A 112,773-nucleotide genomic window follows, 5' to 3' on the forward strand; every position below is an offset into this window, starting at 1 on the left:
GTCAAGCCTGTGACGTAGCTTGCCTCTTTTGACGCCAGCCAGACAGCACATGCTGCCACTTCTTCAGGCTTTCCAATATAACCAATGGGGATCAGCTCGATCACACCTTTTTTCAATGCGGGATCATCGAATTTTTCCGCATTGATCGGGGTATCGATGGCGCCTGGTGCAATACTGTTTACACGAATTTTTTTAGGGGCATATTCTAGTGCCAGTGTTTCTGTCAGCAGCTTGGCGCCCCCTTTACTTGCTGCATAATGCACGAAATGAGGCCAAGGGATTTGCTGGTGAACAGACGACATATTGATGATTGATCCTTCTATTCCGTGATCTGTCATATACTTCAGTGCATCGCGGCAGCCGAGAAACATACCTGTTAAATTGGTCGACATGACTTTGTTCCAATTATCTAGCGTCATTTCGGTAGAAGGCACTTCATTTTCAATGCCTGCGTTATTGATCATGACATCAAGACTGCCAAATGTATCAACGGCTTTATCAATCATCGCCTGCATATCCTCTTCCTTTGAGACATCTCCCTTGATTTTCACAGCCTGTCCGCCATTTTTTTGAATATCCGCAATGGTCTCATCTGGACTTTCTTGATCTGAGAAATAATTGATCACCACATTGGCTTTTTCTTGTCCAAACCGGCGCGCCATCGCTTGACCTATTCCTGTACCAGCTCCTGTAATCAGGACTGTTTTCCCTTCTAAATCTGGATACATTCGTTTACCCTCCTATTTTGTAAAACCTAGCAGCACGCCGCCTGCAATGATCATCAAGCAGCCTGCAATGACAAAGCTTGTTCTGGATGCTTTCTCTTTTAATAAGTAAATGCCGCCTAATGTCGAGATAACGATCCCTGTCTGCGACATCGAAAAACTTACGGCGACACCAATGAGCGGAATAGCCAAAAGAAGTCCGAGATTTCCTGTCGACCAAACAAGGCCGGCAATGATATTTCTAAACGTATATTTACTAAACGGGTGCTGCTTGAGACTAATCGCCAAGGATGAAAGCAGCATGCCGACCGATTGCGGAACGAGGGCAGACCAGCCATCAATATGAAACCATCTCAAAATAACAACATATCCGACATAGCCAACGGTTGAGATGAGCAGAATCATGATCCCTTTTTTGAAATTGCCTCCACCGTTCCCGCCGCCATTCTTTTTTTGACCGAGCGATGTCAGCACAACACCTGCAATAATCAGTAAAATGGCACAAGAACCAATGAGTATGACCGTCATCGTTTGCCATTCTTTGAAGACTATGACGCCAAATAAAGTAGTGCTCACAAGCTGCATGCCCGTTGATAAAGGAACCGCCTTCGAGACTCCGAGAAACGCAACACTTGAAAGCTGATTCATTTGTCCAATGCTCCAAAAGATGCCTGAAATGACAGAAACCGCAAAAATAAGCGGTGTCAGCTCTGGCATTTTGATAAAGAAGGCTGCAATTGAAAAGAGAAATGCGCCAAGCGTTATACCGAGGGTTTGCTGGTATGCATTCCCGCCAAGTTTGACACTGATGAGAACAATACTTCCCCAAAATATCGCTGGGAGAAGTGCATATAAAATGCCCACTTCGACCCCTACTTTCTTTTCTTTTTTACATAGCATCCCTCTTTTTCGCATTTTTAGCCGAAAAGATGTAAACACAAAAAAACCTTACCAAAGGGTAAGGTTTTCAGTCGTTCTATATTTATTTCATCCATTCTGTATGGAAGATGCCTTCTTTATCTGTGCGCTCATACGTATGTGCACCGAAATAGTCACGCTGCGCTTGAATTAAGTTCGCTGGCAGGACGGCTGTGCGATAGCTATCGAAGTAAGCAAGTGCACTTGACAATGAAGGAACAGGAACTCCTTGCTCCACTGCAAGTGAAATGACTTTACGAAGAGACGATTGATAGCTTTGAGCAATATCCTTAAAGTAAGGATCAAGCAATAGGTTTTTCAGTTCTGGGTTACGGTCATATGCTTCTTTAATTTGTTGTAAGAAGGCTGCACGAATGATACATCCACCACGGAAGATCATTGCAATTTCACCATATTTTAAATCCCAGTTATACTCATCAGATGCTGCTTTCATTTGCGCAAAACCTTGTGCATATGAGCAAATTTTACTCATGAATAGGGCTTTTCTAACCGCTTCGATCAGCTCTTTTTTATTCTCTGCTGATTGCGCTGGCTTAGGACCTTCGATTAATTGGCTTGCTTCAACACGCTCATCTTTCATTGCTGAAATGTAGCGCGCGAAAACAGACTCAGTAATGATTGGAAGCGGAACACCTAGATCAAGAGAACTTTGGCTCGTCCATTTTCCAGTTCCTTTTTGCCCAGCTTTATCTAAGATGACATCCACAAGCGGCTGGTTTGTTTCTTCATCCACTTTTGTGAAAATATCAGCTGTAATTTCGATTAAATAGCTGTCAAGCTCGCCTTTATTCCATTCTGAGAATACTTCATGAAGCTCCTCTGCTGACAAGCCAGCCACATGCTTCAAGATAAAGTATGATTCAGAAATCAATTGCATGTCTCCGTACTCGATGCCGTTATGGACCATTTTGACATAATGTCCTGCTCCATCTGGGCCGATATACGTTGTACATGGCTCGCCATCTACTTTCGCAGAGATCGCTTCTAAAATTGGTTTCACTAGCTCATGCGCTTCTTTTTGACCGCCAGGCATGATCGATGGACCTTTTAGCGCACCTTCTTCACCGCCAGAAACACCTGTACCAATGAAGTGGATACCACTTTCCGCAAGCTCTTGATTACGTCTTTGCGTATCCTTGTAATATGTATTTCCACCATCAATTAAGATGTCACCTTTTTCTAGGTGAGGAAGTAATGATTGAATGGTTGCATCCGTTGCTGCACCAGCTTTTACCATTAAAAGAATTTTACGCGGTGTTTCAAGCGACTGAACAAATTCTTCGATGCTGTATGTGCCTACAACGTTTTTCCCTTTTGATTCTTGAAGAAATTCTTCCGTTTTGCTGCTAGATCTGTTATAAACGGACACGGAGAACCCGCGGCTTTCAATATTAAGGGCAAGGTTTTTCCCCATAACGGCTAGTCCAACCACACCGATTTGTTGTTTTGACATAATTCTGACGTCCCTTCTAACACACTATATTGATTACTGCTGAAATGATGTACCCTTTGAAATTACCACAACACCACCTCTTTTATCAAGTTTTCAGGCTAGTCATTTCCTTTTTCGTCCTGAAAAAAGTCTTTATTAAAACTTGTTCCACTTGTTTTGCTCTCTTTTTCCTTGATGGTCATCCCTCTTTGAACGAGTGATTTTCCATACTTTTCTTTCAGTCCTTCTAAAACGGTTTGAAGAGGCTCTTCTTTTGCATCTTCTGTATAGGAAAATAAATCAAGCTGTTTAACGGCTGCTTTTCGTTCTACAAGGTCTGTCCCCGTCACACCTAAGAGTCTCACAGGCTGATCATTCCAATGTTTAAGGAATAACTGCCTTGCTGCCTCAAATAAGTCTTCCTTCCGATCGGTCGGATTCGTGAGGGTGACACTTCGCGTGATATTTTTCCAGCTTGCGTACCGAATCATGATGAGCAGCCGATTGGCCATAACTTCTTTTCTCCTTAACCTTGCACTCACAGATTGTGACAGCTTATCAATTAACGCGACAAGTTCATCTGGATCGTCAGAATCATGAGGAAGGGTTGACGAATTACCGACAGATTTAAATTCGTATATCCTTTCTGGGTCCACGATGCCGTCATGTTCACCATTCGCCTTTTGCTTTAATCTCGGTCCATTGATACCCAGTAATTCCTTTAGTGTATACTCATTTGCTTTCGCTAAGTCTTCAATGGTATGAATGCCAATCGTTTTCAATTTATCAGCCGTTTTTTGTCCAACTCCGTGCATGTCACCCGCTGGCAGCGGCCATAGCATTTGGGGTACATCTCGTTTACGCAAAATGGTGATGCCCATTGGTTTTTTCCAATTAGACGCCATTTTCGCTAAAAATTTATTCGGTGCAATGCCAATACTTGAAGGAAGCATGAGCTCCTCTACAAGCCTCGTTTGAATATCATGAGCCGTTTTCACCGCATGCTCGGCATATGGCGTATGCGTTAAATCAATATAGCCCTCGTCAATGGATACGGGTTCGACTAAATCGCTGTATTCTCTTAGTATCGTAAACATCTCTTGTGAGGAGCTTCGGTACCGGTCAAAGTTTGGTGTACGGACAATCAGCCCCGGACAAAGCCGCTTCGCTTCCCATAACGGCATCGGGGGCTTTACACCTAGCGCTCTTGCCTCGTAGCTGCACGTGACCACAATCCCTTTACGCTCTTTCGCATTTCCGCTAATGGCTAATGGTTTCCCTCTCAAAGAAGGATCATACGCCATCTCGACTGATGCATAAAAACTATTCATATCAATATGAAAAATGATTCGACCCTTCCTTTGAGAATCAGCCATTTGCCTGCCTCCTAAATCTATCGACTTGATGTTTGTTCCAATAGACATTTCATATGGTGTATAGTACACTGTGAGTAATGAAATGGATGTGATAATCATGATTATTGATACATTCAATGAAGTCTTTTTCCTTGTTGAATTCTTTACGATTATTCTTCCAGCGCTGACGGCCATCGGCATTGCTTTTTTATTAAAAGACTGCCGTATGAACGAACACCTCGGTGGACATCGTTTGGAAGAGTTGGACGCATCTTTATTGAATCGAACAGACTTTCTGTTTATCATATATGATCGCATTACAACTTGGATTAGTAAAGTCATTCGAATGAAACGATCATCAAACGATGATGAAGACCATTCGCTTCCTCTCTCTAATTAATTTTTTTAAAAATGAGGAGGAAACGAATTGAAACGTTTATTAACGATTTGTACGACTTTATGTTTAATGATGATTGCCTCACCTGCTTTTGCAGCGAGTGGGCAAACGAATACGAGCTCTGATGGGTTTTTCCATCATTATTTTGTCCAGCCTTTTTCTGAGCTGATCATTTGGCTTGCGAACTTCTTCCATGATGATTATGGTTTATCGATTATGTTCGTGACCTTGATCGTCCGTCTGCTAATTTTCCCTCTTTTTGCGAACCAATTTAAGAAGCAAAGAGTCATGCAGGAGAAAATGGCACTAGTGAAGCCTCAAATTGACGAAATTCAAAACAAATTGAAGAAAACGAAAGAACCTGAAAAACAAAAAGAACTACAAATGGAAATGATGAAAGTATACAAAGAGAACAATGTGAACCCGCTGGCAATGGGCTGTCTGCCTATGCTGATTCAAATTCCAATTGTTCTTGGCTTTTACTCAGCGATCCGCTCAACACCTGAGATCGCAACACATTCGTTCCTATGGTTTAACTTAGGACAAACCGATCTATTGGTCGCGATCTTTGCAGGCGCTATGTATTTCTTGCAATTTTATGTTACGCAAAGGTTTGCGAAGCAATCAGGCACCCAGACAGAGGCTGCGCTGAAGCAAGCCAAAGTGATGGGCATGATTTTCCCAATCATGATGCTGTTTATTTCAATCAATGCACCCGCTGCCCTTCCTTTATACTGGATGACAAGCGGATTATTACTCACAATCCAAACGATTATTTTAAATGTCATGTACCAAAAATCAAAATCAAAAAAAGCTGAGGCAAACGACCAAGCTAGCCCAGCTGCTGAATAAAGATAATCCCCTTATCATTTGATAAGGGGATTATCTTTATGCCAATTCTTCTTTTAACCGTTCTGGAAGTTGATCGAGATCCTCAATTCTCCCAAGGAACTTATTCGGGTCCACTTGTAAAATCATCTTGTTCTCTCTCTCCACAACGCCGAAAAAATATTCAGAGGCTTTCGTGTTCATATGAAATGGCTTGATCTCGCTTAGCTCGATATCAATAATATCTTTTGCATCCGAGACAAGACAGCCTACCATTTGTCCGTTTAATTCAAATAGCAACACCTTGGATTGTTCGTTCACATCAAGAGGCTTTCCGTGAAGCATCACGCCTGTGTCACTGACAGGAATGACCTCTCCCCTTAAAGACATGAGTCCTTTTATTTCTTTAGGAAGGTTCGATACTTCTTGTAAATAAGGGACCTTCTCAATCGAACGAATATGCTCTACACTGATGCCAAAATCCTCTTGCCCCACTTGGAAAATAATGATTTTTTGCGTGCTCACAGAGTCTCCTGCCTTTACGATGGATTTGTCGTTTCTTCGATAATGGCGAGAACCATTTCAGCTGTTTTGACTAATTCTTCAATCGGCATTTTCTCATTTTTCGTATGAATATCTTCATATCCAACAGCTAGGTTGACAGTTGGGACGCCGTTTCCTGCAATGACGTTTGCATCACTGCCTCCGCCGCTCGTCTGTAGTTCTGATGGACGGCCAATTTTTGCAGCCGCTTTTTTCGCCACTTCTACGACTTGATCGCCGTGAGAGAATTTGAAGCCTGGATACATGATGTCAATGTGTACATCGGCACTTCCGCCCATTTCTTTAGCGGTTTTTTCAAAGGCTTCTTTCATCTTCGCTACTTGGGCTTCCATTTTTGCAGGTTCTAAAGAGCGTGCTTCCGCAAGGATATCGACTTGATCGCACACAATATTCGTTTGCGTTCCGCCTTCAAAACGACCGATATTCGCCGTTGTTTCTTCATCAATTCGGCCAAGCGGCATACTAGCAATGGCTTTTGATGCAATGGTAATCGCAGACACACCTTTTTCAGGCGCGACACCTGCGTGAGCTGTTTTCCCGTAAATGGTTGCGCGTACTTTTGCCTGTGTTGGCGCTGCAACGATAATGGTTCCGACCTTGCCATCTGAATCAAGGGCATAGCCGTATGCCGCTGTCATCAACTTCGGATCTAACGCTTTTGCTCCGACAAGTCCTGATTCCTCACCTGCTGTGATGACAAATTCAATCGTTCCATGCGGTAAATTCTTCTCTTTCAGCACACGGATCGCTTCAAACATTGCCGCAAGTCCTGTCTTATCATCAGCACCAAGAATGGTTGTTCCATCTGTTTTCACATAGCCGTCTTCAATGACTGGTTTTACGCCATTGCCCGGAACAACTGTGTCCATATGAGACGTGAAATAGATGGTATCAGCCTCTTGAGTGCCTTCCAGTGTACAGATGAGGTTGCCTGCACCGTGGCCTGTTTTCGCTTTTGAGTCGTCTTCCACCACTTTTAGTCCAAGCTGCGAGAATTTTTCTTTTAAGACTTCCACAATTTTCTCTTCGTGTTTTGTTTCCGAATCAATCTGAACTAGTTCTAAAAATTCGTCTAGTAAACGTTTTTCATTGATCATGATGATGCTCCTCCTCTTATAGCGGCATGTTGCCATGCTTTTTTAACGGTCTATCTTCTTCCTTCCTGCGAAGCAAATCAAATGAGCGAATCAATCGTTTTCTCGTTTCAGACGGCATGAAAATATCGTCTATCAGCCCTGCCTGAGCCGCTTTGAATACACTTGGCTCCGTTTCAACCTTGCGCGAAGCAGGATGAACGATTTCGTCAGCGAACGTTTTCCCCATGACATCAATTTCTGCCGCTGGCCATGCATAAACAAAGTCAGCGCCTAATCCCTTGCTATTCATTGCGACATACGCACCGCCATACGCCTTTCTTAAAATCACCGTGATTTTTGGAACGGTCGCTTCAGCGTACGCATATAAAAGCTTTGCGCCGTGACGGATAATTCCCGCATGCTCGGCTTTCTCACCTGGTAAAAAGCCGGGGACGTCTACAAGTGTTAAGAGCGGAATATGAAACGCATCGCAAAATCGAATAAACCTGGCCGCTTTATCGGCAGCATCAAGGTCAAGGCTTCCTGCCAGCACCTTTGGCTGATTGGCAACTATACCAATTGAAGCCCCTTGTAATCTGGCAAACCCTGTGACGATATTTTTTGAGAAACAAGGTTGTGTCTCAAAGAATGAGCCTGAATCGATGATCGCTGTCACCACTTGTTTGACATCATAGGTGCGTGATGGATCCTTCGGCAAGATGTTGCCTGGATCAGCTGCGTCTTGCTTACTCGTTTCAGCGTCCATGACAGTCTGTTGTTTCGTTGGTATGTACGTTAAAAGTGTTCGAACCGCTTTTAACACGTCTTTCTCATCTTTGCCAGTATAGTGCACATTCCCGCTTGTCTGATGCTGAACACTTGCACCGCCAAGACGGTCAGGACAGACCGTTTCTCCTGTTGCCTTTTCTATGACTTTCGGACCTGTTAAAAACATATGAGCTGTCTGTTCTGTCATGAATACAAAATCAGTCAAGGCAGGAGAATAGACTGCTCCTCCAGCACAAGAGCCTAAAATAACGGATATTTGCGGGATTTGACCAGAGTACAGCACATTCCGTTTAAAAATCTGTCCGTATCCTTCTAATGATACCACACCCTCTTGAATTCTCGCACCACCTGAGTCTTTTAGACCGATGACCGGCATCTGATTTTTAGCTGCGAGATCCATTAGAGAAGCAATTTTTTTGGCATGTATTTCGCCTAAAGACCCTCCATGCACTGTTGCATCTTGTGCATAAACACATACCGGCTTTCCATGAATGAGTCCAGTTCCAGTGACGACGCCATCACCGACATGCTCTGACATGCGGCCTGTTGCAAATCCTTGAATTTCCATGAAACTGCCCTCGTCAAGAAGTTCATGCAGCCGCTGACGAACCGTTAGTTTTCCTTTGTTCCGGTGCGCAGCTGCACGTTTCACGCCGCCGCCCATGAATGCTTTTTCGCGCCATGTAGCCAAGTCATTGAACGATTCATTCATTGCCATGTTCCTCTCCTTTCAAGGGCTCGCACAATTCGAATAACACACCGGACGTTTCTTTCGGTGAAATAAAAGCAATCCGCTTCCCGCTCGCGCCTATCTGTGCTGATTGTTGGAGAAGCTCCACGCCAAGATGATCAAGACGGTTAAGGTCCGCCTGTATGTCACCTGACTTTAGCGCAATATGATGGAGTCCCTCTCCTCTTTTTGTTAAAAAGGTATGTAGTTTGCTGCTACCGGACATCGGTTCAATTAATTCAATGTGCACATGATCAAGTGAAGCGAAGGACGCTTTAATCTCCTGCTCAGGAATTTCTTGTATGTCTGAAAAATGCCAGTTAAACAGCTGTTGAAGAATTCGAGATGTGTTTTTTATAGAAAAGACCGCAATGGCAATATGGTCGATTTGATTCATCCGTTCACTTCCTTTGTTGATCACTTGTCGCATTTGAAAAAACGAGCTAGAATAAAGAAAGGTGCGTTCGTCGCAAAAAATCTTCGGTTATAGGGGTGCGATATGTCTCAGAAAATGATGAAATTCATGGTATTGCTCATGATTAGCCTGCTACTAATATCTTCACTTTTAGCAGGAGCCGCAACCTTTTTATAAGGTTTCAATAAAAGCAGACAAGCAGGTGATTCGTTCAATCAACGAATGGCCTGTTTGTCTTTGGCAAGCTTTTCAAATGAATCGGTTGATGTTGTAATCCACACTTTTGTCCCAACCGGAAGCTGGTCAAATAGAAGCGCTACATCTTGATTATGAAGTCTCACACAGCCTGCCGTGATAAATTTCCCTATCGATGTTTCGTCACTCGTCCCATGAATTCCGTATGTTCTACCATCTGTTCCTCGTGCATCAAATCCAATCCATCTTCTGCCAAGAGGGTTATTCTTCGCACCGCCTTCGATATTCTTTTTTCTGTAATAGGGATCTTTCGCTTTGATCATAATGGTAAATTCCCCTTCTGGCGTTAAATCGGACGTTTTCCCTGTAGAAGCAGGATATATTTTTTGGATTTGTCCTTGATCAATATAGGCAAGTTCATTTGTTTGTTTATTAATAATGACATAAGGGTCTCCTGGAAGCGGGTTTTGTCCGAGCGGCCAGATAGGTGAAAGGGACATGGTCAATACGGTATAAAATAAAAGACGCATAGGCTCCTCCTTTTTCATTAGATTGACCAATGAAGGAGGAACTCATGCGTCTCTATTCTTTCATCCCTTTAAAATAGCTTTTCAGTACTAAATATTGTTCCATTTCTCCAAGGAAATGAAACAGTGCAGCTCTTGCCTCAAACTCTTCTCTTGTTTGCGGCAGCGGTAGCTTATCGAACTCTTCTTTCATATCAATGAGGCGCCTTAAAAACTTATGCGCCGTGTTCCCTGGGTGAATATGTTCGCGTAAGTCTCTAATGTATTCTGCAATGATTTGTCCATGCTCTGTTGTAATGGAAATGGACGTGATCTTCGGAAGCACACGCTCGATGATTTCGAACTGCTTTTGCCTCATATTGAAATAATGATAATACAGGTTTTCATGTCTTAAGACATGGTTTTCAACATCACGATATGCGAGAGCTTTCGCTTCTTTAATCAATTGATGTGTCTCTGGTATTTCTTTGCCTGTCCAGTCTTGTTTCCCTGTCATTAAGTATTGCTCGATTTCTTCAAAAATTTTTGCAAAGTTGTCTTCAATCTGTTCGCTGTAGCGTTTGAGCTTTTTATCGACACTTGGCATATACAGGTTCATGATAAGTGCCACGCCAACACCAATCGTAATCAGCAGCAGCTCATTCCAGATGAGGTGAAGGGTAATCCCGCCCGACATGTATAAATGGAGGATGATGACTGAACTTGTGACAATCCCTTCTTTAATGCGGAGCAATACGGTTGTCGGAATAAAGACAAGCAGCATCAGACCAATCACAAAAGGATGATACCCAATCAGATCGAAAAATAGATAAGAAAATAAAATGGCAAGACTGCATGCGGCAAAGCGGGCGCCTGATGCAAGAAGCGACCGTTTCTTTGTCACCTGAATACACAGAATCGTAATAATCCCGGCAGCGGAATAATTTTGAAGGCCAAGCAGTTGCGCAATATAAATGGCGATCGCTGTTCCTAATGCTGTTTTCAGCGTTCGGTAGCCGATTTTAAACATGATATGAGTCACTCTTTTCTGTCTTGTTTCTATTCACTTATTGTGAAATGATGAACTTTTTTACTTTCCCCATTATAATCAAAAAAAGAAGGAGATGTTAAGTCTCCCTCTCTTTTTTCTTTATAATATTTTTTGTAAGAAGTCTTTCGCGCGCTGTGATGACGGTGATTCAAAGAATTGCACAGGGTTTGCATCCTCTACAATTTTCCCATCGTCCATAAAGATCACGCGGTCAGCCACTTCTTTTGCAAAGCCCATTTCATGTGTGACGATCACAAGTGTCATACCAGATTGAGCCAGCTCTTTCATGACCTCTAGCACTTCCTTGACCATTTCTGGATCTAGTGCAGATGTTGGCTCGTCAAACAGCATGATGTCTGGTGTCATTGCAAGCGCACGTGCAATTGCGACACGCTGCTTTTGACCACCTGACAAGCGGTTCGGAAAATCATCTTTTTTCTCTAAAAGTCCTACCTTTTTCAGCAGATCTTCAGCTTGTTTGATGCTGTCTTCCTTCGATTGATTCTTCACATTCATTGGCGCATATGTGATATTTTCCAGCACCGTTTTATGCGGGAAAAGGTGAAAATGCTGAAACACCATTCCGATGTTCTCACGCACTTTGAGTGCATTGGTTTTTGGGTTTGTGATTTCGGTATCCTGAATCGTAATGACACCAGAAGTCGGCTTTTCGAGCAAGTTGATGCAGCGAAGAAACGTCGATTTTCCTGAACCAGATGGTCCAATGACTGCGACAACTTCCCCTTCTTTAATGGTGGTGTCGATCCCTTTTAATACTTCATTTTTGCCAAAAGATTTTGTGAGTTTCTCTATGTTAATCATTTGATTTTAACTTCCTTTCCACCGACTTACCGACAAAGGTGAGAACAAGCACGATGATATAATAGATGAGACCCGCAAAAATAAGCGGTTCAAGATAATTATACGTGACGGCACCTGCTTGATAGGCTCGTCTCATGACATCTCCCAGTCCAATGACTGTCACAATAGCAGATTCTTTTGTCAGAGTAATCGTTTCGTTCACAAGTGCAGGTGAAATATTTTTAAATGCCTGCGGAAGCAATAAGTCCTTCATCATTTTAGCATAAGGGATGCCTAAAGCAACGGCTGCTTCTTTTTGACCTTTATCAATGGCATTAATACCAGCGCGAATAATTTCAGATACGTAAGCCGCAGAGTTTAGTGAAAATGCCGCTACAGCAGCCCAGTATTGATCGATTTGAAACCCAAGAAGCTGGGGCAGACCGAAATAAATAATGAGCAATTGAAGCACAAGCGGTGTGCCTCGGAAGATGGATGTATAAAAATCTGCAAGCCAAATGAGCGGCTTAAATACACTAATTTTGCAAAGCGTTAATAAAATCCCTAAAATAAATCCAAGAAAAAGTGATACCACTACAATAGAAAGTGTGACCTTAAGCCCTTCTAAAATAAAGGGCATCTGAGGTATTACATCTTTAAAATCTAACATGACAGTCTCCTTTTTTATGCCTTCATACGAAATCAAAAAATAAAACAGGAAAAAAGTTCAACATGAGTTGAACTTTTCAGCGCTTTTTACTGAATTTTCGTGAATGACGCTGATCCTTTTCCTGACTTATTTTTCATCAGCAAACCATTTTTTAATTAATTTATCAAGTTCGCCATTGTCTTGCATTTCTTTTAATGATTTATTAAATTTAGCTGTTAAGTCGCTATTTTTCTTGAATGCAATGGCTGAACCTTCATTTGAACTATTCAATCCAAATGCTTGGAAGTCTTTTTCTTTTTTCAAATAACCAGCAGCTACTTTATCTTCAATAATGGCTGCATCAAAACGACCTGCTTTGATTTCTTGAATGATATCAGAGATTTTATTACGGTCTTCCACTTTTAAGTTATATTTCTTTTGCAAACCGTTTGCTTCATCCTGCTGGATTGAACCTAATTGAACGCCGACTGTTTTATCTTTTAAGTCTTTCTCTGTTTTCATCCCGCTAGATTTCTTTGAGACAACTAAGTTTTTTGCATTGTAATAAACATCAGAGAAATCTAATTGTTTTTTGCGTTTTTCTGTAGGGGTCATGCCTGCTAGGACAATATCAGCTTTGTTTGTTTTAAGGGCGGATACAAGGCTTGCGAAATCCATATCTTGAATTTCTAGCTTGTAGCCGTTCTTTTTCGCTAGTGCTGTTGCAAGATCAACATCAAAACCGACAATTTTATCTCCGTCTTTTGATTCAAATGGCGGATAATCTGCTGATGTCGCCATAACGAGTGTTTTGTCATCTCCTGATGCGTTTGAATTATTAGAAGAAGTTCCGCAAGCTGCGAGTGCAGCTGCAAGACCAGCTGTCATAAGTAATAATAACCACTTTTTCATAAGATAGTGCCTCCTAGTATTTAAAATCATGTATTGTTTTGAATATTTATTCACTATAATGTATTTTAAACACTTTCTTTTTAAGATGCAATAGTATTTCGCTAAAATTATTTTGATTCAATGGTCTTATATAACAAAAAGCAGACCGATCTAAAGACCGGGCTGCTTTATATGTCATCATTCAAACGTCACATGTTAAATTTCTTTGCAATGCTCATCGAATGCAGCTTGAAGCTTTGACACGACTTCCATTGGTTCGTGCCCTTCAATTTCATGACGTTCGACCATTTTAATGATTTTTCCATCTTTTAATAATGCAAAGGATGGTGAAGATGGCGGGAAGCCTTCAAAGTATTCACGGGCTCTTGCGGTTGCCTCTTTGTCTTGTCCAGCAAACACTGTCAGCAATTGATCTGGACGCTTATCGTAATGAACAGAATAGCCTGCAGCTGGTCTTGCAATACCACCAGCACATCCGCATACTGAATTCACCATCACAAGTGCCGTGCCTTCTTTAGACAGGGCTTCATCCACTTCTTCAGCTGATGTAAGCTCATTATAGCCAGCCTGTTTGATCTCTTCTCTCGCTTGTTTCACAATATCATTCATAAATAAATTAAAATCAATATTCATTGTCCGTCCACTCCTTTAGCATGCCAAAACCATTTTAACAACATCATATCAAGGAAAACGCCTGCGGGCAAATGTGTTGTCTTTTCATTCCCCACTTTTTCTGAACATCGTTTATACGCCGCGAAATTGGGGAAAAGTGATGATAAAGAGATGAAAGGGAGAACTGCGTGATGGCACAATTCAAAAAAGCGATGCTCATTTATAATGGAAATGCTGGACAAAAAAACATGGAAAAAGTTCTCGGTCAAACAGTACCTCTTCTTTCTCTACATATTGATGAACTCATTCTTAAACCAACAAAGCAGCCAAATCATGCTTATGAATTCTGTCGCACAATTGATGAGACGATAGAATTGCTTATCATATTAGGCGGAGATGGAACCGTGCATGAATGCATGAATGGCATCGGTGGTTTAGAAAAAAGGCCAGCTGTAGCGATTTTACCAGGCGGGACATGCAATGACTTTTCTAGAACGCTTGGTATTCCGCAACAAATGCAGAAAGCCGCTCAAATGATTGTAGACGGCGTAGAAAAAAAAGTCGACTTAATCAAAGCAGGAGATCGATACTTGTTAAACTTTTGGGGCATCGGGCTGATTGCAGACACATCCAACAATATTAATGACAAGGAAAAAGCTGTACTCGGCAAAATTAGCTACTTCACAAGTGCCTTGCGCACCTTACAGCAAACAGATCCTTTTCACGTACGAATTGAAACAGAGGAGGAAAGCTGGGAAGAGGACGCTGTCATCGTTCTTGTCATGAATGGACATTTCATCGGGACAAATAAAATTGATTTGCCGAGTGCAGCGATTGATGATGGGAAAGCAGAAATCTTAATTTGCAGAAATACGAGCTTCTCTGCTCTAAAAGAAATCTTTTCTATGAACCGGGAAGAGCTGGAGGATTTCACCGGCGATCTGTCTCTCATTCAAGCATCCAATATTCAGATTCACACAAAAGAGGAAATGGATGCTGATACAGATGGCGAAGTGTACATGACAGCCCCTGCTTTTTTAGAAGTGTTAAAACAACATTTGACCTTTATTGTTCCAGCAGAATAAAGAAAACGCCCGAGATCATTCTTTTTCGGGCGTTTTTTTGATATAGCGTCTGTATAAATATTCAAGTGCATAGCCAAGCAGCGTCCCGGCAAGAAGAGAAATTCCTAAGAGGCTATTCGCTGCTCCTTTAAATCCACCGACAATCAGCAAGCAATACAAAACTTGAATCATTGAAACGATTGATATGATCAGTAGTAATCTTTCAGGATGATTGCGTGATTTAGAAATATATCGAAGAAAAGCGAACGCAATTGCTGTGATAAACATGAGTCCAATCGTTAAAAACGCAAAAAAGTCTAGTCCAGACATACCATCGCTCCTTTCTCATCATGTGGAAATCCCCCTCTCCTTAGCGGGAGGGGGACATTCTTGTTTTAGTAAACAGATGTTTGCTCATCAATGCCTTCAAGGATTTGTTTAATCCGTTGAAGGAATCTGCCGCATACAAGACCATCAAGAACTCTGTGATCTAATGAGAGACAAAGGTTGACCATGTCTCTTGCTGCAATCATACCATTTACAATCACCGGACGCTTCACGATCGATTCTACTTGTAAAATCGCCGCTTGCGGATAATTGATGATTCCCATAGATTGTACAGAACCAAATGATCCCGTGTTGTTTACAGTGAAGGTGCCGCCTTCCATGTCACTTTGCTTCAGCGTACCTTGTCTCACCTTGGAAGCAAGCTCATGAATTTCCTTGGCGATGCCTTTAATCGTTTTTTCATCTGCATCCTTAATAACTGGAACAAAAAGAGCGTCATCAGTCGCAACAGCAATCGAGACATTGATCGCTTTCTTTTGCACAATTTTATCTCCAGCCCACATGCTGTTCATTTCTGGGAATTCCTTTAAGCTCTGAGCCACTGCTTTGACAAAGAACGCAAAGAACGTCAAATTAAAGCCTTCTTTTGCTTTAAATTGGTCCTTGAGCTGATTTCTTCTAGTCACAAGGTTTGTCACATCAACTTCCATCATCGTCCATGCATGCGGAATTTCATGTTTGCTTCTCAGCATATTTGCCGCAATCGCCTGTCTGATTGGCGTGACTGGCACTTCAACATCACCAGGCATTGTAGAGATGGAAGGCGCCGCTTTTGGTTTTGATGGCTGCACAGGCTCTGGCTTGACCGCCTGTTCATTGCCAGGTGCTGTCTTCTCTTGCATGCCGCCGTTTTCAATGAGCTGAAGTAAATCTTTTCTTGTGATTCGTCCGCCTGCTCCCGTTCCTTGCACTGCCGCTAAATCAATGCTGTGCTCATCTGCTAACCGAAGGACTGCTGGAGAGTAGCGTTTCTTTTGACTTTGATTCTCTTTTGTTTGATCTGCTTCAGGTGCTTCACTTTGCTCAGGTGCCGCTTCTTCTTTCGCACTCTGCTGTGAGCTACCTTCTACTTCAATTTCACAGAACACTTCTCCTACTTGCAGTGTATCGCCTTCTTCAGCCGATAGCTTTGTAATCGTTCCTGTAAAAGATGACGGGACTTCTGCGTTCACTTTATCCGTCATAACTTCCGCAATAGGATCGTATTTATTCACATGATCGCCAGGTGAAACGAGCCATTTGCTGATGGTTCCTTCTGTTACACTTTCACCTAACTGAGGCATTTTCATTTGTTCAATTGCCACTTGAAACCCTCCTCTTTCTTAAAACGCCGCTAGCTCTCTCATTTCAGCTTCAACCTTATCTGGGTTGACCATGAAGAATTTTTCCATCGTCGGTGCATAAGGCATTGCCGGGATTTCTGGTCCGGCTAGACGTTTGATTGGTGCGTCTAAATCAAATAAGCAATGCTCTGATATGATCGCCGCTACCTCACTCATGATGCTGCCCTCTTTTGTATCTTCCGTTAAAAGAAGCACTTTGCCTGTTTTTGATGCCGCTTCAATAATGGCTTCCTGATCAAGCGGGTACACTGTTCTCAAATCGAGAATATGCGCAGAAATGCCATCTTTTGCAAGGCGGTCTGCTGCTTGCAACGCAAAATGGACGCAGAGGCCATATGTAATGACCGTGATATCATCGCCTTCACGTTTCACATCTGCTTTTCCAATAGGGAGTGTGTAATCATCTTCAGGTACTTCTCCTTTAATGAGACGGTAGGCACGTTTGTGTTCAAAGAACAATACAGGATCTGGATCACGCACCGCAGCTTTTAAAAGACCTTTTACATCATAAGGCGTAGAAGGCATGACAATCTTCAAACCAGGCTGGTTGGCAAAAATCGCTTCAACTGATTGTGAATGATAAAGCGCCCCGTGAACTCCGCCCCCATAAGGTGCGCGGATGACCATTGGACAGCTCCAATCGTTATTTGAGCGGTATCTAATTTTCGCAGCCTCTGAAATGATTTGGTTAATAGCAGGCATGATAAAATCCGCAAATTGCATCTCAGCAATTGGGCGCATTCCATACATCGCTGCTCCAATCCCTACACCAGCAATAGCTGATTCTGCAAGAGGTGTATCCATGACGCGCGCTTCTCCGAATTGCTCATAGAGACCCGCTGTCGCTTTAAATACGCCGCCCTTTTTCCCGACATCCTCTCCGAGCACAAACACTTTCGGATCTCGCTCCATTTCTTCTTTCATCGCCAGTGTAATGGCGTCTATATATGACATAACAGGCATTTTTCTTCCCCCTTACTCCGCATACACGTAACGAAGTGCGCTTTCAGCATCAGCATAAGCAGCGTTTTCCGCTTCATCAGTAGCTTCGTTTACGATTTGCATGATTTCTTTTGTCATCTCTTCTTTCATTTCTGAAGTCATGACGTTTCCTTCGGTTAAATACGTTTCATATTGGATGAGCGGATCTTTCTTTCTCGCTTCGAGCACTTCTTCTTTTTCTCGATAGCTTGAATCATCGTCATCACTTGAATGCGCAGTTAAACGGTAAGAGATCGTTTCAATCAACGTTGGTCCTTCGCCTCTTGCTGCACGGTCTCTCGCTTCTTTGACAGCGGCATATACTTCAAGCGGATCATTGCCATCAACGGTTACACCAGGCATTCCGTACCCAATCGCACGATCTGAAATGCGTTCACATGCTACTTGTTTGTCATACGGCACGGAAATCGCGTACTTATTGTTTTCACACATGAAAATAACAGGCAGCTTATGCACAGCAGCAAAGTTAGCGCCTTCGTGGAAATCACCTTGGTTTGAAGAGCCCTCACCGAACGTGACAAAGCTGACAAAGTTTTTCTGATCTAGTCGTCCAGCAAGTGCAATCCCCACTGCATGAGGAACCTGCGTTGTAACAGGTGAAGATCCTGTCACAATTCGATTTGATTTCTGTCCAAAATGCCCTGGCATCTGTCTTCCGCCTGAGTTTGGATCGTCTTGTTTTGCGAAACCTGACATCATTAAATCTTTTGCTGTCATTCCAAATGCGAGGACAACCCCCATATCACGGTAGTAAGGTAAGACGTAATCCTCTTCTCTATTGAGAGCGAAAGCAGCACCGACTTGCTGCGCTTCCTGCCCTTGACAAGAAATGACGAATGGAATTTTACCTGAACGGTTTAAAAGCCACATCCGTTCATCAATTTTTCTTGCTAGAAGCATTGTTCTATATATATCAATTGCTTGTTCATCAGATAATCCTAATTCATGATGACGCATGTTACTCATCTTATTTCCCTCCTTGATTAAAAATGGATCGCTTTCCCGTCAACAGCAAGGGCAGCCTCGCCAATCGCCTCTGATAAGGTTGGGTGCGGGTGAATTGTTTGCCCGACTTCCCACGGCGTTGCATCAAGTACTTTGGCTAATCCAGCTTCAGATATCATATCTGTGACATGAGGACCAATCATATGAATCCCTAAAATATCATCTGTCTTTTGATCAGCAATGATTTTGACGAATCCATCTGACTCCCCGTACACAAGTGCTTTCCCGATCGCCATAAATGGGAATTTCCCCATTTTGACCTCGAAGCCTTGCTCTTTTGCCGCCTGTTCAGTGAGTCCAACACTCGCGGTTTCCGGGTGAGAGTATACACATTTAGAAACGAGCGTTTCATCGAGCGGCTTTGGATCTTGACCAGCCATATGCTCCACAGCAATCATGCCTTCGTGTGAAGCCACATGTGCCAGCTGAAGCCCACCAATGACATCTCCTATTGCATAAATATGCGATTCTTTCGTTTGATAATGTTCATTCACGACAATGCCTTGTTTTTCTGTTTGGATCTCCGTGTTTTCAAGACCAATGCCTTCAATATTTGGTACTCTGCCGACTGATAGAAGAAGTTTTTCCGCTTCAAACGTCTGAATGTCTCCATCCTTTTCTGCTTGAATCGTCACGAGATTCTCCAGCTTTTTAACGGTATCTGGCAGTACTTTCGCATTTGTCACAAAGGTGATGCCTTTTTTAGATAAAAGCTTTTCCATTTCTTTAGAAATGTCATGATCCTCTGTTGGCAATATGCGGTCTGCAAATTCAATCACAGTCACTTTCACACCGAAATCATTGAGCATGGAAGCCCACTCGATTCCGATCACCCCGCCGCCGACAATGAGCATCGACTGCGGAAGCTCTGGCAGTTCAAGTGCATCATCTGATGTAAGAATATGCGTCCCATCTGCTTCAAGTCCAGGCAGCACACGCGGTCTTGAACCTGTCGCAATGATGACCTGCTTTGGAATAAGCATTTCATTTTCATCTCCATTTGCCATTTCTACGGAGATGGTTCCTGGCATTGGCGAAAAGATAGATGGGCCAAGAATACGGCCGATCCCTTCATAAACATCAATTTTTCCTTGTTTCATTAAATGTTTGACGCCGCCTGCTAGTTTCTCTACAATCTCTGCTTTTCTTTTCTGTACATTGGCAAACTGCAAGGCGATGCCATTTGCCTCAACGCCAAAATCAGCAGCACGTTGGACGGTTTGATAGACTTCAGCACTTCTAAGCAGCGCTTTAGACGGAATGCATCCTTTATGCAGACATGTTCCGCCAAGCTTTTCTTTTTCTACAACTGCTGTTTTCAATCCAAGCTGTGAGGCACGAATGGCCGCTACATAGCCGCCTGTGCCCCCACCAAGAATGACGAGGTCATATTCAGTTGCCATGACTAGTCACTCCTTTCTTCATCCGTTGATCATTTGGGTATTCTTTCGGAGATTCTTCTTCTTTTAAAATACGAAGTGCACCTTCTGCTAAGGATTGCAGCTCATTTTCGCCTGGATACACGACAACATCTGAAATCCAGTCAATGTGACCTCTAATACTTGATGTAATTTGTTTGCTGTACGCAAGTCCGCCTGTTAACACAATAACGTCAACTGCGCCTTTTAAGACAGCACTAGCCGCACCGATTTCCTTGGCAATTTGATAGCACATCGCTTCATAAATCAGCGCCGCCCGTTCATCGCCTGCTTCAATCATGCGCTCAACTTTCACAGCATCTGTCGTACCAAGGTAGCCCGCAAGACCACCTTCACCAATAATGCGTTTCAGCATTTCCTCTTGGCTGTACTGACCAGAAAAGCAAAGATTGACGAGGTCACCTGTTGGCAGGGTCCCCGCTCGCTCTGGGCTAAAAGGTCCTTCGCCATGCAGTCCGTTATTGACATCAATGACTTTACCTTTTTCATGGACACCAATGGTGATGCCGCCGCCCATATGTGTAATAATCATATTCAAATCTTCATAGCGCTTCCCAAAGGATGCAGCTGTTTTTCTTGCGACTGCTTTTTGATTTAATGCATGGAAGATGCTTTTTCTTTCAATCGTTGGCAACCCTGAAATACGAGCAATTGGTTTTAGCTCATCCACTACAACTGGATCGACAATAAAAGCTGGGATGTTCAAACCAAGTGCAATTTCTCGTGCAATGATACCGCCCAGATTTGATGCATGCTGGCCAGCATATCCTTCTTTCAAGTCTTGCACCATTTGCTCATTGACTTCATATGTGCCACCTTCAATCGGACGAAGAAGACCGCCGCGCGCACAAACTGCATCAAACTTTGAGATGTTCATTCCTTGTTCATGCAGCGTCTTCAGGATTGTTTCTTGACGAAATGAAAACTGATCAATGATATGAGGAAACTGCTTTAATTCCTCATCTGTATGTCTGAGTGTCGTTTCAAAAATAGATCGTTCATTGTGAAACACACCAATTTTTGTTGAAGTAGAGCCAGGATTAATTGTGAGAATACGCCATTCTTTTGTCAGCAAAAACAAAACCTCCGTTTCAACTCATTCTTCAAATTAGCGACGACTTAAAATATGTTGGCCATTTTGCAGGAATTGACTTCTTGATTTGCGCATTCTTTCAATTCGCTCCTCCGCCAATCGGTCTGCCGCTTTATAAGTTGGAATGGCATCACGGTTTGAAATTTCAATCACGCGTTCAATATTTTGGTAAATACCTTCTACCTTTTTCATCGCACGATCTGCATTATAGCCATAAAGCTCATCAGCAACGTTAATCACACCGCCTGCATTGATCACATAATCAGGTGCATACACAATACCCATTTCATGAATCAGATCGCCGTGATGCGTTTCTCTCAGCTGGTTATTCGCTGCACCTGCGATGACCTTTGCTTTCAGCTTAGGAATCGTTACATCATTAATCGTTGCACCAAGTGCACAAGGGGCATAAATATCACATGCTTGATCATAAATATCGTCAGGATCTACAGCTTTTGCGCCAAAGTCTTCTACAGCTCGTTTTACAGAGTCTTTGTTGATATCTGTGACAATTAGCTGTGCGCCTTCTTCGTGCAGATGTTTACACAAATTGTAGGCGACATTCCCAACACCTTGGACTGCAATCGTTTTTCCTTCTAGTGAGTCGGTTCCAAATGCAGCTTTGGCAGCAGCTTTCATCCCTTTATATACACCGTAAGCCGTAACAGGAGACGGGTTTCCGGATGAACCAAATGCAGGAGAAATACCTGTCACAAAGTCTGTTTCTTCATGAATCAGATCCATGTCTTCTACCGTTGTACCGACATCCTCCGCTGTGATATAGCGGCCATTTAATCCTTGTATGTAGCGTCCAAACGCACGGAACATTTCTTCATTTTTATCTTTTCTCGGGTCACCGATGATGACTGTTTTCCCGCCGCCAAGATTCAGGCCTGCTGCTGCGTTTTTATAAGTCATGCCTCTTGCTAGACGAAGTGCATCTTCGATTGCTGCTTCTTCGTTTTCATACGTCCACATTCTTGTCCCGCCTAGTGCTGGGCCAAGCGTTGTATCATGAATGGCAATAATCGCTTTTAAGCCAGATTGTTCATCCTGACAAAATACAAGCTGCTCATAATCGTATCGTTCCATATATTTAAAAAGTTCCATTGTTTATTCCTCCTATGACTTTCGCTTAATTTGATGTACAGATGGCAAGTGCAATTGAATAAAGCTTACTTTCGGCTGTATCCGACCGGCTTGTTAAAGCAATCGGTGCCTTCGCTCCTGCCACCACAGCTCCCACCTTTGCATGTGCAAAGTAGATGAGAGATTTATAAAGAATGTTCCCTGCTTCAATCGTTGGCACAAGCAAAATATCTGCATGACCGGCGACATCACTCGTAATATTTTTATGAGAAGCTGCTGTTTGAGAAATGGCATTGTCTAATGCCAGAGGCCCGTCAATGAGGCAGCCAGAAATTTGACCTCGCCTATTCATTTGCGCCAGGCTTGCCGCTGTCAAAGTGGAATCCATTGACGGGTTCACGACCTCTACCGCAGATAACACTGCCACCTTTGGCATGTCATTTCCGACAGCTTGCGCTACTTGAACAGCATTGATCGTAATCTCTTTGAACATGTTTAAATCGGGCGCGATGTTCATCCCAGAATCTGTGACATAAATAAACCGATCAAAGCCCGGCACTTCGAATGCCGCGACATGTGATAGTACACTCGCCGTCCGCAGCCCGTACTCTTTATTCAGCACCGCTTTTAATAGAACGGCTGTCGTAACATGCCCCTTCATCAATATATCTGCATGCTTCTCACTCACTGCCTGCACGGCAATTTTGGCTGATTCTTCAGGAGAATCCGAATGAATAATATCTATCCAGTCTTCATTGATCTCATGCTGTTTCACCAGCTCCTTCAGGTTGCGCTTGTTCCCAACCAGCAGGAAGCGAGCGACCTTTCGTTCAATTGCCATCTTGATGGCATGAAGCACTTCTTCGTCTTCTGCATGAGCCACAGCAGCAGTTTTATTCTGCAACTGGGCGGCTTTCATAATCAGATCGTCAAGCTTCATATATGCCCACCTTTCCTTATGCTCGGGTTCATGGTTTTTATATGCAAGTTCTATGCCAGCTTGAAACGCAGCGAAATAAGGCATTTCGCATGAAATACATGCAGCTTTTTGCAGGTAACGTGCATTTTATTGCATGCTATCTTTTGCAAGTTGATATTTATCCATTTTATAGTAAAGATTCCGAATGCTAATCCCTAACGTTTTCGCTGTTTTCGTGCGGTTGAATTGATGCTTTTCAAGGGTTTGTTTAATGAGCTGCGCTTCAAACGCTTCAACAGCATCCGAAAGGGTCTCTCCCTCAAATTGACTGACAGCCAGTTCCTGCTGCTCTTTTTCTTCCTGCTCTTCTGATTCCATGAAGGAAATATGATCTTCATCGATCCATTCTTCTTGCGGATTCAAAAAGATCATGGCTCGTCCAAGGACATTTTCCAGTTCTCTTACGTTCCCAGGCCAGCTGTAGGATCGAAGTCTATCGAGCGCCCCTTCCGTTAAGCCGCTCACATTTCGACCATAGTCTAAATTGATTTTCTGAATAAGGCGTTTACTTAAGGAGTCAATATCTTCAAGTCGCTGCCTTAGTGGCGGAATCGAAATCGGATATCTGTTCATCCGATAATATAAGTCCTCTCTGAACTTCCCTTCTGCCATCGCTTTTTCAATATTGACATTTGTTGCGGTAATCACACGCACATCAACTGGTATCGCTTTTGTTCCGCCTACTCTAACAATTTCTTTCTCCTGCATCACGCGTAATAATTTCGCTTGTGTACTTGGCGTCATTTCACCAATTTCATCTAAAAAGATGCTGCCGTGATTCGCTTCTTCAAACAGCCCTTTCTTCCCGCCGCGCCTCGCACCAGAAAATGCGCCTTCCTCATAGCCAAAAAGCTCTGACTCTAAAAGAGTTTCTGATAAGGCAGCACAGTTGACTCTTACAAAGCGATTATATTTCCGGTCACTTTCATTGTGTATAGCGTGTGCAAATAGCTCTTTCCCAGTACCTGATTCTCCCCTAAGTAAAATGGTGGCTGGGGTTTTAGCCCCTAGCTTTGCCTGCTCAAGCGCCACAAGCATTTGCTCACTTTCTCCAATAATGTCTTCAAAAGTGTACTTTGCTTCAAGTGTCCGGATGAGCTGTCTTGCTTTATTTAATTCATTCGTGAGTGATTGAATTTCTGATACGTCATGAATGACGCCGACGCTGCCTTTTAAAATACCATCAACGATCACTGGCGCTACGTTGACGATCACATCCTTCTTATTAGGTCCGACTTTCATTCTGACGCCTCGAACCGGCCTTCTTGTTTCAAGCACCTTCAAATGCATGCTTTCCCCTTCAGAAATATCCGCACCTGCTGGTTTGCCCACAACCTCTTTGTCTGTTAACCCCGTCATTTTCGTGTAAGCTCGGTTGATTAAAATTCCTTTCCCTTGCTCATCTACGACGGATATCGCTTCATCTGATGATTGAATGATGGCCTCAAGCATTGTGCGCACTTCTTTCAGGTTTGTGACTTCTTCCGCAAGCTCCACTGCATCTGTAATATCTTTAAAAATGGATAGAGCGCCTAGCATTCTTCCTGCGTCATCAATAATCGGCAAACGCGTTGTGACAATTTGTATTTGCTGATTCAGAAATTGTTTTTGATGAAATTCTGGCTCCCTCGATCTTAAAATATCGGGGAGTTTTGTATTTGGGATCACTTCACGTATGTGCCGGCCAATCGCATCTTTTTGCGAACGTCCAACCATTTTGGCAGCCGATCGATTAAACAGAACAACTTCTTCATCCATATTAATAAAAATCATGCCATCGTTCGTTGCATTAAAAATGCGGTCATGTTTATAGGTTTGTTCCTTTAATATTTGTATAAGCTGATGCTTTTCTGACATTAATTCTGATATGACGTATGCCATCGAACTTGGAACAATGACAGACTGCTCTGCTTTTTCTTCCATCAGTTCTTTCAGCACAGATGAACTGCCCGTTGTTTCAATGATGATATCAATGTCATCTTTTATGTATTCTTTCCAATCCGTTGTCGTATCAATTCCATTCTTTTTCGCTTCTACCATCCCCGGTGCCTCAAGATCAAGGTCGGCGATTGCAACGATTTGAATCATATTTGTTTTCAGCAATGTTTCAAGCAAAGCTGATCCACCCTGTCCAGCACCGACAATCAAGACTCTCTGCATCCCGTTACCCCTTTATATGAAAAAATTTGCACACCATATTTTTCCGTTGCAAAAAATTGCACAACTCTTATATTACCACGTTTTCCTTTCTTGACAAAATATTTTTTGAATTAGACAATGGAAGTAAATGACGTTTAAGGGGACATTTGATGGGGAGAATACTTGCATTAGTGATTATTTTAATACCTGGGGCGCTTGCTGCACTTGGAATTAAGCTTTTGCGTGACACTGTTTTCGGTATCATCATTGCACCATTTCCATTTTTATGGCTGCAAGGAATTGCAGGGTTGTTTTTTTTAGGGGGAGGTCTTTACGTAGTCGCTGGCTTTATTTTATATAGAGACCGCAAACGAAATAAAGTGACCACCCGCTTTAAACAGAGATAAACATGAAAAAAGACCCGCTGTTGATCGCAGGTCTTTATTTCATTTCTTCTCTTATTTTGACGGCTCTATCAGGAAAATCAGTGAAAATTCCGTCGACACCTAAGGAAAACATGCTTTTCATTTGCTTTTCACTGTTTACTGTAAATGGTCTGATCACTTGCTGGGCGGCATGGAGAGCCGATACGACTTCTTTTGTTACCCCTGCGCCCTTTATATTCGGGTGATAACCTCTTGCAGGTACTGTTTTTATATACATCTCTGGCTGATGAATGACATCCATTGTGAGAACAGCAAGCTCAACATGCGGCATCAGCTTGTGAAAAAGAGCTAAACTGCCGTGATGAAACGATGAGACAAGTACACGATCTTCTATTTGAAAGTGTTCAATTTGCTCCTTTACCTTCTCTTCAATACCAGGATATCGATAAATGGAGTTTTTCAGTTCAATATTGATGATGAGTGATGATTGCTGCGTGACGAGCTCCAATACTTCCTCCAAAAGAGGAATGGATACAGCACCGGTTTCTTCATAAAAAGAATGACTCGCATCTCCTGCTTTTAACTCTTCATATGTATAGTCTTTCACTAAGCCTTTCATATTCGTTGTTCTATTCAGCTTCTCATCGTGAATGACAGCAAGCCTGCCATCTTTCGTCAGCTGAACATCCAGCTCAATTCCGTCAGCTCCAGAATGGAGTGCATGCTCAAAGGCTATCATGGTATTTTCAGGGTAGATTCCTTTAAAACCTCTGTGTGCAAAAATTTTCGTCATAGGTCACCTCTAAGTATGATGCTTCCTTTCATTATGACGTGTCTCTTTTCGTTTTTCCAGTTTAAGCACATAAAAAAACCTCTTCTGATTCGTACGAAGAGGTTCTGTATAAATTCGATCACGTAATCGCTCTGATGGCTTGCTCTGTCGTCTCTGCGTCAAGAGCAAAAAGGGAAGAAACAACTGCGACTGCTGTAACGACGGTTAAACCTAACAACAACTTTTTCATAAGATAACCTCCACTTTCTTTTGAAGTATTTGTGCATCGAATTTCTTTTCAAGAAAACGAATGGCGTTTTGATAATCATTTCGTTCCTTGAAGTATTTCGATATTTGTTCAGACAAATCCTCAAGCTCCACATATAATCTATTTTTTTCTATGTAGTCTAATTTTTCAGAGAATACGTCTGCTGCTCCACTATTTTCGCACATTAAATCTAAAATTTCAAATTTTACTATATATTCATTATTTTGGATATCGCAGCTATACTGAATGCCCTCTTTAATATATTCTTTCGCCACTTGATCTCCTAGATGAACCAAGGCATTTGCCAGAACATATAAAGATTGGATGTAATAATGGCTATTGTCACGGTGCATTTGAATGCCCATCCCTTTTTTGGCATATTGTGCGCTTTTTTCGTAATCATGCTTCGCATAATAAAGAACGGCTAAATTGTGATAGCATTTCCCAATCAGCACTTCATTGTTAATGCGTTTACTTTTCTCAAGTGCTTCTTGGTATTTTTCCTCCGCTTCGTCAAATTGGATCAAATCGATACAATTACTTGCATGTAAAATCAAGCTGTCAATCGCCTGCGCTGTATATTCTTCATGCGCTTTGAACGTATCGATGGCTTTTTTAATATGATTAATGGATATGAAATTTTGTTTCAGTTCGTAATAGATTGAAGCAACCTTATGATGAAAAGTCCCTACTTCAAGGTCCTCATTCACACGTTTTAGACGCTGTTCTGCAATTTTGTAAAAGCTGATGGCTTCATCATACTTTTTCACATATGCAGCATATTGGCCTTTGTAAAAGTAAAAATAAAAATTAATAATGTCATCTGCTTTCTCATCGAGCGTTCCGACACTCTTCATAATGTGATTGGCTTTTTCAATATTTCCAAGTAACATTTCATGTCGGCCATTCACAAGCTGATAATACAGGAGAACTTCGCGGTCTTCATCTGTATTTTTTAGCAAATTCTGAATTTTCTCTTTATAGATAGCAGATTTTTCTAGGTCATTTTGAGAAATGACCCTCGTCCACTTGCTAATTTCGTTCGCTACCTCAGCAGAGTGGATTTTCAGCTTTCCCATAACCTCACCCTCTTCTTTTCATTATTATAGCATAGTAAAAGAATGTGAAAATTATTAAATTCGACAATGGGAATATTCAGTTCAAATGGCACAATCTCTAAGAAGCCAGTGACTTTAAAACGCCAACCAATCAGGTCAATAGAAATAGAACTTTCGATCTCATTTGCTTTATTTACCAAATCCATCAGACCTTTTCCTCTCATCCTTTTTCTTAAGAATGAGCGTTTCCTTCTTCTATTTTGAAGACCAAACAATTGATTGGCGTAGCTGATTACCACTAATTTATGTCATACCCATTTCTTTCATGCTTTATTGTTCATTTTATTCTGAAAATAAATCAAGCTGAGTTGTTTAAATGAGACAATAAGATGATTGTATCAATACAACCAATTTTTGACAATATTTTTCAAAATAAAAAAACGTCTCTTTGAAGAAACGTTTTTTTATGAAAATGAACTAGCTTGCTCTATGCTCTAAGCGCAGACGATCAGCCACCATTGCGATAAATTCAGAATTGGTTGGTTTTGCTTTAGACATGCTGACTGTATAACCAAAGAGTGAGGAAATGGAATCAATGTTTCCTCTGCTCCAAGCCACTTCAATCGCATGACGAATCGCTCGTTCTACTCTGCTCGCGGTCGTGTTAAATTTCTTCGCGATGTCTGGATACAACACTTTTGTGATGCTTCCGAGAAGCTCGATGTCATTGTACACCATCGAAATGGCTTCTCTTAAGTATAAGTAACCTTTAATATGAGCCGGGACGCCAATCTCATGAATAATCGTTGTAATGCTCGCATCTAAGTTTCTGCGTTTCGGTTCAGGTTTGTTTCGAAGGACACTGTTTTGGATAGATGAAGATCGATGGGTGACTTGTGTGCCGTTTCCACTGACTTGACGAATATGACCGACTAGGTTTTCCATATCAAATGGCTTTAAGATGAAATAAGATGCGCCTAGATCAACTGCTTTTTTCGTGACATCTTCTTGTCCAAACGCCGTTAGCATAATCACACTTGGCTGTTTGGTCATGTCATTGTTTTCACGGAGGCGTTCCAGTACAGCAAGACCGTCTAAATGAGGCATGATAATATCTAAGAGGAGAACGTCGGGCTCTTTATCTTTAAATAATGTTAGACATTCCTGACCATTATACGCCACGCCAAGTACTTCCATATCTTCCTGTCCCTCAATATACTCTGTCAAAAGGCCAACAAGCTCTCGATTGTCATCAGCTACACACACTTTAATTTTCTCCACGTTCTTTCCTCCCCAATGTCGATTCCTTTAGTCTTTTGCATTTCTCTTCTGAGTGTTCAATTCGACAAAAGCATGCTATCCCCTTTAAAAAACTTTAATTTTCCGAATAATAGAGCATTATCTAGCTTTTTCTACGTTTTTCTTAACGAATCGACGATTATTGCAATTTGACAACATACCATTTTCCATTTTGTCGAAAAATCTCTTTTTCCTTATTTTATAACATGATGGCAGAGAAAGAAAGGGAAGAAAAAAACTGCCGGAAGATTCGCGGCAGTTTGATGATCAGCTTGCTTTTTTGTTTTTTTGATAAAGATCGATGCCTGCTTCTGACAGCATCCATTCAATGTGTACGCCGTAGCCGCTTGTCGGGTCATTGACGAAAACGTGCGTGACCGCCCCGATGACTTTTCCGTTTTGGATGATAGGGCTTCCGCTCATACCTTGGACGATACCGCCCGTTTTACTTAAAAGACGCTCATCTGTTACCTTCAATACCATCCCTTTTGTTGCCGGGAATTTCTGCGGAGTCGTGCTGACGATTTTAATATCAAACTTTTCCACTTTATCATGATCCACAACGGTTAAAATTTCTGCTGGACCTTCTTTTACTTCATTTGATAAAGCGACTGGAAGCGGTTTGTCTGATACATGATTTTCAAGCTTTTCGGTTAACGTACCAAAGATACCAAATGGGCTGTTGCGGGATATATCCCCTATCGTTTTTCGTTCGGAAGAGAATCTTGCCAATTTTTCTCCAGGATTGCCTCCTGTGCCTTTTTCAATCGATGTTACGGTTGATCTGACAATTTCACCATTGTCGACAACAATTGGTTTTTTTGTATCCATGTCAGAAATGACATGCCCTAGGGCACCATATTTTTTAGAAGATGGTTCAAAGAAGGTCATCGTGCCGATCCCTGCTGCGGAATCTCGAATGTAAAGACCAATTCGATAGGTGCCTTCACTTGCATCTTTTGCGGGTGTTAATGTTGTTTGAAAGGTTTTATGGTCTCTTTTTATGAGTAAACGAAGCGTTTCACCTGTTTTCCCTGCTTTTTGGATAAATGGGGTGAGGTCATTCATTTTCTCCATCTTTTGACCATTGATTTCAATGATCATATCCCCTGATTGAATGCCTGCGGCTTCGCCTGGTGATTTTTTGCCGTCTGCTGTTGTGATTTGATGAAAACCTACAACGAGAACTCCTACAGAGTGGAGCTTGACGCCAATGGATTGTCCTCCAGGAACGACTTTTAATTCAGGGAGAACGTCGACTTTTGTTTTCTTAATAGGGAATCCTTTAAAATCATAAACAATTTCGGCTTTTCCCGCCTTTTGTCCTGTTACTTCAAGCTGATTCTTTTTCTCTGAAAGACTAAAGGCTTGTGAAGAAGCATTGGCTGACGCTTCTATTGATGTGTCAATTGAGTGCTTCTGTTTTTCAAATACAGCAACATTTGTTGGAATGCTGATGTATTCCTTCACTATGCTCATAAACCCTGTACTTATTAAAGAAACAAGGAGAATCACACCAATGGCTTTTCTCATCTTTTCGGGCATTCATTTTTCACTCTCCTCGCTCCTTACCCACACCAGAACACTCATGTTTTGGCTACATCTTTACTTTTGCCTTCTTCGCTTTGATTTATAACCGGCAGCTATAGAAAATGATTGGATAAATTGATAAAAGAAAAAGACGATTTCGTGGGTATATACAGCGATTTTGACACAATATAAAAAAGGCAGCTGGTTTTTCAGCTACCCTGTTGTTTTGACATCATTTGCTTGATGTAGCAACTCTTTTGCGTGCTGTTTTGTCAGTTCAGTGACTTCCACACCCGCAATCATCCTGCCAATTTCACTCACTTTTTCTTCATGACTTAATGGTTTGACGCTTGTCAGTGTTCTGCCTGCTTTAGAGCGTTTAGAAATGAAGAGGTGCGTGTCAGCCATTGCTGCTACTTGCGGGAGGTGCGTAATGCAGAGTACTTGTGAGCCAGCCGCCACTTTGTAAATTTTTTCGGCAATCGCCTGTGCAACTCTGCCGCTTACGCCCGTATCGACCTCATCGAAAATAATGGAAGTGACTTCTTGTTTGGCTGAGAAGATACTTTTCACGGCGAGCATAACACGTGAAATTTCTCCACCCGAGGCAACTTTTGATAAAGATTTCATCGGTTCGCCAGGATTAGTAGAAATCACAAATTGAGCTTGGTCGATTCCGTTTTTTCCAAGCTGGACGGGCTTTCCATCTAGCAGCGGATGATCCGTGCTGCTAAAAGGCGCATACCGAATGGAAAAGGATGTATCAAACGTTGACTTCTCCATATACAAATCCTTTAGTTCTGTTTGAATTTGCTTCGCTAGCTTTTTGGCCCATTTTTTACGAAGCTCCGAAACGTTAAGTGCTTCAAGCAGGGCGTCACGGCTCATTGCATCCAGTTTGTTTTTAAGCGTCTGCAAGTGACTGTCTCGATTTTGAATTTGATCGATTTCTTCTTCAATCTTCGCCGCATACTCCAAAATTTCCTCAACCGTTGTCCCGTACTTTCGTTTTAACTGCTTCATTTCATTCAGCCTAGACTCAATAAAATCAAGTCGTGCTGGGTCGAACTCTAATTGATCCAGCATGCTTCGCATTTGGAACGTCGAATCCTCTAATAAATAGTAAGAGTTCGACACTTGTTCGGATAGCTTTTTCAGATCGTCGTTGATCTCAGAAACCTGCTCGAGCTCGCTTGATGACATGCCAACCCAATCAAGTCCCCCCTGCTCATTGCGCAAGGCATTATAGGCGTTTTGGAGTGAGGAAAAGATTTTTTCGTAGTTGCTGATCTGATGGCGCTCTTCTTGAAGCTTCTCATCTTCTCCCGGCTCTAATTGTGCCGCTTCAATCTCTTCTAGCTGAAATTGCAGTAAATCTAACCGGTGCACCATTTCCTGCTCATTCTCAGAGAGCTGTTTTAGCTTTTGGGCTGTCTTTGTATATTGCTCATATGCTTCTTGATACTGTGACAGAGCAGGTGCAATTTCTTCTGCTCCAAATTGATCGAGTAAATGCAGATGATTTTCATCCTCCATCAATAACTGGTTATCGTGCTGTCCATGTATATCGAGCAAAAGGCGTCCTACTTCGCGTAAAAGTGAGATTGTAACGAGCTTGCCATTGATGCGGCATATGCTTTTCCCGTTATTGTTCATATCACGGCGAAGAATCATCATTTCATCCGTTGCGTCAATTCCCTGCTCTTCGCATAAAGCAAATACAGGGTGGTCAGCTGCTGGTACAAGAAAAAGCCCCTCCAGCTCAGCCTTTTTCTCACCATAACGAACAAATTCAGACGACCCTCTACCTCCCACAAGAAGTGAGACAGCATCAATCATGATGGATTTCCCTGCACCTGTTTCCCCTGTTAGGACTGTGAGTCCTTTTTCAAATGAAACTGTTAACTCTTCAATGATTGCAAAGTTTTTAATGGTTAGTTCTGCTAACACTCATTTGACACCTCTTTTTGTAAACCTGATTCTTTATAGAAGCTCTAAAATTTTGCTTGAAACTGTTTCCGTATCATCTGGAGTGCGGCAAATGATCAAAATGGTGTCATCTCCGCAAATGGTTCCCATGATTTCTTCCCAATCTAAATTATCCATTAAAGCCCCAATCGCCTGTGCATTACCCGGCATGGTTTTGAGGACGATTAAATGACTGGCAGCATCCATTTTAATAAATGCATCCATTAAGGATCGCTTTAGTTTAGACAGCGGATTAAACCGCTGATCCGCTGGAAGGCTGTATTTATATGTTCCATTGTTCGTTGGCACTTTCACTAAATGCAATTCTTTAATATCTCTTGAAACGGTCGCTTGTGTAATGTTATATCCATCGGATTTTAAAATATCGACTAGTTCATCTTGTGTTTCAATCTCTTGGCTCGCGATGATTTCTCTAATCTTAATATGCCTTTGACCTTTATTCATTTTTGATCCCCCTAGGCGTTTGATCTCAGTTTGTCTTTACGTTCTATGTTATATGAACCACAGTTCAAAAAACAAGCATTACGTGAGAAACGGCCAATTCTCATCTTTTGACCATGTAAAAAGGAATAATAGCGAGCTATTATTCCTTTTGTTTCAATCTCATGTGTCAGCCGGCTCAGGACTGTTTTTCTTTTCTTTCAATACAGAATGGGCTTCCTTGACGATCTTTTCAAGCTCTGAAACCTGAAGTGCCGCATTCTCTTCTTGATCGGGATGAAGCACTAAATGGAGAAGGAACTCAATATTCCCGTCTCCGCCAGTAATAGGCGAAAATGATACATCCTTCACATCATAGCCTTCTTTTGCAGCAAATTCATTCATCTCTTCGAGTACACCAAGGTGGACCGATGGATCTCGCACGATGCCTTTTTTCCCAACAAGCTCTCTGCCTGCTTCAAATTGAGGCTTGACGAGTGCAATACAGTCTCCGCCCGGGACAAGAATGTGCTTTAAAGCCGGAAGGATGAGTTTAAGTGAAATAAAAGAGACATCAATTGACGCTACTTCTGGCAATCCTTCAGTAAAATCTGCTGGGACGGAATGACGGAAATTGGTGCGCTCCATGACGATTACCCTGTCATCCTGCCTTAATTTCCACGCAAGCTGATTGTAGCCAACATCTACAGCATATGATTTGACTGCTCCATTTTGAAGCGCACAATCTGTAAATCCACCTGTTGATGAACCAATATCAATTAGCAATTTCCCTTCAACGGTTAAGTCGAATTCTTTTAGCGCTTTTTCCAGCTTTAATCCGCCGCGGCTCACATATTTCAGAGGGTTCCCTTTCACAGTGAGCGGTGTATCACGAGCGATTTTCTCTCCTGGTTTATCCAAACGGTTTTCATTTGAGTAAACGATCCCTGCCATAATGGCACGCTTTGCTTTCTCTCTCGTTTCCATTAGTCCTTGTTCGACTAATAAAACGTCAAGTCGTTCTTTCTTTGATGTCATGATCCAATTCCTTTTCTTGGTGCTGCGGGAAGCAGGTCACGTAAAGTGTCAGCAACCTGTGCTTTCGTCAAACCAATTTCTTCAAGCAGGGCATCAACACTTCCATGCTCAATAAATTCATCTGGAATGCCCATACGTTCTACTTTTATATGAGATGCTTTCTTATCGTGTATATATTCTAAGACGCTGCTGCCAAATCCGCCTTGGAGCACAGCTTCTTCAATCGTTAAAATTGGAATATCTTCAGAAAGAATGTCATTTAACATCGCTTCATCAAGAGGCTTAATAAAACGAGCATTGACAACACGAACCGATTTCCCTTCTTTTTGAAGTTCTTCTGCAGCTTGGAGCGCCATTTTAATTGTCGTACCAAATGTTAAAATCACAGCATCCTTCCCCGGACGAAGAACCTCCCAGGACCCAATCGGAATGGTTTTCAGCTGTTCATCCATTTTGACACCTAGCCCATTACCGCGCGGGAAGCGCATAGCAATAGGACCGTCATCATACTGAATGGCTGTATTGACCATGTGCTGTCCTTCATTTTCATCTTTTGGCATCATGAGCACCATATTCGGCATATGACGCATAAAGGCAATATCAAACACACCTTGATGGGTTTCTCCATCTGCACCGACAAGTCCCGCACGGTCAATGCCAATAAATACGTTAAGGTTCTGACGGCAAATATCGTGTAGCACTTGGTCATAGGCTCTTTGCAGGAACGTTGAATAAATCGCTAAAAATGGCTTCATGTCCTGCGTCGCAAGCCCAGCTGCCATTGTGGCTGCATGCTGCTCTGCTATTCCTACATCAAACATCCGCTCTGGAAATTCCTTCGCAAAGCCTTCAAGCTTTGAACCAACAGGCATCGCAGGCGTGATCGCAACAATCCGCTCATCTTCCCGCGCCAGCTTTCTGACCGTTTCACTAACGAGACCACTCCAAGACGGAGCTGCTGCTGCCGGTTTTACAAAATCACCTGTATCAATTTTGTATGGACCTGTACCGTGCCAAGTCCCGATTTTATCGGATTCTGCCGGCTGATAGCCTTTTCCTTTTTTCGTGATGACATGCAGAAGAACCGGACCTTTTGTTTTCTTTGCATATTCAAGATTTTCAAAAAGATCTTCATACGAATGTCCATCGACAGGACCTAAGTAGGTAAATCCCATTTCCTCAAAGAACATGCCAGATACAAGTAGATATTTGAGGCTGTCTTTGATACGCTCTGCTGTGGCAGCAAGCTTTCCACCTACAGCTGGAATGCGCTTGAATAAATATTCAAGCTCGTCCTTTACCCATTGGTATTTGCCAGCTGTACGTAATCTGCCAAGCATTGTGTGAATCGCACCGACGTTTGGTGCAATACTCATTTCATTGTCGTTTAATATGACAATCATATCTTTCTTTTCATCACCGATATGATTCAAAGCTTCTAGCGCCATACCTCCGGTTAGTGCACCGTCTCCGATAATCGGCAGGATATATTCATCTGTCCCTTTGATATCACGCGCTGCCGCCATACCCATCGCGCCAGATAACGAGGTTGAACTGTGACCTGTCTCCCACACATCATGCTCGCTTTCATTTCGTTTAGGAAAACCGCAAAGCCCTTTATATTGACGAAGTGTATCAAACTCCGCCCCTCTTCCCGTTAACAGCTTATGAACGTACGACTGATGTCCAACATCCCAGAGGAATTTGTCTTTTGGGCTGTCAAATACTTTATGAAGCGCAACAGTCAGTTCAACGACTCCTAGGTTCGGACCGATATGCCCACCAGAGTTAGCTAAGGACTCAATTAAAAACATGCGAATGTCAGCGCTAAGCTCCTCTAATTCTGCATTTGACATTCCTTTTAGAAACGTTGGATTTTTTATTGATAAAAGATCCAATTAGGATCAACTCGCTTTCAACAAAATTTCTATATACATCTATAATGCCTCATTCCTTTGAAAACCAATAGGGAATAAGAGTTGTCTCATCATAATAAACTGTTTACAGTTTACCACAATTGCTCGAGGACCCTCAAATCTAGGCTGTTTTTAATGATCTCTTGAGGCAATTAGATCACATAAATCATGCAACAATTGCTGCTCTAATTGAAGATTTGAGACAATTTCTTTTGCACGTGTGATGTGCTCATGCAGCTTTTCTTTTGCTCCTGAAAGCGTTAATAAAGAAGGATATGTCGACTTTTCATTTGCTGTATCAGAGCCGACCCGTTTTCCGATTTTTTCTTCGCTTCCTTCGAGATCTAAAATATCATCACGGATTTGAAACGCAATGCCAATATGATAGCTAAATTCCCTTAGCTTTTCGATATCGTCATCTGATGCTCCTGCTAGCATTGCACCTGCTGCGACGCTGAACGTAAGGAGTTTTCCTGTTTTACGGGCGTGAATGGATTCTAGTTCAGCAAGCGATACTTGCTTTTGCTCTGCTTCCATGTCGTCAAATTGACCGCCAACCATTCCTAGAGCACCTGCTGACTTTACAAGCTCATCCACAATTCTGAGCTTTTTGTCAGCAGAGACGCTGCTAGACAGCTGAGATGTAATCAGGCGGAAGCTTTCTGTTAAAAGGGCATCACCTGCGAGAACCGCTGTTGCTTCTCCGTACACTTTATGATTTGTCGGTTTTCCTCTGCGAAGGTCATCGTCGTCCATGCAAGGAAGGTCATCATGTATCAATGAATACGTATGAATCATCTCAACCGCACAGCCGACAGGTATACCGTCTTCTTCGTTTTTACCGTAGGCATTTAGAAGAGCAAGAACGAGAACAGGTCGAAGCCTTTTCCCGCCCGCTTTAAGAGAATAGAGCATAGAAGATTTCAGGTCTTCAGGAATCGTCAATTCCTGAACATATGTAAATAAATTATCTTCAATGGTCTGTTTTCGTGTTGTTAAAAATTCATTTAAATTACTTGTCACCAGCATCGGCCTCCTTCACTGAGAAGGGAGCTAGCTCACCGTCCTCTTTTAAAATGAAATCCATTTGCTTTTCAACATGCTGTAATTTTTCATGACAAAGCTTCGAAAGGGTCATCCCTTCTTGGAAATAATGAATGGCCTGCTCAAGTGGTACATCTCCTTCTTCGAGCTTTCCCACAATCTCCTCAAGACCTTTCATCGCCTCTTCAAATGTCATTTGTTCTTCTTTTTGTTTATTGGATTCTGTCATGTTGATTGCCCCTCCTTTTCAATAACCTCACAAATCAGACGTCCATCCTTCATCGTGATGGTCAGCTGATCCTGCGTCTCTACTTGGTTCACACTTTTTATTAGTTCATCTTCTTTATAGGCTAAGCTATAGCCTCTTTCCATCACTTGAAGTGGATTTAATGCATTTAGTTTACCAAGAACCGATTGGAACTGCGAATGAATTGTTTTCATTTGCACATTCATACTGCGAATGAGCTGTTCTGTTTCATTGGCGTGGCGTTTTTTCGCTTGAAGCAGCTGCTCTTTAGGATGAAGCGGCTTCAGCCTGTATGTCTGGCGGTCTAGCTGACTGCGTTTTAGCTCAATTTGCCTCGATAGCTGTTTTTGAAAACGGTCAAATACCAAATCGAATTGCTGCTCTTTTTGCTCCTGTAATCGTTTTGGAAAACGGAAGGCATAAGAGGATTGCAGCGCCACAAGACGATCCTTCGCTTGTGAGGTTCGATTCTTTACCGCTCTTGTTAGCCGTATATCGATTGATTTGATTCGTTCAATTAAATCGGTCGTGCTTGGAACAGCAAGTTCGGCTGCTCCTGTTGGTGTGGGTGCTCTCATATCTGCAGTGAAATCACTGATCGTAAAGTCTGTTTCGTGTCCAACTGCAGATATGATTGGAATGTCTGATGCGAAGATGGCTCTTGCGACAGCTTCTTCATTAAAAGCCCAAAGCTCTTCAATCGAACCGCCTCCTCTTCCGACAATCAAGACATCACAGAGCTGTTTTTCATTCGCTTCCTTAATTCGCTCTACGATGGAACGGGTCGCATGCTCACCTTGAACGAGCGCCGGAAGCACAATGATTTTCGCCTGCTGATAGCGCCGATTAATGGTCGTAATGACATCTCGAACAGCCGCTCCTGTTGGAGACGTAATGACACCAACAACCTCTGGATATTCAGGGATTGGCTTTTTATAGCGCGCATCAAATAAGCCTTCACTTGCTAGCTTTTTCTTCAGCTCTTCATAAGCGAGATGAAGAGCACCAACACCATCAGGCTGCATTTCTTTTGCATATAATTGATAGTTGCCGCTTGGTTCATAGACTTGAATTCCGCCGCGTACAAACACCTTCATTCCACTCTTAGGTGAAAAAGGCAGCTTCGCCGCAGAGCGCTGAAACATGACAGCTTGCATGCGTGCGTTTTCGTCTTTTAAGGTGAAGTACACATGTCCTCTTGAATGAATCTTGACATTGGATAGCTCACCTTTGATCCAAATATCTTCTAAATGCGGATCAACATCAAATTTTCTTTTTATGTATTTTGTAAGGGCTGTGACCGTCACAAAGGCTTTTTCACTCATGACGTATTCCTCCTCTTCAAAAACGCACATTCATCCACCAGCAGCATGCAGGTGGATGAATGGATAAAGCTTATGCTAATGTACGTTTTGCTGATTTAACCGTATTATGTGCAAGCATCGTAATCGTCATTGGACCGACTCCGCCAGGGACTGGTGTGATATAAGAAGCTTTTTCTTTTGCCTCTTCAAAATCAACATCTCCAACAAGCTTTCCATTATCCAACCGATTGACGCCTACATCGATCACAATAGCGCCTTCTTTAATTTGGTCAGCTTTAATAAAGTTTGCTCGACCGACGGCAACAACTAAAATATCCGCTTTCAACGTATGTTCTGAAATATTCGCTGTTCTTGAATGGCAATAAGTAACCGTTGCGTTTTCGTTTAACAGTAATTGTCCTACTGGTTTACCGACAATATTGCTACGTCCGACAACAACGACTTCTTTTCCAGAAAGACTGACGCCCGTTTTATTTAGTAATTCAACAATGCCTGCTGGTGTGCATGGAAGGAATGTGTCTTCCCCAAGGAGCATTTTCCCGATATTCAATGGATGGAAACCATCAACATCTTTTTCAGGCGAAATACGTTCAATCACGGCTTTTTCAGAAATATGTTTTGGCAGTGGAAGCTGAACAAGAATCCCGTGGAATTGATCGTTCGCATTGTACTGATCAATCAGCTGAAGCAATGCTTCTTCTGTTAAAGAAGCATCTAAATGATCTAGCTGGAAATGCATCCCCATTGCTTCTGCTGCTTTTTTCTTCCCGCGTACGTAAGAAAGTGAAGCCGGATCATCACCGATTAGAATAACGGCAAGACCAGGTGTGACACCTTTTTGTTTTAGCTCTTCTACTTCTTTTGCTAATTGCTCACGCTTTTCTTTTGCTGTTTCTTTCCCATCGATGATTGTTGCTGTCATGTCGAATCCTCCTATTGCTGCTTTAGGTCGTTTTTAATGTTTGAAAGTACTCCATTTACAAATTTCGATGCTTTATCGTCACCGAATAATTTGGCCAGTTCAATCGCTTCATTCATTGAGACACTAACCGGGATATCTTCTTGATACACCATCTCGTACACAGACAGCCTTAAAATGGCTCTGTCTACGTTTGCAATACGATCGAGTTTCCAATTCACTAGATGCTGTGAAATCATGTCATCGAGCTTGTCCTTTTGTTCAAGCACACCGAAAACCAGCTCCTCGAAAAAAGGATCTGATTCTTGTTCATCCAGCGCATGTGTAATGGCCTCTTTCGGATCAATATTGCTCACATCAATTTGAAATAATGTTTGTAGCGCCTTTTCTCTTGCAGTTCTTCTTTTCATTATTTACTCCTTTAACCACTTTATCCGCTTGTCGTTAAGCCATACAGAGATCATAACATATTTTGACCGTGGTCGCACCAAGATCCATGCGAGCTGTGACGAAAAACGAATCAATCAACGTGTGAGATCTTTATTATTCGGAAATGACCCAAAAATGGGCTTTAAAAAACCAAAGAGGCAATGCCTCCTTGGTTTCACTTGAACTCTTTTTTTACATTTCTTGATCTACTTCAGCCTCAGATGCTTTAGTATCAAATTGAATACCAACGACATGAATATTGATTTCATTAATCGTTAAAGCAGTCATGTTCAAAAGAGTTTGACGGATATTTTCTTGTACAGCAGTGGATACCTTTGGAATGGATAGGCCAAATTCAACCACACAATATACATCGATTGTGATGCCTTCATCAGAGACATCTACTTTCACACCTTTACGGTGATTTTTCTTACCAAAGCGTTCTGCTACATCAGCAGCGAAATTGCCGCGCATTTCGGCAATGCCTTCGACTTCTGAAGCGGCGATCCCAGCAATGACCTCAATCACTTCTGGTGCAATTTGCACTTTTCCCAATTGATCTTCATCAAGGTTCATTTCAAGCAAATTGTTTTCTGACACGATCATTCACCTCCGAAAGCTGTGATTATTTCATGATTTGGTATGTTTCTAAAAACTTCGTATTAAAATTACCACTCACAAATGTTTCATGCTCAAGCAATCTTAGATGGAATGGGATCGTTGTGTAGACTCCTTCAATGACGAATTCTTGAAGCGAGCGTTTCATTCTCGCAATCGCTTCTTCTCTCGTCTTACCATATGTGATCACCTTTGCAATCATACTATCGTAATATGGCGGAATCACATAGCCCGGATAAGCGGCAGAATCAACACGTACTCCTAGACCGCCTGGCGGAAGATACATTTTAATTTCACCAGCTGAAGGCATGAAATTTTTCTCTGGGTTCTCTGCATTAATACGGCATTCGATTGCCCATCCTTCATATACGACATCCTCTTGTGTAAGAGAAAGCTTCTCACCTGATGCGACTTTAATTTGTTCTTTGATCAAGTCAACACCTGTGACCATTTCTGTTACAGGATGCTCTACTTGAATACGGGTATTCATTTCCATGAAGTAGAACTTCTCTTCATTATAATCATAAATGAATTCGACTGTTCCAGCACCAGTGTATTCAACAGCTTCTGCAGCTTTTACGGCTGCTTCACCCATTTGCTCACGGATGTCTGCATTCAGCGCTGGTGATGGCGTTTCTTCAAGAAGCTTTTGCATTCTTCTTTGAATCGAGCAATCACGCTCTCCTAAATGAATGGTATTGCCATGCTGATCTGCAAGCACTTGGATTTCCACGTGTCTAAAGTCTTCAATGAACTTTTCTAAATAGACGCCAGGGTTACCAAAGTTTTGCGCTGCTTCCTGCTGCGTGATGGTGACACCGTTAATAAGCTCTTCTTCGGTACGAGCCACACGGATTCCTTTACCACCGCCGCCGGCAGTTGCTTTTATAATCACAGGATACCCAATACTTGCTGCTGTTGAAACAGCATCATCAAGATCTTTTACAATTCCTTGGGAACCAGGAACAATCGGAACGCCAGCATCTTTCATTGTTTCCCTTGCGACATCTTTCGTTCCCATTTTGGAAATCGCTGACGCAGTTGGCCCAACAAAGATGACATTGCATTCCTCGCAAAGCTCTGCGAAGTCTGCATTTTCAGCAAGGAAGCCGTATCCTGGATGGATGGCATCTGTCCCTGTTAATTTGGCTACACTAACAATATTCGTGACATTTAAATAACTATCTTTTGAAGCAGTCGGTCCGATGCAATATGCTTCATCAGCCATTTGAACATGAAGCGCATCGCGATCCGCTTCAGAAAATACCGCAACTGTTTCAATTCCAAGCTCTTTACAAGCGCGGATAATTCTAACTGCGATTTCTCCTCTGTTTGCAATTAATAGCTTTTTAATCATGATCGTACTCCTTACTCTGCTTTCACTAGAAAGAGGGGTTGTCCGAATTCTACAAGCTGACCGTTCTCAGCTAATACTTCGACGATTTCACCTTTTACTTCTGCTTCGATTTCATTAAACAGTTTCATCGCTTCTACGATGCACACAACTGTGTTTTCCTTCACCTTAGAACCTGATGTCACATATGGATCTGCTTCTGGTGAAGATGAAGCATAAAATGTGCCAACCATTGGGGATGTGATTTTATGCAGATTTTCAGACGCAGCTGCCTCTTGTGCAGGGGCTTCGGTCTGAGCTGGAGCTTGTGCTTTAGGAGCTTGTTGAGCTGGAGCTGCTTGGACAGGAGCCACTGGTGCCGCTACTTGCTGAACGACTTCTTTATTTTTCTTCAGTTTGATTTTTGCACCTTCGTTTTCGTACGTAAATTCATCAATTGTTGATTCGTCAATTAATTTAATCAGTTCATGAATTTCTTCAATTTTTAACATGGATTTGCACCCCTATGTATGGATTTATCTTTTTCTTTATAGGCTAGTACTAAAAGTACATACTATAACCATCTTACAGGAGGATTTCATTGAATTCAACTACTATTGTGGCGAAGTGCTTTGCGAGAGCACCTTGGAGAGGGCGCCAAACCGCATCAAAAAACGCCCTTTACGGCAAAGGGCGCCTGTTCATTTTTTATTCATTGGAGGGCTCAAAAGTGACCGCTACGTTATCAAGACCTCTCATTTCTTTTGTGACCATATCAATAATATCGGCCGCTTGGGACTTTGACTTTTTGTCAGAACGAACTGTGATGCTCACTTTATCTCCCTCTGCACTCACTAGCGCATCTTTATAACCTTTTGTTTTAATTAAGGTTTCGAGCTGACGCTCCGTTCCTTCTGCTTCACTAAGCGCTGTCATTTGGTCATACGCTTCGCTTTTTTCTTGTGCTGTTGCATCATCACTGGATACGATTTCGTTGAACTCTTCACGCTGTTTGCTTCGTTTATCTTCAAGCTCTAATCTGTATGTTGTAAAAAGCTCATCGTCTGTTTGCTCTGACACAGCCTTTCCTTCTTCACCGCTTGTTTCGATATCCTCTTGTTTACCATTTGTTTCTTTGTCAGTGGACTTCTCATCAGCGCCTTTTTCCGTTCCTTTGTCCATCCCTTTTTCTGGTTCAGTCTTCTTCTCTTCCGTTCCTTTTGATTTCATCTCTTCTACTGTCACTGCATTTTCACCTTGTGGAGACATGATATAGTACACACTTAAGACGACAACTAAACTTAGCATCGTTAATAGCCAAACCGTTTGTTTTTTTAACATCATTCCGAATCCTCCTTGATTTTTTTAGGGGCAACAGCCACTCTATGGCTCGGTACGTCAAGCACTCGTGTAACCGCTTCAATGATGGTTTTCTTTATTTGAACGTTGTCTACTCCTTGAGCAACAACGAGAACACCTCGAATATCTGGTTTTTTCGTTTGCACTATGACTGGCGTTTCTTCATTGCCATTTTTGATGATGACGATTTCTTCTTCCTTTGTTTGATCGGTGACACTTCGCACGCCGCCTTCTTTATCTGTTTCTTCGGTCGTTGTGCTTTTATTGGATTTGTTTTTTTCAAACACTTTTAAAGAAGTTGCGTCTACATTGACCACAATCGATACATCCTCAACGCCAATAATGGTCTCTAAAATTTCTTTCAGCTGATTTTCGTATTCTTGCTCCACATCTTCAATCGAATTCTTTGATTTACTTGACGATGCCGGCTTGAATACCTCCTGCTCTTGTGAGGTTGTTTTTTTAGAAGCAGGAACAGCAGCTTGTTCTTTGCTTGATGACGGTGACAAGATCTGACTGACTAACATGAAAGATACGCCGATGATGAATACAAGCAGCAAGTAATGGTGCTTCGTTAATTTTGGTTTCCCTTCACCTTTTTCAGGCGGCTGCAAGAATGATTTCAGCTTTTGTTTCCAGTCCTTGTTATTCATGATCTGCTGCGTCACCTCCCTCAATGTTCAGCGCAATGTGCTCAGGACTCGTATTCCAAACATCAGCAAGCGTCTCTTTCACCCTCTTGATCTCTTTGCTAGAAGATCCAGCGCTTTCCTCCTTTTGCCTGGAGAGATCAATATCCACCTTTGCCACCGTTTCTACAGCATCACCTGTGAGCGGGGAAAGAACTGCTTTGATGCGAAATTGATCCGCCTCCATATTCTGATCCAGGTGCTTTTCATCTGCCAGCACTTCTACGTGTTTCATTTCATAGCTCTCCTTCTCCAGTGGCTCCTTTGCGCTTTTTTCTAGTTGGACAGCCATTTGCTTTAAAATATATGCACGCTGAGAGGCTTGTATTTCTTTTTTTTCTAAATTCATCTGATTTTTTATTTCTTCTGACTGTGCTTCTTCCTTCCCCTTCATCAATTCTGAGAAAATTTGGTCAGGGTCTGCCCGAAATAAAGCAAAAATCGGATTGAGCATCACCACAATCAACAGGAGGCTGACGACCATTTTGGCATATTTTTGCATGCTTGAATTGGGAAGCAGAAGATCAATGACAATCGCAAATAAGATAAAGAGAATAATACTTGTGATCCATTCCGTGAGAAAACTCAAAAGGTGTCCCCTCCTTACTTCATCATCATGGTCAGGTTGCCAGCAGTGATAATGACGGTAATGCTTAAAAAGAACATGAGCGACACGACAGCAAGTGCAGCAAAGATATAAAGCACACTTTTTGAAATGACATCAAGGCAGCTGATAATCGGTCCGCCTCCTAATGGCTGAAGAATGGCTGCGGCAAGCTTATATATAAGGGCTAGCGAGAGCACTTTGATCGCAGGGAAAGCGGCAATTGAAATGAGAATAGCAACGCCAACAAGTCCGACCGTATTTTTAAGTAATACAGAGGCACTGATGACGGTATCCGTCGCATCTGTAAACATTCTGCCAAGGACGGGGATGAAATTTCCGGTAATAAATTTGGCTGTACGAAGTGCGATACCATCCGTAACCGCAGCAGATGCACCTTGCACAGAAATGACGCCAAGAAAGACAGTTAAAAAAACGGCTAACCCGCCTATCGCCACATTTCTTAACAGCTGGGCAAGCTGGGTAACCTTGTATTGTTCAGTCAGCGTACTGACAATGCTCAATATCGCTGATAAAAAAATAAGCGGAAGAACGACATATTGAATAAAAACGCCGCTCGTATTCATTAAAAATAAGATAACAGGATGAAAGAATCCGGCTGAGACAAGCCCGCCTGATGAAGCAATCAGTGCTAATAACAGAGGAATAAGAGCAAGAATAAAACTGGTCATCGTTTGAATCGCTTCTGTTGCATAAGAAATCGCCACATGAAAGCTGTTGAGTGCAATAATGATCAGCACCATATAAACAAGTGCGTATGCGACTTTACTGACAGTGCTTTGTTCAAATGCATTCTGCAAAAGCTGTAAAAGCGAACAAAAGATGGTGAGTAAAATCAGTGTACCAAGGAGCTTTCCGTTTGCGATGACCTCGTGAAAAAGATAATGAACAAAGGCTTTCAGCCATGTCTGGGGAGACAGCTCTTTATCGCCATCAATCATTTCCTTCACTGTTCCTTTTTGGCTTTCTGGCAGAAAGCCGCCATACTCGTCCAATATGGTTTCCCAAAAATCACTAATGGAATGAAGCTCAAGTGCATCAGCCTGTCCAGTTGCCACTTCTTCTGCTGCTGGTGCTTCATTTGATAACGGCTCTTTTTCTTCTGCACCTGCGTGCGGAGCGAACAGCCAGAAGAAAAGCATCAGTCCCATAACAGCTGTCACCCGTTTCATTGTCATCACCTCTTTTCAATTAAGTCATGGACGGGATCATACCTAAGATGGTCTCAATGATGACTGTTAAAATGGGGACTGCCATGACCAAGATGAGAATTTTGCCGCCAAGCTCTATTTTTGATGCAATGGCGCCTTGTCCAGCATCTTTTGTCAGCTGGGCGCCGAATTCCGCAATATAGGCAATGCCGATAATTTTTAAAATGGTTTCAACATACTTCATATTGACGCCGGCACTTGCCGCAATTTTTTCTATCATCGAAATAATGGCATAGATTTGATCTATTAAATAAAGAAAGATCACACACCCTGTAAATACAACAAGCATAAAGGCGAAGGTTGGCTTTTGTTCTTTGACGATTAATGCTAAAAAAGTAGCGATTAAACCAAGTCCAACAATTTGTATGATGTCGATTTGTAAGCCCTCCCCTATCCTTGAAATAGAAATACGGCTTTAATCTTTTTAAACAAATCATCTACAATGGTTGCCACCATAAACAAAATGTAGATAAACCCAAGCAGCGTGACCCACTGAGCGTACTCCTTTTTCCCCATTTGATCTAAAATCGTATGGAGGAATGCCACAACGATGCCTACTCCCGCAATTTGAAAAATGACGTTTACATCAACGCCCATGCTCTCGACTCCCTTCCTCTCACATCAATAAAAGAATCAGTAGTAATCCGCTTAAAAATCCGAGGCTTCTGACCATTTTTTCATTTTTGGCTTGGGCGATTTCAGCTTCCTTCTCCTCCGATTCCAAATGACCTAAAGCAAGCTTGATATATTTTTGCTGAGACGTGACATCATGCTGGCCAAGTGTTTCTCCAAAGTGCTTCAGTGCCTCATATTCGCCTTTTTTTAAGACGGTTTTTTTCCAAACATCCTCAAGACTCTCGTTCCATGCATGCCGTGCGGAAAAGGTTCCGACTTTCAGCTTTTCTGCAAATTGTTCAAATAACCGATTCACAGGAGGACCTACTTGCGACGCAATTTGCTCTGCTGCACGCGCTAGCGGTGTTTGACCATACATAATTTCAGCTTCAAGAGACTGGAGCGCAAACCGGAGCTGCCGAATTTGTTTCGGCCGGTCGCTATATCTTTTGGCAAACTCGAACCCTCCCCAAGTCGTAGCCGCGACAATCAAGATAGCGCCAATGAGCTTTAACATACGTCCACTCCCCGCCTCCATTTCATCTCTTGTCCGCCTTGGTCATATATCCGCCCGATCGTGCCGGGACCGTCCTTGCGATTTAATTCAACATAACGTTCAAACACTCGAAGCTCCCATAACGGCTTCAATGATGGACGTTTATACACATTTTCAAGTGAATAGCCATGAACGGAAACGATAATGGTGACTCCGGCATGAATCGCTTCTAAAAGTGCCTGCACATCCTCGCTTTTTCCGATTTCATCGACGATCATGACCTCTGGACTCATAGACCGAATCATCATCATCAAGCCCTCAGCCTTTGGACATGCATCGAGCACGTCAACCCGGTGTCCAAACTGGTGCTGCGGCACCCCTCTTATACACCCAGCGATTTCTGAACGCTCATCTATAATGCCTGTTTTTTTAGGAGGAATTGCTTTTGTGCCTGTGCTAGCCAGTCTTGCTATATCCCGCAACAATGTCGTTTTCCCTGTTTGCGGTGGACCGATGATCAGTGTATTGCACCAGTGCTCGTCATATAAATAGGGAAGAAAGGGAAGCGCAATCCCGACTTTTTCTTTTGCGATGCGGATATTAAATGAAGAGATATCTCTTAATCCTTTGACAATGCCGTTTTCAACGATTACCTTTCCTGCAAGTCCCACCCGGTGTCCGCCTGAAATGGTGATGTAGCCTTGCTTTAGCTCTTCTTCAAGTGTGTACATACTATAATTGCTCAGCCTGCCTAATAGCTGAGACGCATCTTCTCCTGTTGTGTGATAAGAAAGAAAGCGCGGTTTTCCTCTTTGCATTAATTCAATAGGACGATCCGTGCGAATGCGGATTTCTTCTATTTGATCCCATTCTGCTTCTTTTAGCAGTCTAAGTTCTTGTCCAATCGAGTGCGGGAGAATATCCAACAAACTCCGCAACGAATTCCCCTCCTTTTTTTCTTCTCTAAAATGTATGATGGGAGACGTTAATTATGCCAAGCCGTTTTACTTATAGATCCCAACAAGAATAAATACGACACCAATGAAAATAAAGACGAGCTTGGCATAGGATAACTGCCCTGCGATTTGATAGATTCCAATCGTCATTGTGATAATAAAAATGAGCGGCCCAATGATCGCCAATATACTATTGATGACAACCGCTTTTCGAACGTCATTTGTGACTAAAATGAGGATGGCGGCCGTCAGTTCAATCGCTGCCGATAAAAACCTCATGCCTGCCATCGCAGCGACTGATGGATGTAGACCTGGGAGAAATTGTTTCATATAGAACCTCCAGCTTTTTTTACACTATATGCTTGTCTAGCTGGAAGTAGTCTTGTTTTTCAGGAAGGAAAAGAGATGAATGAGAGAATTGAGAGAAGGCCTGCCTTTTGGGGAGTCTTACATGTTTTACAATAAAAAAAGACTGTAAACACGAGGTTTACAGTCTTTCTTCATTTATTACGCTCTTGACACGTATGAACCGTCTGATGTATTAATGACTAGTTTATCTCCTTGGTTCACAAAGAAAGGAACGTTGACGATTAAACCAGTTTCTGTTTTTGCAGGTTTTGATCCGCCTGATGTTGTGTCGCCTTTAATACCAGGCTCTGTTTCTACTACTTCTAGTTCTACCGTGTTTGGAAGTTCTACTCCAAGTGTTTCAGCACCGTACATCACAATATGAACCGACATATTTTCTAGCAAATATTTCAGCTCATCTTTAATTTGTGTTTCACTTAGTTCAAGCTGCTCATAAGAACTTGTATCCATGAAGACATGCTGGTCGCCATTTGCATACAAGTATTGCATTGTTTTTGTTTCGATTTGAGCTTTCGCTACTTTTTCGCCTGCACGGAATGTTTTTTCTTGAATAGCACCAGTACGCAGGTTACGCAGTTTCGAACGAACAAACGCTGCGCCTTTCCCTGGCTTTACGTGTTGGAAATCTACTACACGCCAAATACCGCCGTCCACTTCAATTGTCAGGCCTGTACGAAAATCGTTTACTGAAATCATTTTGTCATCCTCCTACATTTCACCATCATAATATGATAAGTTCTTTCGGTGAGTGGGTCAATCGTTTATTGCCGTCAGCTGTCAGGACAATATCATCCTCAATTCTCACGCCGCCGACATCCGGTAAGTAAATTCCCGGCTCAACTGTCACGACCATTCCTTTTTCTAAGACGACCTCTGATCGTGAGGAAAGGCCTGGCGCTTCATGCACTTCCATCCCTAGCCCGTGGCCAGTTGAATGCCCGAAGTATTGACCATAGCCATACTTTTCAATGATGTCACGTGTGATGCGATCAGCTTCTTTTCCTGTTAAGCCAGGCTTGATTCTATCCACACCAGCGTTTTCTGCTTCTAATACGATATGATAAATTTCCTTTAGCTTATCGCTCGGTGTGCCAACAGCGATCGTTCTTGTCATATCAGAGCAATATCCTTTATAGTAAGCACCGAAATCGAGTGTGACTAAATCACCAGATTCAATCACCTTTTCACTCGCTCTTCCGTGCGGCAGGCTTGAACGAACACCTGAGGCGACAATCATATCGAATGAAGATCCTTCAGCGCCTTCTTTTCTCATGAAAAATTCAAGCTCGTTCATGACAGCAATTTCCGTCAAGCCCGGCTTGATGTAAGTGAGAATATGATCAAAGGCGTGATCTGCAATCTTCGCAGCTTCCTCTAATATCTTAATCTCTTCACTAGACTTAATCAAGCGCAACTTTTCAACTGATTCTGAGACCGGAACAAGCTCAATATCACCTGCTTTACCTGCATACTGCTGGTAAGTGGCAAATGTCATATGGTTTTGTTCAAACCCAAGGCGTTTGATCCCAAATTCCTTTGCCGTTTGAGCTGCGGTTTCTACGATGTTTCCTTTATGATCAATAATGTCGAAGCCTTTTACTTGGTCCTTCGCTTGCTCTGTATAACGGAAATCCGTGATAAAAGCTGCCCGGTCCTTTGAAACAACGGCGAGACCGGCTGAGCCAGTAAAGCTGGTCATGTACTGTAAATTAAAGCTGCTCGTAATGACTAGACCATCGATCTCTAATTCAGATAAAAGTGTTCTTAACTTTTCAAGTTTCATGATACTGCTCCCCCTTCACTCACTAAATAACGAATCGCCAATTTATACCCTTCTAAACCAAGACCAACGATTTGCCCTTGGCATACTGGAGCAAGTACAGAATGATGGCGGAATTCCTCTCTCTTATGAACGTTTGAGATATGTACTTCAACGACGGATAAAGAAATACTTGCAATGGCATCTCTCAGGGCATAGCTGTAGTGTGTAAAAGCCCCCGGGTTAAACACGACTCCATCGTACTGGTCTTCTGCTTCGTGGAGCGCATCAATCAAATCTCCTTCGTGATTTGATTGAAAGAACGTTAACTGGATATTGGCTCTTTCTGCAAACTGGAACAAATCTGTCTCTAAATCTGTCAGCGTCTTACTTCCGTAAACAGCCGGCTCTCTTTTGCCAAGCCTATTTAAATTGGGCCCATTCAGTACAAGAAAATGAGGCATACAACCACTCCTTCACCCTAATTCAATCTATATCGAGATCTGTTTCTTTTTCCTTAGAAACCTTTCGTTTCCAAAAATATTTTATCATATGAATAGGTGATTTACACTTTATTCTGTCTTTTTCCCGAGTGCCCTCGCAAGCTTTTGACTCGTTAATTCATTATATTCAAACGAAATACTGTATCCGACAAACATACCGTATAAAATATATAGGCAAAATGTCGTGACGATGGTGCTTTGCTGCAAATCCTGGACTTGCTTTACATCTGGGAAAATGGGATTAAATACGTAAAAAACGAGCAGCCATAAAAGCGCGCCATATATCAGCCCCATCCAATAGCCTTTGATCCGTTTCAAAAGCCCATAATAAATAAAGGCTGCTCCGATCGATAAAACCCCTAAAAGCACAATGCTGATAAAAGTACCAAGTCCGCCCTTTTTCCACTCTCCGAGCACAAAAGGCTGAAGGAGCATATTGGGACTCACCTCTGAGAAATGAAACATATGGGTCAGAAACCCGATAAAGCCCCAAAAAACACCGCCAACAAAGCCTGTCGCAGCTGCTCTTGCCAATAGCGATGACGTTTGTACAGACTGATTGTTCTCTTCTTGGTTTTTCTTTTCATCACGTTTCATTTGTGAACACCTCCAGCAAGTAGTATGTCCAAAATGTCATAAAAAAAAGGATTTCCATCCGTGAGTGTAAAATTTTTATAACAGGGTATACTGGCTAAAAAGAGGTAGATAGAATTCTAGTAGATAATCGACCTGTGCGCTAGTGATTTCCCCTCATTTCCTGTACAATAAAGGTATAAGGAAATGCATGTAAATTACAGGAAACAGGCAGGTTGATGAAATATGTCCAATCAAACAAAACCTCCAGCATATGGAGGGCAGGCAGTTGTCGAAGGTGTCATGTTCGGAGGTAAAAAGAACTATGTGACAGCGATTCGGCGTAAGGATCAGTCCATTGAGTTTTTAAAGCTTCCCCGGACCTCCAATAAACGAACCGCCTTTCTCAAGAAAATCCCCTTTGTCAGGGGTGTTGCTGCACTTGTTGAAGCAAGCGCAAATGGCAGTAAGCACTTGAACTTCTCCAGCGAGCGCTATGACTTAGATCCTTCAGAAGATCATACTCTTGAAAAAGAACAAAAAAGCTCGAAATTATCTATGATTTTCGGCATTGCTGTGATCGGAGTTCTCTCTCTTCTCTTTAGTAAATTTGTCTTTACCCTAGTACCTGTCTTTTTAGCTGAACTTGTGCGGCCCGTCTTTTCAGGGAATTTCGCACAAATCGCAGTGGAAACATTCTTTAAACTGGTCCTGTTATTAGGCTATATTTACTTTATTTCCATGACCCCTTTAATTAAAAGGGTATTTCAATATCATGGCGCAGAACATAAAGTCATAAACTGCTATGAACAGAATCTTGACATCACAGTGGAAAATGTCCAAAAACAATCACGGCTTCATTATCGATGCGGTAGCAGCTTTATTTTATTCACTGTCATTGTCGGAATGTTCGTCTATTTACTCGTACCGACAGATCCTTTATGGGTGAGAGTTCTGAATCGCTTGGCGCTCATTCCGGTTGTTCTCGGCATTTCATTTGAAGTGCTTCAGCTTACGAACAAACTCCGAGGAGTGCCTGTGCTGAAAGCGCTTGGCTATCCTGGCCTTTGGCTGCAATTGCTCACAACAAAAGAACCCTCTGACGATCAAGTCGAGGTAGCCATTGCAAGTTTTAATGAACTTCTTCGTTTAGAGGAAGCGTCTCTGAAACAAGCGTCAGATTCTGCTCATCAAGTGATCTAACTTATAAATCCGGTAAATTCCTTCGGAGGTGGACAGTTATGAATCGCCGAGTACATCCTGCTTTTACCATTATTTTCGCTTTAGGTGTTTTGGGATTTGTGTATTTACTCACAACGAATCCAGGCAGACTTTTTACAATGCTGCTATCAGTTGTGATCATTGGAGCGGTTATGTTTTTCCTATTTAGATGGCTGATGAATCGAAGAACTGGAACAGAAGGCAATCTTTATCGTAAAGCAGTCAAACAATCAAAACGTCGCTACCAGCAGCCTAAACCAAAAACGAAAAGCCAGATGAAAAATCGGGTCACTCATTTGCGAAGCGTGCCGACTGACCACAAGTCTAAGCCCGTCCTTCTCAAAAAGAAAAGCCAAACACAGTTAACTGTGATTGAAGGCAAGAAAAACAAAAAGAAGAATCGCGCTTTGTTTTAAAATGTCCAGCTTTTTAAAAATTGCTCGGCCTTCTGTCTACCTAGATCGACGAGCGCCTTTTTCTTTTCTGTCATCAGCTGAAAATCAGTGGCAATGACGTGTTCCACTGGAATAAAAATAACATGACGTTCGTGTTTTGTGGCAATGTGTCTTTCGTCATGAGCACCACGCATCGTTTCAAAAAGAGCGCCAAACAGTTCAAACGCATTGCGGATGGAGTGTTGAGGGCGTTCTTTTTCGTTTGGGGTTAATGTGACACCGACGAATGGTCTTTTTTTCTCTTCGGCAAACAACCAAATTGGAAAATTGCTAAGCACGCCTCCATCCACAATGGTACAAATGCCTTTTGATGACTTTAGTTTGACAGGCTCGAAAAAATACGGCAGACTGCAACTCATCCGGATTGCCCTTGCAACAGAAAAGCGCTCTGGATTTAAGCCGTATGAAGGAAGGTCGTCTGGCAGAACGAGGATTTTCCCATTTGTTAAATCAGAGGCAACAATTTTCAGCGAATCTTTTTTGAGATCCCCAAATACGGTGACCCCCTTTCGTTTCAACACATCTGTCAGCCATTTTTCCAGCCGGTCGCCTTTGTACAGACCGAGGCGCCAGTAAATGGAGACCCACCTAAGCATTTTAAACGGAATGAATTGACATCTCCTATCAAGCAAGTGATGTTCATCCATTTCATCTAAAAGCTCCCGAATCTCCTGACTTGTAAAGCCTGCTGCGATGAGTGAAGCAATGATCGCTCCAGCACTTGTACCAGCAAGGCGGACAAATTGATATCCTCTTGCTTCAAGCGCTTCATAGGCACCCGCAAGTGCTGCCCCTTTAATGCCTCCACCTGAGAACACACCATCTATCTTCATCAAGGAGCCCCCTTTGATATCACGCTATTAATAGTGTAAGAGCATATGCTTTCAATTAGAACTTTAATCAAAAAGGACACCCTCAGCATGGGTGTCCTTTTTCTTAAGATTCTTGATTTGTTTGTTCGTTTTTCTTTTGAATCGCTTTCAGCTGAACAGATCGCTCGTCGTTTTCTTCAAAGAATTGAACGAGATCGCCGATGCGGTCAATGCTGTTCCAGCTGAGATGATGTTCAATGCCTTCTACATCATCATAAATTTTCTCTTCGTCTACACCAATGATTCTTAAAAATTGCTCTAGCAGTTCATGTCTGTATACGAGACGTTTTCCAATTTTTTTGCCTTTCGGGGTTAAAATTAGACCACGATACTTCTCATAAATGAGGTATTCATCTTTATCTAGCTTCTGAACCATTTTTGTTACAGAGGAGGGATGGACAGCGAGTGCTTCTGCAATATCAGAGACTCTGGCATATCCTTTTTCTTCTATCAGCATATATATTTGTTCAATGTAATCTTCCATACTAGGTGTAGTCATAAAACCCCTCCATAATGCACCTTTACTTAATAATCATAACAATTCTACACCATCGCCCTTTAAAAAACAAGGAGTGTCCTTTGTCCTAACGCTTGTAATTCCACTCGTCTGAGGCATATTTCGTTTTGGCAAGATGGTGGACAAATGCTAACTCTTCATCTGTCAGCTCATAAGGCACAAGCTCAATATTTAATCCTTTTTCAAATCCTCGTTTAAACGCCACACGCGCATCGTCTATTGTACAAGTTCGGTCTGAGATTTCATTGATGGCGACCGCTTTGTTTTTAAAGCTTCTCTGCATCCGCTCTCTCACACGGTCGTTTGGATAAAGAAATAAATCGAACAGTTTGTCCTCATCAAGGTCAATTAAGATGGAGCCGTGCTGGAGGATCACTCCTTTTTGTCTCGTTTGAGCACTGCCTGCTACCTTTCTGCCTTCTACGACAAGCTCGTACCAGGAAGGGGCATCAAAGCATACAGACGATCTTGGATTTTTTAAGCTTTCTTTTTCTTTATCTGTTCGAGGAATGGCAAAATACGCATCGAGTCCCAGTTCTTTAAAGCCCTCTAAAATGCCTTCTGAAATGACGCGGTACGCCTCTGTCACCGTCGCCGGCATTTCTGGATGTTCCTCTGACACAATCACGCTGTAGGTCAGCTCCTGATCATGAAGAACCCCCCGCCCTCCAGTTGGTCTGCGGACAAACCCAAGGCCATAGCGCTCGACTGCTTCCATGTTAATTTCTTTTTCAACATGCTGAAAATACCCAACAGACAATGTCGCAGGATTCCATCCATAAAAGCGGATGACAGGCGGGATCAGCTTCTCACTATGCCAATAAAGCAAGGCTTCATCCATTGCCATGTTAAAGGCAGGGTCTTGATTTCCTGTATCAATGAAACACCATTTCTCTTTTTGCATATAAAAATCCCTTCTCTTTTACGTAGTCAATGTTAGATGATGGTCATGACCACCGATATTCTCTCTCCATCAGTCTATCAAATAGGGAACGAATTGAAAATAATTCTTACCATTTATGATGACAAGTTTCTTTTGCTTTACTATAATAGTATTTGTCTAAAACATACCATCAGACAGGCCACTGTGCTGATGCTCAAGAAGGAGTCGAGTTGTATTGTCAATGTTCAACTATATCGTCCTCTCACTTTGTGGACTTTTCGTTCTTTATTCTGTCGGCAGCTACATTTATCAGCAGCGTATTATGAAAACGCTGACGGAAGAAGAATTTATTAAAGGTTACCGCAAAGCTCAACTCATTGATGTGAGAGAGCCAAATGAGTTTGATGGCGGACATATTTTAGGGGCAAGAAACATCCCCCTTTCCCAGCTAAAGCAGCGCAAAAATGAAATTCGTCCTGACAAGCCTGTTTATCTTTATTGCCAAAACAATTTGAGAAGCGGAAAAGCAGCGCAAACTTTACGTAAAAACGGCTGTCGTGAGATTTATAATTTAAAAGGCGGCTTTAAAAAATGGGGCGGCCGCATCAAAACGAAGAACTAACAAAAAAGACTCTGGGAGCATGATCCCCCCTGAGTCTTTTTTCTTTATCTTTCAAAAACGAGAACTGGATTCCGGGCAGCCTTTGTTTCGTCCATTCGTTTGACGACCGTTGTATGCGGCGCTTCCTGCACGACTTCTGGATTCTCTTCCGCTTCTTTTGCAATCTGAATCATCGCTTCGATAAAGGCATCAAGTGTTTCTTTTGATTCTGTTTCAGTTGGTTCAATCATGATGCATTCCTCTACATTGAGCGGGAAGTAGATCGTTGGCGGATGATAGCCAAAATCAAGTAATCGCTTGGCAATATCCAGTGTGCGCACACCTAATTTTTTCTGACGTTTACCTGAAAGGACAAATTCATGCTTACAGTGACGGTCAAATGGCAAATCGAAATGAGTACTTAAGCGGCGCATCATATAGTTCGCATTTAACACGGCATTATCAGTGACAGCCTTTAAGCCGTCTGGGCCCATAGAGCGAATATACGCATATGCTCTGACGTTAATGCCGAAGTTACCATAGAACGGCTTCACTCTGCCAATTGATTCTGGTCGATCATCATCGAAGTAAAAGCGGCCTTCTTTTTTCACAAGCACCGGCTTTGGCAAGTACGGGATCAAATCCTTTTTTACGCCTACAGGACCTGAACCAGGGCCTCCGCCTCCATGTGGACCTGTAAAGGTTTTATGAAGATTTAAGTGAACGACATCAAATCCCATATCCCCCGGTCTTGCTCTGCTCAAAACGGCATTCAAGTTCGCTCCATCATAATAAAGCTTGCCACCAGCTCCGTGAACGACTTCAGCCATTTCTAAAATATTTTCTTCGAATAGGCCGAGTGTATTCGGATTCGTCAGCATTAAAGCCGCAGTTTCTTCATTGACAACACGGCGCAGGTCCTCTAAATCAACAAGCCCATTCTCATCAGATGCGACGGTAATGGTTTCAAACCCAGCCACTGTCGCAGATGCTGGGTTCGTTCCATGAGCAGAATCCGGCACAATGACTTTTGTTCGTTTATGATCTCCTCTTGCTTCATGGTACGCACGGATCATCATGAGCCCTGTCCATTCCCCGTGTGCTCCTGCCGCAGGCTGTAATGTCACAGCGTCCATCCCCGTAATTTCTTCAAGATGATCACCTAGATCATACAGCAATTCTAATGCTCCCTGCACAGTGTCTGCCTCTTGTAGTGGATGGACTTGCGCGAAGCCTGCAAGGCGTGCAACCTTTTCATTAATCTTTGGATTATATTTCATTGTACAAGAGCCAAGAGGATAAAATCCGGAATCGACCCCGTGATTACGTCTTGATAATGCTGTATAATGACGCATAATATCAAGCTCAGATACTTCAGGAAGCTCAGCATCATCATGACGGATATACGTGTCATCAAATAAAGCTGGGATCTCCTGTTCAGGTACATCTAAATCAGGCAGGCTATAACCAATTCTTCCTTCTTTGGATAATTCAAAAATAAGCGGCTGATCTTGTTTATTCATGGCGATCCCCCAATTCCTTCATGAACGTATCAATTTCTTCTTTTGTTCTTAGCTCTGTCACGGCGACAAGCATGTGATGTTGAAGCTCTGAGTAGTCTCTCCCTAAGTCATAGCCGCCGATGATTCCTTTTTCAAGCAATCGTTTATTGGCTTCTTTTACAGGTTCTTGTAATTTGATTACAAATTCATTGAAATGGGCCCCTTCTACATCAGCAAGCAGTCCATATGCTTTTGCCTTCGTCTTCGCATAGTGGGCTTTTTGTACGTTTTGATAGGCAATGTCTTTGATGCCTGTTTTTCCGAGTGCTGTCATGGCAACGGAAGCGGCTAATGCATTTAATGCCTGATTCGAACAAATATTAGACGTCGCTTTATCTCTCCGAATATGCTGCTCACGCGCTTGAAGGGTTAGTACAAACCCACGAACACCATTTTCGTCTTCTGTCTGCCCAACTAAACGACCTGGCACTTTTCGCATCAACTTTTTCGTCACAGCAAAATATCCGCAATGCGGCCCGCCAAACGCTGCTGGAATACCAAACGGCTGCGCATCACCAACGACAATGTCTGCTCCAAGTTTTCCTGGCGGCGTCAGTAACCCGAGTGCAAGTGGATTACTAGAGACAACGAACAAACTTTTCCCTTGATGGGCAATAGGTTCAATGTCTTTTAACGGTTCGACGACACCAAAAAAGTTTGGATATTGCACAAGAACTGCTGCTGTATCTTCGCAGACAGCCTTTTCTAATGCTGCTAGGTCCGTCTGCCCTTTTTTCGCAGGCACTTCAACAACTTCGATGTGCTGTCCTTTGGCATATGTTTTTAGCACGACTCTTGCTTCAGGGTGAACCGTTTCAGAAACAACCACTTTTTTCTTTTTTGTATGCCCAGCAGCTAGCATTGCCGCTTCAGCTAATGCTGTCCCGCCATCATACATCGAGGAGTTAGCAAGATCCATACCCGTCAGCTCAGCAATCATTGTTTGAAATTCAAAAATGGCTTGTAGTTCACCTTGCGAAATCTCCGGCTGATAAGGTGTGTATGCTGTATAAAATTCAGAACGTGAGATGACATGATCCACAATGACAGGCTGGTAATGATCATATACACCGGCACCAAGAAACGATGCATAGGAGACCGTATCTTTATTCTTTGCAGCTAATCGGGATAATTCCCTTACAAGCTCTGTTTCAGATGCGGCTGCTTTAATGTTGTATGCTCCTTTAAATCTCACTTTTTCTGGGATATCTGAAAAAAGCTCATCAATCGACTGAACGCCGATGACATCCAGCATTTCTTTTTGATCTTGCTCGGTTTGCGGCAAATACCTATGCTTCATCCTCTATTCCCCCTCGTTATTTGGCTCTTTTATAAAATGGTGTTGCGACGATTTTCGCTTTTAGACGTTTTTTGCGAACTTGTACTTCTATCTCTGTTCCAAGCTGCGCCTGAGCAGATTCAATTAAAGCAAGCCCGACATTTTTCTTTAATGTTGGGGACTGTGTGCCCGTTGTGACTACCCCAATCTGCTTTTCTCCTGAAAAGACCGGATAGTCTGTGCGCGGAATCCCTTTATCTATCATTTCAATGCCGACAAGCTTTCGCTTCGGCCTTTCTTCTTTTTGCTTCTTGAGCGCTTCCTTGCCAATAAAATTGGCTTCTTTATCCGTTTTGACAGCAAAGCCAATCCCGCCTTCTAATGGAGAGATATCCTTTGATAGCTCCTGCCCATAAAGCGGAAGTCTTGCTTCAAATCTCAAGGTGTCACGTGCACCGAGCCCGCACGGTATTAATCCTTTTGATGCGCCTGCTTTTAATAAAGCCGACCAAATGTGGACCGCATCTTCTGACTGGCAGTAGATTTCAAAGCCATCTTCTCCTGTGTAGCCAGTTCTTGAAACAAGCACCTCTTTTTGAGCAACCACAGCTTTTGATAAAAATGTAAACGGCTTAAGCGATGTCACTTCTTCATCCGCCACATCTTTCATGATGTCAGCGGCAAGAGGTCCTTGAAGGGCTAGCAAAGCGATTTGATCAGAGACATTTTGGATCAATACGTCGTTCTCACCTTGATGCTGAAGCAGCCACTCCACATCTTTTTCAATATTTGATGCATTAATGACAAGCAAATAATCGTTCTTTTCTTTTTGGTAGACGAGCAGATCATCCACTGTCCCGCCATCTTCATAGCACATGGCTGTATATAGTGCCTTGCCGTCTGTCAGCTTAGACACATCATTGGTTAATAACCTTTGTAAAAAAGGAAGGGCATCTTGACCTTTGATTTCCACCTCACCCATGTGAGACACATCAAAAAGCCCTGCCTTTGTTCGAACAGCTTCGTGCTCTTCTTTAATGGAAGAAAATTGGACAGGTAATTCCCAGCCCCCGAAGTCAATGGTTTTTGCGCCAAACGTTTCATACGCATGAAAAAGCGGTGTTCGTTTCAACATCAATCGTTTCCCCCTTTTTTCTTTCAGTGCAGATCACAAGCTGAATTTTCAGAAAAAAATCACAGCAAAAAAGGACAGAGCGCTCCCTTTTATCAAAAAGAAGTCTCTGTCCTTGCACCTGAAAGTTTACAGCACAACATCATTGTGCGTTTTCCCCTTTGGTGGTTTGCTAAAAAAACGATGAGCAAACACTCTCCAGAGTTGCGTCCGGTAAGAGTACTTTTGCCTGAGAGATTCACTGAAACGATTCAGCTTGCTCCTTCGGCGCCTGCCAGTGCTAAATAACCGCCAAGTCTCTCCCCATACCATCATCCGCTCATATTCTTCACATTTATTGGACATACTATCAAAATGGGTGACTTATTTGCTAGATCACTTACCAACATCCTACCATTAGAAACGGATGAAGAGCAACAGAAAAATCATTAACATTTTTTAAATAACCATTCATTATCGTTCGCTTTTATTCAAATATCTAGTCTTTTCAAGACCTCTTAAAAAATGAAGCGTTTAAATACAGAACAATTTTATCCTCAACCTACTAGAAAGGCAGGCGACCACATTGAATATTCAAACGATTTTTGATCAAGAATGGGCAAGTGAATTTCAGCAGCGGCTTGCAGCAGACGGCCCCTGGGCGAACTGGGAAATGTACCGTTTAGCGACGCAGGTCCAAAAAGTCACAGCCATTGATTCATTTGAAGGACTGCAAGCTCCTGCCCATCTGCCTGCATTCACGCCTTTAAAACATCAGCTTGAAGTAGCCAGAAGAGTCGTAGAAGAGATGAACGGAAAAGCCATTTTAGCAGATGAAGTGGGACTTGGAAAAACCGTAGAAGCAGGACTTATTATCAAAGAATACATGATTCGTGGACTTGCCAAAAAAATTCTCATACTCGTCCCCGCCTCTCTCGTATCTCAATGGGTACAGGAGCTGCGGACGAAATTTTATATTGATGCTGTCGAACAAAAAAAGAGCTATGTGTGGGAGCAGTGTGACGTCGTGGTTTCCTCCATTGATACAGCCAAAAGACAGCCGCATCGAGACACTATTTTATCCATTGCCTACGATATGGTCATTATTGATGAAGCACACAAACTGAAAAACAATAAAACGAAAAACTATGAATTTGTGAGAAATCTAAATAAGAAATTCTGCTTGCTGCTGACAGCGACGCCTATCCAAAACCGTATTGGAGAAATATTTAATCTTGTCTCCCTTCTGAAGCCAGGTCACCTAGGGAATGAACATCAGTTTAAAGATGTCTTTGCCAAAAAGGATTTACAGTTAGAAGACCATGACCGTTTAAAACAGCTTGTGAATAAAGTGATGATTCGTAACCGAAGGCAAGACACGGGCATCGAGTGGACAAAACGGCATGTCAAAACGATTTCCATTGATTTCTCTCCGACGGAACAAGCATTATATGATGAAATCTGCAAGCTGAAAGAGAACCCGTCCTATACTAAACATATGTTTTCCATCATGACCTTGGAACGAGAATGCTGTTCAAGCCGCGAGGCGGTCTATATGACAATTAAAAAAATGCAGGAAGATGAAAAACATATCCTTGGATCTTCTGCTATAGCGGAAATTATGGAGAAAATCAATCAAGTGCAGCAAAACACAAAGGCGCTTGAAGTCGTTAGGCTTATTCAACAGTTAAATGAAAAAGTCATTATTTTCACCGAATACCGCGCGACACAAATTTATTTACAATGGTTTCTTCAGCAAAATGGCATCAGCTCCGTTCCTTTTCGGGGCGGCTTTAAGCGGGGCAAAAAGGATTGGATGAAAGATTTATTTAGAGAACGGGCGCAAGTGTTAATTGCTACAGAAGCCGGGGGCGAGGGAATCAACCTTCAGTTTTGTAACCAAATCATCAACTACGATCTTCCGTGGAACCCGATGCGTTTAGAACAGCGGATTGGACGAATCCACCGCCTTGGACAAGAGCGAGATGTCCACATTTACAATATGGCAACTAACGGTACCGTTGAGGAACACATCTTAAAGCTTTTATATGAAAAAATTCAGCTGTTTGAAAACGTCATTGGCGATCTAGATGATATTTTAACGCGAATCGATATCAAAGATGCCGAATCAGAACTGCATCAGATTCTCTTTCAGCACGAATCAGACGGTGACATGAAAAAGAAATTAACTCAGTTTGCTTCCTATTTAACAGAAGCAAAAACACCGCTTTTAGAAAAAAGACAGCAAGGCTCATAAAGGAGAGTTGATCAATGAAGCAGCGTGACATACATACCTTTCTTCTCCGTTTCTTTCAGGCAAATCAATGCGACATACTAGAAGAAAGTGCTGGACATATGACCGTACAACTAACCATCGATATGGATAAATTGATTATGAACCGCCCTTTTTATTGGCACTGGCTTGAAAAAACTGGTGGTGTTCCGGAGCCGCGGCAATTGACCCTCATCACCGATCAAAAAAAAGTGGATGATACCATTGAGGGTGAATTTATCCACTTCGGCTCCCCTCGTTTATTTCAAATTTTCGAAGCTGTCAAACAGCAGGGCCGATTTATCCGTCTCTATGAACGAGTCACCCCTCTCATGGCCAACCAGATCGCACTCGAGCCCTGGCTTGGTCTCAATGTGAAAATTTCTTATCTCGCAGATCGAAAGAAGGATAAGCTTTTATCACTAGGACTTCATCTAATACGCGGAGAAGTCGTTGAACAATTTCAAGAAAAGCTGGAAACCCGTGAGCTGTCATCTCAAATTCCCGATTACTGCTTTACGATGAGTACAATGATCAAGCCAGAAAGCGGCGTCAAACGGCTCTACAGTTTAATGGAGCATTACGCCCATGAGGAACCAGATGATTGGGCGGTAAGAGCTGTTCAAAAATGGAAAGAAGACACTGAACTTTTAAACCAATTTTATGAAGGGACTTCAGACACGTCTGTAGAATATGAAATAGAAAGACAAGCACTCAAAACTTTATACGAACCAAAAATCAGTCTAACGATTGAAAATGGCGGACTTTTTTACTTACAGCAAAAAAGAGGAGGTTGACCTATAGGTCCCCTCCCTTTCATGTGACGTACAATTTTCGATCAGCCAAAAGCAACGTTTGTCTGTTTGTATTGGGCGGAAAAATGACGCAAGCAAACTATGAGGTCTTACCACCTGTGTCTTTCCATTTCATGCGTTAAGTGCCTGAAATACATGATTCAGTATTTTAGGAGGGTATTTGTATGGAAAAGAAAACGAACATATTAGACAGTGAATGGGTTCAATTATTACTTGAAGCTCGTAAAGCAGGGCTAACAGTAGAAGAAGTCCGTCAATTCCTCAAATCAAGTGAAAAGTCCTCTGAGTCTCACCCTCTGGTAAGAAGTCATTCTATCAAACCTTTCTGAATGTGCTATAATATCGAAAGGAAGGTGATGACATTGATTGGCCAGCGTATTAAACAATACCGCAATGAAAAAGGCTACTCACTATCAGAACTGGCCGAAAAGGCTGGGGTAGCGAAGTCTTATTTAAGCTCAATAGAAAGAAACTTGCAAACAAACCCCTCCATTCAATTTCTTGAAAAAGTCTCCGCTGTTCTGGACGTCTCGGTTCATACACTGTTACACGAAAAAGATGAAACCGAATACGATGGTCAATTAGATAGTGAATGGGAAAAACTAGTTCGAGATGCAATGACATCAGGGGTTTCGAAAAAGCAATTTCGTGAATTTTTAGATTATCAAATCTGGAGAAAAAAGCAAGAAGAGGAGTAAAGCGCACATTTTAGCGCATACTCCTCCAATTGCTATGCAGAACTTGATATCAGTCTAAAGACTGACTTTATTTTTTATCTTCGCTGTGTGCTTTTTCGTTTTCTTTCACGTAGCCTTTTTCATCCGTATGCTTTTTGGGATTGATCGTTAAACCATTCCACTGAGTCGCTTCGAAGGAAAGATCAATTTGAATCGCATCGCCTTGGTATTTATTTTGGATATAGTGACCAGCTTTATCCTTCGTCTGGTCATTGACAAATTCAATGATCATTTCCATTTTATCGTAATCAAACGGGTTCTTTGGTATGCCGTCATACTCTGGAGCCACTGTTCCATCAACAGTTGCTACATTAATCTTCCCACTTTCATGTAAAAACTTCTCATCGACGGCATGACGAAGCTTTTCAAATGCAGTCTGATCCTGTTTTGCCGTTAGTTCATGCAAGTCAAGCAGGTTTGCAGCGTCTAAGATAATATTTTTCGGATAACCATTTCCACCTTCGGCTCCAACCGTCAGAACACTCACCTGAAACTGACTGAGAAATTCTTCAGCTGTATTCTTACCGCCATTTTTCGAGGAAGCTCCATCTTGAAACTGGCTGTAATCAAGACTCATCAGCACTTGATTGATCGCAAGTGATCCTTTATTTTCAAAATTAAATTCTTTCTTGATGCGATCACCAGGTTTTAAGTTTGAAAGGTTGATGGCGCCGGAGTTCTCTTTTGCAGATAAATCCAGCTCTCCTGTCGAGTAGACCGCATTTGCCGTTTCTACATCGTTAAACGCCGCCCATGTCCCCCCACCAATTAATGCCAGGCCTAAAGCCCCTGATAATACACCTAAACGAATTGATCTTTTCTTTGCCATGAATGAACCCCCTAATAAATTGTTTTATTGAAACCTAATTAGGTTACAAACGAAAATTTAAGCTTGTTCCTCTGACATCTGTAAATCGGCCGTGTGTCTTCGGTGTTTTGCAGCGCCTACAAAATGAAGAGTCGAATAAACGAGCAGCATCACACCTGGTATAATGAGCAGCAACGCGGTTCCAGCCGAAGTCCCTGCATACGAAAGAAGCTTTCCTGCATATGGAATGGTCACACCCGTATACTGCGCAGCCACCTGATCCGCTTTTACTAGCGTGCCGTCCTGATACATATTGTGGTCACCTTTCGTCTCAAAGGCTTTATTTGCTCCCTTTCCTTTCACCCCAACAATTCGGTGGGTCACATAAGACTGGTCCTGCTTCGTTTGAAATGTGATAATATCCCCTTTTTTAAGTGCCTCCGGTGAAGTCACTTCTTTTACGACAATGAGTGAGCCAGTCGAAAATTCTGGTTCCATTGAGCCAGATAATACTTGCTTGAATTGATAACCGAAAATTTGAGGATCTCCCCCTGTAGTTCTTGATGACAATACGACAATAATACATGCAATCATCACCGTGAACACCACCACATAAAGAATACTTCCAGACATCTTCATCCATTTTTTCATGACCTCTTCTCCCCTTCGCCTATCATTGTTTCATTTAGAAGACAGCTCCATTTAGGATGCCTTTTCTTGACACTTTGTAAGCTGCATATGTTTAGACCATATAAATGCTTCTCCAGATCCTTCAAAACCTTTAGGGTAATAGATTTTAAACACATAGATTCCATTCGTTTTTGCTTTATCTGTCGTGACAGTCGTTGTTTGTTGAGAAAGAAGGGACTGTATAGAGCCTTTTTCAAGAATATGACCATCTTGTAACGGCTTCTGCTCACTTTTCACTTTATGTAATTCCCATTTCCATTCAGAGTGTGCAATAGGTTGTCCACTATTTTTTAGTGTCATGCTCAAGCTTTGAGGCGCGCAGACTGTTCCTTTGATCATCGTTTGATCAATGAGTTCCAAATGACTTCTATCCCATTTGGAAGGCTGACAATGCTGGTCCGTCTGTTCAAAATTTTCGCATGTTTTCATGACAAAATTTGAGTGCTCAATATCGTTAAAAGAAGCGTTCGTTGTTGAGATCAAGAGTGACGTGAAAATCAAACAAATGGCACAAAAAAGTACAAAGAACGACTGTTTCATTCATTCTCCAACTCCTTGAACGATTGTTCTTTAATAAGAACGATTACATACAGTATAAGGAAATACCTATAAAACCCAAAACGCCAAATTAGTCCATTTTGTTCTTAAACAAGAATGATTACGAGAAAATTCTTCCATTTTCTCATTCTTTCGCCGTATTCAATATTTTTTTGTGTGACATTTGTACTTCTTAAAAATTTACATAAAAGTGCAGCATTTGGTCAGAATAATAGCAGGTGAGGTGATGTGAAGTGAAATATGGAAAGATGATAATCATGCTCAGTTTACTGTTGGGTCCTATGATACAAGACGCCAATCCTGTGGATGCGAGAGGTTTCACTGCCGCCGCAGATCAATGGGAAACGCGGGCAGTCAAAGAAGCAAAGAAACGATATCCGCTAACGCAAGTCTTATTCAAACAAAAAGTATGGGACCGTCATCGTGAGAAGGAATCTGTGAAACAGTATCATATTACGTTAAAAGACCACACCAAAGAATTTGGGGTATTTGTCACTATTTCTTATAACCCTTACTCAAACAAGGTCAATAAAGTGATTGTTGTGGAAGAATACAGCTAAAGGGGCATAAAAAAACCGCCTACTGGCGGCTTTTTACTTTTGTCGATGTCGCTTACGTTTTTTTAGCATCATTGAAAACCCAAACGGCAGAACCCCAAATAAACGCTGTGAAAATGGCGGTTTCGTTTCCATTCTCTCTTGTTTATGTTCTTTCCGTTCGTCACGTGGTGTATTCATATATTTAATGATTTCCTGTGTCATATATTTTACATAGTCATTGGTTTTCAAGCACATTCACCTCTTCTTTCTTCAAGTGTTACCAGGAAGAGGATCATTTTATACACTGGCTATTCACGGTTTGCCCATTTCATGATTTCACGGGTCTTCCAATTCAGCACGAGTTCCCGTTCATCTGATAAACCATCTTTTGTTTTCACCCTGACTAACATGTGGATACGCTTTTTCTTTTGATCGCATGTTATCTTCTTTAATGTCACGCGGCCTTCTTCAGTGTGAATATGAGTTTGCTGCTGTTCACACAAACGATGGAATGTACGGGCAGCTTCACTCGCACCCACCCTGAAAAGCTGCTGTTTTTTATAAAACGAAATCGTCAGCTCTGCACTTCTCAGCTCTTTTTGAAGCCCTATCGTCATCGCCCCTAGGATCAAGAGAAAAAATAGAATTGCAGCCAGTACATGCGGATAGATAAATCCTCCTTCCCTTTTCACGATGTAGGAACCACCCCTTTATATATGAAAAAAACAGCTTCATACACCTTACCAGATTCATCTGTGACTTTAAGGATAGCTCTATGCTGATTTGTTCTCACGCGAAATTCTTTCACCTTTTGCAATAAAGGGAGATGGCCTGCTTGATCCATTCGCTTCCGAAGCATCTCTTGATATGGCTCAATCGTTACGACTCGCCCTTGATCAGATACATACTCTAACGCTTTACCTCCTTGCACCGATCGAACAGCCGTTGCTCGGCTTAATTCCTCATCTAATTGCAGAACAGTCTGTTTCCACTCCATTTGCGAAAATAGGTTAATCTCTTCAAAAGGACGGGCTTTCTCAGCTGTAGAAAAGATCAGTACACAGCCAAAAGAAAGGAACAAAAATAGCTGCAATTGCCATAAAGCCTGGACAAAGGTAAAACCTTGTTCACCGTTCAGCAACCTGGTGAAAGCATATGGTCTGCTTTTTTTGTATGTTGTATGATACACATCCCTTCTCTTTACTCCAATTGAATACATATGTGATGTCGCCTCGCTTCTTTTTGACAGAAGATTTTGTACCCTCTATAAACGATTCATTCATCTGTTCATGCAAAATTTGGTAAGCCTCAAGTTTGGCTCTTACTTCATTTTTCCCTATTATGATTTTTTCATAGGCCGGCATAAGCACAAGGGCTGCAAATAGGAAGATATGACAAGCAAACAGCGCTTCTATCGTACTAAACCCTCTATTGCTTTTGAACATGGATTCGCCCGCTTCCTAAATAGATCGTGAGCTTATACGTTTGACTGCCAAATTGAATGATGAGAGACCCGCCGCTGCTTGGATGTCCGTTTACATTAAAATAGATACCTTGTGTAAATGTAGAAGCCTGAATGCTTCCCTTTTGTTGCTGAAAAGAAGCAATGACTTCGCCATCCTTTTGATCGATTACTTGATACGATACATGTGGCGGATGGAATTCAACATATACACGTGTTTTTTTGACAAATGCAGTATTAGCAGCCAATTGAAAATCTTGTTTCATGATGTTCACTTGTTTTTTGGCTTCAGCGTCTTCTATTAAATTTGGGATTTTTACTCCTATGATCGACAATAGAATCGATAGAACCAGTAAGATCATTAGCTGTTCTATGAGGGTAAAACCCTTTTCATGAAAAATTAATTTATTCATGCTTCACATGGCCGTTTTGAATGACAATCGCTTTTCCATTAGGACACGTTAATCCCTTTTTAACATAGCCTTCTTTTACTAATTCAGCTAAAGATGGTGTCTTGCCATCGTGCTCTAATTCATATGCCATCACCTGAGTGCTCACCATTGATTTAAGCCCTTCACAGCCCTTTGCTTGAATCGTTTGGTGGTGACGAGTAATATTCGGAATGGTAATCAGTAAAAGAATCGAAATCACAAGCATGACAATTAACATTTCTAACAGAGTAAATCCTTTATCATTCATGTCTTTGCCCTCCTCCTTACACTTGCTCCATCAGTTGATACATTGGTAAAAGAATAGATAAATACACAATGAGTATAAGAATTGCCGTCAGTCCATAGATAACCGGCTGCAGCCACGACATCCATTTTTCAATTTTCAGCTCTGCATTCTCTAATAGAAATTGACTGTACGTGTACATTTCTCTTGCAAGCATCCCGCTCGCTTCACCATGCTCGATGACGGCTGCAAAACGTTTTTCAAAAAAAGGAGACAGGCTCACTTGATGTGCCATTCTCTCTCCTTTTCTTAACTCTTTAATCATCTGTTCTGATATTTCTTGAAGAAAGGGTAAGTAGCTTTGCTGCTTAAAAGCTAGCAAGCTCTCGTACATCGATAATCCAGCCTGAAGCAGTCCGCTTAACTGTAGAGAGAAAAGATACGTATGCATCAGCCGCATTCCTTTATATAAAAAAGGAAACCTGCTGATCACCCTCAGCTTCTCAAGGGTAGATTTTTTCCTAAAAAAGAAAGCATAGTATCCAGTCAGACAGATACACACACAGCCGATGAGGAGGAGAGATACATGCAGCAATTGAAAGAGTCCAAACATACCTTGAATCAGCCATGACATTCGGGTATCCATCGAGGAGTACAAGAGAGAAAATTGAGGAATGATCATTTGCTGAACGAGTATGAGCACGATCAAAACTGTAAAGATGAGGAAAATCGGGTAACGTAACATGCGTTTAAACGTATCTACCTGTTTAATTTTTTTCTCTAAAAACCGTGCGCTTTGTTCAAGTGCTTTTGCTAGACTTCCATGCTTTTCGGAGAAACTTAAAATGGCGATGACTTCCCGCTGAAAATGGAGTCTTTCTAGCACCACATAAAAAGGCTCCCCTTCGAGCAGCCACTGAATGCCCGGTGCTAATTGTTGCTGCTGCTTGTTCGACAACTGGATATTCAACATCGTTAATGCCTCAATCAATGTATATCCAGCCTGAATCAATTGAGCAAGTTTTGATAGACATTCCGCTTGATCCTTTTTAGACCATGCTTTAGAGGCTTGCTTCTTCATAAACCCAGCGATGATAGGTGTTTTTCGATAAATAGCCTAGTGCCACTCCTTTACGAATTAATCTATGCAGTGTTTCATATGACGAGTGAGCATATTCTCCTTTAGCTTCCTTGATACACTCACCAAGCTCCTTTCCGAACAGCAGTTCAAATACATTTGTTCGTCTGACCGGTCGATTTAATTTACAGTAAAGCTGGCATGTTTCTCCGCAAAAAGGACAGGTGAGCTCGATTAATCGCTGCGCAGCAATCGCCACCATCGTTTGTTCGAGTTCATTCATCGTGACACCAAATTCAAGCATACGATAAAGGGCTCCTTTTGCATTTTTCGCATGGAGTGTACTCATCACTAAATGGCCTGTCAGTGCTGCTCTAATTGCCGTTCGAGCCGTTTCAGCATCTCTTATTTCTCCTAGCACAATCATATCTGGATCATGTCTTAAAATAGCGCGTAATCCTGCCGCATATGTGATACCGGCTTTTTCATTTACTTGAACCTGCAGCACTTCTTCATTTCTCGTTTCCACAGGATCTTCAAGTGTAATAATATTTCTGTTGAAATTCTTTTTTGCAAACTGGATCAATGAATAAAGGGTTGTTGTTTTCCCTGAATTGGTTGGACCGGTAAATAAAATGAGCCCATGCGAATGATTCAAAAAGGATAATAACCTGGTGGATGCTTTCGGAAATAGTGACAGGTGTTTTATTTTTGGAACATGATCCTGCGGCAATATTCTAATCACTAAGCTCTCATCATTTACAGTTGGTAGAGTAGACATCCGAATAAACACCTGACCCCTTCTTAGCATCACAGCTAATGACCCATTTTGCGGTCTCCGTTTTTCTCCGATATCCATGGATGATAAAAATTTAAAATGAGCAATGAGCCGCTCGCCGCTTTTTTTATCAATGGTTCGCTGCTGAATTAAATCTGAGTCTACGCGGAAAGATACCGACGCTTCCTTTTCCTTTGGAACAATGTGCACATCAGATGCTCTCATGCGGCATGCTTCTTCTAGCAGCTCTTGTCCCAAATATTCAATCCCATACAAATGGTCCACTCCCTTCTCTGACCATATTGTAAGTCAGAGGAACCTGTCTGACAAAAGAGCAATTTATCATTTTAATGCCTAATCAATCGAAAAAATCATCAGCTTGCGATGGAAAACGTGGTTTTTTAAAAAAGTGCATATAAAAAAACCTGACTTTTACAAGTACAGGTTTTTTAGTCATGTGGCTTCTTGCGGCTGTTCTTCAAAAATACGAAATCCTCTTTTTTCCAAGGCTTTTGCAAGGCTGTGTTCTGTATTTACTTTTGAGAAATCAATGCCGAGCTTCACAACGGTTTGAGCGATCTCTGGGCGGATGCCTGAAATAATCGTCTCAATGCCTAGAAGCTTCGCACTATCCACCACTTTAAACAGCTGATAAGCAACCATCGTATCAACGATCGGTACGCCTGATATATCAATAAACAAATGCGTTAGACGCAGTCTTGAAGCCTGTTCTAGCACGGATTCCAAAATAATTTTGGCCCGGTACGTATCAATCTCCCCGATGAGCGGCAAAATTCCGATTTCCTTTGAAACTGGAATAACAGGAGCACTCAGTTCCTGAATCATCTCTCTTTGTGCATTGAGCTGACTCAGTGTCACGCGGTCGTATTCCTCTGATAAACGCTCGATCATATCATCAAACGTTGAATGAAAATGCTGATTCCACCCGCATACATCTTGGAGCGTCACTTCAAGCTCAGTTTCTAGTATGAATTTCTCGATTCTCGAACAGAAAATCTGACGAAATATCTTAAATTGTCCAATGATTTCATATAAAGGCACTTCGTGAACGGCTCGATCACGTGCGATATCAACAGACCACTTTTTCAAATGATTTTCTACTTTGTCTGACAGCGTCACAAGCGTTGCTGCAATGGTTTGAATAAACGCTGTGTTCTGTTCCTTCAACTTCATTTCCGTTTCCTCTGAAGCATGTTTGGAATATAATGAGCCTTCTTCTGTTCTTGTTTTCAGCCATTCTTCGGTCATGACAGGGGCTTCTTTTAGGATAAATTCATATAATTGCTTAGATTTTTCATTTTTCATTTACTTCTTCCGCTCCTTTTTCACTTAAAACTCGTGACATACAACTTTTATGTATAAATGACCGCAGATGGTGAACAATATCATTACACGTTTGATATTGGGCTATAGCCAAGTGGTAAGGCAATGGACTTTGACTCCGTGATCGTTGGTTCGAACCCAGCTAGCCCAGTTCAGCACAAAAACGAAGACGGCTGAAGCATGTTTCAGCTGATCTTCGTTTTTATTAGGAAACTGATTGATGTATCGCTTTCTTTTTTGATAATTTCATGAGTTCGCCTGGATTATAGCCTACTACTAATTTATTTCCATCAATGATAATTGGTCTTCGGAGCAGTTTTGGTTTTTCAATGAGAAGCTGAAGAACCTCGTTTACTTTTAAATCATTAATATTTAAATTTAAGCTTTTAAAAGCCTGACTTCGTGTGGCTAAAATTTCATCCATTCCTTCTGTTGTTAAGGAAAGGATCTTTTTTAATTCTTCTAGTGTTGGCGTTTCTCTGAAAAGGTGACGCTCTTTAAAATCAATTTGATTCGCCTTTAACCAATGTTTTGTTTTGCGGCAAGACGTGCAGCTCGGGTATGAATAAAAAGTAATGTCACTCATTAGTCTTCCTCCTTAGGTCGTTAACCTTTTCTCTTATGGAGTAAGTACCCTCATGTATTTCAGCATAAACACATTTTGATCACTTTTTCAAAAAAATTTTTCTACTCGTAAAATAAATGTTCACACGTTGTCAAAAATGTAAATGTTTACATAACAAGTGGTGATCAGCTATAATATGAATCAAAGGGGTTTTTTTAAGGGGAGGGAAAGAAATGAATCGCATGTTCCGCGTGCTTGGCTTTTGGACGGGTATTTTTGCTGTCATGTTCTATTTAGGGCATATGAAAGATGCATCGTTGCTGTTCTTCGGTCAAACCGTTCTTTTTGTATTTTTATCCTACTTGAATTTATCCGAAAGAATGTATATTTACATTTTCGGAGCGTACTTGACGATTTTCTTTGCCGGATTTACATATTATTCGATTTTCATCATGGTTCCCGGTACCGGACATTAATTGAAAAAAAGCATCGCTATAAAAAGAGATGCTCAGATTGTTGACAAAGGGCTAAAATGATTTTATTTTAGCCCTTTGTCTTCTTTTCAGCGTGATAGAAAACCTTTGAAGTCTAGGAAGGACGAGCATCGGAGCGGAGCGAATTTGACATTCGTGAGCACCGGAGCGCAGACCTGACAAAGAATGCGAGGGTTTGTCTACACGCTGAGCATCTCTATAAAAAGAGATGCTTTTTTTCATACGTTTAAAGAGAAAAGCCATTGATAAATGGATTTTGTTCCTGCTCCGTAAGTACAGTGGTTTCTCCGCCATGTCCACTTAAAACAAGAGTTGATTCTGGTAAAGACAATAATTTGTTATGAATTGATTGAAGCAGCACTTCTTGACTGCCCCCTACTAAATCTGTTCTCCCGATGCCGCCTTCAAATAGCGTGTCACCAGAAATCACAAATCCTTCTTCCGCCGAATAGTAAGACACACTGCCTGGTGAATGCCCAGGAGTGTGGAACATCTCTAATGTAAACGATCCAATTTGAAGAGTTCCTTCTGACGTAATTAATTTTTCAGCTTCTTTGACCGTAATTCCATTTCCAATCAATCGAGCTGAACCGTTTAATTCAGCGTTCGTGAGCCATTCTTTTTCATTCTCGTGTACATAGAGTGGCACTCCCCACTCTGCGCGCACTTCATCTGCGGCACCGATATGATCAAAATGAGCATGTGTCAGTAAGACCGCAAGCGGTGTGAGCTGTTTTTCTTTTACATAGGAAATTAGCTTTTGTGCTTCACCGCCTGGATCAAAGATTAAACATTCTCCGTGCTCATTTTTCCAAATATACGCATTCGCTTGTACATAGCCTAGTGGCATTCTTCTCCAATTCATTTTCATCACCTACTTTATTCATTCTTTTTTATTATGAAGGCTACACAATAAAAATTCAAACAATCGTCAACTGGAATCTACTCGACAAGCTTTATGAAAACGGTTAAAATGAAAAGAAAGGAAATCAAGGGGATTGATGACAAAGGGGGACTTTCACATGATGCTCGTCATTATTTTTGGTCTAGTCACGATTTTAGCTGCACTCGGGATCTATCGCTCACTTAAAAAAGTGAACGTACTTGCCATCGCTTTTGCTGGCGCGACATTTTTGGTTTTTGGCTGGTTTACTGTCATGACCATCATCTATAGCGGTTATCCAACTGCACATTAAAAAGCCTGCATTTAGCAGGCTTTTTTTATTGATTCAAGTGCTTATTCACGCTTTCTATTTTACTTGTAAGCGTTGTGGTTTGATCCCGCCTGTCATCAATGCGGATATTGGTCGCTACGCGGTGCAGTCCCTTTTCAAAAGGTGCTTCATGAATGTGCTGAATGACTTCAAATAAAACGGATAATTCACCTTCAATTAATGTATTCATTGGTGTTAGTTGATAATTAATTTTCCCTTCTTTTTGAAAGCCTTCTAAAATTCTTTGTACATCTGCTACATAAGCACTGACACTTGGTGTTTCCGTACCTATTGGAATGATAGTGACATCTGCTATGGCCATGTTTATTGCCCCTTTCCACTCAAATCCTCATGTTTTCTCGTCCTCATTGTAACCTATTCGCAATCCATCATGCCATGCTCACGTTGCATTTAAAGAAGGTTTGTCCCGTTCTATCGTCAAATCCGCCCTCTCTACCTTCCCAATTTTTGTGAATAGCAGCAGGCATATCCCTGATACAGCTTCAATGATGCCTCCAGCCGCAATGACATATCCGGAACCAAATAATGTCGCCATATAGCCGCCAATGAGAGCGCCTAACGGGATCATGAAGAAGGAGATCATATTGATAATTGCATACACTTGCGGCTGATCCTCTGCTTTTACTGACAATTGAATCATTGTATGTTCAGGCACGTTGACTGCACTGATGGCGGCACCTAATGCAAAAGCTGATATAAACACAAGTGGTAAAAATGCGTTCATACCTGTGATGAAAAACGAGATTCCATCAACAATCCCGGCACCTATAAACAGCAGCCCATACCGGTTCACTTTTACCTTTGTCAAAACAAACCCCATCAAGAATGCACCTAGTGCCGTTGTGACTTTAATAAATGAATAGATCACGGGTCCACTATGTAAATCCTCTGTTAAATAAATAACAGACAATGCTTCCCATGGGGCGGCAGCAAAGTTTGAGCAGACACAAAAAATCGCCAATGGGAACAAAATATGATGCCTTCTCACAAGTGAAAATCCCCGAATCAATCTTTTGCCGTATGATACCCCTTTTTTGGCTTTATCAATGATGATTTCTGTTTCATATGTAATGATTAATACAAGTAAAGCGGACAAGAGATAAAGAGGAATAATCACAAGCATTGTATATCCTACCCCTACAAACGCAATCATGACACCACAAACCGTGACCGTCACAAGCCTGACTACATGACTTGCTGATTGAATAGTTGCATTCGCTTTTTGTATGAGGTCCTCATGGACAAGCTTTGGAATAATTGATACAGACGCCGGTTCGTAGGAGCCACCAGTTGCCGAATGAAGCAGCATACAGCCAATAACAAGTGCTAATGGCGTGAAACCATAAAAGTAACTGACCACAATCACAAGAATTATCGCTCCTCTTGTTAAATCAGCAAAACACATCCAAAATTTCAATTGATGCGGCTTCATCATTGGGGTAATTAGCGGCCCAACAATGGCTTGCGGAACAAAGCTGACCGCAATAAAAAAGGCTGTTCCAATTGCCCCTTTTCCGCCTAGTACTAAAAGCCACAAGATGGTGTTGAAAGATAAACTATCAGCTGTTATTTTGCACATTTTAGACATAAATAAGTAAGTGAAATTCCTTTTCCACAGGCTTTGAGCACTCAATGATCGACATCTCCCTAAAACATATCCTTTTTTTTACACCCATACCTTTCACAATAGCTCACAAGGCGGCCTTCGTCAATTGCCCTAACATTATTTTTATTGACAATAAGAAATTGCTTCATGTTCAAATGTAAAAAGCACCTGACAGGTGCTTTTTAACACTTACATGCTTCCCATAACAACCGCTTTGTTTTCTCATAGATCGTGTCAAATTGATTCATGGAAAGAGGATTTTTTCCTAGGCCAAGCTCGACTGTATACCCCTCATTGTGACATTGATAAATAAACCAATCGCGATAGCCTGCATAGCTGTCAAGATATTGAACCGGTTTATAGCCGCTTACTTGTTCGAATCGTTTGACCGTTTCTTTTGAGATGGCTGGTTCATGACCAAGAAACCCCCAGTATATCTCTTCCCCTTGTGTATGGAGAGCAACAAGCCTGTCAAAGCGTTTTCGTAACGCTAGATTTGCCATCGCTTTCGCTTCTGGCTCTGTTAGCGGCTGATACCCAGGAAAACCTCGATTGGACGGAGCCTTAGTCTCATGACGGTAGTATTCGATCTCCCAATAAGCAGGAAATTGATTGTTCAAATCCACCCCTCGTATATTTGCTTTCCACTCCTGATAGTCAGCATATCCATCATGTAGCGGTGTGAATTCTTCACTGCTCAGACCAAGTGACTCTGGTCCATTTCGTACGAGATCCACACCATCTGGATTCACCAATGGTACGATAGAGAGAGCTGTGGTTCGCAAAATATGAACGGCTTCATGATGCCTTGCTTGCACCGGGTCAGATGCAGCCAAACACAGCGATTTCAGCCATTTTATTAAAACAGACGTCGTGATCCATTCATTTGCATGAAAAGAGGCATTCAAATGAATAGAATGTAAATGCTGAACAGGCTCTGTTCGGATTTCATAAATAGGTGTATCAAGCACTGAATGACCTATGATGCTCATTTGAAGAAAAGGAAATGCGGCTTTCAAGTAGCTCAGCTCTTCTTCTAATTGAGCACTATCATATTCAAAGGTTCCATTGATCCAATCATCGGATTGCTGCAGCCTGTAAGGCGCAATAAATTTCTGCAGCTCACCTATGGAAGAAAATGAATGGATGCCTTCCGGAAGTCGGTATCCCGGTAAAAGGAGGTACTCATTGCTGATTTGATTGGATAAATGGAAAGCTGCATTCCCTATCCCTAACTGCTTTGCTACATGATCCTTTTCCTCTCCATCTAGGTGCCATTCAATTTTCCCAAACGACGTTGTCTTCATTTACATCCCTCCTCTCATACTATATGAGCCGGCAGACCAAAAAAGAAAACCTCTGCATGTAAAAATAACAGAGGTTTTCTCGTATGTTAGGACGCCTTTTTTAGCTGAGTTTCATCTTCTTTTTTGGATGGAGAATGGTCCGGGCTATTCCGGTCATAAAATCTAAGGAGATCCCCATAGATGATTTGATCAGAGAATTGGAGCTCTTGCTTTGCTTTCTCTTCATAAGACTGACACACAGTCTCATCATCTCTTGGCTCACCCGTTTTTTTATTGTAGCAAACACCATCTGTGAAAACACTGTCCTTCGTAATAAAACTGCCATCACGAAGCACGGTAAAATTATTCGTATCTTTCGATAAAAGATCATGGCCAAATTGAATTTGTTTACTTGTATCAATTCCTAATAGATTGAGTACAGTTGGGCGGAGATCGACCTGACCACCTACCGTATCAATTTCTTTTGGATGTTGGTCTGTGATCCCTGGAATGTGTACAACAAACGGGACTTTTTGAAGCTGTACTTCTTCAAATGGTGTAATCTCTTTATTTAAAAATTGCCCCATGGCTTCGTTATGGTTTTCTGAAATTCCGTAATGATCCCCATACAAAACAAAAATGGAGTTATCGTATAACCCAGCTTCCTTCATCTTCTTAAAGAAAAGCTTAAGTGCTTCATCTTGATAACGCACTGTAGGGAAATATTTGTTTAGCGTTTTGCTCTTAGAATCATATTCATCAATGAGCTTATCTTCTTCATCTAGATCAAACGGAAAGTGATTCGTTAATGTAATCAATCTCGTATAGAAAGGCTGCGGGATCGATTTCATCAATTCCGCTGACTGTTCGAAGAATGGACCATCTTTCAGCCCCCAGCCAACTGAATTTTCTTCATTTACATCAAATGATTTAATATCAAAAAACTTATCGTAGCCAAAGCTATCGTAGATCAGGTCACGGTTCCAGAAACTTTTGTTATTCGCATGAATGACAGAAGAATGGTACCCCTCATCCTTTAACAGCTCAGGTGTGGCTGTAAACTCATTGCTTGGATTTGTGAAGAACACAGCCCCTCTTCCAAGTGGATAGAGAGAGTTATCAACAATAAACTCTGAGTCAGATGTTTTCCCTTGACCTGTTTGATGATAGAAATTAGTAAAGTTGTAGCTTTTCTTGATTAATTTGTTTAAAAACGGGGTGATTTCTTTCCCGTTTAGTTTTTCATTGATCACGAAACTTTGTGTAGATTCAAGTGAGACAAGAATGACATTTCGTCCTTTTGCTTGACCAAACGTCTTTTCATTACGGTCGGTTTGATTTGCACTTATATAGTTTTCAATTTCTGTTAAGCTATTGCTGTCAGCAAGGGCTCGTTGAGCAGACTGCTTCGATTGCAGCACTCCATCATAAATATGGAAATTATATAAGCTGATATTTTTTACCAGCATCTCACGGTCAAATGAGCGAGTGAGCAGTTCTGGTCTCTCTGTTTCAGCCAAACCAAGGTTAAAGAAGAAAGTCGCTGCCACAAATAAATAATAGGCTGCTCGTTCTTTTCGTGAAATGGTGACATCCGTTCTAAAGGAAGGCTGCTTTTTATAGAGCCACATTAAAATGATAATATCAACGAACATTAGAAAATCGACTGGTTCAATTAAAGAGGTAATACTTGACCCGAGGTCACCCATATTGTTTGTTTGAAATAGGACGGGGATGGTTAAAAAGTCACTATAGAATCGGTAAAACACAATGTTAGCTAACAAAATAAATGTCAGAATAAAGCTCGTCACGATGATATATCGATTGCGATTTTTTTCTTTCATAAATAAACCGATTCCGAAGATAAACAAGATAAAGCTAAGCGGATTAATAAACAGGATGAACTCCTGCATGAAATTTTCTATTTTAATATTGAAGCTAGATTTATAGATAACATAGGTTTTGACCCACATGAGCAATGTCGCAATCAGTAAAAATGAAATCGCCTTTAATCTTTTCTTTCGCATTGTAACCTCCTTATGCTAAGCGAGCACTCAAGCTAGGGATACACCCTAATTATTGGTGCTTCTTCAAAAATAACTAAACTATATCTTATCCTGTATGTGCTGGAAAATCAATGTCTTTTTCCTCATGACAAACTTATGAATATGCTAAACATTTCATTTCATGCCCATCTATCGCTTTTTTTAATAAAAATGACATCATGATGACTTTTTTGTTTAAGACAACCATTTGTTTTTTGCCATCCATGCACCGCCGATGACTCCTGCATCGTTTCCGAGAGAGGCAATCACGACTTCGACATCATCAGCGCAAGGCGGAAATGCGTGATGCTTAACAACGCGCTCTACTTTACTGCGAAGGAGCTCACCTGCTTTTGAAACACCGCCGCCAATCACGATTTTTGTTGGGTTTAACGCACTGGCAAGATTCGCTAACACAAGCCCAAGATGAGTCGTCACTTCTTCTACGACACGCATGGCAAGATCATCTCCACTTTCAGCGGCCTTAAACACTTCCTTAGCAGTCAGCGAAGTAAGCGTGCCAAGTGAAGATGTATGCTGCTCTGTTACTAATTTATCCTTTGCAAGCCGGACGATGCCAGTCGCAGATGCAATGGTTTCAATACAGCCTGTTCTCCCGCAATTACAAGGTGCTCCTTGGAATGGAACGGCACAAATATGGCCAATTTCTCCGCCAGCCCCTGTCTCACCTTGAACAACTTCACCATTTACAATAATGCCGCCGCCAACACCTGTGCCAAGTGTGACCATCAGGATGTTTTTTGCACCATCGCCTGCACCCTTCCACATTTCACCGAGTGCAGCAATATTCGCATCATTTTCGATGACAGATGGAAGTCCGGTCTCTGCCTCTAGGTGATCTTTGAGTGGATAGTTTGTCCAGCCGAGATTCGTTGTTTTATAGACAATCCCAGATACTTTATCTACAGGCCCAGGTGCACCCATTCCAATCCCAATCAGCGCTGATTTGGGCATACTGATTTCGACTAGTTTGTGGTCAATTGATTTGGCAATATCGACTGTGATCGTCTGCCCTGATTTATCCGTAGGAATCTCCCACTTATGCTGAATTTCACCATATAGATTAATGAACGCAAGCTTAATTGTCGTACCGCCAAGATCTACTCCTACAAACCAATCCCCGATCATATGCCCTCCACCTTCACATTGTTTTTCGATTTAATTTGGCTAGTTCCATTTGAAGAATCGTCATTGCGTTTAACCATTCTGTCCGGTCAATAATGCCCGATGTATACATTTCCTTCAGTTCATCTGCCATAAAATCTAATTCCACTTCACGATCTCCGAAATACACATAATTTCCAAATCTCATGAGCAGCTGCTGTACATCATATAACGTTTTCATTGTTTTCACCATTTCTTCTCATCAACAGATAGGATAAGCGTATTCATAAATGCGCTTTCAGTCAAGTCATTCAATGTGTTTGCGTGTTTTCAATATATTGTTTCAGCTTTAAAAATTGATCATTTTTTGGATCTTGGTCTAACCCTTTTTCTATTAGATCCTCTGCTTTCGCTGTCTCTCCTTTTTCTACGTACAACAACGATAAATGATACAGTTTATTTGGATCATCTGGATTTTTTTTAAGCGACTTTTGTAAAAATCCAATCGCTTTGTCAAGGTGTCCGAGCTGGGCTTCCGATAGTGCATATATATGTAGAGCCTCAGCTGATGCATCCTTTTGATATACATATTCCTCTAGACGTTTACTTGCTTCGTTATAGGTCTTGTCATCAAATAAACTTGCTGCCTCACTTACTGCTGCCGCTTCCTTTTGATCGTCTGAATGAAACCCTGTATACAATCCAAAACCACCAATCAACAGTAGAACAATACTAGCAAGAAACATTTTGACAGGCTTCACCTGTTTAGGAAGCCGGACAGCTAAAGCCGCTAAAAAACCGCCAACCAGACCGCCAAGGTGCCCTGCGTTATCAATACCTGATACGGTAAAGCCGATCCCTAAATTGATGAGGATGATCACAATAATATTTGTCCCCATCGTCCGGAAGAAGAGCTTGCGGTTAGAAATTGCCAAATATAATAGTGCACCTAAGCATCCAAAGATCGCGCCTGATGCACCGGCTGCGATGGCCGTATTAAAGACAAAGCTCGCTATGGAACCAAAAATGCCGGAAATGAAATAGATGAGCAAAAATCTCCATGAGCCATAAATTTTCTCAACAGCCGCTCCGACAGACCAAAGAGCAAATGTATTAAAGAGTAAGTGTGTCAAGCCAATATGCAAAAACATCGGTGTAATCAGGCGCCACCATTCTCCATCTAAGATCAGCCCATTATTTTTAGCACCAAACGCTGTCAAAGTTGCCGTATTGGTACTTCCTCCAAATAGTTCAAGTAAAAGAAACATCACCACTTGAACAGCGATGAACAGGTAGGTGAAAATCGGTCTGCCATTTTGAAAAACGGCCCGTTCTCGTTCACGCTGCTTTTCCTGATCATCAAATGCTTGAAGTACGCTCACTTTAAGCTGAATGACATCTTCAGCTGTGTCTCTTTTTGCCTCTTCTACATCCACTGTCAGCGATGTATTGAGCCATTTTTGCAGCTCATTTACGTCGTGTTGAAGAGTGTCTGCATTCAGTAATACAGGTGTAACCGTCACCTTTTGCTTTTTTTGCGGTTGACCGTTTAGGTCCTCCCAATCATCTACAGGGTCGTCAGCTGTAAATTGGAGCTGTAAGAGATGCAGAGAACGTTTACGCATGGCCTCTCTCAGCTGATCCATCCGATACGTCTGTTCTTCGATATCTCGAACGATCTCCTGTTTAAAATTCACATCTTTTCTATATAGACGGATGAGATCATACCCTGAGTTTCGTGGTGCTTCAAAAAATATTTCATCTTCTGGAAACGGACTTTGAATCATCTCGTACCCTTTTTGTCTTAATTCATCAACAACTCGCCAAAATAAACTATCTATGACATTCATTCATTCGCGCTCCATTTTTTACATTATTATAACAAGAATCGTTCTGATCCGCATTTCTGAACAAAAAAATCCCGGCGTCTGCGGGATTAGAATGCTTGGCGAATAAATTTCGTCCGAAAATATGGGATTTTCATCAGCCACTTAATAACAAAGTGACGCACTTGATTTTGACCTAAGATCAAATTCATCAGCCGGTAACGATTTTGCACGAGAACGAATGCAAACAATGTGAACACAATGCTCCAAATCATTTTATTCATCATATTCCCTCCTATGTTCGTATCGTGGCTTAAATAGGATGTGTTTATGCATGAACCATCATTTTTATCGCTTACCATGCGATATGCTTTCACACTCTAATCCCTTGTTCTTTTGATTGAATATAATAGACCTCTTCACACTCGGATTGATCATAAGAAACGTCAAATTGATGAAGATCGATTAAATCCTTGAACGTATGAGGCAGCTTACAATTCGGCTCTACCTCTTCCATCTTGTGAGGGAAGTAACTGTCGTATGGATTTGGTGTATGAACATATACAGCGTCTAAACCAGGGTCATGTTCGTGAATACAAATCCATGTTTGGTATGGCTTTTCAAAGCCTTCAAGCTGTTTTAACAGCCTATGATATAAAGCGATATGGGCTTTGATATGCTCTCTTCTTATTTTTAAGCTATTTTCCCCGACCCCAAAAAAATCAAGGTGCGTATGCCAAAAATAAAACCATGAATCCTGATCAAGTTTGAGATCACAAGTATTCACTTCCTCCCACATATTGCGGAAGTATCTTTTCTTTCCACGAAATTTTTTCAAAACGGACCTCCTATCAGCTAAAATGCCATGACCTTATGAAACAACAAAAAGCCCGTTCTTTGGACAATCAGCGGACTTTTACTTTTGATATAACGTGCCTTTTTCACTGACAATCATAGACACCGGTATGTCGTGCGCTTCAGTCGGCACATGCCTGATTTGCTGTAAAGACAGACAAAGTGCAATGGTTCCCCCGTGATAGTCAGCTAAGTAGCGGTCATAATAGCCGCCCCCAAATCCAATCCGGTAGCCTTTTTGATCGAAGCATACCCCAGGCACAATGATTAAATCAATGGTTTCTTTATGTACAGCTGTTGATACTTGAGGGTCTGGTTCCAATAGCCCAAAGTAGCTGGATGTCATCTTTGTTTCGGGTGTATATTCATAAAACATCATCTCTTTTGTTTTCGGAAAACAGGTAGGGATACATACTGTTTTTCCTTCTTCCCACGCTTTTTCAATTAGAGGCATTGTCGGTATCTCTTTTCCTCTAGACATCGTCAAAGCGATCGTTTTCGCCTGTTTCCATGCTGGCAGCTGCAATAAGTGCTCATGAAGTAAAGCCGTGCTGCGCTCAAATTCTTCAGCGCTTATTTGATCAAGCTTGGCTAATGTTTGAAGGCGAAGCTCCTTTTTCATACAGATCATCTCCCATCATAAAAAAACAGCAGGAAAATTCCCTGCTGCTTACTTTGTTTCACGATGTACAGTTTGTTTTTTATCACGTGAGCAATACTTTTTGAATTCAACGCGATCTGGATTGTTTCGCTTATTCTTTTTAGTAATATAGTTACGCTCACCGCATTCAGTGCAAGCTAGAGTAATATTTACGCGCATATTTTTCCCTCCAAACTAAAATCAATTCACATTCAGACCTAACTATAATACCACTTCTAGCTTAGGAATGCTAGAATGTTTTTTCACCAATTTCAATTTGAGTGCATCCACTTACATATCGCATGCTTATGTCATGAAAAATCGTCTGCTCCCCTATAAAACCTGATCCTTTGTCGTACTGTATACATGAGAGACCCTCTTCTCCCCGCCGCTTTCATTTATTTTGACAGCGAGGCAAGGTTTTCATACCCGTTTTACATATAAAAAGAAAAAAGATGAAAAAAAGGTGATTTTCTTCAGCAATTCCTTTTGAAACTAGCTTTTTTATGGTATAAAAAAGAAGGGTCGAAAACTGTCTGAAACAATCTTGGAAGCCTTTTATGGCTTTCAGCATTAAAATATGAATAAAAGGTGATGAAACATGGAAATTGCAATTATCGGATTGCTTGTTGTCAGTATTGTACTGATCGCATTCTCATATTTTCAAAGAGAACCGATTAAAGAAGTCGAGCAGGAACTTGAAACACTTCAACTATCTGCAATGCAAGAAATCTATAAACTGAAAAAGAAAATGAAAGTGCTTGAAGAAGAATTACTTGAAACAAACATCGTCGTCCGCAAGCATTCAGAAATTGATCCATCCATCGCAAGACAGATCATTTCAAAGCACCAAAATGGCATGTCTCCTGAGGCCATTGCGCGCGCTGAGCATGTATCTGTAGAAGATGTCAACATGATCATTAAAGACAACGAGAGGGTGCTTGTATGACGAAAAAAAGCATCCAAACGTTTGCAGCAGGTATGATTCTTGCAACTGGGGTTCTTGCGATTGTCTTTTTCCTCACTGGGAAAGACGAGGCAGCAGCTGATACAACAACAAAAGAAACCCTCGCACAGAAAGTAACAGACACTGACGTGAAAAACTATTTAGACTCCAAAAAAGAAGTCACTGTCAGCCGTGAAACGTACCAGCAGCTTCTTGACTATAAGGAAAAAGCGCTGAAGGCAAATGAAGACGGAGATTCTAAAAGTGATCAACAAAAAGAGGACAAGCCTAAAGGCAAATCGATCAAATTTGTGATTAAAAACGGTATGAGTACAAGTGATGTTTCAGACATGCTTGAAAAGGACGGCATCATCAACTCGTCTAAAGATTTTAATGATTACGTAATTGACGCCGGCTACCATAAAGAAATTCGTGCAGGCAAGTTCAATTTAAAAACAGGAATGACATTCAAACAGATTGTCAAAGCCTTAACAAAATAACAACAAAACCCCCCTGGCGGCACTGACCTCCAGGGGGGTTTCCTTATCCAAATCGACCAGATATATAATCATTCGTTCTTTGATCGTTTGGCTCAGAAAACATCACATTCGTATCATTGACCTCAACAAGCTCCCCCATTAAGAAGAAGGCCGTTCGGTCTGATACCCGAGCCGCTTGCTGCATGTTATGCGTCACAATGGCAATCGTATATTTCTCTTTCAATTTCATAATCAATTCTTCAATCTTTAATGTTGAGACAGGATCAAGCGCTGATGTTGGTTCATCCATTAATAAGATGTCTGGGCTTGTAGCAATGGCTCTTGCGATACAAAGACGCTGCTGCTGACCGCCAGAAAGGCCTAGAGCGGGAGCACTTAATCGATCTTTCACTTCATCCCATAGGGCAACATCTCGAAGCGCTTTTTCCGCGATTTCTTTCAATTGCTGCTTGCTCTTAACTCCATGAATTCTTGGTCCGTATACGACATTATCAAAAATTGACTGAGGGAAAGGATTTCCTTTTTGAAACACCATCCCGACATTTTTACGCAGCTCCACTAAATCGACACGACCTTTTAAAATGTTGTCATCTTTATACATCATATCCCCGGTGATTTTCACACCTGGCACTGTTTTGACCATAAGATTTAACGTTTTAATAAACGTTGACTTTCCGCAGCCGGACGGGCCGATAATCGCTGTGACTTCATGCTCTCTAATCGCTAAGTCAATATGCTTCAATGCATGATGCTGTCCATACCAAAGATTCATATCATTCACACGAAACACTTCTTTTTTTGCTGCTTTAGTTGCTACTGCATTCATCAAATCCACCCGCCTTATCCAAATCGACCATTGATATAGTCTTCTGTTTTTTGCTGTGCAGGACGTGTAAAGATACGTTCTGTGGCATCATATTCTACTAGATCTCCGTTTAAGAAAAAGGCCGTACGATCTGATACACGGAGCGCTTGCTGCATGTTGTGTGTCACAATGACGATTGAATAATCATTTTTTAATTCGCCTAATAGCTCTTCAATTTTCGCATTTGAGATAGGGTCTAGGGCAGAAGCCGGTTCATCTAATAATAAGACACTAGGTTTCATCGCAAGTGTACGTGCAATACAAAGTCGCTGCTGCTGACCGCCTGACAATGACAAAGCAGATCGGTGCAGACGATCTTTGACCTCATCCCATAACGCCGCCTTTGTTAAGCTTTCCTCAACCGCATCATCAAGCACAGATTTTCTTTTTTCCCCGGCATACTTTAACGCATGGGTGATGTTATTGTAGATCGATTTAGGAAATGGATTTGGTTTTTGGAAGACCATGCCGATTTCTCTTCTTAAATTCACCACATTAATACGGTCATCCAAAATATTTAATCCTTCGTACATGATCGCCCCTTCACTTCTCGCACCTGAAATTAAGTCGTTCATGCGGTTAATGCTGCGTAAAAAGGTTGACTTCCCGCAGCCGGATGGACCGATTAATGCAGTAATTGCATTCTTCTCAATCTCGAATGAAATGTGATTGACCGCTCTTTTTTCACCATAATAAATGCTTAAATCCTGCACCTGTAAAATCTGTTCCGCTTGAAGTGGAGCCTTTTTCGCTGCAATCTCTTTTTTTTCTGCTAGCATTTGAACCATATCCCCTTCACACCTCTCTCACATTATTTTGACGTAAGCTTTTTATGAATAAATGAACCAAGCCATCTAGCTGCTAAGTTGAATAATAAGACTGAAAGCACAAGTACAGCTGATGCACCATTTGCGATGGCTTCTGCATCTGGAATGATTCCTTGTGTATTGACGTTCCATATATGAACGGCTAATGTTTCTGCCGGTCTAAACACATTCAGCGGTGACGTATCAGAAAAAGGACTCCAGTTTGTGAAATCAAGGCGCGGTGTGGAGAGACCTGCTGTAAAAAGAAGAGCAGCCGCCTCACCAAAGACTCTTCCTGATGCTAAAATCGCACCAGTGATAATAGACGGAAGCGCACCTGGAATAAGGACCGTTTTGACTGTATGCCACTTCGTTACACCAAGCGCTAGTGATGCTTCCTTTTGATCCTTCGGTACAGAGCGCAGCGCATCTTCTGTCACCCTGACCATCACTGGCAGGTTAAACACAGTGAGCGCAAGAGCTCCTCCAATAATCGTATAGCCCCAGCCTGTTAAATTCACAAACATGAGTAAACCAAACATACCAATGACGATAGACGGAAGTGAAGACAACACTTCGATACATGTACGAATAAAGTCTGTGACTTTGTTTTGAGGCGCGTACTCTGCCATATACACTCCGCCGCCGACGCCAAGCGGTACTGTAATCAGCATCGTAATAAACAAAATATAAAACGAGTTAAAGAGCTGATCCCTGATACCGCCGCCAGAGCCAATCGCACTTGAGCGGGTTGTTAAAAAGTCGAAGTTTAATTCTTTTGCACCGTTGAAAATGATATAAGAAAACAAACCAACGAGAATCGCCGTAATAATGGCAGCACATAATCCAAATATAAATGTGGCAAAACGATCGGTCATTTTGCTATTCATTAAATCTTCCTCCTAGACGACAAGTATCTGATAATGAGTATGAACATAAATGATACAACTAGAAGGACAAGTCCCATTGACCAAAGTGTATTGTTCTCAACACTTCCATACGTTGTGTGACCCATGTTTAACGTAATAATAGTTGTTAATGTACCAGCTGTATCCATAATGCTCTCTGGTAAATTACGCGTGTTTCCAATGACCATCTGTACAGCAAGGGCTTCTCCAAATGCTCTAGCCATGCCAAGAACGACCGCTGTCATTAATGTTGGCAGAGCTGCTGGGACAAGCACACGTCTAATCGTTTGCCATCTTGTTGCGCCTAATGCGTACGATCCCTCACGTAAACTTTTTGGTAGTGAACCCATTGCATCAGTCGCAATGGATGTAACGGTTGGCAGGATCATAATAGACAGGACAATCGTTCCTGCTAGCACGCTATGCCCTGAGCCGCTTGACTTAAAATGTCCGATAAACGGCACCAATACTGTAAGACCTATGAATCCGTAAACAACGGATGGAATCCCTACAAGCAATTCAATGACTGGCTGGAGGATTTTACGTCCCCAAGCAGGTGCAATTTCTGTCATAAAGATTGCGCCTGCGATGCCTAGTGGCGCTGCAATGAGTGCCGATAGGAGCGTGACGGCGATTGATCCGAAGATAAAAGGAAATGCGCCGTACTGCGGGTTTTCTGCTGTTGGGTTCCAATTGATACTGGTTAAGAACTCAATTGGGCTTACACCATTTACAATGAAAGATTGTAAACCCTTAATGCCAAGGAAGATGGTGATGGCGATTGATACAGCAATCATTAAGAATGCGCAAAATCTCACCAAAATACTTCCTCTTACTTCATCCATTTGCCTATTTTTCTTCGAGCTGATCAGTCGATCGCTCGCTTCTGTATGTTCTATCTGCTTCATCTTTTTCTACACTCCTATGAATGTCATAAAAGGAAAAGTGAAAAGCTCCACTTTTCCTTCATCAGCAATTCAAGACCTCTTACTTATCTGTTTGTTTGCCTGTTGCGTCTCTTTCTACTTTCATATTAGCAACTGAGATGTAGCCTTGGTCTTTGACGATTTCTTTTTGTACTTCATCACTCATGAGGTAATCTAAGAATTGTTTTGCTAGACCATCTGGCTCACCTTTTGTATAAGAATGCTCGTAAGCCCAAATTGTATATTTACCGCTTTCTACATTGCTTTCTTCCGGTTTCACACCATCAATGCTAAGCGGTGTAATTTTGTCATCTGTTAAATAAGAGAATGCTAGGTATCCAATCGCACCTGGCGTTTCTGCAATCAGTTTTTTCACTGTGTTTGAAGAATCTTCTGTGATTCCTTCTGCAGGTGTTGCACCATCAAGTGCATATTTCACAAATGTTGCACGAGTTCCTGAAGAGTCAGGTCTGTTCACAAGAGTGATTTTTTGGTCTTTCCCGCCAAGCTCTTTCCAGTTTTTGATTTTACCAGTGAAGATTTTTTTCAATTCGTCCTTTGTGATGTCTTTGACACCCACTTCAGGGTTTACAGCTGCGGCCATTCCAACAACTGCTACTTTGTGGTCTGTTAAAGCTTTTGCGTCGATTCCGTCTTTCTCTTCTGCGAATACATCTGAGTTACCAATTTGTACAGATCCTTCTGACACTTGAGAAAGTCCTGTTCCTGAACCGCCGGCTTGTACTTGAATATCGGCTTTTGGATGTTTATCCATGAATTTTTCTGCTGCCGCAAGAACTAAAGGCTGCATCGCAGATGATCCTGAGATGGTAATGGAACCTGATGCCTCATCTTTGTTTGAAGCATTTCCTTTACTGTCTTTTGAATCTCCGCTTGAGCTGCTGTTTCCGCATGCTGTGACGAGTGCTAACAATGCGATAGTAAGGAAAGTAAGCAGCCATAATTTGTTCTTTTTCATTTCAAGAATACCCCCTGAATAATTTGTCCTACGAGTAATACATTAAAGGTTCTTTATTAATTTCGTTTAAATGGAATGTTAAGGTTTTGTAAATGTCGAAGTTTTGTAGAGATCTTGCGATGTTTTTTATGTATTTTGTCAATTTATCTCGAAAATTTTGAAGAAAACGTAAAAAAACGCCCACAAAAAGTGAGCGTTTTTACCTAGAAAAGGTCTAGTCATTTGTTTCTGCTTCATTTTCAATTTTATTTTTGTTCTTCGCTTGTGTATCATTGCTTTCCTGTTTTGATTTTAGCTCAAAGTATTTGTCTAATACTTGTTCACCGATATCATTTGTAATTGGATAGCGCTGATTGTAGTCTTGATACACCCATGGTACAACGACGGAAATGGCCACTTCTGGATTATCAGCAGGCGCATACGCAACAAGTGTTGTGTTATATGTTGGTGTGCCGCGTTTGCTTTTAATTGGGCCGTCATAGAATGATTGAGCGGTTCCTGTTTTGCCAGCTGGGTTATATTTTTTGTTGCCAAAGTTCGAGTAGGCCGTCCCTCTTGGGTTCTGCATGACAAGCTTGAAGCCTTGCTGAACACGCTTGATCTCATCACCTGTCATGTCTAGCTTATTCAATACGTCCGGTTTGACGGATTCTGTTACAGCACCAATGCCGCGCTGCGGATCTGGCTCTCTCACTTCTTTAACAAGCTGCGGACGTAAACGATATCCGCCATTGGCAATCGTTGAAACGTATTGCGCCATTTGCAGCGGTGTAAACGTATCATACTGTCCAATTGCATAGTCAAGCAGGAGACCAGATTGTGTAGACGTTCCCCGGTAGCCTGTCGCTTCGTTTGGCAGGTCAATCCCTGTTTTGACACCAAGACCAAATTTACTGAAATTATAACGGAATGTATCAAAAGCTTTCGGATCGATTGGGAGCGGCTGGTTCTTACGATACTCCCCTTTTCCAACGGCAATCGCTGTTTTAAACATATACACGTTAGATGAACGCTCGAGTGCCGTTAAATCATTAATGAGTCCCATATTTTGATAGGATTTCTTAGGCGGTGACTGCGCGATATACAGCGGTTCATCGTACTGGGTACTTCCAATATGAATCACGCCTGTTTTATATCCCGTCAGTACAGTGGCCCCTTTTACAGCTGAGCCCATCGCATAGGATGAAGTCATTGTTCCTAATGCGTAGTCATCAAATTTGTATTTTCCGTTTTTGTTTGAAATCTGTTTCCCCGCAACGGAGAGAACTTCTCCATTTCTAGGGTCCATCATGACAACAAACGCACGATCAAGAAGCTCTGTCCCGCCTCTTTGTTTCGCACTTCTTAAGTTCTTTTCAACGATTTTTTCTACTGCTTTTTGCAGCTGAATATCAATGGTGAGAACTAGGTCTTTCCCGCTCTTTCCTTCTGTTAGCACTTTAGAGCTTGTCACATTGCCCTCTTTATCAGTTGTACTCTGCTCTTTTTCCTTTTGGCCTTGCAGGACATCTTCATATTGATATTCTAGATAGCTTTTTCCTACACGGTCATTTCGGCTGTAGCCGAGCGATAAATAATGTTCAAGAAGTGACTGCGGAAGTCCTTCATCACTTGAGGACACGCTGCCGAGCATACTGCGAAGCAGTCCTTTATACGGATAGCTGCGTGACCAGTCTGTTGTGACATCCACACCTGGCAGCTCGTCCAAATGCTCAGAGACGTAAGCAATTTCGCTTGGCTTCACATCATCATTTTTAATGAATTGAGGCGTAAGTGCATAGCCTGCATCCATTTGTCTTTTAATCGCAAGCACTTGTAAGTCTTTTTTCGTCAGTTGATTTAATTCCTTGTCCGTGATGCGTTTCAGCTGAAGCTCATATAATTTATCATCAGCGACCTTATCGTCACCCTTTAATTCCGATTCCTTTTGAACAAGCTTTTTCGCTTCATTCGGGTGCGTTAAAATCCAGAAATCTTTTTTGTCACGATCGGTGATTTTTTTCGTACTCACATGAATCATATCCGCTAATTTTGTAGCCACTTTGAGCCGCTCTTCTTGTGAAGTCGTCGAGGTTCTCGTATATGTAATGGCATTTAGCGCTTTATTGCTGACAATCGTATTATAGTTTCGATCGTAAATTTTTCCGCGCGGAGCAGATGAGCTGACATTCACATCCTCTTGTTTTTCTGCCTGCTTTTTATAATCTTCTCCATTGACAATTTGTACAAATCCGAGTCTTACAACAACACCGGTAAAAATAATAAACGCAGCTAAAAATAGTAAATTCAGCCGAAGTGGAAGTGTTTTGCGCCCTTCCTTCACGTCTTTTTTGTTTTTCTTGTTTCTCATCACATCACCTTTTCTATCAAGAAAGAAATGGCACCCCTTTTTGTGTATAAAAGGTGCCATCATCATTTTAGCGGTTTTTCTATTATTTATCTAGAAATTTGATGTTCCATTGGTAAGAAATTTTACCTTTCTCCCTTAATAAGGTTCGTCTGAGAAACTGGCTTTTGACCGTCTGCCTCTTTCATATCAGCAGTTTTTTCTTTCAAATGAATATCTTTTACAAAGAAATAAATGAGGGTATGTCCCGCTCCAAGCACAACAAGAGATGCAGGTATCCCGAGCTCATCACCAAGTAAAGTGACAGACAGAAGAAACAACACAATGGAACAAATACGGCCAGCATTTAAAAACAGCTCCCTGACCACAATATATTCAATTCGGGCTTTCCTTGCATACCTTGCATGACCGATGACATCGTATGTTAAGGAAACATATGGAACAAGCAGAAGCGGATATCCTATCGCGATGGCTACCGCATACATGAGAAGTGATACATAGGACAAGTGAAAGACGATTAAGAACAAGGCGCCGTATAAAATCAGCCCGCCAAGCATAATGGCTTTCTTACGCCATTTTTTCTTAATCAAACGCGTAGCGAAGAAATAAGCGAAAAAGGCAACACCTGAGTTCACCAAACCAAATGTCCCGAGAGCAAGCTCACTGTTTGTTGCGATAAACACAAAGACACTGATTAAGAAGACAAAGACCCCTTCACGAAGCCCTTGAAAAAAGTGAGCTGTTGTAATCTTACGCCAATTCTCGTCGGCATGGCGTTCTTTCCATATTTGCTTGATGATAAATTTTCCTTTGGACTGCCTTCTCTTGAGGAAAAAGCTCATCACAACCGCTAATGAAAACAAAATTAGCGATAAAGTAAAAATCACTGTATAGCCCGTATCATCTGTTAATTGAGAAATGACAATACCCGCGATCAGTGGACCGATCATGCCAGCTGTAGAGGTGAGGACTCCGAGAAACCCATTAAAGAAATCTCTTGTTTCAGGCTCGGTGATCTCAAAGGTAAGTACGTTAAAAGCAAGCCAGTAAAAACCATAGCCGATCCCAAGGACACTCCCTAATAAAACAAGCCGCGCGGCCGCGTGCTCTCCTGCTATTAAGACAATTAAGTAAAAAGCGGCTAAGAAGATCACGCCGAAACGAAGGACAAACGCCCGGTCTATTTTTTTAGCAAGCCGGCCTGCGAATAAAAATGTAATGGGCTGAAGCACAACAATAGCCAGATTGTAAATCGCAAGATCTGTGAATTTCCCAGACTGTTTCCATAAATACACGTTTACAAACGTATTAGAAAGTGCAATGGCAAGTGCGTATAATCCGCCAATCGTGAGGAGGAGCATTAAATCTCTTGTAACATCCATGTCCCCGAACATTTTCTTTAATCTGCTCATATATTTCATTCTCCTTTTCTACACAATAGTCTGTCTCATCAAAAGGCAGATATGTAAAAAAAGGAGGGAAAATATAAAAAGACCTGCTTCTCTAAAGAGCAGGTCTTTTCAAATCAAATGGTTTATTTAGCTTCGCTGTAAAGGCGAGCCACTTCATCCCAGTTCACAACATTCCAGAAAGCTGAAATGTAATCAGGACGACGGTTTTGGTAGTTTAGGTAGTAAGCATGCTCCCAAACGTCAAGTCCTAGAATTGGTGTTTTTCCTTCAGTTAAAGGAGAATCTTGGTTTGGCGTGCTTGTGATTTCAAGTTTGCCATTGTTCACAACAAGCCATGCCCAACCAGAACCAAAGCGTCCTGCAGCTGCTGCAGCGAAATCAGATTTGAATTTTTCAAATCCGCCTAATTCTTTTTCGATTGCATCTGCAAGTTCACCAGTTGGTGCGCCGCCACCGTTTGGTGAAAGAAGCGTCCAGAATAATGAGTGGTTAGCATGTCCTCCGCCATTGTTACGTACAGCTGTACGTACGTTTTCAGGTACAGAGTTTAGGTTAGCCACTAGCTCTTCGATTGATTGATCTTCAAGAGCTGATACACCTTCGATTGCTTTGTTTAAGTTTGTTACATATGTGTTGTGGTGTTTTGTGTGGTGAATCGTCATTGTTTCCTTGTCGATATGTGGTTCTAATGCATCGTAAGCATATGGTAATTCTGGAAGTTTAAAAGCCATGGTTAAATTCCTCCTTAGAAATGTATGTACTGAAATGCTTCCTTAGGTCGTAAGCAAGCAATTCACCCTACTCAAAGAGTATCAAAAGAATTGGCTTGTTTCAACGTTATTGCTCATGATCTGAAACATTTCAGTGTTTATTTTGTATTTAGCCCTTTAGAAAGAGTTTTAAACGCCCTTTTTCTATTTATCGAAGGACATAAAATAAAAAGATGCCCAGCATCAGCGCTTGAATCAATCCTTTGGCAAATACACCTGATATAAATCCGATTAACGAGCCTAATCCTACTTTCACACTTGTCTTCACATCTTTTTGATGAACAAGGAGCTCTGCTATAACACTTCCGATAAATGGACCAATGATAATTCCTGCAATCGGAATCACAAAAGGACCGACTAATAACCCAATGGTGCTTCCCCAAATAGCTGCACGGCTGCCGCCAAAACGCTTGACCCCAATCAGGTTCGAGACATAATCTGCCGCAAATAATACCGCGGTAAATACGGCTTGAATGAGCCAAAACGTCAGTGTCAGCGGCTCGAAGCTGAAAAAGAAACCATATAGAATAAATCCGAGAACCATAAAAACCACACTAGGGATAATTGGATAAACAAGTCCAACAAATGCAATGATAAATGCACAAATGATCAGAATCCAATACAGCACGTCCAAGTCACAGCCGCCTCCTTTTTATTTGCTGTATACATTATGCCTCATTCCCTCTATCTTAACCAGCAATGAAGGCCATACTTGTACTTGTTAGATAGACATTGATACAATATGAGAAATAGAAAAGAATGTAGGAAGTGAATTGATTGAACGTATTTAAACTATTGTTAAAAGGCATTTATTCACCAAAAGATATTGCGAAAGCACGGTTTACAGGGATTGGCAAAGCGATTTTATTCATTTTTATCCTTTCGATCATCGCAGCAGTTCCGCAGGGCTATCATATGAGTCAAGAGATCTCGAATGCGATGTCAGGATTTCAGCATGTGATCAAAAAAGATTTACCTGATTTCTCAATCGAAAAAGGAAAGCTTCAAGCGGATCAAAGTGAACCGATAGAAAAAGAAGAAAACGGCATTACGATCATTTTTGATCCTGCTGAAAAAATAAAAGCAAGTGAGCTTGAATCAAAGCAAACGGCCATCGCATTATTAAAAGAAAAAGCTGTGATTGCTATTGATGGGCAAATGACAGATATCCCGTATCAGCTGCTTGGTGGGACGCTGACAAAAGACGAACTTGCCCGCGTCACAAATCAGAATCAAGCGATTATTATCCCAGTCATCTGTGTGCTGCTATATCTATCAACTGCGGCTCTCATGTTCATTAGCGCAACTTTCCTTGCGATGCTTGGTACATTTATTAAACGCATGCAGCAAAAAGAGCTGTCCTTCCAAATGCTATGGAAGCTCTCTGCTTACTCACTCACATTAACAACAGTCTTTTTCGCCATCATGAGTGCATTAAACACGCCTGTTGCGAATTCATTTTTATTAAATTGGGTCATTAACTTTATCTTTTTATACCTTGTTGTAAAGGAAATACCCGCTAAACATAAACCACTTGTCAAAAATTAATTTAGTATATGAAAGCTCCCCCAACTTGGAGGAGCTTTTTATGTATGTGCATTCTCTATGATTCATCCGGATGAATGATCGCAAACAAATAATGATCTTCCCACACGCCATTAATCTTTACTTTTTTACGATTGAGTCCCTCATTTTCAAAACCTGTCTTTTCAAGCACACGAATGGAACCTATATTACTCGGCTTTACTCCAGCTTCAATACGATGCAGGTGCAGCTCATCAAAGGCATAATCGATGATTAAACGAATGGCTTCTGTCATATACCCTTTCCCGCCATGCTTTTCATCAAGTACATACCCCAGCCAAGCTCCTTCTACCGGGCCTCTTACGACAGAATTTAATGAGATTGTCCCAATTAAGGCATCTGTTTCATTTAAGAAAATACCGTGCATGTAGGCTTCATCCTGTACGCATCTTTCCACACTGCGCTGAATTCGTTCAATTTGACGAGATAACGTGAAAAAATCATCTTTGACCAAAGGTGTAAATTGCTGAAAATAGGAGCGATTCTCAAGTTCAAGTACGAGTAGTGATTGTGCATCTTCTTCTGTTAGCGCTCTCACATATATATGCTGACTGATTTTCTTCATAAACTCTCCCCCCTGCTTTTATTTTATCATAATCGTGATAGAAGCTTGAAAAAGCACCGCCGAGCGTAAATTCAATACAAGACACACTAGAACGAACTAGAACCTCCCTTTCCAGCTTTTTTCCTCATATTGGTTCTATCATTTCGGGACACGCATAGACTGAAGTAAACTCTTAAAAGCGGTGAGTGAAATGCGGCGTATTATTTTTTTGCTAATCAGTTTGTTTGTCCTCTTTATTATCTTTTTTGATTTAAAAAATGGCACCATTCCCGTTGAAGAAGGTCCAGCTGTCCCTGCAAATGCCTTTCAAACACCTGAGAAAAAAGCATATAAGAACGTCACAGTGAAACAAGGTGAAACCGTCGTCTCTATCGTCCATACAAGTAAGCCTCTTGATGAAGTCATTGAAGATTTTGAAGAGCTGAATCAAGGCGTCAAAGCAAACGAAATTCGGGCAGGTAGCACATATAAGTTTCCGGTATATAAGAGATAAAACGTTAATTCCTTGTCATTCATACAAAGAGACTGTTACAATATGAACTGTAAAACAAGACGTACATGGCAAAGAATTGCTTGTACACTAAGGAGCGATTGACAAGTGAGTGAAGTCACACATCGTACTAAAACACGTCCCGTCAAAGTGGGACCTTTAACTATAGGTGGAAATAATGAGGTTGTCATTCAAAGTATGGCAACAACCAAAACACATGATGTCGAAGCGACAGTAGCTGAAATTAAGCGTCTTGAAGAAGCTGGCTGTCAAATCGTGCGTGTCGCATGCCCAGACGAGCGTGCAGCAAATGCGATTGCAGACATAAAAAAACAGATCAACATCCCGCTAGTTGTCGATATTCATTTTGACTACAAGCTTGCACTGAAAGCGATTGAAGCAGGTGCAGACAAAATTCGAATCAACCCAGGAAACATCGGAAGACGAGAAAAAGTCGAAGCGGTTGTGAAAGCAGCAAAAGAAAAAGGCATTCCAATCCGTATTGGGGTAAACGCTGGTTCATTAGAGAAAAAAATTCTTGATAAATACGGCTACCCAACAGCAGATGGTATGGTCGAAAGTGCACTGCACCACATTAAAATTCTTGAAGATCTAGATTTTCATGATATCATCGTCAGCATGAAAGCATCTGATGTCAACCTAGCGATTGAGGCTTACGAAAAAGCTGCAAAAGCATTTGACTACCCTCTTCACCTTGGAATTACAGAATCAGGTACATTATTTGCAGGTACGGTCAAAAGTGCAGCTGGTCTCGGTGCTATCTTGAATATGGGGATTGGGAATACACTCCGCATCTCATTAAGTGCTGATCCAGTTGAGGAAGTAAAAGTAGCACGTGAACTGTTGAAATCATTTGGTCTTGCAGCAAATGCAGCCACACTGATCTCTTGCCCAACTTGTGGACGAATCGAAATTGACCTCATTAGCATTGCAAATGAAGTCGAAGAATATATCTCCACGATTAAAGCACCGATTAAAGTAGCTGTTCTTGGCTGTGCTGTAAACGGTCCAGGTGAAGCGCGTGAAGCTGATATCGGAATTGCCGGAGCTAGAGGCGAAGGCCTATTGTTCCGTAAAGGTGAAATTGTTCGTAAAGTGCCAGAAGAAACAATGGTCGAAGAACTGAAAAAAGAAATCGATAAAATTGCTGAAGAGCATTATGCAAAAATGGAAGCTGAAAAAGCAAAAGCCAACGCATAACAAAAAACGCCTGACGTCACTGTCAGGCGTTTTTCTGTTCTTGTTAAAAGAACGGGGTGATAAATATGCCAAGGATGACGGAAACAATTCCGATCCCGATTGACCATGCGCCAAGCGCATGTGCTCCTTTTCTTCTTGCAATATAACCAACGACGATTGCCGCTACTCCTAATAGCACCGGCAAGACAAATAACGAGATAATCGCAATCGCGAGTGCTGTATAGCCTATCCCCTTACTGCCTGAATCGTCACCTACTTGGTCACGTTCTCGTCTGTCTACTCGATCTCTTGAAGCCTGATATGGCTCTGCAATTTCAGCAGCTGTTTCCTCTAGATAGCCATCATCATTACTAAAGTGTGTGTCGATTTCACGATCATTTCTTCTGAAATCTTCGTCTCTTTCCATGATCAATTCCCCCTTTTGGTTAATAGAAAGGAGCTTTTTTAGTATGAGCAAAAATGTCTGTTTCATGTTTGCTAAAACTTGCTGGAATTGTGAATTGATTATGTTACACTTTAAGAGTATAAAAATGAGGAGTGTGGGCATGTTACGTTTAGGAATTGATATAGATGGCACAGTGACGGCGCAGGACACCTTTGTTCCCTATTTAAATGAGTCGTTCCAATGTGCCATGACACTAGATGATATGACAGAATATGATTTGACGAAGCTTTTAAATATTTCTCAAGAAGAGTTTTGGGGCTGGATGAATCAGCATGAGCCTCTTATATATAAACAGGCAAAGCCTGCTAAGGACGCAAAAGAGATGCTTGATCAAATGAAACATCAACACAGGCTGATCTATATTACAGCGAGAAGGCAGCATCATGCGGATATCACCTACGAGTGGTTTCACAAACATCACGTGCACTATGATGACATTGAGCTGGTTGGCGGTCATCATAAGCTCGAAGCTGTTCAAAAGCACAAAATTGATGTGTTTTTCGAGGATCATCATGGAAATGCCACAATGATTGCAAAAGAGGCTGACATCCCGGTTATTCTTTTTAACTCCCCATATAATCAAATGCCCATTGACGAGAGGATTATACGTGTCAACAACTGGCAGGAAGCATCTCAATGGATTAAACAATACGAGCAGCATTTGGAAACTGCTTATTAATACAGAAAAGCCGATACTCTAATGTATCGGCTTTTTTGATGGAGCAAGCTTCCCTTCTGTCATGAGGAAATGGTACAGCGCTCCCTTCATGCCTGCCTGATTCAAGTAATAGCACGTTTCCATCTTCACTTGAATGTTTTTCCACGCAGGCAGAGTATGTAAATGTTTCTCAATGTTTGATAGCAAATCTGGTCTTGCGCTTACACCGCCACCAATGAGGATTTTCTCAGGATTAAGGACAGTTGCTACATTGTAAATACCAATGGCGATTCGCTTGTACCACTGATCCACTAGCTTTTCAATGGACGGATCATGCTTTGCCTTTTCAAAAATGGCTTGACCGTCTATTTGCGTACTTTGCGGAATTCCTTGCTTTTCTTTATAGCTCCGAATTAAACCAGCTGTTGAAGCACTGCTGTTGAGTGTTGTAAATTGTCCATTGTCTGTTTCTGTCAGCATCATGCCAAATTCACCGCCGCGGAAGGAAGCCCCGCGTACAAGCTGACCGCCAGCGAAAATACCACCGCCAACACCTGTGCCAAGCGTCATACAAATAAAACTGTCACACTCTTTCGCATGGCCACTGTATTTTTCTGCAAGAGCTGCACAGTTCGCATCATTTTCGACTTCAACACGAAGAGAGGTTTTCTCTTCTAAAAGAGTTTTTACATTTTGACCATTTAAGGCAATGATGGCTCCTGCAAATTCTGTATAACCTGTTTCACTGTCCACAAAGCCCGGAAGACTAATGGCGATTCCGCTGACATCTGACGTTCTCTGATATTGTTTGACCACATCCGCCATCGCTTCTAAAAACGGTTCAAGCTGACGGCAATTCGTTTCATAGTCACCGCTCGTGACCAGCCCCCCATCCCGATCCATTAATCCATGTTTTGTTCTCGTCCCGCCTACATCAAACACGACATAATACGCCACTTTTGACCCTCCCTTTACTCCAAAAGACACAAATTTCTTCAGTACCTTGTTCTCATTTTAATGAAACAGCCGCCCTTTGTAAAACGTTTTCAAAAAGACAAGAGAAAAAGCCAGCTCTGCGGCTGGCTGTTTTATGAGTGAACTTCCTTCGGTTCGCAGGAAGGACACGTTCCGTATATTTCGAATTTATGTCCGCTAATGTGATAATCCTCTAGATCGGCGTCTAACTTGTCCATAGGGCAGGCATCGATCTCCTTTGTTTTACCGCATGTCAGACAAATAAAATGATGGTGGTGATGAGAAAAGGAACATTTAAAACGAAAAAGCTTCTCACCTGACAATTCCGTTGTTTCTAATATACCTAAGTCTTCATATAGCGACAGGTTTCGGTAAATCGTATCAAAGCTAAGACCCGGGTAGTCTTCACTTAGTGCCGTCAGCACATTTTTAGCAGTCAAATATTTATCAGAATCAGAAAACAGTTGAAGCATGTCTTCACGTTTGCTTGTATACTTGTAGCCTTTTTCCTTTAATAAATCAAGCGCTTCTTGTACGTTCATGATGATTCCCCCTTTTGAATTTTCCAATAAAAATACATCCGATTAAAATCAAAATGGACAGCATCACAATGGTTCCGCCTGGCGCTAAATCTAGATAATAGCTTAAGATCAATCCCGCCAATACAGACAATTCACCGAACAAGATCGAAAGGAAAATCGCCTGTTTGAACCCTTTAGCAATGCGGATACTTGCCGCAACAGGAAGTGTCATGAGCGCAGAGACAAGTAGTGTACCTACGATACGCATCGATGCCGCAATGACAAGTGCGACAACTAAGATAAAAATAAAATGAATCCATTTCGCTGAAATACCAGAAGCCTTTGCATGCTCTTCATCAAAAGAAAGTAAAAATAATTCTTTATATAAAAGCACGACAACTAACACCACAACTAGTGAGATCCCAACAACAATCCAAAGATCTAATCTCGACACCGCACTGACACTTCCGAACAAATAACTAAACAAATCTGTATTAAAGCCATTCGCTAGTGAAATGAAGATGACGGAAATCCCGATACCGCCTGATAAAATAATAGGTATCGCCAGCTCCTGATAATGCTTATACACAGAGCGCAGGCGTTCAATAAATAACGAACCGGCAACAGAAAACGCCATCCCTAAGTACAGCGGGCTTACCCCTGTCAAGAGGCCAAACTTTTTATCAAGAAATAAACTAGCTGCAATACCGGCAAGTGATACGTGACTGAGGGCGTCTGCAATCAGCGAGAGCCTTCTCACGACGATAAATACACCAAGCAAGGGCGCAATAAAACCGATCAGCATTCCTGCGATAAACGCATTTTGTAAAAATTCATAATGAAAAAATGGAAATAGCATTATTCATGTCCCCCATGATGGTGATGATCGTGATGAATCACTTGAATGTCATGTCCGTAAAATTGAGATAACGCCTGATCATCCATTGAATCAAACGTTGCTGCATCTCCGTGGAAATGAAGTGTCTGATTTAAACAAGCCACATGGGTGACTTTATCAGAAACGGTGCCCACGTCGTGTGTGACGAGAATTAAAGACATTCCTTTTTCTTTGTTTAATGTTTCGAGCAGCTGATAAAAGCCTTCTACTGTCCGCTGGTCTACCCCAACCGTCGGTTCATCTAAAATGAGCAGCTTCGGCTGACTGACGAGCGCACGTGCAATAAAGGCACGCTGCTGCTGACCGCCTGAAAGTTCCCCGATGTTTTGGTGCTTTAAATCTTGTATCCCAACTGAACGAATGGCTTCCTCAACTTGCCATTTGTCCTGCTTGCTCATTCGTTTGAATAAACCTATTTTCGCCGTCAATCCACTTGCGACGACTTCGTAAACAGAAGCAGGGAAACCTGTATTAAAACTATTCGCCTTTTGAGAAACAAATCCAATTTGATCCCAGTCTCTAAATTTTGAAGCAGGCGTGCCAAATAGCTTTAATTCACCTTGCTGTGGTTTAATGAGCCCAAGCAGGCACTTTAATAAGGTTGTTTTACCAGATCCATTCGGTCCAACAAGTGCTAGAAAATTTCCTTCCTCGACTGTTAAATGAATGTGATCTATGACATTTCGCTGTCCATACGAGTACGAAATGTCCTTCATTTCAATAATTGGCTTTGCCATGAATCTTTCCACCTTTAATCAATATAAAAAGAATGATTACGATTTATACAACAAAAAGAAAATGGCTTTTGCCATTTTCTCTGTCCATACATACATTTCATTATATAAAAGAAAGATTAAAAAGTAAAATAAAAGCTAATGAATGGCTGTTTTGAACTTACCGCCTTTTGTTTCATGCGTATCCATAATCGTAATAAATGCTTGACTATCAATTTCAAATACAATGGATTTTAGCTTTGTGATTTCAAGTCTTGTGACAACGGCGTAGATGACATCTTTTTCTTCATCTGTATAACCGCCTTTCCCTCTCAGCTTTGTCGTTCCCCTGCCAAGTCGATGAAGAATCGCATCTGAAATTTCATCATAATAATCTGACACGATAATGACAGCTTTTGTTTCATCAAGCCCTTGAATGACAGCATCAATTGTTTTCATTGCCAAATAATATGTCATAACAGAATACATAGCCTGCTCTGGTCCGAAGACAAAGCCTGCCCAAATAAAAATGAACACATTGACGATCATGACAAACTCACCGACGGAGAATGGAATTTTTTTCGTTAGCAGAATGCCTAAAATCTCTGTTCCATCCATTGAGCCTCCATTTCGAATGACAAGTCCCACACCAAAACCAAGTAATAGCCCGCCAAATACAGTGGCTAAGATTGGCTGATTTGTAAATGCCTCTACATGATGGAGCGAAGATTCAATCACGGCTAAGCTGACAATCCCAATCACTGTGGAAACCAGAAAGGTTTTCCCAATATGTTTGTATCCTGATATCATAAATGGAATATTCAAAATGACAACAATCGTCGCAAAATTGATGAATGGGTTATCTGTAAAGAGATAATCCAAAATAAGCGAAATGCCGATGATGCCTCCATCGATAATATTGTTTGGCACTAAAAATAATTCAATGCTGACTGCTGCACATGTAGCTCCTACTAGAATCAGGAAAATTCTAAATATAAAATGAGGCACTGATTCCTTTCTATGCTGTTTACTATTTGCCATACGTTCTCCCCTCTACACAACTTAAATTTTCAATGAACATTTTATTCACTTTACTATTTTATCATTTCACAGGGTAAAATAAAATTTTTTGCACATTTTCCGTTTTCGCCCATACATTGTTACAGAGGGGAGGAATGGAATTGATTTTAATTCAAAAAATTGTCCTGCAACGGCTCAATCAGATCACAGCAAATGATCTGTTAAGGTATGCGAAGCAGTATGGTGTCAGTTTAACGTCAAACCAAGCTGCTGAGGTGGCCAAACTCATGAATGGGAAGAACATCAATATTTTTAATGATGCAGAGCGTAGCCGGCTTCTTAAGCAAGTAGAAGCGATTACATCTAAACAGACAGCTCAGACTGTCAATGATCTGTTTAATCAGTTTACAAGTTAAACAAAAAAGGGCCGCATTTAGCGGCACCTCATGATGTTATATGCTTTTTTACTGATTCTTAATTTTATCTAGTAAGCCTTCGTCAAATTGCTTTTCTTTTAGCATTGCAATTTCGAATTTGTAAGGTGGCTTTTTGTTCTTTTTATCTTCACCTACATAAGGCGTTTCTAAGATTTTTGGTACATCTTGAAGCTGCGGATGATGCACAATATTGTTCAGTGCATCGAAGCCAATTTCACCAAAGCCGATATTTTCATGTCGGTCTTTTCTTGCGCCTTGTACGTTTTTACTGTCATTAATATGAAGAACCTTGATTCGGTCAATACCGACGATTCGATCAAATTCTTCTAACACCCCATCAAAGTCAGTCACAATCGGATAACCAGCATCGTGTGTGTGACACGTATCAAAGCAGACAGAAAGTGCTTCGTTATGTGTCACTCCGTCGATAATTTGGGCAAGCTCTTCAAAGCTTCTTCCGCACTCTGATCCTTTGCCAGCCATTGTTTCAAGTGCAATTTGAACCTTTTGCCCTTTTACGATGACTTCGTTTAAACCTTCAATGATTTTTTGGATTCCTGCTTCTGGTCCTGCTCCGACATGTGCACCTGGGTGGAGAACAATCTGCCTCGCACCTAGCGCTTCTGTACGTTCAATCTCAGAGCGAAGGAAGTCCACACCAAGCTCAAAGGTCGCTGGATTGACGGTGTTCCCAATATTAATAATATATGGTGCATGCACGACGATATCTGTCATACCATGCTCTTTCATATGCGCTTGTCCAGCTTCAATATTGAGGTCTTCAATTTTTTTACGGCGCGTATTTTGCGGTGCACCTGTATAAATCATAAACGTATTCGAACCATAAGAGGCAGCTTCTTGACTCGCTGCAAGAAGCATATGTTTTCCGCTCATGGATACATGTGAACCAATCTTCAACAATGTTTCCCCCTACTTTCCATTACGCTTTGACTTTCTACGTTCCTGTCTTTTGATTTTGTCCATCTCACGTGTCATTTTCTTTTTATATCCAGGTTTGACGGCTTTCGGTTTTCTCACAAGACGCTTTGCTTTTTCTTCAATTTCATTAGGTGCTTTTTTACGTCTTTGACGCTTCAAGCGGTCATCTGCATCTCGCCATTCGCCATGAACAATGGTTTTGTTTTCAAACACAACGCCCATTTTCTCAATTTGAATGAGTGCATCCTCATCAGCAAGCTCATAAATAGTCATCGCAATTCCAGATGAACCAGCTCGAGCCGTTCGACCAACACGGTGAACATAAAAATCAAGATCAGATGGAAGCTCATAGTTGATCACATGGCTGACACCTTTAATATCAATTCCGCGGGCTGCAAGGTCAGATGCCACAATATAAGTGAACTCTAAATCATCAATTTGTTTCATCACTTTTTTACGTTCGCGCGGCGTTAATCCGCCATGAAGCACTCCAACTTTCATTCCTTTTTCTTGTAGGAATGATGCGATTTCATCAACGGTTGTTTTTGTATTGGCAAAAATGATGCCTAAATAAGGCTGTACATTCGTCACCATTTCATGGAGCAATTTTAGCTTGTCGCGCTGTTTAGATGGGACTAAAATATGCTGGATGTTTTCAGCTGTAATCCGTTTTGGTTCAACATGGGCATATTTTGGATTGTCCATATATTTTTTCAGGAATGGCTTTAGTTTTTCTGGAATCGTTGCTGAGAACACAAGCATTTGCAGCTGCTCTGGCATTTGTGAACCAATACGGTCCACATCTTCTAAAAAGCCCATATCCAGCATTAAATCCGCTTCATCAATGACAAGAGATGTCGCTTTGTAAACGTTCAGCGCCTGCTCATGAATGAGGTCCGCAATACGTCCAGGTGTGCCGACAACCAAATGCGGCTGGTTTTTTAGCTTTTGAATGGATTTCTGCTTGTCCGTTCCGCCAATGTAAAGCTTTGCTTTAATTTCTTCTTCTGGAGAGGCCTTCTTTAAGATCGTTTGGGCTTCTTTGAAAATTTGATTGGCTAATTCTCTTGTAGGTGCAGTAATCACGACTTGTACGTGCTCTTTGCTTGGATCAATTGAATGAATAAGCGGCAATAAGTACGCGTGGGTTTTCCCTGTTCCTGTTTGTGATTGACCAATCACGCTTTCTCCTTTTAACACAGCAGGGATAATTCTTTTTTGAATATCAGTTGGCTCATAAAAGCCCAGTTCATGAATAGCATCTATTATAAAAGACTTTAATTCATATGTCGTAAATTTTGTTTCGTTCATGTTTTCACTCCTTAAGGCAATGCCTTTTTGCTCATCTCCTCATTATAGCTGATTTTCAGCAAAAAAACCATGTCCGCTTTTCTTATAGGAAACCAATTGATGCTTCCTTGCATAACCTATGATTAGAAAGAGAATGCAGTAAGGGAGGTACAAGTATGTTAGGGCAAAGGCCTATGGGCGATTTTCAGCCGCACCGTCCCTCACGCCGGCATCTTGGAAATGGCGGACAGCCCGGAATTTTTCAAAGGAGGCAACAGGCTCCTATCGAACAGCCTTTTCAAGGGCAAGGCAATCAATTTCAGCAAATGATGCCTCGCTCCCCGTCTGTACAGGGAGGCGGTGTACGCGGAATGGGCGGAATTCCAGGAGGCGAAAGCCGTGCACTAGGCGGCGGAGCAGGAATGAAAGGCTTGCTCTCTAAATTTCTTCCTGGCGCAGGGGGAGCAGGGGTTTCTGGAGGTGGTGCGGGATTACAAGGAATCCAGAGCTTCGCAAATCCTGCAACCCTCTCAAGCATGTTGGGAAATGTTCAAAAGGTGCTCGGAATGGCGCAGCAATTTACGCCAATGATTCAGCAATACGGTCCTTTAGTCAGAAATTTGCCTGCGATGATTAAGCTGTACAGCCAGCTTGGCAGTGCAGATGATGATGAAACAAGTACAGATGAAGAACCTAAAGAAATCGGCGAGGAAACAGAAGTGCAAAAAGAGGTTGCATCAGGAGATGATGAAATAGAAGAAAACGAAGAACCAGAGGACATCCTCGTCAAAAAAGCAGCTCCTCACACATCACCTGCTCCTGAAGCAAAACCGAAAAAAAGACCTGGCAGCTCTGTTCCAAAACTATATGTCTAGTGATCTTTTAACGGCGAAGTGTCCCCTGCGTATAACAATCTTTGATATATACGCTTACTTTGGCTATAATGGAAGCTAGAGAATGATAAAAAGCCGTTTTTCCACGGCTTTTTATATTGTTCTTCTCTAGCAGCACTTCCCTACAGGAGGACGAATAAATGAATGTAATTAAAATTTCGCCGCGTGGCTATTGCTATGGCGTTGTAGATGCAATGGTCATTGCTAAAAATGCCGCACTTGATAAAAACTTGCCACGCCCAATTTATATATTAGGTATGATTGTGCACAACAAACACGTGACAGATGCCTTCGAAGAAGATGGGATCTACACACTGGACGGCCCAAACCGCTTGGACATTTTAAAGCAGGTTGAAAGCGGAACAGTTATTTTCACTGCTCACGGCGTTTCACCTGAGGTTCGTCAAATTGCAGAAGAAAAAGGTCTTGTCGCCATTGATGCAACCTGTCCCGATGTAACGAAAACACATGAACTCATTTCAGAGAAAACAGCCGATGGGTATGACATTATTTATATCGGAAAAAAAGGTCATCCTGAGCCAGAGGGAGCTGTCGGAGTAGCCCCTGACAAGGTGCATCTTGTCGAATCAGAAGCGGACATTGAGGCGCTCGATTTAACATCAGATAAATTGCTTATCACCAATCAGACAACGATGTCTCAGTGGGATGTCCACGATCTGATGGAGCTCATAAAAGAGAAATATCCTCACGTCGAGTACCATCAAGAAATTTGTCTTGCGACACAAGTACGTCAGGAAGCTGTATCTCAGCAAGCTGGCCAAGCCGATCTTACCATTGTTGTCGGCGATCCAAAAAGTAATAACTCCAACCGTCTGGCACAAGTGTCAATGGAGATTGCTGGAACGCAGGCTTACCGTATTGGTGACCTAAGTGAGCTCAAGCTGGAGTGGCTGCAAGGCGTAAATACCGTTGCCATTACTGCTGGCGCTTCTACACCAACGCCTATTACAAAAGAAGTGATCCGTTTCTTAGAAAACTACGAGCCGGATGATGAATCAACTTGGAAGATTGAACGATCGGTTCCTCTTTCGAAAATACTACCGCGCGTGAAAACAAAGAAATAAATAAACGTCAGAGCTTCTATGCTCTGACGTTTTTTGTTTACATAAATTGAAATGGATTTGTGTTTGATTCAGAAACAAAGAGCTGTACATCATACTTTTTCTCTGAACATAGCGATTGAAGCTTCGCCTTTACGCCCTCTTTCATCATCTTTTCTGCATAATGCCCTGGGTCCACTACGTTCAGCCCGAGCATCATGGCATCATGGGCGACATGGAAATAAAGGTCCCCTGTCACATACACATCAGCACCCATTCTTTTTGCTTGATGAATGTATTTATTTCCGTCTCCGCCAAGCACAGCTACTTTTTTCACAACAGCGTCCTGATCACCTACAAAGCGAGCACCATTTACATCCAGCTTTGTCTTCACAAATCGCGCGAAGTCTCCAAGGGTCATAGGCTCTCTTAGCTCCCCTATACGGCCAAGCCCTTTTTGAATAGGAGGAAGGTCTGTCGTGTGTACACTATAAGCGACTTCTTCATAAGGATGTGCTTTGATCATTTCACGAATGACTTTTTTTTCAATACTTGCCGGGAAAATGGTTTCAATCCGTACTTCTTTAACAAATTCCAATTGACCGGTCTCACCAATGAACGGGTCCGCATCTTCTGATGGCAAAAAGCTGCCTGTCCCTTCATTTGAAAACGCACAATGGCTGTAGTTGCCAATATGGCCGGCGCCCGCATTTCCTAAAGCTGTCCGGATGGCTTCTTCAAATTCCTGCGGGACATAGAGGGCAAGCTGTTTGATTTGATCTTCATATGTCGGGACTAACACACTTGTTTCTTCAAGCTCTAAAGCCTCCGCAAGCAAGTCATTGACTCCTCCATCAGCCACATCTAAATTCGTATGTGCCACATATACTGCAATATCATGTTTGATGCATTTCTCAATGATTCGTCCAGCTGGCTGATCTGTCGCTACATGTTTTAACGGACGGAAGATCGGCGGATGGTGAGCAATCATGAGATCCACATTTTTTTCGATCGCCTCATCTACCACATTCTCTAGTACATCTAAGGTGATCATGACATTGTTTACCTTTTTATTTAACGTCCCAATCTGGAGACCGATTTTGTCTCCTTCCATGGCATATGCCTTTGGTGAAAATTGTTCAAATAATTGGATGATTTCATGTCCGTTTACTGTTTTAGCCAACAGTCAAAACCTCCTTTAGAATCTTTATTTTTACATGCAGCTCTTCAAGACGCTCCTTGTTCTCTTCTGTTCGCGCTGCCTGCTGAATTTGACTTTCTATCTTCTCCATATGCTGGAGCTCTTGCATCCACTTGCGCCGGAAGACGTCATTTTGCTCTTTCGCAAGAAACGGACCAACTAGCATGCCTGTTTCAATTGACATCCCTTCATAGGCTTTATCTTTGTCGCCTTTTTCGGCGATGATGATTTCGTATATTTTGCCATCCTCTTCTAAAATGACTTCACCCATCAATTCATACCCCTCTTGATAGAGCCATAAACGAATGTGGTGAGCATGGATATTCGGCTGAAGAATAAGCCTTTCATGGCCTGTGAGCTTATGCTTGCCGTCATTTAAAATGCTTGCGATGAGTGCTCCGCCCATACCTGCAATCGTTACAGCATTCACTTCGCCCTTTTCAATGACTTCAAGACCATTACCTTTTCTGACCGAGATCTGGTCATCTAATTCAAGTCTATGTACTTGCTGCTTCGCCGATTGAAGCGGTCCTTCTGTAATTTCACCAGCAACCGCTTTTAATGCTTTTTGATGCAGGATTGCATAGCACGGCAAATAGGCATGATCTGAGCCGATATCAGCAAAGACAGCCTCATGTGGTAAAAAGTCTGCGACTCTTTTTAGTCGTTTTGATAAATTCATTTCATTCATACGTATCACTACTTTTCTTTAATGTTCATACTTGTCTATCTTATATAAATTATGGACTTTTTAAAAGTCGTTTTCAAATGAAAAAAGCTCTTCTGATCAAAAAGAGCTTTTTGCGTAACATTATTTAATTTTGGATACCCATTCTGACATTTCATCGAGCTTTTCATTCGGGATTAGCCCGCCTGGCATCCCGTTGCCGCCTTCTTGAATTTTCTTCTTAATGTCTGCTACTTCAAGCTTGTCTCCAACACCTTTTAATGCAGGACCTGCACCGCCTTCATAGTTTTCCCCGTGACAACTCAGACAGTTTTGCTTATACAATTCTTCCGGCGTCGCATTCGCTGTTTCTTCTTGCTTTTGCTCCTCGCCTCCAGAGGCGATTTTTTCTTCATCTTTCAGCCCCTTCATTGATAAGAAAAAAGTGAGTCCAATACCTAAAATGGCAATCAATAAAAATGGTATAAGTGGATTCCGTTTCATTTCTTTCATCCTCCCCTTTGTGAAAACCCCTTTAAGACTATACAAACAATTCTAATTCTACTTTAATTTTACAAAAAGTAAACGAATTATGATACAAAACTTTGGTCAAGTTCACAGATTAGACAAAAATGATGCAAAGATGAGAAATGAAGCCTTCAGCACATTTTGATGTATTTTTTATACATCTTTTCTCTAAGAACGTTGCAAATTTATTATTTATTCAGTAAAATATAATCAGATTGAAAAAAGCGTTTTCATTTTTGATGAAGAAAGAACGGATCTCTTTCAAGATCCGTCCAGTTTCTACTCTAAGAAGTCTTTTAATCGTTTACTTCTGCTTGGGTGTCTTAATTTACGCAGAGCTTTCGCTTCAATTTGGCGGATACGCTCTCTTGTGACGCCGAACACCTTTCCAACCTCTTCTAACGTACGTGTTCTTCCGTCATCTAGTCCGAAACGTAGTCTCAGTACATTTTCTTCACGGTCCGTTAGCGTGTCTAGTACATCTTCAAGCTGCTCTTTTAACAATTCGTATGCAGCATGGTCAGATGGAGATGTCGCCTCTTGGTCTTCAATAAAATCACCAAGGTGCGAGTCATCTTCTTCACCAATAGGTGTTTCTAAAGATACTGGCTCTTGTGCAATTTTAAGAATTTCTCTAACCTTTTCTGGCGTTAAATCCATGTCTTCAGCAATTTCCTCTGGCGTTGGTTCTCTGCCTAGGTCTTGCAGAAGCTGTCTTTGAACACGGATCAATTTATTAATGGTTTCTACCATATGAACCGGGATCCTGATTGTTCTTGCCTGATCGGCAATCGCCCGCGTGATCGCCTGTCTAATCCACCAAGTCGCATATGTTGAGAATTTGTATCCTTTGCGGTAATCAAACTTCTCAACTGCCTTCATAAGACCCATGTTTCCTTCTTGAATCAAGTCAAGGAACAACATACCACGTCCGACGTAGCGTTTCGCGATGCTGACAACGAGACGAAGGTTTGCTTCCGCTAATCTTCTTTTTGATTCCTCATCGCCTTCTTCGATCTTTTGAGCATACGTAATTTCTTCTTTAGCAGATAACAAATTGACGCGTCCGATTTCTTTTAAGTACATACGAACAGGATCATTAATTTTGACACCTGGTGGTACGCTTAAATCATTTAGGTCAAATTCTTCTTCTGCTTTAGCCAGCTGCTGAACATTTGGGTCTTCTGTCTCTTCGTTTTCACTAATGAGCTCTACACCCTGTTCGCCTAAATATTCATAGTATTCATCCATTTGGTCTGATTCAATTTCAAAGCTAGACATACGCTCTGCAATTTCTTCGTATGTTAAAACGCCCCGTTTTTTACCCGTTTCAGTGAGCTTATCTCTCACCTGTTCAAAGGTTAATTCAGTTTCGGTTTCGTGGGCTTGTTTATCAGCCATTATGGATCCCTCCTTCCAAAGCTTGCAACGAATTCTAAAGTAACTTGCGATTTGCTTCCGCTCTGCTTTTCTCTCTTTATCAAACAGATGAGCAAATAGGAATAAAATAAAAAATGATGAAGGCAAGATGCTTGCGGTCTTATGCTCCTCCCGTAAAGGATTCATTGCCAGCCGTAAGTCTTGTCATAAATATTAGACGTATTACTTCAGCGAACGGTTCAACTGAACAATTTCTTTTGCAAGTGTTGCCGCTTTGAAGAAATCTTTTTGCCTCTCCGCTTCTGCACGTTCTAGTTCTTTTTCCTTTATCATTGACAAATTCCGATGATTCAACACTTTTTTTACATAATCACTTAATTCAGCTTCACTTAGTTCGTCTCCAACTTGAATCATGAATATATCCGTCAGAAGCTGATTGATGATATCATCTTCTATACGGTTCATTAGGTGCTGCGGCGTTGGTTCTTTGCCTTCTTCATACAAAGCATAAATGTACGTGGCCAGCGCCCTGTGAGAATCTATATTAAATTCAATCCCTACTCTGTCAAGTACTTTTCGGATCACGTCATCGCTTTTTAACATATGAGCAAGCAGCATTCGCTCTGCATTTTCATATGCTGGCCGCAGACGCTTTCTTCGTACCTGTGTTGACAGATGTGCACGCCGTTTTTCAAGCCCGCTTTCTTCCTGCGTGCTTTTGTCTTCTTGTCGCTGCTGTTTTTCAAACAGCTCCAGTTGTTCCTTTAATGAATCAAGTGAGATCGAGAACTCTCCAGCAAGCTGTTTCATGTAAATCTCTTGTTCCAAGGAACCGTTTAATCGGCTAATTTCTCGGAGTACCTGCTTCATATAAGTAAGCCGGTCTCCTTCATCAGATAAATTCTTTCCCCTACGGAAAAAGTTCATCTTAAAAGTCATTAATGTCACACTTGCATCTATGATGTCATTCCTAAATTTCTCGCCACCATATTTACGAATGTAATCATCTGGATCAAGTCCATCTGGTATCATGGCAACGCGAACTTTACATCCTCTTTTTCCAAGCAAATCTGATGCTTTCATGGTGGCTTCATAACCGGCCGTGTCAGAGTCATAGCAAAGAATGATCTCTTCTACGTTCCGTCTGAGAAGTTTTACGTGCTCTTCTGTTAGAGACGTACCCATTGTTGCAACACTTTCGCCGACACCTGATGTGACAGCTGAAATGACGTCAGCAAATCCTTCGAAAAGAACCGCCCGTTCGCGTTTTCGAATATGCATACGCGCGTCATGAAAGTGATAAAGCAGCTTACTTTTATGAAAAAGTGGCGTTTCAGGACTATTCATATACTTAGGCTGCTGATCACCAAGCGATCTTCCGGAAAAAGCGATGACTGTCCCGTGATGATCATGAATGGGAAACATCACACGATCCCTAAAGCGGTCAAAAAAGCCTGTTCCGTTTTCACGTTGAATCAAAAGACCGGCCTTCTCCATCATCGCAGGATCAAACCCTCGCTTTTCTAAAAACTTGGTCACGAAATCCCAAGAGTCAAGAGCATATCCGATCTCAAACTTGGCAATTGTTTCATCTGTAAAGCCTCTCGCCCGTAAATAATCGAGTGCATTTTGACCTTCCTTTGTATTTACCAGCAAATGGTGGTAAAATTT

Annotated in this window: 130 protein-coding genes, 1 tRNA gene and 1 riboswitch (2 of these 132 cut by a window edge); of the genes, 25 read left to right on the forward strand and 106 right to left on the reverse strand. The window is 41.7% G+C overall.

The annotated features are described in order from the left end of the window. The 4 genes from MKZ05_RS10925 to MKZ05_RS10940 all read right to left on the reverse strand — a co-directional run. Positions 1–728: the 5' portion of an SDR family oxidoreductase gene (locus tag MKZ05_RS10925; RefSeq protein ID WP_003215568.1), read on the reverse strand. Its footprint begins 58 nt before the window's first position; the window shows 728 of its 786 coding nt (coding positions 1–728); it begins with the start codon at positions 726–728; its stop codon lies beyond the left edge, outside the window. A gap of 12 nt (positions 729–740) precedes the next feature. Beyond that, a complete protein-coding gene (locus tag MKZ05_RS10930; protein WP_170966017.1) occupies positions 741–1,589 on the reverse strand; it encodes a GRP family sugar transporter in 849 nt (282 codons plus the stop codon). A 118-nt stretch (positions 1,590–1,707) separates the two neighbouring features. Beyond that, positions 1,708–3,117 (reverse strand): NADP-dependent phosphogluconate dehydrogenase, encoded by a 1,410-nt coding sequence (gene gndA, locus MKZ05_RS10935; RefSeq protein WP_106029174.1) that lies wholly within the window; start codon positions 3,115–3,117, stop codon positions 1,708–1,710. A 98-nt stretch (positions 3,118–3,215) separates the two neighbouring features. Further along, positions 3,216–4,472 carry a DNA polymerase IV gene (locus tag MKZ05_RS10940; RefSeq protein ID WP_137054998.1) on the reverse strand — a complete coding sequence of 419 codons (1,257 nt, stop codon included), beginning with the start codon at positions 4,470–4,472 and terminating at the stop codon, positions 3,216–3,218. A gap of 97 nt (positions 4,473–4,569) precedes the next feature. Between MKZ05_RS10940 and MKZ05_RS10945 the strand changes: the two genes are divergently transcribed. Together MKZ05_RS10945 and MKZ05_RS10950 are read left to right on the forward strand one after the other, a co-directional pair. Further along, the gene (locus MKZ05_RS10945; protein ID WP_003215677.1) at positions 4,570–4,851 is read left to right on the forward strand and encodes a hypothetical protein; all 282 of its coding nucleotides are present in this window, start codon (positions 4,570–4,572) and stop codon (positions 4,849–4,851) included. Positions 4,852–4,917: 66 nt separating this feature from the next. Continuing rightward, a complete protein-coding gene (locus MKZ05_RS10950; RefSeq protein ID WP_229200398.1) occupies positions 4,918–5,700 on the forward strand; it encodes a membrane protein insertase YidC in 783 nt (260 codons plus the stop codon). 36 nt (positions 5,701–5,736) lie between these two features. On the opposite strand, the gene MKZ05_RS10955 is transcribed toward MKZ05_RS10950, so the two are convergent. Genes MKZ05_RS10955 through mce form a run of 4 tightly spaced genes read right to left on the reverse strand, consistent with a single transcriptional unit; the run spans position 5,737 to position 9,232 of the window. Beyond that, positions 5,737–6,201, reverse strand: a complete 465-nt coding sequence (locus MKZ05_RS10955) for a chemotaxis protein CheW (protein ID WP_003215942.1) — start codon at positions 6,199–6,201, stop codon at positions 5,737–5,739. Between the two features lie 14 nt (positions 6,202–6,215). Further along, complete coding sequence (locus MKZ05_RS10960) at positions 6,216–7,337, reverse strand: M20/M25/M40 family metallo-hydrolase (protein ID WP_050943793.1); 1,122 nt, start codon at positions 7,335–7,337, stop codon at positions 6,216–6,218. A gap of 16 nt (positions 7,338–7,353) precedes the next feature. Continuing rightward, positions 7,354–8,823 carry an acyl-CoA carboxylase subunit beta gene (locus tag MKZ05_RS10965; protein ID WP_339160112.1) on the reverse strand — a complete coding sequence of 490 codons (1,470 nt, stop codon included), beginning with the start codon at positions 8,821–8,823 and terminating at the stop codon, positions 7,354–7,356. Then, entirely contained in the window at positions 8,810–9,232 is a 423-nt protein-coding gene (mce, locus tag MKZ05_RS10970; protein ID WP_137054997.1) for a methylmalonyl-CoA epimerase, read from the reverse strand. The genes MKZ05_RS10965 and mce overlap by 14 nt, the downstream gene beginning before the upstream one ends. A gap of 114 nt (positions 9,233–9,346) precedes the next feature. On the opposite strand from mce, the gene MKZ05_RS10975 reads away from it, so the two are divergent. Beyond that, positions 9,347–9,427, forward strand: coding sequence for a hypothetical protein (locus MKZ05_RS10975; RefSeq protein WP_257736823.1), 81 nt, complete (start codon positions 9,347–9,349; stop codon positions 9,425–9,427). Positions 9,428–9,465: 38 nt separating this feature from the next. Here MKZ05_RS10975 and MKZ05_RS10980 read toward each other — a convergent pair whose 3' ends face one another. The 6 genes from MKZ05_RS10980 to MKZ05_RS11005 all read right to left on the reverse strand — a co-directional run bounded on the left by MKZ05_RS10980 (position 9,466) and on the right by MKZ05_RS11005 (position 13,997). After that, positions 9,466–9,975, reverse strand: a complete 510-nt coding sequence (locus tag MKZ05_RS10980) for a L,D-transpeptidase (protein ID WP_335365361.1) — start codon at positions 9,973–9,975, stop codon at positions 9,466–9,468. Between the two features lie 52 nt (positions 9,976–10,027). Then, on the reverse strand, positions 10,028–10,981 hold the full coding sequence (locus MKZ05_RS10985) for an aromatic acid exporter family protein (protein ID WP_003216109.1): 954 nt from the start codon (positions 10,979–10,981) through the stop codon (positions 10,028–10,030). Between the two features lie 120 nt (positions 10,982–11,101). Then, complete coding sequence (locus MKZ05_RS10990; protein ID WP_003215712.1) at positions 11,102–11,824, reverse strand: amino acid ABC transporter ATP-binding protein; 723 nt, start codon at positions 11,822–11,824, stop codon at positions 11,102–11,104. Further along, entirely contained in the window at positions 11,817–12,473 is a 657-nt protein-coding gene (locus tag MKZ05_RS10995; RefSeq protein ID WP_284907014.1) for an amino acid ABC transporter permease, read from the reverse strand. The genes MKZ05_RS10990 and MKZ05_RS10995 overlap by 8 nt, the downstream gene beginning before the upstream one ends. A 126-nt stretch (positions 12,474–12,599) precedes the next feature. After that, positions 12,600–13,364: a transporter substrate-binding domain-containing protein gene (locus MKZ05_RS11000; RefSeq protein WP_012010505.1), complete on the reverse strand. Its 765-nt coding sequence runs from the start codon at positions 13,362–13,364 to the stop codon at positions 12,600–12,602. 195 nt (positions 13,365–13,559) lie between these two features. Further along, a complete protein-coding gene (locus tag MKZ05_RS11005; RefSeq protein ID WP_003215907.1) occupies positions 13,560–13,997 on the reverse strand; it encodes a BrxA/BrxB family bacilliredoxin in 438 nt (145 codons plus the stop codon). 170 nt (positions 13,998–14,167) lie between these two features. On the opposite strand from MKZ05_RS11005, the gene MKZ05_RS11010 reads away from it, so the two are divergent. Continuing rightward, a complete protein-coding gene (locus MKZ05_RS11010) occupies positions 14,168–15,061 on the forward strand; it encodes a YegS/Rv2252/BmrU family lipid kinase (RefSeq protein ID WP_339160118.1) in 894 nt (297 codons plus the stop codon). Between the two features lie 15 nt (positions 15,062–15,076). On the opposite strand, the gene MKZ05_RS11015 is transcribed toward MKZ05_RS11010, so the two are convergent. The 9 genes from MKZ05_RS11015 to MKZ05_RS11055 form a co-directional block, all read right to left on the reverse strand. Then, on the reverse strand, positions 15,077–15,370 hold the full coding sequence (locus tag MKZ05_RS11015) for a YesK-like family protein (RefSeq protein WP_111911012.1): 294 nt from the start codon (positions 15,368–15,370) through the stop codon (positions 15,077–15,079). 65 nt (positions 15,371–15,435) lie between these two features. After that, positions 15,436–16,692, reverse strand: a complete 1,257-nt coding sequence (locus MKZ05_RS11020; RefSeq protein WP_339160120.1) for a dihydrolipoamide acetyltransferase family protein — start codon at positions 16,690–16,692, stop codon at positions 15,436–15,438. A gap of 18 nt (positions 16,693–16,710) precedes the next feature. Further along, positions 16,711–17,694 (reverse strand): alpha-ketoacid dehydrogenase subunit beta, encoded by a 984-nt coding sequence (locus MKZ05_RS11025; protein ID WP_113767408.1) that lies wholly within the window; start codon positions 17,692–17,694, stop codon positions 16,711–16,713. A gap of 12 nt (positions 17,695–17,706) precedes the next feature. Next, positions 17,707–18,699 (reverse strand): thiamine pyrophosphate-dependent dehydrogenase E1 component subunit alpha, encoded by a 993-nt coding sequence (locus MKZ05_RS11030; RefSeq protein WP_050943786.1) that lies wholly within the window; start codon positions 18,697–18,699, stop codon positions 17,707–17,709. A 17-nt stretch (positions 18,700–18,716) separates the two neighbouring features. Continuing rightward, the gene (gene lpdA / locus MKZ05_RS11035; RefSeq protein ID WP_137054994.1) at positions 18,717–20,141 is read right to left on the reverse strand and encodes a dihydrolipoyl dehydrogenase; all 1,425 of its coding nucleotides are present in this window, start codon (positions 20,139–20,141) and stop codon (positions 18,717–18,719) included. Continuing rightward, a complete protein-coding gene (gene buk / locus MKZ05_RS11040; protein ID WP_095117839.1) occupies positions 20,131–21,258 on the reverse strand; it encodes a butyrate kinase in 1,128 nt (375 codons plus the stop codon). Before buk ends, lpdA begins: the two co-directional genes overlap by 11 nt. A gap of 27 nt (positions 21,259–21,285) precedes the next feature. Continuing rightward, positions 21,286–22,380, reverse strand: coding sequence for a branched-chain amino acid dehydrogenase (gene bcd, locus MKZ05_RS11045; protein ID WP_003215658.1), 1,095 nt, complete (start codon positions 22,378–22,380; stop codon positions 21,286–21,288). 25 nt (positions 22,381–22,405) lie between these two features. Beyond that, complete coding sequence (gene yqiS / locus MKZ05_RS11050; RefSeq protein WP_310024639.1) at positions 22,406–23,383, reverse strand: phosphate butyryltransferase; 978 nt, start codon at positions 23,381–23,383, stop codon at positions 22,406–22,408. 42 nt (positions 23,384–23,425) lie between these two features. Next, positions 23,426–25,498 (reverse strand): sigma-54-dependent Fis family transcriptional regulator, encoded by a 2,073-nt coding sequence (locus MKZ05_RS11055; RefSeq protein ID WP_339160125.1) that lies wholly within the window; start codon positions 25,496–25,498, stop codon positions 23,426–23,428. 149 nt (positions 25,499–25,647) lie between these two features. On the opposite strand from MKZ05_RS11055, the gene MKZ05_RS11060 reads away from it, so the two are divergent. Next, entirely contained in the window at positions 25,648–25,884 is a 237-nt protein-coding gene (locus tag MKZ05_RS11060; protein WP_050943781.1) for a DUF2627 domain-containing protein, read from the forward strand. A 34-nt stretch (positions 25,885–25,918) separates the two neighbouring features. Here MKZ05_RS11060 and MKZ05_RS11065 read toward each other — a convergent pair whose 3' ends face one another. The 29 genes from MKZ05_RS11065 to MKZ05_RS11205 form a co-directional block, all read right to left on the reverse strand. Continuing rightward, complete coding sequence (locus MKZ05_RS11065) at positions 25,919–26,656, reverse strand: glycerophosphodiester phosphodiesterase (protein WP_137054993.1); 738 nt, start codon at positions 26,654–26,656, stop codon at positions 25,919–25,921. 225 nt (positions 26,657–26,881) lie between these two features. After that, on the reverse strand, positions 26,882–27,982 hold the full coding sequence (locus MKZ05_RS11070) for a Rap family tetratricopeptide repeat protein (RefSeq protein ID WP_003215741.1): 1,101 nt from the start codon (positions 27,980–27,982) through the stop codon (positions 26,882–26,884). Positions 27,983–28,438: 456 nt separating this feature from the next. After that, positions 28,439–29,242, reverse strand: a complete 804-nt coding sequence (gene spo0A / locus MKZ05_RS11075; RefSeq protein ID WP_003215740.1) for a sporulation transcription factor Spo0A — start codon at positions 29,240–29,242, stop codon at positions 28,439–28,441. A 285-nt stretch (positions 29,243–29,527) separates the two neighbouring features. Further along, the gene (gene spoIVB / locus MKZ05_RS11080; protein ID WP_003215755.1) at positions 29,528–30,805 is read right to left on the reverse strand and encodes a SpoIVB peptidase; all 1,278 of its coding nucleotides are present in this window, start codon (positions 30,803–30,805) and stop codon (positions 29,528–29,530) included. A gap of 198 nt (positions 30,806–31,003) precedes the next feature. Beyond that, entirely contained in the window at positions 31,004–32,740 is a 1,737-nt protein-coding gene (gene recN, locus MKZ05_RS11085) for a DNA repair protein RecN (RefSeq protein WP_339160128.1), read from the reverse strand. Positions 32,741–32,773: 33 nt separating this feature from the next. Beyond that, positions 32,774–33,223 (reverse strand): transcriptional regulator ArgR, encoded by a 450-nt coding sequence (gene argR / locus MKZ05_RS11090; protein WP_003215836.1) that lies wholly within the window; start codon positions 33,221–33,223, stop codon positions 32,774–32,776. A 159-nt stretch (positions 33,224–33,382) separates the two neighbouring features. Next, positions 33,383–34,237, reverse strand: a complete 855-nt coding sequence (locus tag MKZ05_RS11095; RefSeq protein WP_137054989.1) for a TlyA family RNA methyltransferase — start codon at positions 34,235–34,237, stop codon at positions 33,383–33,385. Next, positions 34,234–36,135 carry a 1-deoxy-D-xylulose-5-phosphate synthase gene (gene dxs, locus MKZ05_RS11100; RefSeq protein ID WP_137054988.1) on the reverse strand — a complete coding sequence of 634 codons (1,902 nt, stop codon included), beginning with the start codon at positions 36,133–36,135 and terminating at the stop codon, positions 34,234–34,236. The genes MKZ05_RS11095 and dxs overlap by 4 nt, the downstream gene beginning before the upstream one ends. A 150-nt stretch (positions 36,136–36,285) precedes the next feature. Then, on the reverse strand, positions 36,286–37,176 hold the full coding sequence (locus MKZ05_RS11105) for a polyprenyl synthetase family protein (protein ID WP_113387134.1): 891 nt from the start codon (positions 37,174–37,176) through the stop codon (positions 36,286–36,288). Beyond that, on the reverse strand, positions 37,166–37,426 hold the full coding sequence (locus MKZ05_RS11110) for an exodeoxyribonuclease VII small subunit (RefSeq protein WP_003215880.1): 261 nt from the start codon (positions 37,424–37,426) through the stop codon (positions 37,166–37,168). The genes MKZ05_RS11105 and MKZ05_RS11110 overlap by 11 nt, the downstream gene beginning before the upstream one ends. Beyond that, positions 37,423–38,769: an exodeoxyribonuclease VII large subunit gene (gene xseA / locus MKZ05_RS11115; RefSeq protein ID WP_003215822.1), complete on the reverse strand. Its 1,347-nt coding sequence runs from the start codon at positions 38,767–38,769 to the stop codon at positions 37,423–37,425. The genes MKZ05_RS11110 and xseA overlap by 4 nt, the downstream gene beginning before the upstream one ends. 70 nt (positions 38,770–38,839) lie before the next feature. Next, positions 38,840–39,691 (reverse strand): bifunctional methylenetetrahydrofolate dehydrogenase/methenyltetrahydrofolate cyclohydrolase FolD, encoded by an 852-nt coding sequence (gene folD / locus MKZ05_RS11120; RefSeq protein WP_003215670.1) that lies wholly within the window; start codon positions 39,689–39,691, stop codon positions 38,840–38,842. Between the two features lie 11 nt (positions 39,692–39,702). Beyond that, positions 39,703–40,098 carry a transcription antitermination factor NusB gene (gene nusB / locus MKZ05_RS11125; protein ID WP_003216031.1) on the reverse strand — a complete coding sequence of 132 codons (396 nt, stop codon included), beginning with the start codon at positions 40,096–40,098 and terminating at the stop codon, positions 39,703–39,705. Positions 40,099–40,309: 211 nt separating this feature from the next. Continuing rightward, positions 40,310–40,717, reverse strand: a complete 408-nt coding sequence (locus MKZ05_RS11130; RefSeq protein ID WP_034620383.1) for an Asp23/Gls24 family envelope stress response protein — start codon at positions 40,715–40,717, stop codon at positions 40,310–40,312. Between the two features lie 25 nt (positions 40,718–40,742). Further along, the gene (accC, locus tag MKZ05_RS11135; protein ID WP_003215702.1) at positions 40,743–42,092 is read right to left on the reverse strand and encodes an acetyl-CoA carboxylase biotin carboxylase subunit; all 1,350 of its coding nucleotides are present in this window, start codon (positions 42,090–42,092) and stop codon (positions 40,743–40,745) included. Positions 42,093–42,103: 11 nt separating this feature from the next. Then, complete coding sequence (gene accB / locus MKZ05_RS11140) at positions 42,104–42,580, reverse strand: acetyl-CoA carboxylase biotin carboxyl carrier protein (RefSeq protein ID WP_003215926.1); 477 nt, start codon at positions 42,578–42,580, stop codon at positions 42,104–42,106. Between the two features lie 196 nt (positions 42,581–42,776). Then, positions 42,777–43,409: a SpoIIIAH-like family protein gene (locus MKZ05_RS11145; protein ID WP_003216063.1), complete on the reverse strand. Its 633-nt coding sequence runs from the start codon at positions 43,407–43,409 to the stop codon at positions 42,777–42,779. After that, a complete protein-coding gene (gene spoIIIAG, locus MKZ05_RS11150; protein WP_268458395.1) occupies positions 43,409–44,080 on the reverse strand; it encodes a stage III sporulation protein AG in 672 nt (223 codons plus the stop codon). The genes MKZ05_RS11145 and spoIIIAG overlap by 1 nt, the downstream gene beginning before the upstream one ends. After that, on the reverse strand, positions 44,073–44,705 hold the full coding sequence (gene spoIIIAF, locus MKZ05_RS11155) for a stage III sporulation protein AF (protein WP_339160135.1): 633 nt from the start codon (positions 44,703–44,705) through the stop codon (positions 44,073–44,075). Before spoIIIAF ends, spoIIIAG begins: the two co-directional genes overlap by 8 nt. 14 nt (positions 44,706–44,719) lie before the next feature. Further along, complete coding sequence (spoIIIAE, locus tag MKZ05_RS11160) at positions 44,720–45,913, reverse strand: stage III sporulation protein AE (RefSeq protein WP_003215689.1); 1,194 nt, start codon at positions 45,911–45,913, stop codon at positions 44,720–44,722. A gap of 19 nt (positions 45,914–45,932) precedes the next feature. Next, positions 45,933–46,346: a stage III sporulation protein AD gene (gene spoIIIAD, locus MKZ05_RS11165; protein ID WP_095117840.1), complete on the reverse strand. Its 414-nt coding sequence runs from the start codon at positions 46,344–46,346 to the stop codon at positions 45,933–45,935. After that, complete coding sequence (gene spoIIIAC / locus MKZ05_RS11170; protein WP_003153142.1) at positions 46,343–46,549, reverse strand: stage III sporulation protein AC; 207 nt, start codon at positions 46,547–46,549, stop codon at positions 46,343–46,345. The genes spoIIIAD and spoIIIAC overlap by 4 nt, the downstream gene beginning before the upstream one ends. Positions 46,550–46,568: 19 nt before the next feature. Beyond that, positions 46,569–47,084: a stage III sporulation protein SpoIIIAB gene (gene spoIIIAB, locus MKZ05_RS11175; RefSeq protein ID WP_034661265.1), complete on the reverse strand. Its 516-nt coding sequence runs from the start codon at positions 47,082–47,084 to the stop codon at positions 46,569–46,571. Then, positions 47,078–48,001 carry a stage III sporulation protein AA gene (spoIIIAA, locus tag MKZ05_RS11180; RefSeq protein ID WP_003215633.1) on the reverse strand — a complete coding sequence of 308 codons (924 nt, stop codon included), beginning with the start codon at positions 47,999–48,001 and terminating at the stop codon, positions 47,078–47,080. Before spoIIIAA ends, spoIIIAB begins: the two co-directional genes overlap by 7 nt. A gap of 66 nt (positions 48,002–48,067) precedes the next feature. Further along, positions 48,068–48,349 carry a YqhV family protein gene (locus MKZ05_RS11185; protein ID WP_050943774.1) on the reverse strand — a complete coding sequence of 94 codons (282 nt, stop codon included), beginning with the start codon at positions 48,347–48,349 and terminating at the stop codon, positions 48,068–48,070. Positions 48,350–48,526: 177 nt separating this feature from the next. Continuing rightward, complete coding sequence (efp, locus tag MKZ05_RS11190; RefSeq protein ID WP_003215497.1) at positions 48,527–49,084, reverse strand: elongation factor P; 558 nt, start codon at positions 49,082–49,084, stop codon at positions 48,527–48,529. 25 nt (positions 49,085–49,109) lie between these two features. Then, positions 49,110–50,174 (reverse strand): Xaa-Pro peptidase family protein, encoded by a 1,065-nt coding sequence (locus MKZ05_RS11195; RefSeq protein WP_339162410.1) that lies wholly within the window; start codon positions 50,172–50,174, stop codon positions 49,110–49,112. Further along, the gene (aroQ, locus tag MKZ05_RS11200; RefSeq protein ID WP_003215787.1) at positions 50,168–50,611 is read right to left on the reverse strand and encodes a type II 3-dehydroquinate dehydratase; all 444 of its coding nucleotides are present in this window, start codon (positions 50,609–50,611) and stop codon (positions 50,168–50,170) included. Before aroQ ends, MKZ05_RS11195 begins: the two co-directional genes overlap by 7 nt. Before the next feature lie 108 nt (positions 50,612–50,719). After that, on the reverse strand, positions 50,720–51,247 hold the full coding sequence (locus tag MKZ05_RS11205; protein ID WP_212045922.1) for a YqhR family membrane protein: 528 nt from the start codon (positions 51,245–51,247) through the stop codon (positions 50,720–50,722). Between the two features lie 222 nt (positions 51,248–51,469). On the opposite strand from MKZ05_RS11205, the gene MKZ05_RS11210 reads away from it, so the two are divergent. Together MKZ05_RS11210 and MKZ05_RS11215 are read left to right on the forward strand one after the other, a co-directional pair. Next, on the forward strand, positions 51,470–52,426 hold the full coding sequence (locus tag MKZ05_RS11210; protein WP_339160140.1) for a DUF1385 domain-containing protein: 957 nt from the start codon (positions 51,470–51,472) through the stop codon (positions 52,424–52,426). A gap of 38 nt (positions 52,427–52,464) precedes the next feature. Then, a complete protein-coding gene (locus MKZ05_RS11215; protein ID WP_003215754.1) occupies positions 52,465–52,860 on the forward strand; it encodes an SA1362 family protein in 396 nt (131 codons plus the stop codon). On the opposite strand, the gene MKZ05_RS11220 is transcribed toward MKZ05_RS11215, so the two are convergent. The 3 genes from MKZ05_RS11220 to MKZ05_RS11230 all read right to left on the reverse strand — a co-directional run bounded on the left by MKZ05_RS11220 (position 52,857) and on the right by MKZ05_RS11230 (position 55,192). Next, positions 52,857–53,732, reverse strand: a complete 876-nt coding sequence (locus MKZ05_RS11220) for a patatin-like phospholipase family protein (RefSeq protein WP_003215585.1) — start codon at positions 53,730–53,732, stop codon at positions 52,857–52,859. The genes MKZ05_RS11215 and MKZ05_RS11220 overlap by 4 nt on opposite strands. A gap of 103 nt (positions 53,733–53,835) precedes the next feature. Next, positions 53,836–54,270 (reverse strand): transcriptional regulator MntR, encoded by a 435-nt coding sequence (mntR, locus tag MKZ05_RS11225; RefSeq protein WP_003215946.1) that lies wholly within the window; start codon positions 54,268–54,270, stop codon positions 53,836–53,838. 85 nt (positions 54,271–54,355) lie between these two features. Further along, a complete protein-coding gene (locus tag MKZ05_RS11230) occupies positions 54,356–55,192 on the reverse strand; it encodes a biotin/lipoate A/B protein ligase family protein (RefSeq protein WP_003216009.1) in 837 nt (278 codons plus the stop codon). A 220-nt stretch (positions 55,193–55,412) separates the two neighbouring features. Here MKZ05_RS11230 and MKZ05_RS11235 point away from each other — a divergent pair, with 220 nt between their 5' ends. After that, positions 55,413–55,793, forward strand: a complete 381-nt coding sequence (locus MKZ05_RS11235; protein WP_034620482.1) for a rhodanese-like domain-containing protein — start codon at positions 55,413–55,415, stop codon at positions 55,791–55,793. A 44-nt stretch (positions 55,794–55,837) separates the two neighbouring features. On the opposite strand, the gene gcvPB is transcribed toward MKZ05_RS11235, so the two are convergent. Genes gcvPB through gcvT form a run of 3 tightly spaced genes read right to left on the reverse strand, consistent with a single transcriptional unit; the run spans position 55,838 to position 59,748 of the window. Next, positions 55,838–57,295 (reverse strand): aminomethyl-transferring glycine dehydrogenase subunit GcvPB, encoded by a 1,458-nt coding sequence (gene gcvPB / locus MKZ05_RS11240; RefSeq protein ID WP_003216118.1) that lies wholly within the window; start codon positions 57,293–57,295, stop codon positions 55,838–55,840. Next, entirely contained in the window at positions 57,288–58,634 is a 1,347-nt protein-coding gene (gcvPA, locus tag MKZ05_RS11245) for an aminomethyl-transferring glycine dehydrogenase subunit GcvPA (protein ID WP_212045917.1), read from the reverse strand. The genes gcvPB and gcvPA overlap by 8 nt, the downstream gene beginning before the upstream one ends. A gap of 16 nt (positions 58,635–58,650) precedes the next feature. After that, entirely contained in the window at positions 58,651–59,748 is a 1,098-nt protein-coding gene (gene gcvT / locus MKZ05_RS11250) for a glycine cleavage system aminomethyltransferase GcvT (protein WP_212045916.1), read from the reverse strand. Between the two features lie 204 nt (positions 59,749–59,952). Then, positions 59,953–60,060: riboswitch (glycine riboswitch) on the reverse strand. Between the two features lie 250 nt (positions 60,061–60,310). Between gcvT and MKZ05_RS11255 the strand changes: the two genes are divergently transcribed. The 4 genes from MKZ05_RS11255 to sinR all read left to right on the forward strand — a co-directional run bounded on the left by MKZ05_RS11255 (position 60,311) and on the right by sinR (position 63,509). Then, a complete protein-coding gene (locus tag MKZ05_RS11255; protein ID WP_212045915.1) occupies positions 60,311–61,981 on the forward strand; it encodes an SNF2-related protein in 1,671 nt (556 codons plus the stop codon). A 14-nt stretch (positions 61,982–61,995) separates the two neighbouring features. Beyond that, positions 61,996–62,793: a YqhG family protein gene (locus tag MKZ05_RS11260; RefSeq protein WP_003217448.1), complete on the forward strand. Its 798-nt coding sequence runs from the start codon at positions 61,996–61,998 to the stop codon at positions 62,791–62,793. Positions 62,794–62,975: 182 nt separating this feature from the next. Continuing rightward, a complete protein-coding gene (locus MKZ05_RS11265) occupies positions 62,976–63,140 on the forward strand; it encodes an anti-repressor SinI family protein (RefSeq protein WP_003217357.1) in 165 nt (54 codons plus the stop codon). Between the two features lie 33 nt (positions 63,141–63,173). Beyond that, positions 63,174–63,509, forward strand: a complete 336-nt coding sequence (sinR, locus tag MKZ05_RS11270) for a transcriptional regulator SinR (protein ID WP_012010555.1) — start codon at positions 63,174–63,176, stop codon at positions 63,507–63,509. A 67-nt stretch (positions 63,510–63,576) separates the two neighbouring features. Here sinR and MKZ05_RS11275 read toward each other — a convergent pair whose 3' ends face one another. Genes MKZ05_RS11275 through tapA form a run of 3 tightly spaced genes read right to left on the reverse strand, consistent with a single transcriptional unit; the run spans position 63,577 to position 65,586 of the window. Next, on the reverse strand, positions 63,577–64,377 hold the full coding sequence (locus tag MKZ05_RS11275) for a TasA family protein (protein WP_003217403.1): 801 nt from the start codon (positions 64,375–64,377) through the stop codon (positions 63,577–63,579). 57 nt (positions 64,378–64,434) lie between these two features. Next, a complete protein-coding gene (locus MKZ05_RS11280; protein WP_003217306.1) occupies positions 64,435–65,007 on the reverse strand; it encodes a signal peptidase I in 573 nt (190 codons plus the stop codon). A gap of 51 nt (positions 65,008–65,058) precedes the next feature. Then, complete coding sequence (tapA, locus tag MKZ05_RS11285) at positions 65,059–65,586, reverse strand: amyloid fiber anchoring/assembly protein TapA (protein WP_212045914.1); 528 nt, start codon at positions 65,584–65,586, stop codon at positions 65,059–65,061. A 299-nt stretch (positions 65,587–65,885) separates the two neighbouring features. Between tapA and MKZ05_RS11290 the strand changes: the two genes are divergently transcribed. Beyond that, complete coding sequence (locus MKZ05_RS11290; protein WP_249118272.1) at positions 65,886–66,164, forward strand: DUF3889 domain-containing protein; 279 nt, start codon at positions 65,886–65,888, stop codon at positions 66,162–66,164. A gap of 33 nt (positions 66,165–66,197) precedes the next feature. Here the strand turns inward: MKZ05_RS11290 and MKZ05_RS11295 are convergent, their stop codons facing one another. The 9 genes from MKZ05_RS11295 to MKZ05_RS11335 all read right to left on the reverse strand — a co-directional run bounded on the left by MKZ05_RS11295 (position 66,198) and on the right by MKZ05_RS11335 (position 71,462). Next, positions 66,198–66,392, reverse strand: a complete 195-nt coding sequence (locus MKZ05_RS11295; protein WP_034620826.1) for a YqzE family protein — start codon at positions 66,390–66,392, stop codon at positions 66,198–66,200. A 59-nt stretch (positions 66,393–66,451) separates the two neighbouring features. Beyond that, entirely contained in the window at positions 66,452–66,835 is a 384-nt protein-coding gene (comGG, locus tag MKZ05_RS11300) for a competence type IV pilus minor pilin ComGG (protein WP_212045913.1), read from the reverse strand. Then, a complete protein-coding gene (gene comGF / locus MKZ05_RS11305; protein ID WP_212045912.1) occupies positions 66,832–67,332 on the reverse strand; it encodes a competence type IV pilus minor pilin ComGF in 501 nt (166 codons plus the stop codon). Before comGF ends, comGG begins: the two co-directional genes overlap by 4 nt. After that, on the reverse strand, positions 67,271–67,588 hold the full coding sequence (comGE, locus tag MKZ05_RS11310; RefSeq protein WP_003217390.1) for a competence type IV pilus minor pilin ComGE: 318 nt from the start codon (positions 67,586–67,588) through the stop codon (positions 67,271–67,273). Before comGE ends, comGF begins: the two co-directional genes overlap by 62 nt. Then, positions 67,572–68,018, reverse strand: a complete 447-nt coding sequence (gene comGD / locus MKZ05_RS11315; RefSeq protein ID WP_212045911.1) for a competence type IV pilus minor pilin ComGD — start codon at positions 68,016–68,018, stop codon at positions 67,572–67,574. Before comGD ends, comGE begins: the two co-directional genes overlap by 17 nt. Then, positions 68,011–68,304: a competence type IV pilus major pilin ComGC gene (gene comGC / locus MKZ05_RS11320; protein ID WP_212045910.1), complete on the reverse strand. Its 294-nt coding sequence runs from the start codon at positions 68,302–68,304 to the stop codon at positions 68,011–68,013. Before comGC ends, comGD begins: the two co-directional genes overlap by 8 nt. Before the next feature lie 16 nt (positions 68,305–68,320). Further along, the gene (gene comGB, locus MKZ05_RS11325) at positions 68,321–69,361 is read right to left on the reverse strand and encodes a competence type IV pilus assembly protein ComGB (protein WP_212045909.1); all 1,041 of its coding nucleotides are present in this window, start codon (positions 69,359–69,361) and stop codon (positions 68,321–68,323) included. Next, on the reverse strand, positions 69,342–70,412 hold the full coding sequence (gene comGA / locus MKZ05_RS11330) for a competence type IV pilus ATPase ComGA (protein ID WP_249118252.1): 1,071 nt from the start codon (positions 70,410–70,412) through the stop codon (positions 69,342–69,344). Before comGA ends, comGB begins: the two co-directional genes overlap by 20 nt. 177 nt (positions 70,413–70,589) lie before the next feature. Further along, positions 70,590–71,462, reverse strand: coding sequence for an STAS domain-containing protein (locus tag MKZ05_RS11335; protein ID WP_003217438.1), 873 nt, complete (start codon positions 71,460–71,462; stop codon positions 70,590–70,592). A 98-nt stretch (positions 71,463–71,560) separates the two neighbouring features. Between MKZ05_RS11335 and MKZ05_RS11340 the strand changes: the two genes are divergently transcribed. Further along, a tRNA-Gln gene (locus tag MKZ05_RS11340) sits at positions 71,561–71,631 on the forward strand. A gap of 54 nt (positions 71,632–71,685) precedes the next feature. Here MKZ05_RS11340 and MKZ05_RS11345 read toward each other — a convergent pair. Continuing rightward, complete coding sequence (locus MKZ05_RS11345; protein WP_003217382.1) at positions 71,686–72,066, reverse strand: Spx/MgsR family RNA polymerase-binding regulatory protein; 381 nt, start codon at positions 72,064–72,066, stop codon at positions 71,686–71,688. 212 nt (positions 72,067–72,278) lie between these two features. Between MKZ05_RS11345 and MKZ05_RS11350 the strand changes: the two genes are divergently transcribed. Further along, positions 72,279–72,521, forward strand: coding sequence for a DUF2626 domain-containing protein (locus MKZ05_RS11350; RefSeq protein ID WP_003217440.1), 243 nt, complete (start codon positions 72,279–72,281; stop codon positions 72,519–72,521). 244 nt (positions 72,522–72,765) lie between these two features. On the opposite strand, the gene MKZ05_RS11355 is transcribed toward MKZ05_RS11350, so the two are convergent. Beyond that, on the reverse strand, positions 72,766–73,404 hold the full coding sequence (locus MKZ05_RS11355; protein ID WP_003217463.1) for an MBL fold metallo-hydrolase: 639 nt from the start codon (positions 73,402–73,404) through the stop codon (positions 72,766–72,768). Positions 73,405–73,561: 157 nt separating this feature from the next. Between MKZ05_RS11355 and MKZ05_RS11360 the strand changes: the two genes are divergently transcribed. Continuing rightward, positions 73,562–73,735, forward strand: a complete 174-nt coding sequence (locus tag MKZ05_RS11360; RefSeq protein ID WP_003217333.1) for a DUF2759 domain-containing protein — start codon at positions 73,562–73,564, stop codon at positions 73,733–73,735. A 25-nt stretch (positions 73,736–73,760) separates the two neighbouring features. Here the strand turns inward: MKZ05_RS11360 and MKZ05_RS11365 are convergent, their stop codons facing one another. From MKZ05_RS11365 to rpmG, 11 genes are all read right to left on the reverse strand, one after another. Continuing rightward, positions 73,761–74,075: an MTH1187 family thiamine-binding protein gene (locus MKZ05_RS11365; RefSeq protein WP_003217504.1), complete on the reverse strand. Its 315-nt coding sequence runs from the start codon at positions 74,073–74,075 to the stop codon at positions 73,761–73,763. A gap of 78 nt (positions 74,076–74,153) precedes the next feature. Further along, positions 74,154–75,407 carry an MFS transporter gene (locus MKZ05_RS11370; RefSeq protein ID WP_003217413.1) on the reverse strand — a complete coding sequence of 418 codons (1,254 nt, stop codon included), beginning with the start codon at positions 75,405–75,407 and terminating at the stop codon, positions 74,154–74,156. A 155-nt stretch (positions 75,408–75,562) separates the two neighbouring features. Beyond that, positions 75,563–76,687 (reverse strand): M14 family metallocarboxypeptidase, encoded by a 1,125-nt coding sequence (locus tag MKZ05_RS11375; protein ID WP_212045908.1) that lies wholly within the window; start codon positions 76,685–76,687, stop codon positions 75,563–75,565. A gap of 86 nt (positions 76,688–76,773) precedes the next feature. Then, positions 76,774–78,693 (reverse strand): LTA synthase family protein, encoded by a 1,920-nt coding sequence (locus MKZ05_RS11380; RefSeq protein WP_212045907.1) that lies wholly within the window; start codon positions 78,691–78,693, stop codon positions 76,774–76,776. Between the two features lie 213 nt (positions 78,694–78,906). Continuing rightward, a complete protein-coding gene (locus tag MKZ05_RS11385) occupies positions 78,907–79,860 on the reverse strand; it encodes an ROK family glucokinase (protein ID WP_003217302.1) in 954 nt (317 codons plus the stop codon). A 13-nt stretch (positions 79,861–79,873) separates the two neighbouring features. Beyond that, positions 79,874–80,089, reverse strand: coding sequence for a YqgQ family protein (locus MKZ05_RS11390; protein ID WP_212045906.1), 216 nt, complete (start codon positions 80,087–80,089; stop codon positions 79,874–79,876). Between the two features lie 58 nt (positions 80,090–80,147). Continuing rightward, positions 80,148–81,686 carry a rhomboid family intramembrane serine protease gene (locus MKZ05_RS11395; RefSeq protein ID WP_339160156.1) on the reverse strand — a complete coding sequence of 513 codons (1,539 nt, stop codon included), beginning with the start codon at positions 81,684–81,686 and terminating at the stop codon, positions 80,148–80,150. A gap of 86 nt (positions 81,687–81,772) precedes the next feature. After that, positions 81,773–81,946, reverse strand: coding sequence for a hypothetical protein (locus MKZ05_RS11400; RefSeq protein ID WP_212045904.1), 174 nt, complete (start codon positions 81,944–81,946; stop codon positions 81,773–81,775). A gap of 89 nt (positions 81,947–82,035) precedes the next feature. Next, on the reverse strand, positions 82,036–82,500 hold the full coding sequence (locus MKZ05_RS11405; protein WP_137054971.1) for a hypothetical protein: 465 nt from the start codon (positions 82,498–82,500) through the stop codon (positions 82,036–82,038). Between the two features lie 78 nt (positions 82,501–82,578). Next, positions 82,579–83,139, reverse strand: coding sequence for a 5-formyltetrahydrofolate cyclo-ligase (locus tag MKZ05_RS11410; RefSeq protein ID WP_106029145.1), 561 nt, complete (start codon positions 83,137–83,139; stop codon positions 82,579–82,581). A gap of 48 nt (positions 83,140–83,187) precedes the next feature. Further along, the gene (gene rpmG, locus MKZ05_RS11415; RefSeq protein WP_012010579.1) at positions 83,188–83,337 is read right to left on the reverse strand and encodes a 50S ribosomal protein L33; all 150 of its coding nucleotides are present in this window, start codon (positions 83,335–83,337) and stop codon (positions 83,188–83,190) included. A 421-nt stretch (positions 83,338–83,758) separates the two neighbouring features. Here rpmG and MKZ05_RS11420 point away from each other — a divergent pair, with 421 nt between their 5' ends. Continuing rightward, on the forward strand, positions 83,759–84,106 hold the full coding sequence (locus MKZ05_RS11420; RefSeq protein ID WP_003217285.1) for a hypothetical protein: 348 nt from the start codon (positions 83,759–83,761) through the stop codon (positions 84,104–84,106). Continuing rightward, on the forward strand, positions 84,103–84,603 hold the full coding sequence (locus tag MKZ05_RS11425; RefSeq protein WP_003217472.1) for an endolytic transglycosylase MltG: 501 nt from the start codon (positions 84,103–84,105) through the stop codon (positions 84,601–84,603). Before MKZ05_RS11420 ends, MKZ05_RS11425 begins: the two co-directional genes overlap by 4 nt. Positions 84,604–84,646: 43 nt before the next feature. On the opposite strand, the gene pstB (MKZ05_RS11430) is transcribed toward MKZ05_RS11425, so the two are convergent. From pstB (MKZ05_RS11430) to MKZ05_RS11470, 9 genes are all read right to left on the reverse strand, one after another. Beyond that, on the reverse strand, positions 84,647–85,429 hold the full coding sequence (gene pstB / locus MKZ05_RS11430) for a phosphate ABC transporter ATP-binding protein PstB (protein WP_034620853.1): 783 nt from the start codon (positions 85,427–85,429) through the stop codon (positions 84,647–84,649). A 14-nt stretch (positions 85,430–85,443) separates the two neighbouring features. Beyond that, complete coding sequence (pstB, locus tag MKZ05_RS11435; protein WP_003217465.1) at positions 85,444–86,247, reverse strand: phosphate ABC transporter ATP-binding protein PstB; 804 nt, start codon at positions 86,245–86,247, stop codon at positions 85,444–85,446. Between the two features lie 32 nt (positions 86,248–86,279). After that, entirely contained in the window at positions 86,280–87,164 is an 885-nt protein-coding gene (gene pstA / locus MKZ05_RS11440) for a phosphate ABC transporter permease PstA (RefSeq protein WP_003217489.1), read from the reverse strand. Further along, complete coding sequence (gene pstC / locus MKZ05_RS11445; RefSeq protein WP_003217329.1) at positions 87,164–88,090, reverse strand: phosphate ABC transporter permease subunit PstC; 927 nt, start codon at positions 88,088–88,090, stop codon at positions 87,164–87,166. The genes pstA and pstC overlap by 1 nt, the downstream gene beginning before the upstream one ends. A gap of 79 nt (positions 88,091–88,169) precedes the next feature. Further along, a complete protein-coding gene (locus tag MKZ05_RS11450; protein WP_339160163.1) occupies positions 88,170–89,087 on the reverse strand; it encodes a phosphate ABC transporter substrate-binding protein in 918 nt (305 codons plus the stop codon). A 214-nt stretch (positions 89,088–89,301) separates the two neighbouring features. Further along, positions 89,302–91,437 (reverse strand): penicillin-binding protein 2, encoded by a 2,136-nt coding sequence (locus tag MKZ05_RS11455; protein ID WP_050943970.1) that lies wholly within the window; start codon positions 91,435–91,437, stop codon positions 89,302–89,304. A 122-nt stretch (positions 91,438–91,559) separates the two neighbouring features. Beyond that, positions 91,560–92,846: an MFS transporter gene (locus MKZ05_RS11460; RefSeq protein WP_003217361.1), complete on the reverse strand. Its 1,287-nt coding sequence runs from the start codon at positions 92,844–92,846 to the stop codon at positions 91,560–91,562. Between the two features lie 122 nt (positions 92,847–92,968). Beyond that, positions 92,969–93,577: a superoxide dismutase SodA gene (gene sodA / locus MKZ05_RS11465; protein WP_003217313.1), complete on the reverse strand. Its 609-nt coding sequence runs from the start codon at positions 93,575–93,577 to the stop codon at positions 92,969–92,971. Positions 93,578–93,764: 187 nt separating this feature from the next. Continuing rightward, entirely contained in the window at positions 93,765–94,250 is a 486-nt protein-coding gene (locus MKZ05_RS11470; RefSeq protein WP_003217408.1) for a DUF456 domain-containing protein, read from the reverse strand. A gap of 143 nt (positions 94,251–94,393) precedes the next feature. Here MKZ05_RS11470 and MKZ05_RS11475 point away from each other — a divergent pair, with 143 nt between their 5' ends. Beyond that, positions 94,394–95,164, forward strand: coding sequence for a DUF1189 domain-containing protein (locus MKZ05_RS11475; protein ID WP_003217320.1), 771 nt, complete (start codon positions 94,394–94,396; stop codon positions 95,162–95,164). Between the two features lie 55 nt (positions 95,165–95,219). Here MKZ05_RS11475 and MKZ05_RS11480 read toward each other — a convergent pair whose 3' ends face one another. Then, a complete protein-coding gene (locus tag MKZ05_RS11480; protein WP_212045902.1) occupies positions 95,220–95,765 on the reverse strand; it encodes a GNAT family protein in 546 nt (181 codons plus the stop codon). 190 nt (positions 95,766–95,955) lie between these two features. Here MKZ05_RS11480 and MKZ05_RS11485 point away from each other — a divergent pair, with 190 nt between their 5' ends. Together MKZ05_RS11485 and ispG are read left to right on the forward strand one after the other, a co-directional pair. Beyond that, positions 95,956–96,258: a hypothetical protein gene (locus MKZ05_RS11485; RefSeq protein WP_003217371.1), complete on the forward strand. Its 303-nt coding sequence runs from the start codon at positions 95,956–95,958 to the stop codon at positions 96,256–96,258. A 105-nt stretch (positions 96,259–96,363) separates the two neighbouring features. Beyond that, positions 96,364–97,476 (forward strand): flavodoxin-dependent (E)-4-hydroxy-3-methylbut-2-enyl-diphosphate synthase, encoded by a 1,113-nt coding sequence (gene ispG / locus MKZ05_RS11490; protein WP_003217392.1) that lies wholly within the window; start codon positions 96,364–96,366, stop codon positions 97,474–97,476. Between the two features lie 43 nt (positions 97,477–97,519). Here ispG and MKZ05_RS11495 read toward each other — a convergent pair whose 3' ends face one another. Beyond that, positions 97,520–97,882 (reverse strand): DUF308 domain-containing protein, encoded by a 363-nt coding sequence (locus MKZ05_RS11495; protein WP_003217474.1) that lies wholly within the window; start codon positions 97,880–97,882, stop codon positions 97,520–97,522. Positions 97,883–98,021: 139 nt separating this feature from the next. Here MKZ05_RS11495 and MKZ05_RS11500 point away from each other — a divergent pair, with 139 nt between their 5' ends. Then, positions 98,022–98,600: a hypothetical protein gene (locus MKZ05_RS11500; RefSeq protein ID WP_284906870.1), complete on the forward strand. Its 579-nt coding sequence runs from the start codon at positions 98,022–98,024 to the stop codon at positions 98,598–98,600. Positions 98,601–98,618: 18 nt separating this feature from the next. Here the strand turns inward: MKZ05_RS11500 and MKZ05_RS11505 are convergent, their stop codons facing one another. The 5 genes from MKZ05_RS11505 to MKZ05_RS11525 all read right to left on the reverse strand — a co-directional run bounded on the left by MKZ05_RS11505 (position 98,619) and on the right by MKZ05_RS11525 (position 102,727). Next, positions 98,619–99,536 (reverse strand): ROK family protein, encoded by a 918-nt coding sequence (locus MKZ05_RS11505; protein WP_212045901.1) that lies wholly within the window; start codon positions 99,534–99,536, stop codon positions 98,619–98,621. Between the two features lie 131 nt (positions 99,537–99,667). Further along, complete coding sequence (locus tag MKZ05_RS11510; RefSeq protein WP_003217433.1) at positions 99,668–100,096, reverse strand: Fur family transcriptional regulator; 429 nt, start codon at positions 100,094–100,096, stop codon at positions 99,668–99,670. Then, on the reverse strand, positions 100,074–100,934 hold the full coding sequence (locus MKZ05_RS11515) for a metal ABC transporter permease (RefSeq protein WP_003217436.1): 861 nt from the start codon (positions 100,932–100,934) through the stop codon (positions 100,074–100,076). Before MKZ05_RS11515 ends, MKZ05_RS11510 begins: the two co-directional genes overlap by 23 nt. After that, complete coding sequence (locus MKZ05_RS11520) at positions 100,934–101,710, reverse strand: metal ABC transporter ATP-binding protein (protein ID WP_050943751.1); 777 nt, start codon at positions 101,708–101,710, stop codon at positions 100,934–100,936. The genes MKZ05_RS11515 and MKZ05_RS11520 overlap by 1 nt, the downstream gene beginning before the upstream one ends. 135 nt (positions 101,711–101,845) lie before the next feature. Continuing rightward, positions 101,846–102,727 carry a YitT family protein gene (locus MKZ05_RS11525; RefSeq protein ID WP_003217308.1) on the reverse strand — a complete coding sequence of 294 codons (882 nt, stop codon included), beginning with the start codon at positions 102,725–102,727 and terminating at the stop codon, positions 101,846–101,848. A 140-nt stretch (positions 102,728–102,867) separates the two neighbouring features. Here MKZ05_RS11525 and MKZ05_RS11530 point away from each other — a divergent pair, with 140 nt between their 5' ends. Continuing rightward, entirely contained in the window at positions 102,868–103,122 is a 255-nt protein-coding gene (locus MKZ05_RS11530) for a DUF2624 domain-containing protein (RefSeq protein WP_003217420.1), read from the forward strand. A 48-nt stretch (positions 103,123–103,170) separates the two neighbouring features. Here MKZ05_RS11530 and MKZ05_RS11535 read toward each other — a convergent pair whose 3' ends face one another. Together MKZ05_RS11535 and MKZ05_RS11540 are read right to left on the reverse strand one after the other, a co-directional pair. Then, positions 103,171–104,064, reverse strand: a complete 894-nt coding sequence (locus MKZ05_RS11535) for a deoxyribonuclease IV (RefSeq protein ID WP_113387151.1) — start codon at positions 104,062–104,064, stop codon at positions 103,171–103,173. Positions 104,065–104,073: 9 nt separating this feature from the next. Next, positions 104,074–105,393: a DEAD/DEAH box helicase gene (locus tag MKZ05_RS11540; protein WP_003217519.1), complete on the reverse strand. Its 1,320-nt coding sequence runs from the start codon at positions 105,391–105,393 to the stop codon at positions 104,074–104,076. A gap of 155 nt (positions 105,394–105,548) precedes the next feature. On the opposite strand from MKZ05_RS11540, the gene vrrA reads away from it, so the two are divergent. Together vrrA and MKZ05_RS11550 are read left to right on the forward strand one after the other, a co-directional pair. Then, a complete protein-coding gene (gene vrrA, locus MKZ05_RS11545; protein WP_106029137.1) occupies positions 105,549–106,247 on the forward strand; it encodes a VrrA/YqfQ family protein in 699 nt (232 codons plus the stop codon). A gap of 158 nt (positions 106,248–106,405) precedes the next feature. Further along, positions 106,406–107,350: a 4-hydroxy-3-methylbut-2-enyl diphosphate reductase gene (locus MKZ05_RS11550; protein WP_003217509.1), complete on the forward strand. Its 945-nt coding sequence runs from the start codon at positions 106,406–106,408 to the stop codon at positions 107,348–107,350. A 37-nt stretch (positions 107,351–107,387) separates the two neighbouring features. Here the strand turns inward: MKZ05_RS11550 and MKZ05_RS11555 are convergent, their stop codons facing one another. From MKZ05_RS11555 to dnaG, 5 genes are all read right to left on the reverse strand, one after another. Then, on the reverse strand, positions 107,388–108,509 hold the full coding sequence (locus MKZ05_RS11555; RefSeq protein WP_050943748.1) for a Nif3-like dinuclear metal center hexameric protein: 1,122 nt from the start codon (positions 108,507–108,509) through the stop codon (positions 107,388–107,390). After that, positions 108,502–109,218: a tRNA (adenine(22)-N(1))-methyltransferase TrmK gene (locus MKZ05_RS11560; RefSeq protein WP_339160171.1), complete on the reverse strand. Its 717-nt coding sequence runs from the start codon at positions 109,216–109,218 to the stop codon at positions 108,502–108,504. The genes MKZ05_RS11555 and MKZ05_RS11560 overlap by 8 nt, the downstream gene beginning before the upstream one ends. A gap of 120 nt (positions 109,219–109,338) precedes the next feature. Continuing rightward, the gene (gene cccA / locus MKZ05_RS11565; protein ID WP_034319511.1) at positions 109,339–109,698 is read right to left on the reverse strand and encodes a cytochrome c550; all 360 of its coding nucleotides are present in this window, start codon (positions 109,696–109,698) and stop codon (positions 109,339–109,341) included. A gap of 303 nt (positions 109,699–110,001) precedes the next feature. Further along, complete coding sequence (gene rpoD / locus MKZ05_RS11570) at positions 110,002–111,123, reverse strand: RNA polymerase sigma factor RpoD (RefSeq protein ID WP_008342392.1); 1,122 nt, start codon at positions 111,121–111,123, stop codon at positions 110,002–110,004. 201 nt (positions 111,124–111,324) lie between these two features. Further along, positions 111,325–112,773 carry the 3' portion of a DNA primase gene (gene dnaG, locus MKZ05_RS11575; RefSeq protein ID WP_251190307.1) on the reverse strand. 381 nt of this gene lie beyond the right edge of the window, so 1,449 of the gene's 1,830 nt are visible here — the last part of the coding sequence; its start codon lies off the right edge, out of view; the stop codon is at positions 111,325–111,327.

It is taken from the genome of Bacillus sp. FSL M8-0277 (assembly GCF_037975305.1).
Lineage (GTDB): Bacteria > Bacillota > Bacilli > Bacillales > Bacillaceae > Bacillus > Bacillus pumilus.

Excerpts from the sequence above, each read along its gene's own strand:
- gndA (WP_106029174.1), bottom strand. The coding sequence starts at position 3,117 with ATGTCAAAACAACAAATCGGTGTGGTTGGACTAGCCGTTATGGGGAAA.
- MKZ05_RS10940 (WP_137054998.1), bottom strand. The coding sequence starts at position 4,472 with ATGGCTGATTCTCAAAGGAAGGGTCGAATCATTTTTCATATTGATATG.
- MKZ05_RS10945 (WP_003215677.1), top strand. The coding sequence starts at position 4,570 with ATGATTATTGATACATTCAATGAAGTCTTTTTCCTTGTTGAATTCTTT.
- MKZ05_RS10950 (WP_229200398.1), top strand. The coding sequence starts at position 4,918 with ATGATGATTGCCTCACCTGCTTTTGCAGCGAGTGGGCAAACGAATACG.
- MKZ05_RS10960 (WP_050943793.1), bottom strand. The coding sequence starts at position 7,337 with ATGATCAATGAAAAACGTTTACTAGACGAATTTTTAGAACTAGTTCAG.
- MKZ05_RS10965 (WP_339160112.1), bottom strand. The coding sequence starts at position 8,823 with ATGGCAATGAATGAATCGTTCAATGACTTGGCTACATGGCGCGAAAAA.
- mce (WP_137054997.1), bottom strand. The coding sequence starts at position 9,232 with ATGAATCAAATCGACCATATTGCCATTGCGGTCTTTTCTATAAAAAAC.
- MKZ05_RS10975 (WP_257736823.1), top strand. The coding sequence starts at position 9,347 with ATGATGAAATTCATGGTATTGCTCATGATTAGCCTGCTACTAATATCT.
- MKZ05_RS10980 (WP_335365361.1), bottom strand. The coding sequence starts at position 9,975 with ATGCGTCTTTTATTTTATACCGTATTGACCATGTCCCTTTCACCTATC.
- MKZ05_RS10985 (WP_003216109.1), bottom strand. The coding sequence starts at position 10,981 with ATGTTTAAAATCGGCTACCGAACGCTGAAAACAGCATTAGGAACAGCG.
- MKZ05_RS10990 (WP_003215712.1), bottom strand. The coding sequence starts at position 11,824 with ATGATTAACATAGAGAAACTCACAAAATCTTTTGGCAAAAATGAAGTA.
- MKZ05_RS10995 (WP_284907014.1), bottom strand. The coding sequence starts at position 12,473 with ATGTTAGATTTTAAAGATGTAATACCTCAGATGCCCTTTATTTTAGAA.
- MKZ05_RS11000 (WP_012010505.1), bottom strand. The coding sequence starts at position 13,364 with ATGAAAAAGTGGTTATTATTACTTATGACAGCTGGTCTTGCAGCTGCA.
- MKZ05_RS11005 (WP_003215907.1), bottom strand. The coding sequence starts at position 13,997 with ATGAATATTGATTTTAATTTATTTATGAATGATATTGTGAAACAAGCG.
- MKZ05_RS11010 (WP_339160118.1), top strand. The coding sequence starts at position 14,168 with ATGGCACAATTCAAAAAAGCGATGCTCATTTATAATGGAAATGCTGGA.
- MKZ05_RS11015 (WP_111911012.1), bottom strand. The coding sequence starts at position 15,370 with ATGTCTGGACTAGACTTTTTTGCGTTTTTAACGATTGGACTCATGTTT.
- MKZ05_RS11025 (WP_113767408.1), bottom strand. The coding sequence starts at position 17,694 with ATGCCTGTTATGTCATATATAGACGCCATTACACTGGCGATGAAAGAA.
- MKZ05_RS11030 (WP_050943786.1), bottom strand. The coding sequence starts at position 18,699 with ATGAGTAACATGCGTCATCATGAATTAGGATTATCTGATGAACAAGCA.
- lpdA (WP_137054994.1), bottom strand. The coding sequence starts at position 20,141 with ATGGCAACTGAATATGACCTCGTCATTCTTGGTGGGGGCACAGGCGGC.
- bcd (WP_003215658.1), bottom strand. The coding sequence starts at position 22,380 with ATGGAACTTTTTAAATATATGGAACGATACGATTATGAGCAGCTTGTA.
- yqiS (WP_310024639.1), bottom strand. The coding sequence starts at position 23,383 with ATGCCTTATTTCGCTGCGTTTCAAGCTGGCATAGAACTTGCATATAAA.
- MKZ05_RS11055 (WP_339160125.1), bottom strand. The coding sequence starts at position 25,498 with ATGCAGAGAGTCTTGATTGTCGGTGCTGGACAGGGTGGATCAGCTTTG.
- MKZ05_RS11060 (WP_050943781.1), top strand. The coding sequence starts at position 25,648 with ATGGGGAGAATACTTGCATTAGTGATTATTTTAATACCTGGGGCGCTT.
- MKZ05_RS11065 (WP_137054993.1), bottom strand. The coding sequence starts at position 26,656 with ATGACGAAAATTTTTGCACACAGAGGTTTTAAAGGAATCTACCCTGAA.
- MKZ05_RS11070 (WP_003215741.1), bottom strand. The coding sequence starts at position 27,982 with ATGGGAAAGCTGAAAATCCACTCTGCTGAGGTAGCGAACGAAATTAGC.
- spoIVB (WP_003215755.1), bottom strand. The coding sequence starts at position 30,805 with ATGCCCGAAAAGATGAGAAAAGCCATTGGTGTGATTCTCCTTGTTTCT.
- argR (WP_003215836.1), bottom strand. The coding sequence starts at position 33,223 with ATGAATAAAGGTCAAAGGCATATTAAGATTAGAGAAATCATCGCGAGC.
- MKZ05_RS11095 (WP_137054989.1), bottom strand. The coding sequence starts at position 34,237 with ATGACATCAAAGAAAGAACGACTTGACGTTTTATTAGTCGAACAAGGA.
- MKZ05_RS11110 (WP_003215880.1), bottom strand. The coding sequence starts at position 37,426 with ATGACAGAATCCAATAAACAAAAAGAAGAACAAATGACATTTGAAGAG.
- xseA (WP_003215822.1), bottom strand. The coding sequence starts at position 38,769 with ATGAGTGAAAAAGCCTTTGTGACGGTCACAGCCCTTACAAAATACATA.
- folD (WP_003215670.1), bottom strand. The coding sequence starts at position 39,691 with ATGACAGCAACAATCATCGATGGGAAAGAAACAGCAAAAGAAAAGCGT.
- nusB (WP_003216031.1), bottom strand. The coding sequence starts at position 40,098 with ATGAAAAGAAGAACTGCAAGAGAAAAGGCGCTACAAACATTATTTCAA.
- accC (WP_003215702.1), bottom strand. The coding sequence starts at position 42,092 with ATGATTAAAAAGCTATTAATTGCAAACAGAGGAGAAATCGCAGTTAGA.
- accB (WP_003215926.1), bottom strand. The coding sequence starts at position 42,580 with ATGTTAAAAATTGAAGAAATTCATGAACTGATTAAATTAATTGACGAA.
- MKZ05_RS11145 (WP_003216063.1), bottom strand. The coding sequence starts at position 43,409 with ATGTTAAAAAAACAAACGGTTTGGCTATTAACGATGCTAAGTTTAGTT.
- spoIIIAG (WP_268458395.1), bottom strand. The coding sequence starts at position 44,080 with ATGAATAACAAGGACTGGAAACAAAAGCTGAAATCATTCTTGCAGCCG.
- spoIIIAE (WP_003215689.1), bottom strand. The coding sequence starts at position 45,913 with ATGAAACGGGTGACAGCTGTTATGGGACTGATGCTTTTCTTCTGGCTG.
- spoIIIAC (WP_003153142.1), bottom strand. The coding sequence starts at position 46,549 with ATGGGCGTTGATGTAAACGTCATTTTTCAAATTGCGGGAGTAGGCATC.
- spoIIIAB (WP_034661265.1), bottom strand. The coding sequence starts at position 47,084 with ATGTTAAAGCTCATTGGCGCTATCTTGATTGTCGCGGCTACGACTTGG.
- MKZ05_RS11185 (WP_050943774.1), bottom strand. The coding sequence starts at position 48,349 with ATGAAACAATTTCTCCCAGGTCTACATCCATCAGTCGCTGCGATGGCA.
- efp (WP_003215497.1), bottom strand. The coding sequence starts at position 49,084 with ATGATTTCAGTAAACGATTTTCGTACAGGCCTGACAATTGAAGTGGAC.
- aroQ (WP_003215787.1), bottom strand. The coding sequence starts at position 50,611 with ATGCCTCATTTTCTTGTACTGAATGGGCCCAATTTAAATAGGCTTGGC.
- MKZ05_RS11205 (WP_212045922.1), bottom strand. The coding sequence starts at position 51,247 with ATGAAACGTGATGAAAAGAAAAACCAAGAAGAGAACAATCAGTCTGTA.
- MKZ05_RS11210 (WP_339160140.1), top strand. The coding sequence starts at position 51,470 with ATGTCCAATCAAACAAAACCTCCAGCATATGGAGGGCAGGCAGTTGTC.
- MKZ05_RS11215 (WP_003215754.1), top strand. The coding sequence starts at position 52,465 with ATGAATCGCCGAGTACATCCTGCTTTTACCATTATTTTCGCTTTAGGT.
- MKZ05_RS11220 (WP_003215585.1), bottom strand. The coding sequence starts at position 53,732 with ATGAAGATAGATGGTGTGTTCTCAGGTGGAGGCATTAAAGGGGCAGCA.
- mntR (WP_003215946.1), bottom strand. The coding sequence starts at position 54,270 with ATGACTACACCTAGTATGGAAGATTACATTGAACAAATATATATGCTG.
- MKZ05_RS11230 (WP_003216009.1), bottom strand. The coding sequence starts at position 55,192 with ATGCAAAAAGAGAAATGGTGTTTCATTGATACAGGAAATCAAGACCCT.
- MKZ05_RS11235 (WP_034620482.1), top strand. The coding sequence starts at position 55,413 with ATGTTCAACTATATCGTCCTCTCACTTTGTGGACTTTTCGTTCTTTAT.
- gcvPB (WP_003216118.1), bottom strand. The coding sequence starts at position 57,295 with ATGAATAAACAAGATCAGCCGCTTATTTTTGAATTATCCAAAGAAGGA.
- gcvPA (WP_212045917.1), bottom strand. The coding sequence starts at position 58,634 with ATGAAGCATAGGTATTTGCCGCAAACCGAGCAAGATCAAAAAGAAATG.
- gcvT (WP_212045916.1), bottom strand. The coding sequence starts at position 59,748 with ATGTTGAAACGAACACCGCTTTTTCATGCGTATGAAACGTTTGGCGCA.
- MKZ05_RS11260 (WP_003217448.1), top strand. The coding sequence starts at position 61,996 with ATGAAGCAGCGTGACATACATACCTTTCTTCTCCGTTTCTTTCAGGCA.
- MKZ05_RS11265 (WP_003217357.1), top strand. The coding sequence starts at position 62,976 with ATGGAAAAGAAAACGAACATATTAGACAGTGAATGGGTTCAATTATTA.
- MKZ05_RS11275 (WP_003217403.1), bottom strand. The coding sequence starts at position 64,377 with ATGGCAAAGAAAAGATCAATTCGTTTAGGTGTATTATCAGGGGCTTTA.
- MKZ05_RS11280 (WP_003217306.1), bottom strand. The coding sequence starts at position 65,007 with ATGAAAAAATGGATGAAGATGTCTGGAAGTATTCTTTATGTGGTGGTG.
- tapA (WP_212045914.1), bottom strand. The coding sequence starts at position 65,586 with ATGAAACAGTCGTTCTTTGTACTTTTTTGTGCCATTTGTTTGATTTTC.
- MKZ05_RS11290 (WP_249118272.1), top strand. The coding sequence starts at position 65,886 with ATGATACAAGACGCCAATCCTGTGGATGCGAGAGGTTTCACTGCCGCC.
- comGE (WP_003217390.1), bottom strand. The coding sequence starts at position 67,588 with ATGTTCAAAAGCAATAGAGGGTTTAGTACGATAGAAGCGCTGTTTGCT.
- comGD (WP_212045911.1), bottom strand. The coding sequence starts at position 68,018 with ATGAATAAATTAATTTTTCATGAAAAGGGTTTTACCCTCATAGAACAG.
- comGC (WP_212045910.1), bottom strand. The coding sequence starts at position 68,304 with ATGAATGATAAAGGATTTACTCTGTTAGAAATGTTAATTGTCATGCTT.
- comGB (WP_212045909.1), bottom strand. The coding sequence starts at position 69,361 with ATGAAGAAGCAAGCCTCTAAAGCATGGTCTAAAAAGGATCAAGCGGAA.
- MKZ05_RS11335 (WP_003217438.1), bottom strand. The coding sequence starts at position 71,462 with ATGAAAAATGAAAAATCTAAGCAATTATATGAATTTATCCTAAAAGAA.
- MKZ05_RS11345 (WP_003217382.1), bottom strand. The coding sequence starts at position 72,066 with ATGAGTGACATTACTTTTTATTCATACCCGAGCTGCACGTCTTGCCGC.
- MKZ05_RS11350 (WP_003217440.1), top strand. The coding sequence starts at position 72,279 with ATGAATCGCATGTTCCGCGTGCTTGGCTTTTGGACGGGTATTTTTGCT.
- MKZ05_RS11355 (WP_003217463.1), bottom strand. The coding sequence starts at position 73,404 with ATGAATTGGAGAAGAATGCCACTAGGCTATGTACAAGCGAATGCGTAT.
- MKZ05_RS11360 (WP_003217333.1), top strand. The coding sequence starts at position 73,562 with ATGATGCTCGTCATTATTTTTGGTCTAGTCACGATTTTAGCTGCACTC.
- MKZ05_RS11365 (WP_003217504.1), bottom strand. The coding sequence starts at position 74,075 with ATGGCCATAGCAGATGTCACTATCATTCCAATAGGTACGGAAACACCA.
- MKZ05_RS11375 (WP_212045908.1), bottom strand. The coding sequence starts at position 76,687 with ATGAAGACAACGTCGTTTGGGAAAATTGAATGGCACCTAGATGGAGAG.
- MKZ05_RS11380 (WP_212045907.1), bottom strand. The coding sequence starts at position 78,693 with ATGCGAAAGAAAAGATTAAAGGCGATTTCATTTTTACTGATTGCGACA.
- MKZ05_RS11385 (WP_003217302.1), bottom strand. The coding sequence starts at position 79,860 with ATGATCGGGGATTGGTTTGTAGGAGTAGATCTTGGCGGTACGACAATT.
- MKZ05_RS11390 (WP_212045906.1), bottom strand. The coding sequence starts at position 80,089 with ATGGTGAAAACAATGAAAACGTTATATGATGTACAGCAGCTGCTCATG.
- MKZ05_RS11395 (WP_339160156.1), bottom strand. The coding sequence starts at position 81,686 with ATGAATGTCATAGATAGTTTATTTTGGCGAGTTGTTGATGAATTAAGA.
- MKZ05_RS11400 (WP_212045904.1), bottom strand. The coding sequence starts at position 81,946 with ATGAATAAAATGATTTGGAGCATTGTGTTCACATTGTTTGCATTCGTT.
- MKZ05_RS11410 (WP_106029145.1), bottom strand. The coding sequence starts at position 83,139 with ATGAAAAAGGAGCTTCGCCTTCAAACATTAGCCAAGCTTGATCAAATA.
- rpmG (WP_012010579.1), bottom strand. The coding sequence starts at position 83,337 with ATGCGCGTAAATATTACTCTAGCTTGCACTGAATGCGGTGAGCGTAAC.
- MKZ05_RS11420 (WP_003217285.1), top strand. The coding sequence starts at position 83,759 with ATGGAAATTGCAATTATCGGATTGCTTGTTGTCAGTATTGTACTGATC.
- MKZ05_RS11425 (WP_003217472.1), top strand. The coding sequence starts at position 84,103 with ATGACGAAAAAAAGCATCCAAACGTTTGCAGCAGGTATGATTCTTGCA.
- pstB (WP_034620853.1), bottom strand. The coding sequence starts at position 85,429 with ATGAATGCAGTAGCAACTAAAGCAGCAAAAAAAGAAGTGTTTCGTGTG.
- pstB (WP_003217465.1), bottom strand. The coding sequence starts at position 86,247 with ATGCTAGCAGAAAAAAAAGAGATTGCAGCGAAAAAGGCTCCACTTCAA.
- pstA (WP_003217489.1), bottom strand. The coding sequence starts at position 87,164 with ATGAATAGCAAAATGACCGATCGTTTTGCCACATTTATATTTGGATTA.
- pstC (WP_003217329.1), bottom strand. The coding sequence starts at position 88,090 with ATGAAGCAGATAGAACATACAGAAGCGAGCGATCGACTGATCAGCTCG.
- MKZ05_RS11450 (WP_339160163.1), bottom strand. The coding sequence starts at position 89,087 with ATGAAAAAGAACAAATTATGGCTGCTTACTTTCCTTACTATCGCATTG.
- MKZ05_RS11455 (WP_050943970.1), bottom strand. The coding sequence starts at position 91,437 with ATGAGAAACAAGAAAAACAAAAAAGACGTGAAGGAAGGGCGCAAAACA.
- MKZ05_RS11460 (WP_003217361.1), bottom strand. The coding sequence starts at position 92,846 with ATGAGCAGATTAAAGAAAATGTTCGGGGACATGGATGTTACAAGAGAT.
- sodA (WP_003217313.1), bottom strand. The coding sequence starts at position 93,577 with ATGGCTTTTAAACTTCCAGAATTACCATATGCTTACGATGCATTAGAA.
- MKZ05_RS11480 (WP_212045902.1), bottom strand. The coding sequence starts at position 95,765 with ATGAAGAAAATCAGTCAGCATATATATGTGAGAGCGCTAACAGAAGAA.
- MKZ05_RS11485 (WP_003217371.1), top strand. The coding sequence starts at position 95,956 with ATGCGGCGTATTATTTTTTTGCTAATCAGTTTGTTTGTCCTCTTTATT.
- MKZ05_RS11495 (WP_003217474.1), bottom strand. The coding sequence starts at position 97,882 with ATGGAAAGAGACGAAGATTTCAGAAGAAATGATCGTGAAATCGACACA.
- MKZ05_RS11500 (WP_284906870.1), top strand. The coding sequence starts at position 98,022 with ATGTTACGTTTAGGAATTGATATAGATGGCACAGTGACGGCGCAGGAC.
- MKZ05_RS11510 (WP_003217433.1), bottom strand. The coding sequence starts at position 100,096 with ATGAACGTACAAGAAGCGCTTGATTTATTAAAGGAAAAAGGCTACAAG.
- MKZ05_RS11515 (WP_003217436.1), bottom strand. The coding sequence starts at position 100,934 with ATGCTATTTCCATTTTTTCATTATGAATTTTTACAAAATGCGTTTATC.
- MKZ05_RS11520 (WP_050943751.1), bottom strand. The coding sequence starts at position 101,710 with ATGGCAAAGCCAATTATTGAAATGAAGGACATTTCGTACTCGTATGGA.
- MKZ05_RS11525 (WP_003217308.1), bottom strand. The coding sequence starts at position 102,727 with ATGGCAAATAGTAAACAGCATAGAAAGGAATCAGTGCCTCATTTTATA.
- MKZ05_RS11540 (WP_003217519.1), bottom strand. The coding sequence starts at position 105,393 with ATGAACGAAACAAAATTTACGACATATGAATTAAAGTCTTTTATAATA.
- vrrA (WP_106029137.1), top strand. The coding sequence starts at position 105,549 with ATGTTAGGGCAAAGGCCTATGGGCGATTTTCAGCCGCACCGTCCCTCA.
- MKZ05_RS11550 (WP_003217509.1), top strand. The coding sequence starts at position 106,406 with ATGAATGTAATTAAAATTTCGCCGCGTGGCTATTGCTATGGCGTTGTA.
- MKZ05_RS11560 (WP_339160171.1), bottom strand. The coding sequence starts at position 109,218 with ATGAATGAAATGAATTTATCAAAACGACTAAAAAGAGTCGCAGACTTT.
- cccA (WP_034319511.1), bottom strand. The coding sequence starts at position 109,698 with ATGAAACGGAATCCACTTATACCATTTTTATTGATTGCCATTTTAGGT.
- rpoD (WP_008342392.1), bottom strand. The coding sequence starts at position 111,123 with ATGGCTGATAAACAAGCCCACGAAACCGAAACTGAATTAACCTTTGAA.